Annotated in this window: 94 protein-coding genes, 2 pseudogenes and 1 riboswitch; of the genes and pseudogenes, 55 read left to right on the forward strand and 41 right to left on the reverse strand. The window is 60.3% G+C overall.

Annotated features, from left to right (window positions below; all coding sequences use genetic code 11):
* Positions 1-404: 404 nt before the first annotated feature.
* Entirely contained in the window at positions 405-1067 is a 663-nt protein-coding gene (locus IOD40_RS16115) for a YggS family pyridoxal phosphate-dependent enzyme (RefSeq protein WP_198477728.1), read from the reverse strand.
* A 153-nt stretch (positions 1068-1220) separates the two neighbouring features.
* On the opposite strand from IOD40_RS16115, the gene leuS reads away from it, so the two are divergent.
* Together leuS and lptE are read left to right on the forward strand one after the other, a co-directional pair.
* Positions 1221-3848, forward strand: coding sequence for a leucine--tRNA ligase (gene leuS, locus IOD40_RS16120; RefSeq protein ID WP_198477729.1), 2628 nt, complete (start codon positions 1221-1223; stop codon positions 3846-3848).
* Positions 3835-4473 (forward strand): LPS assembly lipoprotein LptE, encoded by a 639-nt coding sequence (lptE, locus tag IOD40_RS16125; RefSeq protein ID WP_198477730.1) that lies wholly within the window; start codon positions 3835-3837, stop codon positions 4471-4473. The genes leuS and lptE overlap by 14 nt, the downstream gene beginning before the upstream one ends.
* 17 nt (positions 4474-4490) lie before the next feature.
* Here the strand turns inward: lptE and fsa are convergent, their stop codons facing one another.
* Positions 4491-5144 (reverse strand): fructose-6-phosphate aldolase, encoded by a 654-nt coding sequence (gene fsa, locus IOD40_RS16130; protein WP_198477731.1) that lies wholly within the window; start codon positions 5142-5144, stop codon positions 4491-4493.
* Between the two features lie 92 nt (positions 5145-5236).
* On the opposite strand from fsa, the gene IOD40_RS16135 reads away from it, so the two are divergent.
* The 7 genes from IOD40_RS16135 (at position 5237) to IOD40_RS16165 (ending at position 13118) form a co-directional block, all read left to right on the forward strand.
* The gene (locus IOD40_RS16135; RefSeq protein WP_198477732.1) at positions 5237-7414 is read left to right on the forward strand and encodes a primosomal protein N'; all 2178 of its coding nucleotides are present in this window, start codon (positions 5237-5239) and stop codon (positions 7412-7414) included.
* A gap of 90 nt (positions 7415-7504) precedes the next feature.
* On the forward strand, positions 7505-7900 hold the full coding sequence (locus IOD40_RS16140) for an AGROH133_08824 family phage infection protein (RefSeq protein WP_198477733.1): 396 nt from the start codon (positions 7505-7507) through the stop codon (positions 7898-7900).
* A gap of 250 nt (positions 7901-8150) precedes the next feature.
* Complete coding sequence (locus tag IOD40_RS16145) at positions 8151-8693, forward strand: F0F1 ATP synthase subunit delta (protein ID WP_210336952.1); 543 nt, start codon at positions 8151-8153, stop codon at positions 8691-8693.
* Positions 8693-10219: a F0F1 ATP synthase subunit alpha gene (atpA, locus tag IOD40_RS16150; protein WP_198477735.1), complete on the forward strand. Its 1527-nt coding sequence runs from the start codon at positions 8693-8695 to the stop codon at positions 10217-10219. The genes IOD40_RS16145 and atpA overlap by 1 nt, the downstream gene beginning before the upstream one ends.
* 30 nt (positions 10220-10249) lie before the next feature.
* Complete coding sequence (locus tag IOD40_RS16155; RefSeq protein ID WP_198477736.1) at positions 10250-11125, forward strand: F0F1 ATP synthase subunit gamma; 876 nt, start codon at positions 10250-10252, stop codon at positions 11123-11125.
* A gap of 66 nt (positions 11126-11191) precedes the next feature.
* The gene (gene atpD, locus IOD40_RS16160) at positions 11192-12658 is read left to right on the forward strand and encodes a F0F1 ATP synthase subunit beta (RefSeq protein WP_198477737.1); all 1467 of its coding nucleotides are present in this window, start codon (positions 11192-11194) and stop codon (positions 12656-12658) included.
* Positions 12659-12713: 55 nt separating this feature from the next.
* On the forward strand, positions 12714-13118 hold the full coding sequence (locus tag IOD40_RS16165; RefSeq protein WP_198477738.1) for a F0F1 ATP synthase subunit epsilon: 405 nt from the start codon (positions 12714-12716) through the stop codon (positions 13116-13118).
* A gap of 72 nt (positions 13119-13190) precedes the next feature.
* On the opposite strand, the gene IOD40_RS16170 is transcribed toward IOD40_RS16165, so the two are convergent.
* The 10 genes from IOD40_RS16170 to obgE form a co-directional block, all read right to left on the reverse strand.
* Positions 13191-13715: an RNA pyrophosphohydrolase gene (locus IOD40_RS16170; protein WP_198477739.1), complete on the reverse strand. Its 525-nt coding sequence runs from the start codon at positions 13713-13715 to the stop codon at positions 13191-13193.
* A 5-nt stretch (positions 13716-13720) separates the two neighbouring features.
* Positions 13721-14887, reverse strand: a complete 1167-nt coding sequence (locus IOD40_RS16175; protein ID WP_325099757.1) for a divergent polysaccharide deacetylase family protein — start codon at positions 14885-14887, stop codon at positions 13721-13723.
* A gap of 107 nt (positions 14888-14994) precedes the next feature.
* Complete coding sequence (locus IOD40_RS16180; RefSeq protein WP_198477740.1) at positions 14995-16320, reverse strand: S41 family peptidase; 1326 nt, start codon at positions 16318-16320, stop codon at positions 14995-14997.
* Positions 16310-17626, reverse strand: coding sequence for a murein hydrolase activator EnvC family protein (locus IOD40_RS16185; protein ID WP_198477741.1), 1317 nt, complete (start codon positions 17624-17626; stop codon positions 16310-16312). The genes IOD40_RS16180 and IOD40_RS16185 overlap by 11 nt, the downstream gene beginning before the upstream one ends.
* 84 nt (positions 17627-17710) lie before the next feature.
* Positions 17711-18190: a 23S rRNA (pseudouridine(1915)-N(3))-methyltransferase RlmH gene (rlmH, locus tag IOD40_RS16190; RefSeq protein ID WP_198477742.1), complete on the reverse strand. Its 480-nt coding sequence runs from the start codon at positions 18188-18190 to the stop codon at positions 17711-17713.
* A gap of 35 nt (positions 18191-18225) precedes the next feature.
* Positions 18226-18624, reverse strand: coding sequence for a ribosome silencing factor (rsfS, locus tag IOD40_RS16195; RefSeq protein WP_233714030.1), 399 nt, complete (start codon positions 18622-18624; stop codon positions 18226-18228).
* A 111-nt stretch (positions 18625-18735) separates the two neighbouring features.
* On the reverse strand, positions 18736-19332 hold the full coding sequence (locus IOD40_RS16200; RefSeq protein ID WP_198477818.1) for a nicotinate-nucleotide adenylyltransferase: 597 nt from the start codon (positions 19330-19332) through the stop codon (positions 18736-18738).
* A 29-nt stretch (positions 19333-19361) separates the two neighbouring features.
* Entirely contained in the window at positions 19362-20651 is a 1290-nt protein-coding gene (locus tag IOD40_RS16205; RefSeq protein ID WP_198477743.1) for a glutamate-5-semialdehyde dehydrogenase, read from the reverse strand.
* Positions 20641-21789 (reverse strand): glutamate 5-kinase, encoded by a 1149-nt coding sequence (proB, locus tag IOD40_RS16210; RefSeq protein WP_198477744.1) that lies wholly within the window; start codon positions 21787-21789, stop codon positions 20641-20643. The genes IOD40_RS16205 and proB overlap by 11 nt, the downstream gene beginning before the upstream one ends.
* A gap of 86 nt (positions 21790-21875) precedes the next feature.
* Complete coding sequence (obgE, locus tag IOD40_RS16215) at positions 21876-22910, reverse strand: GTPase ObgE (RefSeq protein ID WP_198477745.1); 1035 nt, start codon at positions 22908-22910, stop codon at positions 21876-21878.
* A 98-nt stretch (positions 22911-23008) separates the two neighbouring features.
* Here obgE and IOD40_RS16220 point away from each other — a divergent pair, with 98 nt between their 5' ends.
* Positions 23009-23872 carry an endonuclease/exonuclease/phosphatase family protein gene (locus IOD40_RS16220; RefSeq protein WP_198477746.1) on the forward strand — a complete coding sequence of 288 codons (864 nt, stop codon included), beginning with the start codon at positions 23009-23011 and terminating at the stop codon, positions 23870-23872.
* 53 nt (positions 23873-23925) lie between these two features.
* Here IOD40_RS16220 and IOD40_RS16225 read toward each other — a convergent pair whose 3' ends face one another.
* The 3 genes and pseudogenes from IOD40_RS16225 to rplU all read right to left on the reverse strand — a co-directional run.
* On the reverse strand, positions 23926-24516 hold the full coding sequence (locus tag IOD40_RS16225) for a GNAT family N-acetyltransferase (RefSeq protein WP_198477747.1): 591 nt from the start codon (positions 24514-24516) through the stop codon (positions 23926-23928).
* A gap of 119 nt (positions 24517-24635) precedes the next feature.
* Positions 24636-24905, reverse strand: a complete 270-nt coding sequence (gene rpmA, locus IOD40_RS16230) for a 50S ribosomal protein L27 (RefSeq protein ID WP_198477748.1) — start codon at positions 24903-24905, stop codon at positions 24636-24638.
* Positions 24906-24950: 45 nt separating this feature from the next.
* Positions 24951-25349 (reverse strand): annotated as a pseudogene (gene rplU / locus IOD40_RS16235) (50S ribosomal protein L21); the annotation flags it as partial.
* 270 nt (positions 25350-25619) lie between these two features.
* Here rplU and IOD40_RS16240 point away from each other — a divergent pair.
* Complete coding sequence (locus tag IOD40_RS16240) at positions 25620-25922, forward strand: alkylphosphonate utilization protein (protein ID WP_198477750.1); 303 nt, start codon at positions 25620-25622, stop codon at positions 25920-25922.
* 1 nt (position 25923) lies between these two features.
* Here IOD40_RS16240 and hemN read toward each other — a convergent pair whose 3' ends face one another.
* Positions 25924-27249, reverse strand: a complete 1326-nt coding sequence (hemN, locus tag IOD40_RS16245) for an oxygen-independent coproporphyrinogen III oxidase (protein WP_198477751.1) — start codon at positions 27247-27249, stop codon at positions 25924-25926.
* A 164-nt stretch (positions 27250-27413) separates the two neighbouring features.
* Here hemN and IOD40_RS16250 point away from each other — a divergent pair, with 164 nt between their 5' ends.
* Positions 27414-28142 carry a Crp/Fnr family transcriptional regulator gene (locus tag IOD40_RS16250; protein ID WP_198477752.1) on the forward strand — a complete coding sequence of 243 codons (729 nt, stop codon included), beginning with the start codon at positions 27414-27416 and terminating at the stop codon, positions 28140-28142.
* 29 nt (positions 28143-28171) lie between these two features.
* Here the strand turns inward: IOD40_RS16250 and IOD40_RS16255 are convergent, their stop codons facing one another.
* A complete protein-coding gene (locus IOD40_RS16255; protein ID WP_233714031.1) occupies positions 28172-28702 on the reverse strand; it encodes a hemerythrin domain-containing protein in 531 nt (176 codons plus the stop codon).
* A 181-nt stretch (positions 28703-28883) separates the two neighbouring features.
* Here IOD40_RS16255 and ccoN point away from each other — a divergent pair, with 181 nt between their 5' ends.
* From ccoN to ccoP, 4 genes are read left to right on the forward strand one after another with little or no spacing between them, the layout of a single operon-like run.
* Positions 28884-30500 (forward strand): cytochrome-c oxidase, cbb3-type subunit I, encoded by a 1617-nt coding sequence (gene ccoN / locus IOD40_RS16260; RefSeq protein ID WP_198477753.1) that lies wholly within the window; start codon positions 28884-28886, stop codon positions 30498-30500.
* 11 nt (positions 30501-30511) lie between these two features.
* A complete protein-coding gene (gene ccoO, locus IOD40_RS16265) occupies positions 30512-31243 on the forward strand; it encodes a cytochrome-c oxidase, cbb3-type subunit II (protein ID WP_198477754.1) in 732 nt (243 codons plus the stop codon).
* Positions 31244-31257: 14 nt separating this feature from the next.
* Positions 31258-31410 carry a cbb3-type cytochrome c oxidase subunit 3 gene (locus tag IOD40_RS16270; RefSeq protein ID WP_198477755.1) on the forward strand — a complete coding sequence of 51 codons (153 nt, stop codon included), beginning with the start codon at positions 31258-31260 and terminating at the stop codon, positions 31408-31410.
* Position 31411: 1 nt separating this feature from the next.
* Positions 31412-32266 carry a cytochrome-c oxidase, cbb3-type subunit III gene (gene ccoP, locus IOD40_RS16275; protein WP_198477756.1) on the forward strand — a complete coding sequence of 285 codons (855 nt, stop codon included), beginning with the start codon at positions 31412-31414 and terminating at the stop codon, positions 32264-32266.
* Between the two features lie 40 nt (positions 32267-32306).
* Here ccoP and IOD40_RS16280 read toward each other — a convergent pair whose 3' ends face one another.
* The gene (locus IOD40_RS16280; RefSeq protein ID WP_198477757.1) at positions 32307-32480 is read right to left on the reverse strand and encodes a hypothetical protein; all 174 of its coding nucleotides are present in this window, start codon (positions 32478-32480) and stop codon (positions 32307-32309) included.
* A gap of 147 nt (positions 32481-32627) precedes the next feature.
* On the opposite strand from IOD40_RS16280, the gene ccoG reads away from it, so the two are divergent.
* The 8 genes from ccoG to IOD40_RS16320 all read left to right on the forward strand — a co-directional run bounded on the left by ccoG (position 32628) and on the right by IOD40_RS16320 (position 40073).
* Positions 32628-34178, forward strand: a complete 1551-nt coding sequence (gene ccoG, locus IOD40_RS16285) for a cytochrome c oxidase accessory protein CcoG (protein ID WP_198477758.1) — start codon at positions 32628-32630, stop codon at positions 34176-34178.
* A 5-nt stretch (positions 34179-34183) separates the two neighbouring features.
* Positions 34184-34678, forward strand: a complete 495-nt coding sequence (locus tag IOD40_RS16290) for a FixH family protein (protein ID WP_198477759.1) — start codon at positions 34184-34186, stop codon at positions 34676-34678.
* Positions 34675-36861, forward strand: a complete 2187-nt coding sequence (locus IOD40_RS16295; RefSeq protein ID WP_198477760.1) for a cation-translocating P-type ATPase — start codon at positions 34675-34677, stop codon at positions 36859-36861. Before IOD40_RS16290 ends, IOD40_RS16295 begins: the two co-directional genes overlap by 4 nt.
* On the forward strand, positions 36858-37019 hold the full coding sequence (gene ccoS, locus IOD40_RS16300) for a cbb3-type cytochrome oxidase assembly protein CcoS (RefSeq protein WP_198477761.1): 162 nt from the start codon (positions 36858-36860) through the stop codon (positions 37017-37019). The genes IOD40_RS16295 and ccoS overlap by 4 nt, the downstream gene beginning before the upstream one ends.
* A 102-nt stretch (positions 37020-37121) precedes the next feature.
* Positions 37122-37574, forward strand: a complete 453-nt coding sequence (locus IOD40_RS16305) for a hypothetical protein (RefSeq protein ID WP_198477762.1) — start codon at positions 37122-37124, stop codon at positions 37572-37574.
* A gap of 23 nt (positions 37575-37597) precedes the next feature.
* Positions 37598-38605 (forward strand): tonB-system energizer ExbB, encoded by a 1008-nt coding sequence (gene exbB / locus IOD40_RS16310; RefSeq protein WP_407649218.1) that lies wholly within the window; start codon positions 37598-37600, stop codon positions 38603-38605.
* A gap of 5 nt (positions 38606-38610) precedes the next feature.
* Positions 38611-39081 carry a TonB system transport protein ExbD gene (exbD, locus tag IOD40_RS16315; RefSeq protein WP_198477764.1) on the forward strand — a complete coding sequence of 157 codons (471 nt, stop codon included), beginning with the start codon at positions 38611-38613 and terminating at the stop codon, positions 39079-39081.
* A complete protein-coding gene (locus tag IOD40_RS16320; RefSeq protein ID WP_198477765.1) occupies positions 39078-40073 on the forward strand; it encodes an energy transducer TonB in 996 nt (331 codons plus the stop codon). The genes exbD and IOD40_RS16320 overlap by 4 nt, the downstream gene beginning before the upstream one ends.
* A gap of 51 nt (positions 40074-40124) precedes the next feature.
* Here the strand turns inward: IOD40_RS16320 and IOD40_RS16325 are convergent, their stop codons facing one another.
* The 9 genes from IOD40_RS16325 to IOD40_RS16365 form a co-directional block, all read right to left on the reverse strand.
* On the reverse strand, positions 40125-40511 hold the full coding sequence (locus IOD40_RS16325; RefSeq protein ID WP_198477766.1) for a hypothetical protein: 387 nt from the start codon (positions 40509-40511) through the stop codon (positions 40125-40127).
* Positions 40512-40533: 22 nt separating this feature from the next.
* Positions 40534-40923: a response regulator gene (locus IOD40_RS16330; RefSeq protein WP_198477767.1), complete on the reverse strand. Its 390-nt coding sequence runs from the start codon at positions 40921-40923 to the stop codon at positions 40534-40536.
* A gap of 25 nt (positions 40924-40948) precedes the next feature.
* Complete coding sequence (locus IOD40_RS16335; protein WP_198477820.1) at positions 40949-41419, reverse strand: chemotaxis protein CheW; 471 nt, start codon at positions 41417-41419, stop codon at positions 40949-40951.
* A 5-nt stretch (positions 41420-41424) separates the two neighbouring features.
* Positions 41425-43719 carry a chemotaxis protein CheA gene (locus IOD40_RS16340; RefSeq protein ID WP_198477768.1) on the reverse strand — a complete coding sequence of 765 codons (2295 nt, stop codon included), beginning with the start codon at positions 43717-43719 and terminating at the stop codon, positions 41425-41427.
* 19 nt (positions 43720-43738) lie between these two features.
* Positions 43739-44104, reverse strand: a complete 366-nt coding sequence (locus tag IOD40_RS16345) for a response regulator (protein ID WP_198477769.1) — start codon at positions 44102-44104, stop codon at positions 43739-43741.
* 2 nt (positions 44105-44106) lie between these two features.
* The gene (locus IOD40_RS16350; protein ID WP_198477770.1) at positions 44107-44391 is read right to left on the reverse strand and encodes an STAS domain-containing protein; all 285 of its coding nucleotides are present in this window, start codon (positions 44389-44391) and stop codon (positions 44107-44109) included.
* A gap of 12 nt (positions 44392-44403) precedes the next feature.
* Entirely contained in the window at positions 44404-46008 is a 1605-nt protein-coding gene (locus IOD40_RS16355) for a globin-coupled sensor protein (RefSeq protein WP_198477771.1), read from the reverse strand.
* Positions 46009-46259: 251 nt separating this feature from the next.
* Positions 46260-46607, reverse strand: coding sequence for a RidA family protein (locus IOD40_RS16360; protein ID WP_198477772.1), 348 nt, complete (start codon positions 46605-46607; stop codon positions 46260-46262).
* Positions 46608-46662: 55 nt separating this feature from the next.
* Positions 46663-47544 (reverse strand): LysR family transcriptional regulator, encoded by an 882-nt coding sequence (locus IOD40_RS16365; RefSeq protein WP_198477773.1) that lies wholly within the window; start codon positions 47542-47544, stop codon positions 46663-46665.
* 143 nt (positions 47545-47687) lie between these two features.
* Between IOD40_RS16365 and IOD40_RS16370 the strand changes: the two genes are divergently transcribed.
* Together IOD40_RS16370 and IOD40_RS16375 are read left to right on the forward strand one after the other, a co-directional pair.
* Positions 47688-49184: a CoA-acylating methylmalonate-semialdehyde dehydrogenase gene (locus IOD40_RS16370; protein ID WP_198477774.1), complete on the forward strand. Its 1497-nt coding sequence runs from the start codon at positions 47688-47690 to the stop codon at positions 49182-49184.
* A gap of 167 nt (positions 49185-49351) precedes the next feature.
* A complete protein-coding gene (locus IOD40_RS16375; RefSeq protein WP_198477775.1) occupies positions 49352-49699 on the forward strand; it encodes a hypothetical protein in 348 nt (115 codons plus the stop codon).
* Here the strand turns inward: IOD40_RS16375 and IOD40_RS16380 are convergent, their stop codons facing one another.
* The gene (locus IOD40_RS16380) at positions 49700-50353 is read right to left on the reverse strand and encodes a GntR family transcriptional regulator (protein ID WP_407649216.1); all 654 of its coding nucleotides are present in this window, start codon (positions 50351-50353) and stop codon (positions 49700-49702) included.
* Between the two features lie 101 nt (positions 50354-50454).
* Here IOD40_RS16380 and IOD40_RS16385 point away from each other — a divergent pair, with 101 nt between their 5' ends.
* The 10 genes from IOD40_RS16385 (at position 50455) to pyc (ending at position 63558) form a co-directional block, all read left to right on the forward strand.
* Positions 50455-51348, forward strand: a complete 894-nt coding sequence (locus IOD40_RS16385; protein ID WP_198477776.1) for a dihydrodipicolinate synthase family protein — start codon at positions 50455-50457, stop codon at positions 51346-51348.
* Between the two features lie 36 nt (positions 51349-51384).
* Positions 51385-52629, forward strand: coding sequence for an NAD(P)/FAD-dependent oxidoreductase (locus tag IOD40_RS16390; RefSeq protein WP_198477777.1), 1245 nt, complete (start codon positions 51385-51387; stop codon positions 52627-52629).
* Positions 52630-52632: 3 nt separating this feature from the next.
* Positions 52633-53634: a 4-hydroxyproline epimerase gene (locus tag IOD40_RS16395; protein ID WP_198477778.1), complete on the forward strand. Its 1002-nt coding sequence runs from the start codon at positions 52633-52635 to the stop codon at positions 53632-53634.
* Between the two features lie 308 nt (positions 53635-53942).
* The gene (locus IOD40_RS16400) at positions 53943-54872 is read left to right on the forward strand and encodes an ABC transporter permease subunit (RefSeq protein WP_198477779.1); all 930 of its coding nucleotides are present in this window, start codon (positions 53943-53945) and stop codon (positions 54870-54872) included.
* 3 nt (positions 54873-54875) lie between these two features.
* On the forward strand, positions 54876-56234 hold the full coding sequence (gene livM, locus IOD40_RS16405) for a high-affinity branched-chain amino acid ABC transporter permease LivM (protein WP_198477780.1): 1359 nt from the start codon (positions 54876-54878) through the stop codon (positions 56232-56234).
* A complete protein-coding gene (locus tag IOD40_RS16410) occupies positions 56234-57574 on the forward strand; it encodes an ATP-binding cassette domain-containing protein (RefSeq protein WP_198477781.1) in 1341 nt (446 codons plus the stop codon). Before livM ends, IOD40_RS16410 begins: the two co-directional genes overlap by 1 nt.
* Entirely contained in the window at positions 57571-58308 is a 738-nt protein-coding gene (locus IOD40_RS16415) for an ABC transporter ATP-binding protein (RefSeq protein WP_198477782.1), read from the forward strand. Before IOD40_RS16410 ends, IOD40_RS16415 begins: the two co-directional genes overlap by 4 nt.
* A 10-nt stretch (positions 58309-58318) precedes the next feature.
* Positions 58319-58681, forward strand: coding sequence for a DUF6867 family protein (locus IOD40_RS16420; protein ID WP_198477783.1), 363 nt, complete (start codon positions 58319-58321; stop codon positions 58679-58681).
* 180 nt (positions 58682-58861) lie between these two features.
* The gene (locus tag IOD40_RS16425) at positions 58862-59962 is read left to right on the forward strand and encodes a branched-chain amino acid ABC transporter substrate-binding protein (RefSeq protein WP_198477784.1); all 1101 of its coding nucleotides are present in this window, start codon (positions 58862-58864) and stop codon (positions 59960-59962) included.
* 137 nt (positions 59963-60099) lie between these two features.
* Complete coding sequence (gene pyc, locus IOD40_RS16430; RefSeq protein ID WP_198477785.1) at positions 60100-63558, forward strand: pyruvate carboxylase; 3459 nt, start codon at positions 60100-60102, stop codon at positions 63556-63558.
* A 3-nt stretch (positions 63559-63561) separates the two neighbouring features.
* On the opposite strand, the gene IOD40_RS16435 is transcribed toward pyc, so the two are convergent.
* Positions 63562-64095, reverse strand: a complete 534-nt coding sequence (locus IOD40_RS16435; RefSeq protein WP_198477786.1) for an SH3 domain-containing protein — start codon at positions 64093-64095, stop codon at positions 63562-63564.
* Positions 64096-64452: 357 nt separating this feature from the next.
* On the opposite strand from IOD40_RS16435, the gene IOD40_RS16440 reads away from it, so the two are divergent.
* Positions 64453-65622, forward strand: coding sequence for an MFS transporter (locus tag IOD40_RS16440; RefSeq protein WP_198477787.1), 1170 nt, complete (start codon positions 64453-64455; stop codon positions 65620-65622).
* Positions 65623-65684: 62 nt separating this feature from the next.
* On the opposite strand, the gene IOD40_RS16445 is transcribed toward IOD40_RS16440, so the two are convergent.
* The 3 genes from IOD40_RS16445 to IOD40_RS16455 form a co-directional block, all read right to left on the reverse strand.
* On the reverse strand, positions 65685-65843 hold the full coding sequence (locus tag IOD40_RS16445) for a DUF3309 family protein (RefSeq protein WP_198477788.1): 159 nt from the start codon (positions 65841-65843) through the stop codon (positions 65685-65687).
* Positions 65844-65928: 85 nt separating this feature from the next.
* On the reverse strand, positions 65929-69093 hold the full coding sequence (locus tag IOD40_RS16450; protein WP_198477789.1) for an efflux RND transporter permease subunit: 3165 nt from the start codon (positions 69091-69093) through the stop codon (positions 65929-65931).
* Between the two features lie 10 nt (positions 69094-69103).
* Positions 69104-70240 carry an efflux RND transporter periplasmic adaptor subunit gene (locus tag IOD40_RS16455; RefSeq protein WP_198477790.1) on the reverse strand — a complete coding sequence of 379 codons (1137 nt, stop codon included), beginning with the start codon at positions 70238-70240 and terminating at the stop codon, positions 69104-69106.
* Positions 70241-70705: 465 nt separating this feature from the next.
* Between IOD40_RS16455 and ispG the strand changes: the two genes are divergently transcribed.
* Complete coding sequence (ispG, locus tag IOD40_RS16460) at positions 70706-71959, forward strand: flavodoxin-dependent (E)-4-hydroxy-3-methylbut-2-enyl-diphosphate synthase (RefSeq protein WP_198477822.1); 1254 nt, start codon at positions 70706-70708, stop codon at positions 71957-71959.
* A gap of 45 nt (positions 71960-72004) precedes the next feature.
* Here the strand turns inward: ispG and IOD40_RS16465 are convergent, their stop codons facing one another.
* Positions 72005-72922: a polyprenyl synthetase family protein gene (locus IOD40_RS16465; protein WP_198477791.1), complete on the reverse strand. Its 918-nt coding sequence runs from the start codon at positions 72920-72922 to the stop codon at positions 72005-72007.
* Between the two features lie 101 nt (positions 72923-73023).
* Between IOD40_RS16465 and mtgA the strand changes: the two genes are divergently transcribed.
* The 3 genes from mtgA (at position 73024) to IOD40_RS16480 (ending at position 74602) form a co-directional block, all read left to right on the forward strand.
* Entirely contained in the window at positions 73024-73764 is a 741-nt protein-coding gene (mtgA, locus tag IOD40_RS16470) for a monofunctional biosynthetic peptidoglycan transglycosylase (RefSeq protein ID WP_198477792.1), read from the forward strand.
* Positions 73765-73913: 149 nt separating this feature from the next.
* Positions 73914-74096 carry a 50S ribosomal protein L32 gene (gene rpmF, locus IOD40_RS16475; RefSeq protein ID WP_198477793.1) on the forward strand — a complete coding sequence of 61 codons (183 nt, stop codon included), beginning with the start codon at positions 73914-73916 and terminating at the stop codon, positions 74094-74096.
* A 104-nt stretch (positions 74097-74200) separates the two neighbouring features.
* Positions 74201-74602 carry a hypothetical protein gene (locus IOD40_RS16480; protein ID WP_198477794.1) on the forward strand — a complete coding sequence of 134 codons (402 nt, stop codon included), beginning with the start codon at positions 74201-74203 and terminating at the stop codon, positions 74600-74602.
* Between the two features lie 51 nt (positions 74603-74653).
* Here the strand turns inward: IOD40_RS16480 and IOD40_RS16485 are convergent, their stop codons facing one another.
* Both IOD40_RS16485 and phaR read right to left on the reverse strand, forming a co-directional pair.
* Positions 74654-75085, reverse strand: a complete 432-nt coding sequence (locus tag IOD40_RS16485; protein ID WP_198477795.1) for a GlcG/HbpS family heme-binding protein — start codon at positions 75083-75085, stop codon at positions 74654-74656.
* A gap of 144 nt (positions 75086-75229) precedes the next feature.
* On the reverse strand, positions 75230-75826 hold the full coding sequence (phaR, locus tag IOD40_RS16490) for a polyhydroxyalkanoate synthesis repressor PhaR (RefSeq protein ID WP_198477796.1): 597 nt from the start codon (positions 75824-75826) through the stop codon (positions 75230-75232).
* Positions 75827-76049: 223 nt separating this feature from the next.
* Between phaR and IOD40_RS16495 the strand changes: the two genes are divergently transcribed.
* The 8 genes and pseudogenes from IOD40_RS16495 (at position 76050) to IOD40_RS16530 (ending at position 84876) form a co-directional block, all read left to right on the forward strand.
* Positions 76050-77225, forward strand: a complete 1176-nt coding sequence (locus IOD40_RS16495; RefSeq protein ID WP_198477797.1) for an acetyl-CoA C-acetyltransferase — start codon at positions 76050-76052, stop codon at positions 77223-77225.
* Positions 77226-77227: 2 nt separating this feature from the next.
* Complete coding sequence (locus tag IOD40_RS16500; RefSeq protein ID WP_198477798.1) at positions 77228-77584, forward strand: hypothetical protein; 357 nt, start codon at positions 77228-77230, stop codon at positions 77582-77584.
* Positions 77585-77631: 47 nt separating this feature from the next.
* Positions 77632-78354: a beta-ketoacyl-ACP reductase gene (phbB, locus tag IOD40_RS16505; protein ID WP_198477799.1), complete on the forward strand. Its 723-nt coding sequence runs from the start codon at positions 77632-77634 to the stop codon at positions 78352-78354.
* A 640-nt stretch (positions 78355-78994) separates the two neighbouring features.
* The gene (locus IOD40_RS16510; RefSeq protein ID WP_198477800.1) at positions 78995-82096 is read left to right on the forward strand and encodes a helicase-related protein; all 3102 of its coding nucleotides are present in this window, start codon (positions 78995-78997) and stop codon (positions 82094-82096) included.
* Positions 82097-82381 (forward strand): annotated as a pseudogene (locus IOD40_RS16515) (RNA-binding S4 domain-containing protein); the annotation flags it as partial.
* A gap of 127 nt (positions 82382-82508) precedes the next feature.
* Positions 82509-82847: a ferredoxin FdxA gene (gene fdxA, locus IOD40_RS16520; RefSeq protein ID WP_198477802.1), complete on the forward strand. Its 339-nt coding sequence runs from the start codon at positions 82509-82511 to the stop codon at positions 82845-82847.
* A 386-nt stretch (positions 82848-83233) separates the two neighbouring features.
* The gene (locus IOD40_RS16525) at positions 83234-83800 is read left to right on the forward strand and encodes a CarD family transcriptional regulator (RefSeq protein WP_198477803.1); all 567 of its coding nucleotides are present in this window, start codon (positions 83234-83236) and stop codon (positions 83798-83800) included.
* A gap of 221 nt (positions 83801-84021) precedes the next feature.
* Positions 84022-84876 (forward strand): RNA polymerase factor sigma-32, encoded by an 855-nt coding sequence (locus IOD40_RS16530; protein WP_198477804.1) that lies wholly within the window; start codon positions 84022-84024, stop codon positions 84874-84876.
* 21 nt (positions 84877-84897) lie between these two features.
* Here IOD40_RS16530 and IOD40_RS16535 read toward each other — a convergent pair whose 3' ends face one another.
* The 4 genes from IOD40_RS16535 to thiB form a co-directional block, all read right to left on the reverse strand.
* Positions 84898-86385 carry a M48 family metalloprotease gene (locus IOD40_RS16535; protein WP_198477823.1) on the reverse strand — a complete coding sequence of 496 codons (1488 nt, stop codon included), beginning with the start codon at positions 86383-86385 and terminating at the stop codon, positions 84898-84900.
* Between the two features lie 173 nt (positions 86386-86558).
* Positions 86559-87269, reverse strand: coding sequence for a thiamine ABC transporter ATP-binding protein (gene thiQ / locus IOD40_RS16540; RefSeq protein ID WP_198477805.1), 711 nt, complete (start codon positions 87267-87269; stop codon positions 86559-86561).
* Complete coding sequence (thiP, locus tag IOD40_RS16545; protein WP_198477806.1) at positions 87266-88876, reverse strand: thiamine/thiamine pyrophosphate ABC transporter permease; 1611 nt, start codon at positions 88874-88876, stop codon at positions 87266-87268. The genes thiQ and thiP overlap by 4 nt, the downstream gene beginning before the upstream one ends.
* Before the next feature lie 8 nt (positions 88877-88884).
* Complete coding sequence (gene thiB / locus IOD40_RS16550; protein WP_198477807.1) at positions 88885-89886, reverse strand: thiamine ABC transporter substrate binding subunit; 1002 nt, start codon at positions 89884-89886, stop codon at positions 88885-88887.
* Between the two features lie 37 nt (positions 89887-89923).
* Positions 89924-90052, reverse strand: a riboswitch (TPP riboswitch).
* Positions 90053-90126: 74 nt separating this feature from the next.
* Between thiB and IOD40_RS16555 the strand changes: the two genes are divergently transcribed.
* Positions 90127-90786: a thiamine diphosphokinase gene (locus tag IOD40_RS16555; protein ID WP_198477808.1), complete on the forward strand. Its 660-nt coding sequence runs from the start codon at positions 90127-90129 to the stop codon at positions 90784-90786.
* 3 nt (positions 90787-90789) lie between these two features.
* Positions 90790-92607 carry an ABC-F family ATP-binding cassette domain-containing protein gene (locus IOD40_RS16560; protein WP_198477809.1) on the forward strand — a complete coding sequence of 606 codons (1818 nt, stop codon included), beginning with the start codon at positions 90790-90792 and terminating at the stop codon, positions 92605-92607.
* Positions 92608-92657: 50 nt separating this feature from the next.
* On the opposite strand, the gene IOD40_RS16565 is transcribed toward IOD40_RS16560, so the two are convergent.
* Together IOD40_RS16565 and IOD40_RS16570 are read right to left on the reverse strand one after the other, a co-directional pair.
* Positions 92658-93029: a cell division protein ZapA gene (locus tag IOD40_RS16565; protein WP_198477810.1), complete on the reverse strand. Its 372-nt coding sequence runs from the start codon at positions 93027-93029 to the stop codon at positions 92658-92660.
* Between the two features lie 11 nt (positions 93030-93040).
* Positions 93041-93313, reverse strand: coding sequence for a DUF4164 domain-containing protein (locus tag IOD40_RS16570; protein WP_198477811.1), 273 nt, complete (start codon positions 93311-93313; stop codon positions 93041-93043).
* A gap of 249 nt (positions 93314-93562) precedes the next feature.
* Between IOD40_RS16570 and tkt the strand changes: the two genes are divergently transcribed.
* The 4 genes from tkt (at position 93563) to IOD40_RS16590 (ending at position 99001) form a co-directional block, all read left to right on the forward strand.
* Positions 93563-95554, forward strand: coding sequence for a transketolase (tkt, locus tag IOD40_RS16575; RefSeq protein ID WP_198477812.1), 1992 nt, complete (start codon positions 93563-93565; stop codon positions 95552-95554).
* A 157-nt stretch (positions 95555-95711) separates the two neighbouring features.
* Positions 95712-96722, forward strand: coding sequence for a type I glyceraldehyde-3-phosphate dehydrogenase (gene gap, locus IOD40_RS16580; RefSeq protein ID WP_198477813.1), 1011 nt, complete (start codon positions 95712-95714; stop codon positions 96720-96722).
* A gap of 102 nt (positions 96723-96824) precedes the next feature.
* Positions 96825-97730, forward strand: a complete 906-nt coding sequence (locus IOD40_RS16585; protein ID WP_198477814.1) for a bestrophin family protein — start codon at positions 96825-96827, stop codon at positions 97728-97730.
* Between the two features lie 74 nt (positions 97731-97804).
* Positions 97805-99001, forward strand: a complete 1197-nt coding sequence (locus tag IOD40_RS16590; RefSeq protein ID WP_198477815.1) for a phosphoglycerate kinase — start codon at positions 97805-97807, stop codon at positions 98999-99001.
* Positions 99002-99141: the final 140 nt, after the last annotated feature.

Consider the following 99141-nt stretch of genomic DNA (forward strand, 5'->3'; position numbering starts at 1 on the left):
GAACCCGTCCGGATCGGCAAGGCTTGCCGCATACCACTCAAGATACGTCTCATTGTCGATCAGCGCGTCCGTCTTCCACGCAGACTGGACAGGGTGAACAGGGCCGTTCGACATTTCGTATTCCTCCTTATGCGTGCCGCGTTGCGGCAATCGGTCGGCATTATTGACATAATGCCCGGTCCGACAATACCGCCACTGACGATTGATCGGTTCGCTGCATCGCGGGATCAACCTGAAAGCGGACGGCCTGCCGCCCCCTCCGGCCCATTGGGCCACCTCCCCCACATGTGGGGGAGGATCCGGGCGCGAGCCAAGAGGTGCTCGGCGTTTGGGTAAGACGAAAGCGCTCCGGCTGCCCCGGCAGCCTATGCAGCGGCACCGCGGATTTGGGCGCTGTTATTGCTTTACCGGCTGCCGAAAATAGCTGAACCGACGCGCACGCTGGTTGCACCAAAGGCGATCGCGATCTCGTAGTCGCTCGACATGCCCATTGAGAGCTTCTCGACGCCAGCCTCGCGCGCCAGCTTTTCAAGCAGCGCAAAATGAGGCCCGGGATTTTCGTCGACTGGCGGAATGCACATCAGCCCCTCGATCTCCAGGCCGTGAACCTCGCGGCAGCGTTTGACGAAAGCGACCGCCTCTCGCGGATCGATCCCCGCCTTTTGGTCTTCAAGCCCGGTATTGACCTGGACATATAGCCTTGGCGCCTTGCCCTGCTTTGCGATTTCTTTGGCAAGCTCGGAGGCGATCTTCTCGCGATCGACCGTTTCGATAACGTCAAACAGGGCGACAGCTTCCTTGGCCTTGTTGGATTGCAGGGGGCCGATCAGGCGAAGCTCGAGATCTGGAAACGCTTCGCGAAGGGACGGCCACTTGCCTTGAGCTTCCTGAACCCGGTTCTCGCCAAAGATGCGCTGTCCGGCCTTAATGACCGGCAGGATTTCACTCGCGTCAAAGGTTTTTGAGACGGCAACAAGGCCCACTGTACCGGCAGGGCGCTTGGCCTCCTGTTCGGCTTCTGCAATCTTGTCTCTGACGGCACCGAGCCGTGCAACCGCATCACTCATGCTTCAAATTCCGATCTTTTAGACGTCAAATCGCCCCGATTTGGTTGACGGTTTCCGGAAACCATGGTGAAGGCAGTGCCGTGCAATCGACATTCTGGCACTTTGCAACCCTTCCGGCACCCTTTCGGGCGTCTTTTAGGTGAATTTCTGGTCATGGCAACCGAACGATACAATCCCCGCGCATCCGAACCCAAATGGCAGAAGGCATGGGAAGAGACTCAGCTATTCGCCACCAAGAACGACGACCCGCGTGAGAAGTATTACGTCCTGGAGATGTTCCCGTACCCGTCTGGGCGCATCCACATGGGTCATGTGCGCAACTACACGATGGGCGATGTGGTCGCCCGATACAAGCGCGCCAAGGGCTTCAACGTCCTGCATCCGATGGGATGGGACGCATTCGGCCTGCCAGCCGAAAATGCTGCACGCGACAACAAGGTCAATCCGCGAGCCTGGACCTACGAAAACATCGAGACGATGAAGGGCCAGCTGAAGACGATGGGTCTGTCGCTCGACTGGTCGCGCGAATTCGCGACCTGCGACCCGAGCTATTATCGTCACCAGCAAAAGATGTTCCTCGACTTCTGGAAGTCGGGCCTCGTCGAGCGCCGCAACGCCAAGGTCAACTGGGACCCGGTCGACATGACCGTTCTGGCGAACGAGCAGGTGATCGACGGCCGTGGCTGGCGCTCGGGTGCGCTCGTTGAACAACGCGACCTGACCCAGTGGTTCTTCAAGATCACCTCAATGGCGCAGGACCTGCTCGACGGTCTCGACACGCTTGATCGCTGGCCGGACAAGGTCAAGCTGATGCAGTCCAACTGGATCGGCCGATCGGAGGGCCTGCAGCTGCGCTGGAAGCTCGACCCGGCAACCGCGCCGGAGGGCGAGACCGAGCTTGAGGTCTATACCACGCGCCCCGACACGATCTTTGGCGCTTCTTTCATGGCCATTGCCGCGGACCATCCGCTGGCAAAGAAAGCTGCCGAGAACAATCCCGCGCTTGCGAGCTTCATCGCCGAGATCCGCCGCCGCGGCACGTCCGCTGCGGAGCTTGAGACGGCTGAAAAGCAGGGCTTCGACACCGGTATTCGGGTCGTACATCCCTTTGACGAGAGCTGGACCTTGCCGGTTCACGTCGCCAACTTCGTTCTGATGGATTACGGCACCGGCGCGATCTTTGGTTGCCCGTCTGGCGATCAGCGCGACCTGGATTTTGCCCGTAAATATGACCTGCCGGTTGTTCCGGTGGTGATGCCGGCGGATGCCGATGCGGCGACATTCACGATCGGTGACGAGGCTTACACCGATGATGGTGTGATGATCAATTCGCGCTTCCTGGACGGTATGTCACCGAAGGAAGCGTTTGAGGAGGTCGCGAAGCGCCTTGAGGCGGTTCAGATCGATGGCCGTCCGCAGGCAAAGCGTAAGGTGCAGTTCCGTCTGCGCGACTGGCTGATCTCGCGTCAGCGCTATTGGGGCTGCCCGATCCCGGTCATTCACTGCGACGATTGCGGCTCGGTTCCGGTTCCGGCCAACCAGCTGCCGGTCCTCCTGCCGGATGACGTGTCGTTCGACAAGCCGGGCAACCCGCTCGACCATCATCCGACCTGGAAGCGCACGTCGTGCCCGACCTGCGGCAAGGACGCGCGGCGCGATACGGACACGATGGATACCTTCGTGGATTCGTCGTGGTACTTCGCTCGTTTCACCGATCCATGGAACGAGACGGAGGCGACGACGCTCGACTATGTCGACGGCAAGAACGGCTGGCTGGGCGTTGACCAGTATATTGGGGGCATCGAGCATGCGATCCTTCACCTTCTCTACTCGCGCTTCTTCACCCGCGCGATGAAGGCGACCGGCCATGTCAACGTCGTGGAGGAGCCATTCAAGGGCCTGTTCACCCAAGGCATGGTGGTTCACGAGACGTATAAGGGATCGCAAGGCTGGGTATCGCCTGCGGAAATCACGATCACCGAAGTTGACGGGGATCGCAGTGCAACCCTCGACGCCACTGGCGAACCGGTAGAAATCGGCTCCATCGAGAAGATGTCGAAGTCGAAGAAGAACGTCGTTGATCCGGACGACATCATCGGCAGCTATGGCGCGGACACGGCTCGCTGGTTCATGCTGTCGGACTCGCCCCCGGAGCGCGACGTGATCTGGACCGAGGCGGGTGTCGAGGGCGCTCACCGGTTCGTTCAGCGCGCCTGGCGCATGATTTCGGAGGCCGCGCCTGCACTTGAAGGCGTCGCACCTGCACCGGCTCACGACGGCGAGGCTGCGGCCCTGTCGAAGTCGGTTCACAAGGCGATCAAGGCCGTTGGCGAAGAGATCGAGCGTCTTGGCTTCAACAAGGCGGTTGCCAAGCTCTATGAGCTGGTCAACACGATTTCGCCTTATGTCCAGAAGGCGTCTTCATCCGACGAAGCGACGCGCGCAGCCCTTCGTGATGCAGTGGAAGCACTGATCAAGATGTTCGCGCCCATGATGCCGCACCTTGCTGAAGAGTGCTGGGTTGCACTCGGTGCGAAGGGGCTCGTCGCCGAGCAGGCATGGCCGACCTTCGATCCGGCTCTGATTGTCGATGACGAGATCACGCTGCCGCTGCAGATCAACGGCAAGAAGCGCGGGGATTTGACAATTTCCAGAAACGCGGATCAATCTGAGATCCAGGCAGCGGCGCTCGCGTCCGACGTCGTTCGCGCGGCGCTGGATGGCAAGGAGCCGCGAAAAATCATCGTCGTACCGCAGAGGATCGTCAATGTCGTCATCTGACCGGGCCGTTCAGCAACCTCGTTTGCGCGGGGTTGCCACCATGATGCTGGCCCTGGTTGCCCTTGGCGGCTGCACTGTGCAGCCGCTCTATGGGGACCGGTCCGCTGCGATTGGTGCGTCCGTGCACGACAGCGCTGTGCTGGCTTCGGTCGCAGTCGTTCCTGCCGGCGACCGCGTTGGCCAGGAGGTCCGCAATCACCTGATCTTCCTGTTGGGTGGTGGCAAGGGGCAGCCCGCCAATCCTGCCTACCGTATCGATCTCGGCGTGTCGTCGTTTGCGTCGAGTGGTCCGACGATCGAGACGAAGAGCCGGACGCTTGAGCCTTCTTCCGGCATCATGACGGTGCGCAGCCAGTACACGCTAACCGAATTTGCGACGGGCAGGGTCATCTCCCGTGGCGCTCGCTCGGTACAGGCGGCGTACGACATTCCGGCGCAGGAATTTGCGGCGCTGCGGGCACGGCGTGACGCAGAAAATCGCGGTGCGCGCGAACTTGCCGAAATCATGCGCCTGGTGATTGCGCAGGAATTGCGCAACGCGACATCTACTCAGGCGCCTGCGATCCTATCCAGCCCCGAAGAGCTTCAGGCCCGCGAAAGGCCAGGTGAGCCGGCCAGTTTCTGACCGGCTCTCCATCCAGATCAGCCGATCTTCTGGCCGGTCTTCGCCCAGTCGGCGAGGAAGGTCTCAAGACCCTTGTCGGTCAGCGGGTGCTTGACCAGCGACTTGAGCGTTGCCGGCGGGATCGTTGCAACGTCAGCACCGATCAGCGCAGCCTGCTTCACATGATTGGTGGTGCGAATCGAGGCGGCAAGGATCTCGGTGTTGAAGCTGTAATTGTCATAGATGGTGCGAATCTCGGCGATCAGCTCCATGCCTTCAATGCCCATATCATCGACGCGGCCGATGAAGGGCGAGATGAAGGTCGCGCCAGCTTTCGCTGCCAGCAGCGCCTGGTTGGCAGAGAAGCAGAGCGTGACATTGACCATGCGGCCGCTGGAGGTCAGTGCCTTGCAAGCCTTGAGGCCATCCAGCGTCAGAGGCAGCTTGATGCAGACATTGTCAGCGATCTTCGACAGGATGTCAGCTTCGCGCATCATCTCGGAATATTCGGTGGCGACGACTTCCGCCGAGACCGGACCATCAACGATGTCGCAGATTTCCTTGGTCACTTCGAGAATATTGCCGCCCGACTTGAGAATCAGCGACGGGTTGGTTGTGACGCCGTCCAAAAGGCCGAGGTCGTTGAGTTCACGGATTTCTTTAACGTCCGCTGTGTCGACAAAGAACTTCATGGCTTCCTTCCTTGGAGACTCGGGCAGGGGGAGGCCCTGTCGCTTCCGATTGCCACTTGCTCTAGCGCAGGAAGAGGGCAAGGTCACGCCCGATGAGTGAAGATTCGAAACCCTTGCGCGTCGTGCCCGTGATGGTGCCGATGCCGGCAGAGCGACCCTATTCCTATTCCGTGCCCGATGGCATGGCGGTGGAGCCGGGGTCGATTGTGCGCGTCCCGTTGGGCCCTCGCGAGGTGTCGGGCATCGTCTGGGATACGCCTACCGACAAGGTCGATCCCAAGAAGTTGCGGCCGATCAGTCATGTGTTCGATTGCCCCCCGATCGACGAAGCCTCGCGCCGGTTCGTCGACTGGGTCGCCAGCTGGACACTTGCGGCACCGGGCATGGTGGCACGCATGTATTTGCGGGCACCCGCCGCGTTCGATCCAGAACCGCCGCTTGAAGGCATTCGCTGGGCAGGAAATGAGCCGGACCGGATGACGAGCGCCCGCCAGAGGGTTCTTGAACTGGCCCGTGATGGCATGGCCTGGACCCGCTCGGGTGTCGCGCGCGCCGCGGGCGTATCCACGACCGTCGTGAACGGCCTCGCCGAGCAGGGCATCTTCGAGGAGGTCAAGATTCCCGCGCCGCCCGTCGTGGCGTTGCCCGACCCCGAATATGCGACACCGACCCTTTCGCCGAACCAGCGTGCGGCTGCAGATGAACTCGTGCAGAAGGTAGGTGCCGGCTTTTCGACCACTCTGCTTGATGGCGTCACCGGGTCCGGCAAAACCGAAGTCTATCTTGAAGCTATTGCTGCTGCGGTGAGGCAGGGCAAGCAGGTGCTTGTCCTCGTCCCGGAGATTGCGCTCACCGCGGCATTTCTTGACCGGTTCCATGACCGGTTCGGTGCCAAGCCCGCCGAATGGCACTCGGATCTTGCCCCGCGGACGCGTGAACGCGTCTGGCGGCAAGTGGCAGAAGGAAGAGTGCGAGTGGTGGCAGGTGCACGCTCTTCACTGTTCCTCCCTTTCCAGAATCTGGGGCTGATTGTCGTCGATGAAGAGCATGACCCCGCCTACAAGCAGGAGGACCGCGTCTATTATTCGGCGCGGGATATGGCGGTGGTACGCGGGCATCTGGGCAAGTTCCCCGTCGTCCTTGCCTCTGCGACACCCTCGGTGGAAACGCAGGTGAACGCGTTGCAGGGCCGCTACTCCAAGGTCGTCCTGCCGACCCGTTTTGCTTCGGCAGCGATGCCGGATCTCCGCGCAATTGACATGCGCAAGGCACCGCCCGCGCGGGGCGGTTTCCTGTCGCCAGCCCTGATCGAGGAAGTCGCCAAGACGATCGAAAGAAAGGAACAGGCTTTGCTGTTCCTCAACCGCCGCGGCTATGCCCCGTTAACGCTGTGCCGGGTGTGCGGGCACAGATTCCAGTGCGAGGGCTGCTCGAGCTGGCTGGTCGAACATCGTTTTCGCGGCAAGCTAGTCTGTCATCAATGCGGCCACAACGAACACCGGCCTGAGGCATGTCCATCCTGCGGCACGCTGGACCATCTTGTGGCTTGCGGGCCGGGCGTCGAACGTATCGCCGAAGAGATCGTCCAGCATTTCCCAGACGCACGCACCATCGTGCTTTCATCCGATATGGGCGGCGTCAAACGTCTGCGTCTCGAATTCGAGGCGGTTGCGAATGGTGAGGCAGACATTGTTGTCGGCACACAACTGGTCGCCAAGGGGCATAATTTCCCGAACATGACGCTGGTCGGGGTCGTCGATGCGGATATTGGCCTGGCCAATGGCGACCCGCGCGCGGCCGAGCGCACCTTCCAGTTGCTCAATCAGGTGACCGGGCGCGCAGGGCGAACCGGCAAGAAAAGTCTTGGCTTGATCCAGACCTACCAGCCGCATCATCCGGTGATGCGGGCACTTGTTTCGGGGCAGGCAGAGGCCTTTTACGAGCAGGAGATTGCCGCACGTGAACGCGAGCATCTGCCGCCTTTTGGACGGCTCGCTGCGATCGTCGTCAGTGCGGCAACGCGGGCGGAAGCGGAAGCACATGCGCGCGCGTTGCGAAGAGTGGCACCTGGTTCGCCCGATATCTCTGTTCTTGGCCCGGCAGAAGCGCCTCTGGCGGTCGTCGCTGGACGGCATCGTTTCCGGTTGCTGGTGCACGGTGAGCGCAAATCCGACATCCAGTCCTATCTGCGCGCCCTGCTGGCTGCCGCACCGAAGGAACGCGGATCGATTCGCGTTCAGGTGGATGTAGATCCGCAAAGCTTCCTCTGACGGCGGGAAAATTGCCTCAATCAGTCCGCTGCCTCACGACAGGGGCGGAAGCTTCTATTAATGTGCGCGCGAATCTTTTGGAGAGACCCGATGGAATTCGCGTTTCCGTGGCCATTGAGCCAGGGGGAGTGGCTGGCATGGTCCGTAGCCGCCTTCACGCTCGTCTACGGCCTTATCATGCTGTTTGCACCCAGGCTTACCCTTAAAATCCTGCGCCTGCAGACCGCCTCCGAACATCCTGAGGCAGTCGCTCAGGCGCGCGCGACGATGTCCGGTTTTTACATCGGTGTCGGTCTGGCGGCGATTCTCCTCGCTCAGCCACTGATTTACCTGACTTTGGGTGTCTGCTGGGCGCTGACCGCGTTCGGACGTGTTGTTTCGATGCTCTCTGATCAGGGAAACACCATTTATAACTGGGTTTGGCTGGTCATTGAGGTCGCACTTGCGGGCTGTGTCCTTGCATTCGCCCTCGGCATGGTGCCGTGATTCATGGCGCGGCCCCGGCAAGAATCGAAGGCCTGCGACAAATCAGCCCGAAGGAGGCGGATTTCCACTTGTTGCGAGGGAGGAAAGCCTGTGCTAGACGGCATTCGACTTTCAGTTGGGGACGGGGCTTGGCCTTACTCCCCGTGGAAAATTTCAACCCGGACAGAGATTTAGGCAGAGCACCGACTCCAGCCCACAACTCTATGTCCGACGAGCAGAGAAAAGGCGGTCCGTGGCAAAGTCAGGCTCGATGATCTCAGCGGTAGCCGAGCGGTATGCGGGTTCGCTTCATGACCTCGCCGCAGAAGCTGGACAGGTAGCGCAGGTCGAAAAGGATCTTGCGCGTTTTGAGGCTCTCATCGAAGAGAGCGAAGATCTCAGGCGCCTGATTACCAGCCCTGTTTTCTCTGCAGAAGACCAGTTCAAGGCTGTGTCGGCGGTAGCCGATAAGGCCGAGATAGGCGGTTTGGTTGGCAATTTCCTGCGTGTGGTTGCGCAGAATCGCCGCCTGTTCGCCATTCGGGGCATCATTCGTGCCTTTCGCGAGATCGCAGCGCGTGCGCGCGGCGAAGTCGCTGCCGAAGTGGCGTCAGCGCATGAGCTGACCGCTGCTCAGCAAAAGGAGCTGAAGGATGCGCTGTCACAGGTTGCGGGCAAAGAAGTCGCAGTCTCGCTGACGGTGGATCCATCTCTTCTTGGCGGTCTTGTGGTCAGGATGGGCTCGCGCCAGATCGACACATCGCTAAAAACCAAACTCGCTTCGCTTAAGCTCGCACTGAAAGAGGTCGGCTGATGGATATCCGCGCTGCGGAAATTTCCGCAATTCTGAAGGATCAGATTAAGAATTTCGGCAAAGAGGCCGAAGTTTCCGAGGTTGGCCAGGTTCTGTCGGTCGGTGACGGTATTGCTCGCGTCTACGGCCTCGACAACGTCCAGGCCGGTGAGATGGTCGAGTTCCCGGGCGGCATTCGCGGCATGGCGCTCAACCTTGAAGCCGACAATGTCGGTGTCGTTATTTTCGGTTCCGACCGCGACATCAAGGAAGGCGACACCGTCAAGCGCACCGGCGCGATCGTGGACGTTCCGGTTGGTCCGGAACTGCTCGGCCGCGTTGTTGACGCACTCGGCAACCCGATCGACGGCAAGGGCCCGATCAACGCGAAGCAGCGCGCTCGCGTCGACGTCAAGGCACCTGGCATTATCCCCCGCAAGTCGGTTCATGAGCCGATGTCGACCGGCCTCAAGGCTATCGACGCTCTGATCCCGGTTGGTCGCGGCCAGCGTGAGCTGGTCATTGGTGACCGTCAGACCGGTAAGACCGCGATCATTCTCGACACCTTCCTTAACCAGAAGCCGCTTAACGACGGCGACGACGAGAGCCAGAAGCTCTACTGCGTCTATGTTGCAGTCGGCCAGAAGCGCTCGACCGTAGCGCAGCTGGTGAAGGTCCTCGAAGAGCGTGGCGCTCTCGAATACTCGATCATCATTGCTGCTACCGCTTCGGACCCGGCTCCGCTGCAGTACCTGGCGCCGTTCTCCGGCGCTGCGATGGGCGAATACTTCCGTGACAACGGCAAGCACTCGCTGATCGCATATGACGACTTGACCAAGCAGGCTGTTGCTTACCGTCAGATGTCGCTGCTGCTGCGTCGTCCGCCCGGTCGTGAAGCTTACCCGGGTGACGTCTTCTACCTGCACTCACGTCTTCTTGAGCGTGCGGCGAAGATGAGCGACGAGATGGGCTCTGGCTCTATGACGGCTCTGCCGGTCATCGAAACCCAGGCAAACGACGTCTCGGCGTACATTCCGACCAACGTGATCTCGATCACCGACGGCCAGATCTTCCTTGAGACCAACCTGTTCTTCCAGGGCATCCGCCCTGCAGTGAACGTCGGTCTGTCGGTTTCGCGCGTTGGCTCGGCCGCTCAGATCAAGGCGATGAAGCAGGTTGCCGGCTCGATCAAGGGTGAGCTTGCTCAGTACCGTGAAATGGCTGCATTCGCGCAGTTCGGTTCGGACCTTGACGCTGCAACGCAGCGCCTGTTGAACCGCGGTGCACGTCTAACCGAACTTCTGAAGCAGCCGCAGTTCTCGCCGCTGAAGACTGAAGAGCAGGTTGCCGTGATCTTCGCCGGCACCCAGGGCTACCTCGACAATCTGCCGGTCAACCAGGTCGGCAAGTTTGAGCAGGGCCTGCTGACGCATCTGCGTTCGCAGCGCGCGGTTCTGGATGGCATCCGCAAGGAGAAGGCGCTTACTGACGATCTGCGCGCCCAGCTTAAGGCCGAGATCGACACGTTCGCAAAGTCCTTCGCCTGAGGCATAGCGTAAAGGAACAGGGGCAGCCGAATGGCTTCACTGAAAGAACTTCGCAACCGCATCGCCTCCGTTAAGGCAACGCAGAAGATCACCAAGGCGATGCAGATGGTCGCCGCGGCGAAGCTGCGTCGCGCCCAAGAGGCTGCGGAAGCCGCTCGCCCATATTCCGAGCGAATGGCTGCGGTGATGGCCAATATTGGCAAGGTCGTTGATCCGGCTGATGCCCCGGTGCTCATGACCGGCACAGGCAAGAGCGACGTTCATCTGCTGATCGTCGCCACTGCCGAGCGCGGCCTTTGCGGTGGTTTCAACTCGCAGATCGCGCGTTTTGCGCGCGATCACGCTCGTGAGCTGATTGCTCAGGGCAAGACGGTGAAGATCATCACTGTCGGCAAGAAGGGTTATGACATTCTGCGTCGTGACTTCGCCGACAAGATCATCGATCGTATCGAACTGCGTGACGTCAAGCAGGTTGGTTTTGCCAATGCTGACGCGATCGCTCGCAAGGTGATCTCGCTCTTCAATGAAGGCGAGTTTGACGTTGCGACGTTGTTCTATTCGCAGTTCAAGTCAGTGATCAGCCAGATCCCGACGGCGCAGCAGCTCATTCCGGCTGCCGCTCCAGAGGCAGCGCAGGACGCGGGTGAAACCGCGATCTACGAGTATGAGCCGGATGCCGGTGAAATCCTTTCGGATCTGATCCCGCGCAACATTTCGGTGCAGGTCTTCAGCGCGCTGCTTGAAAATGCGGCCGGTGAGATGGGCGCCAAGATGTCGGCCATGGACAATGCGACGCGCAATGCGGGCGACATGATCAACAAGCTGTCGATCACGTACAACCGCCAGCGTCAGGCGAAGATCACCACCGAACTGATCGAAATCATCGCGGGTGCGGAAGCGCTCTAGTTCCGGCCCACGCGGCGCAAGCTTGCGCAGGCCGGACAAACGGAACGATTGAAGAGGGTAATTAGAATGGCTAATGCAGCTACCCCAAATGCGCCCGCGAGTAGTATCGCGGCGCAGGGCGCAACCGGCAGGGTCCATCAGGTCATTGGCGCTGTCGTCGACGTCGCCTTCGACGGCGACCTGCCGGCGATCCTGAACGCGCTCGAAACCGATAACCAGGGTCAGCGTCTCGTCCTCGAGGTCGCACAGCACCTTGGCGAGAACATTGTCCGTACCATCGCGATGGACGCGACCGAAGGTCTGGTTCGCGGTCAGGCAGTGGTCGACACAGGCGCGCCGATCTCGGTTCCGGTTGGTCCCGAGATGCTCGGCCGCATCATCAACGTCATCGGCGAGCCGATCGACGAGTGCGGCCCGATCAATGCAACCGAAGTCCGTGGCATTCACGCTCCGGCTCCGGAATATGTCGAGCAGTCGACCGATTCAGCAATCCTCGTGACCGGCATCAAGGTCATCGACCTTCTCGCACCATACGCGAAGGGCGGTAAGATCGGCCTGTTCGGCGGTGCTGGCGTTGGCAAGACCGTTCTCATTCAGGAACTGATCAACAACATCGCCAAAGCGCACGGCGGCTACTCCGTCTTCGCCGGTGTCGGTGAGCGTACCCGTGAAGGCAACGACCTTTACCACGAGTTCATCGAATCCGGCGTGAACAAGCAGGGCGGCGGCGAAGGTTCGAAGGCCGCACTGGTTTACGGTCAGATGAACGAGCCCCCGGGGGCACGTGCACGTGTTGCTCTGACCGGGCTGACCGTCGCTGAGTACTTCCGTGACCAAGGCCAGGACGTTCTGTTCTTCGTCGACAACATTTTCCGCTTTACCCAGGCGGGTTCGGAAGTGTCGGCCCTGCTCGGCCGTATTCCTTCGGCAGTGGGCTATCAGCCAACGCTGGCAACCGACATGGGTGCACTGCAGGAGCGTATTACGACGACGCAGAAGGGCTCGATTACCTCGGTTCAGGCGATTTACGTCCCTGCCGACGACTTGACCGACCCGGCACCAGCAACGTCGTTCGCGCACCTTGATGCGACCACGACGCTGAACCGTGCGATTGCGGAAAAGGGTATTTACCCGGCCGTGGACCCGCTGGACTCCACGTCGCGTATGCTCGATCCGCAGATCGTCGGCGAGGAGCACTACGAGGTTGCTCGCGAAGTTCAGCAGACGCTGCAGCGCTACAAGTCGCTTCAGGACATCATCGCGATCCTGGGCATGGACGAGCTTTCTGAAGAAGATAAGCTCACCGTTGCTCGCGCTCGCAAGATCGAACGCTTCCTGTCGCAGCCGTTCTTCGTCGCTGAAGTCTTCACCGGCGCACCCGGCAAGCTGGTTGATCTTGCTGACACCATCAAGGGCTTCAAGGGCCTGGTGAACGGCGAATACGATCACCTTCCGGAAGCAGCTTTCTATATGGTCGGCTCCATTGAGGAAGCCGTCGAGAAGGCACAGCGTCTGGCTGCGGAAGCGGCGTAACAAGGGAGTAGTGGCCAGCGGATGCCTCTCCGGCATCCGCCGCTGCTAGGATTTCATGGCTGAAGCCTTCAAGTTTGAACTGGTCTCGCCCGAGCGCCTGCTCGTTTCCGACATGGTCGAAGCTGTCACCATTCCGGCGACGGAAGGCGAGATGACGGTCATGGCCAAGCACGCTCCGGTCATGACCACGGTCAAGCCGGGCGTTGTCACGGTTAAGCAGGCATCGGGCGGCGAGACGCGTTTCGTCGTGTTCGGTGGTTTTGCGGATATCGTCCCGGAAGGCTGCACTCTGCTGGCAGAGTCGGCTGTTGCGGTGAACGAGCTCGATCGCGAAGATCTCGCTCGCCGCATTCAGGACGCCAAGGAAGACATTGTAGACGCCAAGGATGACGCTTCGCGCACCAAGGCAGAGCAGTTGCTTGCGCAGCTCAACACGCTGCAGAGCGCACTTGCTGCCTGAAGTCTGACCCGAATGAATTGAAAAAAGGCCGGCTTATGCTGGCCTTTTTTATTTCCGGATGGCTCGGGGCGGTCATGGCGCGAGGTGGCGAAAGGTTGCGACGACTTCTTCGTAGACCGGGCGCTTGAAGGCAACGATGATATCGGGAAGGGTTTCCATCGGCCGCCATTCCCAACGGTCGAACTCAGGCTCGTGGCCTCCGGGGGGCGGGTTGATCGCAATCTCCGCTTCGTCGCCCTCAAATCGAAATGCGTACCATTTCTGAGCCTGTCCCCGGTACTTTCCCTTAAAGGCAACGCCGATGAGTTCCGGAGGAAGGTCGTACTTGATCCAGTCGGGTGCTTCCTGGAGCAGGCTTACTGAACGCATGCCCGTTTCTTCGTAGAGTTCTCGCAGCGCCGCTGCATAGGCGTCTTCACCCTTGTCGATCCCGCCCTGTGGCATTTGCCATAGCTTATCGGTGCCGTCGATCTCGCTCTCGAAAAGAGGGATCCTGTGCCCCGTCCAGACGAGACCGGCCCTATTCAGGACCATGACCCCGACGCACAGGCGGTAGGGGAGGGTTTCAGGATCGACCAGTGGTCGGATATCAGTCATTTGGTTCACTCGGATTGAGGATCGTGGGCGAGGGCGGAGACCGGCACGATCTCAACGCCTCGGCGTTGAGCTTCCTGCACCCAGCGGGTGACAGCGTCAACCGTGGTGCCAAACGCTGAACCAACAGCAATCGCGTGGCCCTGCGCGCGGGCGGTGCGCTCGGCGTCGTCCAAACGGCGAAGGACGGCCGGTTCGTCACGATCCGTGTCAATCGTCAAATCGGCTGTTGCATAAGGGACGCGCGCGCTTCGGCTAAGTTCCGGAGCCAGGCTACGCGCGGATGATCCATCGTCGAGATATAACAGACCCCGATTGCCAAGCTCCGCAAAAAATGGGCCGGCCACCTCACGGTCGGTGAGAAACCGTCCTCCCATATAATTCATGATGCCGGTGTAGTTTGTGATCCGGCCCAGCGTCGCATAAAGGCGATCACGGTTCTCCGAGGGGGCAGCGTCGACGGTCAGGGTGTTGCGGCCGGGATCTATCTGCGGATAATCGAACGGCTCCAGTGGCACCTGGAGGACGATTTCGTGGCCCTTTTGCCGCGCACTCTGCATCCATCTGTCGAGGCTGTTGCCGCCACTGGCAAAAGCCAGGGTAATTTGGGGCGGGAGCTTTGCAATCGCTTCCTGGGTGCCGGTTTGCGAGACGCCGAGGCCGCCAATGATGATGGCCACACGCGCTCCGCGGGCACCTGACCAGGGTCTTGCATAAACCTCGAAAGGACGGCGTCCATCCTCTGCGCGGATCGGCAGCAAGCCATGTTCGCTCTCTTCGACCAGGCCGCGTTCCGGCAAATGCGCCACACGAAGGTCCTGGCCGGTGCGGGCGGTAGGGTCGCGAACCACGATAGCGCCTTGATTGCTTGTCGCTTGCGGGACCCGAATGATCGCAGGATCCGGTGCGCTCTGCGCAGACGGGTAGGCGGCGGGTAGCTCGCTCTGCCGCGGCGCTGTCGGCGCAGCAGATGCTGCGGTGTCGACAGGCTCCGGCATCCGGTAGGGACGCTCGCGAATGGCAATCAAGGTCGAGGAGATGATCAGAAATGCGGCAACGAGGCTGATAAAAGCTTGCTGAAGGCCGAAGCGGAACCCCGAAGAGGGCCGGCGGCCACGCTGTTCGGGCAGGCCAAGTGGTTTGTCGATTTCTCGTTGCGTACGTTGCTCGTTCACGTGGTTGCGCAGCCCTTGGCAAGGTCGATTCGCAAGTCCGCGCCGGAAGCCATCAAGACACCGGCGCGGGGCAAACTCAACGCGGTCAGAAAGACCGGGTTACGCAATTACTGTTCGAGGACCGCATGGTCCGGGTTAGGCGGGAACGCGGCGTGGCTCTCGACGCCCCTCAGAAGATCGTAGGCGTATTTGAGTTGGACGTCGTCCTTGGCGTCAGCCGGGACATAAGCGGCCGAGCCTGAACCCTCGTCACTCTCTTCCTGACCCTTGATGTGGCCACGAAGCTCCGATTCGCCACGCGATACGTCGCGCCCGAGGAGATCCTCTGGAAGAGGCTGCTCGACCTTGATATCCGGCGAGATGCCCTTGCCCTGAATCGAGGTCCCCGACGGGGTGTAATAGAGAGCCGTTGTCAGGCGCAGCGCTCCATTTTCCGCCAGCGGGATAATGGTCTGGACCGAGCCCTTGCCGAAGGACTGGGTGCCGACAACCGTCGCACGGCGATGATCCTGCAACGCTCCGGCAACAATCTCCGATGCGCTCGCAGAGCCGCCATTGACGAGGACGATCAGCGGCTTTCCGTCGATCGCGTCACCAGTGCGGGCATCGAAGCGCGTGATGTTCTTTGGATCACGGCCGCGGGTCGAGACAATCTCGCCGCGCTCGAGGAACGTGTCGCTAACACTGACCGCCTGATCAAGAAGACCGCCGGGATTGAGCCGCAGGTCGAGCACATAGCCCTTCAGCTTGTCGTCAGGGATCTGCTTCTTGATGTCGGCGATCGCGTTTTGCAGATCGTCGTAGGTCTTCTCGGTGAAGGAATTGATCTTCAGGTAGCCGATATCTTCCTCAACGCGATGGCGAACCGCGCGGACCTTGATGATGTCGCGAACGATCGTGATCTTGAGCGGCTCAGTTGCGCCCTCGCGCAGGATGGTCAATTCGATCGGTGTCTTGACCGCACCGCGCATCTTGTCGACGGCGTCCGAGAGCGTCATGCCACGAACTTCATCTCCGTCGATCTCGGCGATGAGGTCGCCTGCAAGAACGCCCGCGCGCGCGGCGGGCGTATCTTCAATCGGTGCGATGACTTTGACGAGTTCGTTCTCCATCGTCACCTCGATGCCAAGCCCGCCAAACTCGCCACGTGTCTGCACACGCATGTCCTTGGCAGCATCGGGATTGAGGTAGGATGAGTGCGGGTCGAGCGAGGTCAGCATGCCCTGGATCGCACTTTCGACCAGCTTCTGATCCTCAGGCGGGGTCACATACTGAGCGCGAACGCGTTCGAAGATGTCGCCAAATATCGCCAGTTGGCGATAGGTGTCCGATCCCGCCGCATTCGCCATGGTTCCGCCGGCGCCGTGAATAAGGCTGACGGCGGAGGCGCCCATCAGCGCACCGGCACATAGAAGCGACAACTTACGTACCATTCTCTGTCCTTCCAACAGTGCTCTCCGCCCACCATGGGGCCGGATCAACGGGTTTTCCATCCTTACGGAACTCTACGTAAAGCTCCGGACCGGAATCAGCTCCTCCGAAGGCGACAGCGCTTGCGACGCGTGTCTCCCCCATCATTCCAACAGGCTCGCCCGCGAGGACGGACTGGCCCGGAACCACGCTGATTCGACCCATTCCCGCCAGAACCACATGATAGCCGTCGCCGGCATTGAGGATCAAGAGTTGTCCATAGGAACGGAACGGGCCAGCATAAAGAACAGAGCCGTTAACCGGTGCGGTTACGATTGCTGTCGAATGTGTCGCAAGCATGTCGCCCTGCAATGTTCCGCCACTTCCGTCCGCCTGACCGAAACGGCGATCGACCCGACCTGCGACCGGCAGGTTAACCTGTCCGGTGAGTGCGGAAAATGGCGCTCTGGGTGTGGGCAAATTCTGGCCCGGGGCGCTCCAGCGGCCCGCTTCCGGTTCCGCAGGGGCCTCGTTTTGCTGCTCCTGCCGGGCCGCGATCTCGATTTCACCCTCGATTGCATCGATCAGTTCCCGCAGGGAGACTGCCTGGGAGCCGAGTTCCTCAATGCGAGCCTTTTCAGCGAGCAAGTTGTTCTCGGACGCTTCTTGAAGTTTTTGCTTCTCCTCAAGAAGAAGTGATAGGCGCTCTTTCTCGGCGGCCTGTTCGGCTACCGTAGCCAGCAGCCTCTTGCGCTCGCTGTTGATCGAGGCAACGAGACGAGCAAGTTCTTCCAGATCTCCGATGAGGATCTCTGTCTCGCCTCGCAGTTCCGGCACCACAGCTGCGAGAAGGATGGAGCTGCGAACTGATGCGAGGGCATCTTCCGGTCGCACGAGAATAGCTGGTGGCGGATTGAGTCCCATCCGCTGCAGCGCGCCCAGGACTTCCGCCAGAACGCCGCGCCGCTCGCGAAGCGTCTCGCGAAGCCCTGCCTCCTGCATCTGCAGAACGTCGATCTTCGCCGCAATGTCATCCGCTTCGGTCGACAGCTTGCGCTCGGTCTTGGCTGCCTGGACGAGGGCGGCGCTGATGGACGCGTGATCCTTGCGTATAGCGGCGATTTCTTCGGCGATCTCTGCGACGCGCTCTTCCGAGATGGTCAGTTCACGGGTGATACGGGCATATTCTTCGCCAGTGGAAGCGCGCCTTGCTTCAAGATCCGTGGCAGGCACAGCGCTCGCGTTTTCGGCGAGTGCCATCGACACGCCGGCCCAAGGGGTGAGCGTGAGCGATGCCGCCAGTAGCAATAGCTGTGACCTTCGTTTCATAGTCTGCGCGCGCTTTGTCCTGCTCGGAAACTAGGGCTGTTGCGTTAACGAAGCATCAACCATCCGCATTTGCAGCTTGGAATGTCAGCTTCGATGATAGGGATGGCCCGAAAGAATGGTCGCAATGCGGTAAAGCTGTTCGGCCAGCATCACGCGGACGAGCTGATGCGGCCAGGTCTGAGCGCCGAAGGAAAGAACATAGTCTGCGGATGCACGGCTTTCCGGCGAATGACCATCCGGCCCACCAATGGCGAAAACGAGATGTTTGCGGCCTGCGTCGCGCAGCGAGGCGACCTTTGCCGCCAGCTCTTCCGAGCTTGGGTTCTTGCCGCGCTCATCGAGCAGGAAAAGAGCAGCATCGCCGCGATGCTGGGCCAGGCTCGCGGCTTCTTCGCGCTTGCGCTCGTCTGCGCCCCTGGCCCGGCTCTCGGCAATTTCAGATATGCCGGAATAATCCAACCCGATCGCGGGGCCGGTCTTGGCGAGACGCGCCAGATAACGCTCAGCAAGTTCCCTTTCGGGGCCGGCCTTCATCCGGCCCACGGCGTGAATGCTCAAGCGCATGTCTGCCTTCTCCATCCACCCCCGCAGGGGATGCGTCAGTGGACGGTGTCGTCCTCAAGATCCGGCGTCTGCCACATCTTTTCGATATTGTAGAATTCCCGGACTTCCGGACGGAAGACGTGGACGATGATATCGCCGGCATCGATCAGCACCCAGTCGGCGCTGGCCTGACCTTCCACGCGCGGAAAGCCGAACCCTCCGTCCTTCAATGCGGTGATCAGATGTTCGGAGATCGCATTGACGTGACGATTGGAGCGTCCAGACGCGATGACCATATAGTCACCGAGCGTAGACTTTCCCAAAAGGTCGATGGTGACGATTTCTTCGGCCTTGGAATCTTCCAGACTGGCAAGGACGAGGTCGAGGGCGCGGGAGATTTCGGCGATGCCGTCAACTCCGGCCGCTGAAGGCTTGCTATCCGCCTCCTTCTGCAATGCTGTTCTCAGTGTCTTTCCTTTCTGACAAGAACAACCTGTAAGGCATCAATGGTGCCCACAGGAAATAGATAGGCAGAGTCCCGGCTCTGTTTCAAGACCGCCTAAAGGCTAGAGCTGGCTGGCTGAACCCTCATTGCGCAGGGCAGTCGAGGAGAGCGAAGATCTCGGGCCGTGGATGAATGTCCATATGGGCGGCTTATAGCGCGCAAGAGCGGCCGCGTCTCGCTCATTTAAGCGGGCGTGACCGAAGGTCTTGGCCATTTTGGAAGAGATGAGCGCAAGGGTGGAGCCCGGCCGATCGATCACTGCAATTGGCACGCTCCTGACAATTTCCTGCCAGTTTTGCCAGCGGTGAAATTGCGCAAGGTTGTCAGCGCCCATGATCCAGATGAAATCCACACCGGGATTGCGCGCGAGCACCAGCTTGATCGTGTCTGCTGTATAGCGAACCTTGTAACGCGCCTCGAACGCGGTGACCTTGATGCGCGGCTCTGTGGCGATTTCTTCCGAATGGCGGATTCGTTCGCCTAGGGGGGCAAGAGATTTCCCGGCTTTTAGCGGGTTGCCGGGCGTTACCATCCACCATAATTGGTCGAGACCAAGCGTGCGCAGGGCAATCTCGGCCACCAGCGCATGACCGGCATGCGGAGGGTTGAACGAGCCGCCGAACAGGCCGACGCGCATGCCTTTTTCCACATGAGGCATGCGCAGATAAGAGGCGGCCACGTTCTCGCTCAACTAGGGCGAACCTGTCCGTTTCCGCGCACGCGGTACTTGAACGAGGTCAGCTGCTCGACACCGACTGGGCCACGCGCATGCATGCGGCCGGTCGCAATACCGATCTCTGCACCCATGCCAAACTCGCCGCCGTCGGCAAACTGCGTCGAGGCATTGTGGAGAAGGATCGCAGAATCAATCTCGTTGAAGAAGCGCTCTACGGCTGCCGGATCTTCGGCGACGATGGCTTCCGTATGATGTGAAGACCAGTTCTCGATGTGGTCGATGGCTTCGCTCACGCCATCAACCAGCTTTACCGAGATGATCGCGTCGAGATACTCGGTCGCCCAATCCTGCTCTTCGGCAGGAATTGCTGCCTCGTACAAAGCCATGACCTCATCGGTTCCCCGGATCTCGCATCCCGCTGCCTCCAGCTTCTGCAGGATCGGCACAAGATGGGTCGATGCAACCGCACGATCGATGAGGAGCGATTCCGTTGCTCCGCATATTCCGGTTCGCCGCATCTTGGCGTTGAGAGCAATGTCGATCGTCATGTCGAGCTTGGCCGACTTGTCGACATAGAGATGGCAGATGCCCTCAAGATGCGCGAACACCGGAACACGTGCCTCGTTCTGCACGCGCTCAACGAGCGAGCGGCCACCGCGCGGCACGATCACATCGACATTGCCGCTAAGGCCCTTCAGCATCTCGCCCACGGCTGCGCGATCGGTGGTCGGCACGAGCTGGATTGCATCTTCGGGAAGGCCCGCCGACTTCAAACCCTGCTTCAGGCAAGCATGGATGGCCGCTGAAGAATGGGCCGAGTCCGAGCCGCCACGCAGGATGACTGCGTTGCCGGCCTTGAGGCACAGCGCCCCGGCATCTGCTGTCACGTTCGGGCGGCTTTCGTAGATCACGCCGATTACGCCGAGCGGCGTGCGCACGCGCTCGATGTGAAGACCGTTCGGGCGGTCCCACTCGGCAATGATCTCGCCGACCGGATCCTTCAGCTCGGCGATGGCGCGTATGCCGTCCTCGATCCCGCGAATACGGCTCTCATCAAGCCGCAGCCGATCCATCATCGCTGGCGACAGGCCCGCAGCCTCGCCATTGGCAATATCGATGGCATTCGCCTCGATGATGGACTTCATGTTCTGGCGCACAGCTTCCGCCATGCCGATCAAGGCAGCGTATTTGCGCTCAGCACTGGCCAGGGCAAGTGGCCTTGCTGCCGCGCGCGCCTTGCGGCCGACCTCTGCCATGATGGCGACGACGTTTTGGGTGTCGCTCTCGCGCTTATCCAGCATGATCCACCTCTACTTCCAGTGCCCTTGACGTGACGAGGTCGTCGCGATGCACCATGGCGGCCCGGGCCTGATGCCCAAGGACGGCCTCAATCTCTGCGGTTTTTAGTCCGGCGATCCTTACGGCATCCGCTGCGTCATAGGCAACAAGGCCGCGGGCAATCTCGCGCCCGTCCGGAGACAGGATAGCGACAGTATCGCCGCGCGAGAAATTTCCCGATACCAGCGTGACCCCGGCCGGCAGCAGGGACTTGCCGCGGGCAAGGGCGCGCACGGCGCCTCCATCGACGGTGATGCGTCCTGCCGGATCAAGGTTTCCCGCAATCCAGGACTTGTAGCCGCGAACCGGATGTGACGAGGCCTGGAACCAGGTCGCGCGCTCGCCCGCGTCGATGGCTGCGAGCGGGTTCATCCGCGATCCAAGGGTGATGACCATGCTGGTACCAGCAATCGTCGCGATTTTGCCTGCATCGACCTTCGTTCGCATGCCGCCGCGCGAAAGTTCGGAGGCAGCGCCGCCTGCCATCGCCTCGATCTGTGGCGTTATCCGCTCGACATAGGGGATGAAGTTGGCGTCCGGGTTGTTGGCCGGAGGCGCATCATAAAGGCCGTCTATGTCGGACAGCAGGACGAGAAGATCGGAATTCATCATGGTGGCGACACGAGCGGCGAGGCGGTCATTGTCGCCGTAGCGGATTTCCGACGTTGCCACCGTGTCATTTTCGTTGATGACTGGAACTGCCTTCAGCTTCAGCAAGGTCGAGATCGTCGCGCGTGCATTGAGATAGCGGCGGCGCTCTTCCGTGTCACCAAGCGTGACCAGGATCTGGCCCGACTTTAGTCCGCGCGAGGAAAGCTCTTCGGACCATGCGCCGGCGAGCGCGATCTGACCCACGGCAGCGGCTGCCTGACTCTCTTCAAGCGGGAGCGATCGTGCGGTCAGCCCAAGGATCGTGCGCCCAAGCGCAATTGCACCGGAAGAGACAACCAGAACCTCGGTTCCCTGTGAAGCGAGGGCGGCAATGTCATCGACCATGCCCGACAGCCAGTCACGCTTGAGGCCGGTCTTGCGGTCAACAAGCAGCGCCGACCCGATCTTGACGGTGATGCGGCGAAAATCCTTGAGCGATCGGGCAGTCATTGTCAGGTGCTTTCGTAGTCACATTACGAGATGGGCCAGGGCGCCCCGCCGCGATCTATACGCAGCGCAAGCGGGACCCTCGGCGCCTATTTCTTCCAGCGCTCGTCGATTTCCACCGGAGCTTCTGCGGCGCGGGCTTCCTCGACCACCGTGATCAGAGCGCGCAGCGCCTGCTCGATGCCTTCGCGGGTGACAGCGGACAGGAGCAGCGGCTTATGGCCGGCGGCGCGTTCCAGTGACGCGATTTTCTCCTCACGGCTGTCGGGATCAAGCGTGTCGATCTGGCTGAGCGCGACGATCTCGGTCTTTTCGGACAGGCCGCCGCCATAGGCTTCAAGCTCGCCGCGGACGACCTCATACGCCTTGCCGGGATCTTCTTCCTGGGCGGAAACAAGATGAAGCAGGACACGGGTACGCTCGACGTGTCCAAGGAAGCGGTCGCCAATGCCTACGCCTTCGCTGGCGCCCTCGATCAGCCCGGGGATATCGGCGATCACAAACTCGCGTGCGTCGACGCGGGCCACACCAAGGCCCGGATAAAGCGTGGTGAAGGGATAGTCGGCAATCTTGGGCTTGGCCGCAGTGACGGCAGCAAGGAAGGTCGACTTGCCGGCATTGGGCAGGCCCACCAGCCCTGCATCTGCAATCAGCTTCAGGCGCAGCCAGACGGTGCGCTCTTCTCCCGGCAGGCCAGGATTGGCGCGGCGCGGGGCCTGATTGGTCGAACTCTTGAAGTGCTGATTGCCGAACCCGCCATTGCCACCTCTAGCAAGCAGGAAGCGCTGGCCTACCTCGGTCAGGTCGCAGACGAGCGTCTCGTTGTCTTCTTCGAAGATCTGCGTCCCAGCCGGAACCTTCAGGATGATGTCGGAACCCTTGCCGCCGGTGCGGTTGCGGCCCATGCCGTGCATGCCCGTCTTTGCCTTGAAGTGTTGCTGGTAGCGGTAGTCAATCAGAGTATTGAGGCCGTCGACGACCTCTGCCCAAACATCGCCACCGCGACCGCCGTCACCGCCATCGGGCCCGCCAAATTCGATGAACTTTTCGCGGCGGAACGATACCGAACCGGCGCCACCGTCGCCGGAGCGGATATAGACCTTGGCCTGATCGAGAAATTTCATCTGAATAACAGTCTGTTGCTTGCTCTGAAGTGAAGTGCCTGCTCTAGCCTAAGAACAGTAAGGAATCACGCCGAAAACGGCGCATGAAGGCGAATGGCATGAAGTGTGTCAGCTATAACATACAGTTTGGCTTCGGCGAGGATGCCAAGTTTGACCTGGAGCGTATCGTCGAGCGACTGCACGGCGCGGACCTTATCGCGCTTCAGGAAGTGACGCGCAACAGTCCGCTGAACGGGCACCGCGACCTTGTTGCCGACATTCGCGAGATGCTGCCGGAGTATTTCGCCGTCTTCGGGCCGAATTTCGAAGCCGAGATCGGGTCGCGTGTCGAGAATGGCAGGGCGATCGATGTGCGGCTGGAATTTGGCAACATGATCCTGTCGAAGACGCCGATCCTCGTGTCGCGCAACATTCTTCTGCCGCGTACGCGCAGCTACAACAAGGTCAATTTGCAGAGGGGCGCACTGGAGGCGGTAATCGATACCCCGTTCGGTCCCACCCGCTTCTACTCCGTTCACCTCGACCATCGCGGCACGGACGAACGGTTGCGCCAGATCGATTTCCTGATGGAGCGCCTTGTGAACTACCTTGTCGAAGGCGGCGGGATTTCGGGTTTCAATGAACTTGGTTTTACCGAGCCGCCGACGCCGGAGGCCTACGTCGTCTTCGGCGATTTCAACATGCTGCCCGGATCGCGCGAATATGAAGCGGTGACCGGCACGCCGGATCACGAGTTCGGCACGCCGATGGTGGCGCGCTACGCGGTCGATGCCGCGCTGCTGGCTGATGGAGACACGCGCGCGACCTGCGTCAACCTTGCGGATCCTGCGGATGCCAGCATGCACAAACGGCTCGATTATTGCTTCGTCCATCCATCGCTGGCGGCGCGCGTAAAGCGGCTGAGCGTCGACTTTGACGCTGTCGGATCCGACCATAAGCCGATCTGGGTTGAACTGGCCTAGATCGCGGACCTGACCCAAAGCCGCTTCACGCGGTTGATGGAATTGGGTGACACTCACATCTGTCCCCAACTGCGCAGGCTTGCCCAGGTTCGCCGATCAAGGGCGTAACGTTCGACGGTCACGCGCCCAGCCGCGATGGATTCCAGCATGCCCTGGCCGGCATACTGGAAGCCGCACTTGTGGATCACGCGGCGTGATGCGGAGTTTGTTACGCGGCAGGCAGCGTTGAGGCGGTCGATCGCAGTCGCGCGGAAGGCAAGATCGACCAGCGCATGCGCGGCTTCCGTTGCATAGCCGTGTCCCCAGTGAGACTCGCCGATCCAGTAACCCAGCTCCAGTCCGTGCTCGCTGCCATACAGGCCGGCGCAGCCGACAAAGGCTCCCTTGTCGGACAGGGTGATGGCGTAGGAGCAGCCAGGGCGGTCGCGATTTCGCGATGCTGCAATGAAAGCGCGTGCGTCCGTCTCGTCATAAGGATGCGGCATGCGCCCGAGCATGCTTGCGATGCGATGGTTGTTGGCAAGTTCTGCCAGCTCGGCCTCATCGTCCGCATGGGGCGGACGCAGCACCAGACGCTCCGTTACCAGGACGGGGCAGTCGATTATGGGACTTTCGCTTTCGAGCTCTTCCTGTTCGGCGACCATGTCATTCCTCCAGACAAAGAAAAAGGGGAGATGGCGACCCATCTCCCCTTGTTCCTTTTCCGGACTGTCCGGTCACCGGTTCCCGAGATGGGGCGCCGGTGTTGTGGTGCGGATCCGGCTTATTCCGCGGCTTCCTGCATCGGGGTTACCGATACGTAGGTGCGGCCGTTGGCTTTACGCGCAAACGAGACAGCGCCCTCAGCGGTCGCGAACAGGGTATGGTCCTTGCCCATGCCGACGTTGACGCCCGGGTGCCACTTGGTGCCGCGCTGACGAATGAGAATGTTGCCCGGAATGACGACTTCGCCACCGAACTTCTTTACGCCGAGGCGCTTCGATTCTGAATCGCGACCGTTACGCGAGGAACCGCCAGCTTTCTTATGTGCCATGGGATTACTCCTTCAGTTCCTGAATTACTCTGCGTCTGCTGCTGCAGCTTCGGTCTTCTTGGAAGCCTTCTTTGCCGGCTTTTCAGCGGCGGCTTCCGTCTTAGCGGCGGCCTTCTTCGACGGCTTTGCGCCACCGGTGAGGATCTCGGAGATCCGGACGGTGGTCAGCAGCTGACGGTGACCGCGCTTACGACGCGAATTCTGGCGACGACGCTTCTTGAATGCGATGACCTTGGGGCCACGGCCCTGCTCGACGACCTCAACGGCAATCGAAGCACCTTCAACGAACGGAGCGCCAACGGTGATGTCTTCGCCTTCGCCGAATGCAAGGACGCCCTCGAGGGTGATGATGTCGCCAACTTCGCCGGCAACCTTCTCGATCTTCAGGACGTCGTCGGCGGCGACGCGATACTGCTTACCGCCAGTTTTAATGACTGCGAACATTTCTTGCCTTTCGCTGTTCGTCCGACCTTGATCACCGAAGTGACCGGTCGTCTTTTTGTCAGTCGGTTTAGATGAACGTCGTCACGCAAGTTAAACGCAACAAACGACCTGCGCGGAAAGCTCCTCGCCGGATTTGCCGTCCCGATACAAGAGTTGGCAAATCGAGTCAAGCAAAGCTCGGTAGTCCATCATATTTGCTCTTCCCGCGAGCAGGGGTTACGAGCCGGACATGGGCGCACGATCGTGCCCGAAAGATGACAGGAGAGGCTTATGGCTGATGATGACGAGTATATCTACGACGAAGTGAGCGGCGAATGGCTGCCTGCATCAGAGATCGCTGCTCGTAACGCGGCAAATTTGGTTGAGGTCAAAGATGCAGCGGGCAATGTGCTGGCTGATGGCGACGCGGTCGTCCTCATCAAGGACCTCAAGGTGAAGGGAGCCGGCCAGACGCTGAAGCAAGGCACCCTGATCAAGTCGATCCGTCTTACCGACAATCCTGAAGAGATCGACTGCAAGCACGAAGCAATCAAGGGTCTCGTGCTGCGCACGGAATTCGTGCGCAAGCGCTAAGTCAGATTGCTGCCGAGTGGCGGGCGGTGCCGGTTGCGAAATAGCGATCGAAACGCGCCGCCGCCACCCGCACAAGCGGGCGCTGAGCGTCAGGAATGACGTATCGTTCACCGATGCGAACCAGAAGCGGTTCTGTCTCCTGCGCCATCAAGGCAGCTTCGGCGAGAACATTGTTCGCGTCAGCCCCGAAACGTGACAGGGCTTCCTTAGCCGAGAAGGCGAAGTCGCACATCAGGCGCTCGATCACCCAGCCGCGCAGCACATCATCCCTGGTAAATGCGATGCCGCGCGCAGTTGCGAGCGTGCCGGTGTCAACGCGCCGCTGATATTCGCCGGTCGCGGGTATGTTTTGCGCATAGCCCTGGCGGAAGCGACTGACGGATGAGGGGCCAAGGCCGATCAGCGTTTCACATTCGTCGTCGGTGTAGCCCTGGAAATTGCGGCGCAGACGGCGCTCGCGATGGGCGATGGCAAGCGAATCCTGCGGCAGGGCAAAGTGATCGTGGCCGATGATATCGTATCCTGCATCTGCGATCATTGCGGCAGCCGCGAGCGATTGGGCAAGGCGTTGTTCCGTGTCCGGAAGCACTGCCTCATCGATCATCGTCTGGTGCTTCTTGAACCATGGCACGTGGGCATAGCCGAAGAGCGCGATGCGGTCCGGACGTAGTGAAAGGACCTCATTCATCGTCGCTTTGACGCTGTCGATGGTCTGATGCGGAAGGCCGTAAAGGACATCGAGATTGATGGATGGAACTCCGCGGGCACGCAAGCCATCCACGACCGCCTTGGTGTCCTCAAAGCTCTGATCGCGATTGATCGCCTTCTGGACGCGCTCATCGAAGTCCTGAATGCCAAGGCTAGCGCGGGTGAGCCCGATGGCGCCCAGCGCATCGAGCTTTTCTTCGGTGATGTCGTTGGGGTCGATCTCAACACTGATTACGGCATCATCGGCGAACGCGAAATGCGCCCGCAGGTGCTGCATCAGCGAGATCAGGTCGGCTGGCGCAAGAAGGGTTGGCGATCCGCCGCCAAAGTGGAGCGCTGCGACCTTGCCTTTGTTACCTATCAACGCAGCTGCGGTACGGATTTCTGAATGAAGGCTTGTGAGGAACCTTGTCACCGGCTCATAGCGATTGGTCTGCTTGGTGTTGCAGGCGCAGAACCAGCACAGCCGGTCGCAATAGGGAACATGGATGTAAAGCGAAATACGCTCTCCTGCCGGAATCGCGGTAATCCAGCTGGAGACAGCGGCAGCATCAATGCCGGCATGAAAGTGAGGCGCGGTCGGGTAGCTGGTGTACCGCGGGGCGGTATCTGGACGCATATCAACGAGCCTTTCATGAATGATCGACTGCAACTTTCCGTGGAAAGGGGTGGTTGGCGTTGACCTGGATCAAGCTGTTCGCAGGGCAGACAAACTGACGCGGCGCTGAATTTGGATTCGGATGCTATATGCCGGATCGGGAGGATGCGACTTGAAGAGCGACGATGGAATTGCGCAAGGACATCCACACCAACGGAATCCCGGTACTCTGCGTGTCATGCGAGGTGCGGCATCGCGGGGTCTGCGGTGCTCTTGATCCGGACCAGCTGATCGCACTGGCGAAGGCGTCCCACAAGCACACGATCAAGGAAGGCGAAGAACTGATCGGCGATGCCGAGCAGATCGACGTCTACTCCAACGTGCTTGCAGGTGTCGTGAAGCTGACCAAGACGCTGTCCGATGGACGGCAGCAGATCGTCGGTTTGCAGTTTGCCCCCGATTTTCTGGGAAGGCCGTTCCGCAAGGAAAGCTCGATCAACGCAGAAGCGGCGACGGAGGTTTCGCTGTGCTCGTTCCCCAAGGCGACAATGGATCGCATGATGCAGGAACAGCCAGGGCTTGAGAACCGTCTGTTGCAGCAGGCGCTCATCGAGCTTGACGATGCGCGCGACTGGATGGTGACACTCGGGCGCAAGACTGCGGCGGAAAAGGTCGCCAGCTTCCTGCTCCTGATTGCCCGCAACATCGATCCCGAACGTGAAGCCAACGGGCGCTCGATCGCATTCGACCTGCCGTTGACCCGGGCGGACATTGCGGATTTCCTCGGACTGACGATCGAGACGGTCAGCCGGCAGCTGACGCGACTGCGGGCAGACAATGTCATCCGCATCGAGAATAATCGTCACGTGACGGTCGAGAATATTGACCGACTCAGAGGCCGCGCCGGCAACTGACTTTTGCCTGCCTGCGCTTCAGCCGTTTTTCAATTGTGGCTTTGTGCGTGACGTTCGCTCAGAATCGGGAAGATGTGCTCGCGCTCAAACGCAATGTGCCGGCGCATCGCCTCGAAAAACGCGCGTAGCATGAAGCCGAGGGCTTCCGGGTTCGTAACGGGCTGTCCATGGCCGATCGACATCAGGGCGTCCGTCAGATCCTGCGCAGCGCACTCGTCCTCGATGTGTTCGCACCGCAGGCGTTCAATCGTCTTCAAGCGATAATCGCGGTGGACGACGTCATCTGCGAAGGCGGGAAAGACGCAACTCTCCTCATAGGCATGGCTCTGGCGCAGCAGCGGCACCAGGGTCGACGCGACGATGAGGCATTTGCGCCGGTCGATCCGTGACGGCAGCCCATCGGCGATCTCTTCAAGGTCACGGCAAATCGCAAGCTTGGTCTCATGCGATTGGCCGACATGGCTGCAGGGCGTTTCCCGGCCCGGAGCGCACATATGCGATACGGGGCAGCGATGTGGCGCTTCACACATCTCCTGCTGCGACAGATCCGCAACACCCATTTCTCGCTCCATGACATTTCTCAGATTTCTGCCAAGCACACGTAAGCTGACGGAACGATGATTTGCCGGCCTTGACCTGGATCAAGGCGCAATGTGTCAGGGCGGTGAAAGGGATGTCTCATGGATGGTCGTGCCCGGATAGGCGCGGCCGTTGCCTTCAACGTCGCCGATGGGACATGAGATGAGATACGGTGCAGAGATTGTGGGTGTAGGCGTTTTAGCCTTCATCGCACTGATTGGAGCCGCACTCGGCGTGGACGAACCGTTCCGCCAGCATATGTGGGTGCTGTTCTTTACGGTGGTCGCCTTTGGCGCGCTGCTGATGCGAAACACGACTTTCGGTCCGAAGCAGCCCGTCGACCAGTCGATCTATATGGACGGCCCGATCCGTTATGGTGCTATTGCCACCGTATTCTGGGCGGTGGTCGGCCTTCTGGTGGGCGTCATTGTCGCGCTGCAGCTCGCGTTCCCTGATCTCAATGTCGAGCCGTGGTTCAATTTCGGGCGCACCAGACCGCTGCACACCTCGGCGGTGATTTTTGCGTTCTGCGGTAACGCGCTGATTTCGACATCGTTCTACTGCGTCCAGCGCACGAGCCGGGCTCGCCTCTTCGGTGGCAACCTCGCCTGGTTCGTCTTCTGGGGCTACCAGCTCTTCATCGTCATGGCGGCAACCGGGTATCTCCTCGGCATTACCCAGAGCCGCGAATATGCGGAGCCGGAATGGTACGTTGATATCTGGCTGACCATTGTATGGGTTGCCTATCTCGTCGTCTTCCTCGGCACGATCCTGAAGCGCAAGGAGCCACACATTTATGTGGCGAACTGGTTCTACCTTGCCTTCATCATCACCATTGCGATGCTGCACATCGTCAACAATCTGGCGATGCCGGTTTCCTTCCTCGGCTCGCGCTCCTACTCGCTCTTCTCCGGCGTTCAGGACGCACTGACCCAGTGGTGGTACGGCCATAACGCCGTTGGCTTCTTCCTGACCGCCGGCTTCCTTGGCATGATGTACTACTTCGTGCCAAAGCAGGCTGGCCGTCCCGTCTATTCCTACCGCCTGTCGATCATCCACTTCTGGGCCCTGATCTTCCTCTACATCTGGGCTGGCCCGCACCACCTGCACTACACGGCGCTGCCCGACTGGGCGCAGACGCTCGGCATGGTGTTCTCGATCATGCTGTGGATGCCGTCCTGGGGAGGCATGATCAACGGCCTGATGACGCTGTCTGGCGCATGGGACAAGATCCGTACCGATCCGATCATCCGCATGATGGTGGCCGCGATTGCCTTCTACGGCATGGCGACCTTCGAAGGCCCGATGATGTCGATCAAGGCGGTCAACTCGCTGTCGCACTACACGGACTGGACCATCGGTCACGTTCACTCGGGTGCCCTTGGCTGGAACGGCCTGATCTCGTTCGCTGCGGTCTACTTCCTGGTGCCCAAGCTTTGGGGGCGCGCAGGTCTTTACTCCCAGCGCATGGTCATCTGGCACTTCTGGCTGGCCATGACGGGTATCGTCATCTACGCGGCAGTCATGTGGGTGTCCGGCATCATGCAGGGCCTGATGTGGCGCGAGTACGACGAGCAGGGCTTCCTGGTCTACTCGTTCGCTGAAACCGTGGCTGCGATGTTCCCGTACTATGCTGCTCGCGCCTTCGGTGGAGGTCTCTACCTCCTGGGTGCGCTCATCATGGCCTACAACATCACCCGCACGATCCTTGGTCACCAGCGTGAGGAGGCGCCCATTGGCGGCGTCGCCCACAAGCCTGCGCTGCAGCCGGCCGAATAGGAGCTAGACCAATGTCAATTGTTGAAAAGCACCGCGTCATTGAAAAGAACGCGACCCTGCTCTTCGCTGGCTCGCTGTTCGTGGTGGCCATCGGCGGCATCGTCGAGATCGCACCCCTCTTCTACCTCGAGAACACCATCGAGAAGGTGGAGGGGATGCGGCCCTACTCGCCGTTGGAGCTCGCCGGCCGTGATATTTACATCCGGGAAGGCTGCTACACCTGCCACTCGCAGATGATCCGCCCGTTCCGCGACGAGGTGGAGCGCTACGGTCATTACAGCCTTGCGGCTGAATCGATGTACGACCACCCCTTCCAGTGGGGGTCCAAGCGTACGGGGCCGGATCTTGCACGCGTTGGTGGGCGTTACTCGGATGAGTGGCACGTCCAGCATCTGATCGAGCCGCGCTCCGTTGTGCCGGAATCGGTGATGCCGAGCTATGCCTTCCTCAAGGACAAGAAGCTCGACGTAAGCGATTTCGCGACCCATCTGATCGCGCAGCAGGCCGTTGGCGTGCCTTACACCGAAGAGATGGTCGCGAATGCACAGGCGGACATCCTTGCGCAGGCCGATCCCGACGCGGATACCACCGACCTCCTGGCTCGCTACCCCAAGGCAAAGACCGGCGACTTCGACGGCAATCCAAACGCCCTGACCGAAATGGATGCGCTGGTTGCCTATCTGCAGATGCTCGGCACGTTGGTCGATTTCTCGACCTACGATGAAACCGCCGGCTATCGCTAGGGAGGGGGCGAGACATGGAAACCTATACCGCAATGCGCGAATTCGCTGACAGCTGGGCGCTGCTGGCGATGACACTGTTCTTCATCGGGGCGGTCCTGTTCGTCTTCCGCCCCGGCAGCCGCGATCTGGCAAAGGACGCCGCCCACATCCCTCTCAAGGACGACTGAGATGAGCGAAAGAAAGATCGACGAGATCAGCGGGGTCGAGACCACCGGTCACAACTGGGACGGGATCGAGGAACTCGACAACCCGATGCCCCGCTGGTGGCTGTGGACGTTCTACGTCACCATTGTCTGGGCCATCTGCTATACGATTGCCTATCCGGCCTGGCCGCTCATCAACTCGGCGACGACCGGCCTTCTCGGCTGGGCAAGCCGTGGTGACGTGCGTCAGGAGATGCAGGTTGCGGAGGCTGCGAAGGCAGACTACGTCGCCAAGATTGCCGACATGCCGGTTGAGGACATCATTGCTGATGACAACCTGCGCCAGTTTGCGACCGCTGCGGGCGCAGCGGCGTTCAAGGTGAACTGCGTGCAGTGCCACGGCTCTGGCGCGGCAGGCTTCCCCGGCTATCCGAACCTGAACGATGATGATTGGCTCTGGGGCGGCACGCCCGAGGAGATCCAGACGACCATCGCGCACGGCGTCCGATACGAGGAAGACGAAGAAACGCGTTACTCCGAAATGCCGGCATTCGGCGACATGTTCTCGCGTGAGGAAGCCTCCTCGCTGGCGAAGCACGTCATCGCAATGGGGCAGGGCGGGGATCTGACCGGTCCGGGCGCACAGCTTTACGCCGATAATTGCGCATCGTGCCACGGAGAGACGGGTGCAGGTGACCAGGCGCTGGGTGCACCAGACCTGACCGACGCCATCTGGCTCTATGGATCAAGCGAGGCGGAGATCATCGCACAGATCCGTGCGCCGAAGCATGGCGTCATGCCGGCATGGCAGGCGCGTCTTGGCGATGTCACCGTCAAGGAACTGACCGTTTACGTTCATTCGCTCGGCGGCGGCCAGTAATCCATCAAAGCAAGGCCCGGTTCTGCCGGGCCTTGTCATATCAGGGGCGACCATAGTTCAGGAGCAGGCTCCACACGCCATAAAGGGTTGCGCACGCAGCGATCGCCGCCCAGCCGATCTGGTCGTTGGCATATTCGAGCGCGGTCCAGAAGGCGCAGGCTGCGACGAGCAGAAGACGGATCCAGAGTGGATCGAGAAATCGTTTGGTTTGCATAGGGCCTCCAGATGCCGCGCCACCATGTCGCGGCGTTTAACGCGAGGCAAGCTGCCTTGGGAAGCTTCGCCTTGACGTAGATCAAGACTCCGCTCTTACCCCTCGGGCAAATCCTGCGCAGTGGAAGATCCCGTCCAGGAGAATGAGATGTCCGGCGTGAACGAGGTTGAGCATCACGATGCACAGCCGGTAAACTCGGCCAAGGTGCGTCAGCCGCTTTTTGAGGCGCGCAAGAAGATCTTCCCCAAGCGTGCCTCCGGTTCATTCCGCCAGTTCAAGTGGCTGGTGATGATCGTCACGCTTGGCATCTATTACATCACTCCCTGGCTGCGCTGGGATCGCGGTCCGCATGCGCCTGACCAGGCAGTCCTGGTCGATCTGGCCAACCGCCGCTTCTATTTCTTCTTTATCGAGATCTGGCCGCAGGAATTCTTCCTCGTCGCGGGCCTTCTGGTCATGGCGGGGCTTGGCCTTTTCTTCGTTACATCGGTGGTTGGGCGTGCCTGGTGTGGATACACCTGCCCGCAAACCGTGTGGGTCGACCTGTTCCTCGTCGTTGAGCGCTTTGTTGAAGGTGACCGCAATGCGCGCATGAAGCTGGACGCGGCGCCCTGGAGCGCGCGAAAGATCATGCTGCGCACCGTCAAGCACGCTATCTGGCTGGCGATTGCGGTTGCGACCGGCGGTGCCTGGATCTTCTATTTTGGCGACGCACCAACCCTTCTGGTTGATGTAATTCGCGGACAGGCGGCACCTGTTGCGTACATCACCGTCGCGATCTTGACCGCGACAACGTACATTTTCGGTGGCATGGTCCGCGAGCAGGTCTGCACCTACATGTGCCCGTGGCCCCGCATTCAGGCCGCGATGCTGGACGAGAATTCGCTGACGGTCACTTACAATGACTGGCGCGGCGAGCCGCGCACCCGGCACACGAAGCGCGCGGCAGCCGCAGGGATTCCCGTCGGTGACTGCGTCGACTGCAACGCTTGCGTTGTCGTCTGCCCGATGGGAATCGACATTCGCGATGGCCAGCAGATGGAGTGCATCACCTGCGCGCTTTGCATCGACGCTTGCGATGGGGTCATGGACAAGCTCGGCCGCGAGCGCGGACTGATCTCCTACGCGACCCTTGCCGATTATCAGCACAATATGGCGATTGCCACCGGCAGTGGCGCGCATGAGATCAAGCCTGAACTGGTGCGCGATCAGTCCGGCAAGTTCACGGACCGCCTGCGCCATTTCCGGCTTGGCAAACTGTTCCGTCCGCGAACCTTCATCTACTTTGCGGCCTGGTCGATGGTGGGGCTTCTCCTGCTTTATGGCCTGCTGACGCGCGATCGGCTTGAGGTCAACGTTCTGCACGATCGCAACCCGCAATTCGTCGTCCTGTCGGACGGGTCGATCAGAAACGGCTACACGGTGAAGCTTCTGAACAAGATCCCTGAGCCGCGGAACGTGACGGTCACGATCGATGGTCTCGCAAATGGCGCCATGAACGTCGTCGGCCTTGATCAGCCTGAAGCGCAGACGATCTCGGTGGAACTCGAGCCGGACCGGCTCAAGACCCTCAAGATCTATGTCCGCCAACCAAGGGAAGACGTTCCTGCCAAGACCCAGCGCTTCACCTTCACCGTCGAGGATCACACGAGCGGCGAAGCGGACCAGTACACGACAACATTCGAGGCCCCGGAGTGAGTATCATGCAGAACGAGCGCGCGTCCTCGGGTCGGTTTACCGGTCGACACATGTTGGCAGTCATGGTCGGTGCCTTCAGCATCATCATCGGCGTCAACATCTTCATGGCCGTGATGGCGAACACCAGCTGGACCGGATTGGTGGTCAAGAACAGCCACGTCGCCGGTCTGGAGTTCAACCAAAAGAGTGAAGAAGCTCGCGCGCAGGATGCGCTCGGCTGGTCTCCCGACCTTTCCATTGCCGACGGAGTTCTCCGTTATTCTCTGACGGATAAGGATAATCAGGCAGTAGTTTTGCGGGGCGGCAAGGCGACGTTCTGGCGTCCGACGAGCGACAAGGAAGATGTCACCTACGACCTGGCGGTGGCTGGTTCGAAGGTGTCGGCGCCGGTTGAACTTGGCGACGGCGTCTGGATAATTTCTCTCGTAATCGATGCTGGCCTGGAAAATCCCTATCGGGATACCCGCCGGATCCACTTGAATGGAGGGGTGTTGAGATGAGTTGCTGCGCACCCGGGCTTGATGGCGTTGCGGATACGGCGACTGCGCTGCCGTCTGACGACGAAGTCCTGTTCAGTGCGCGCAGCCTTGGCGATGACCTTCGCCAGGTAGAGTTCTCGGTCCCGCAGGTCCATTGCGCCGCGTGCATCAGCACCGTCGAGAATGGATTATTGGCGCTCCCGGCCGTTGAGGGTGCACGCGTCAACCTTTCCACCAAGCGGGTGACAGTCAAATGGAAGGGAGAGGCCTTGCCTCCCCTGGTTCCAACGCTCGCACAGCTTGGCTACGTCCCCAATCTGACCGACGATATTGCTGCCGGACGCGATGGGACCTTGTCCGAGCTCCTCCGCGCGGTGGCGGTATCGGGATTTGCCGCCAGCAACATCATGCTTCTGTCGGTGTCAGTCTGGTCTGGCGCGGAAGGGGCAACGCGGGATCTCTTTCACTGGGTTTCGGCCCTGATCGCGCTGCCGGCCATGATGTATGCGGGGCGGATCTATTACCGCTCTGCCTGGTCGGTCCTCAAGCATGGCCGCATGAACATGGATGTTCCGATCGCGATCGGGATCACCATGGCCTACGCACTTTCGCTCTACGAGACGATCCATAGCGGTGCGCATGCCTATTTCGATGCGTCGGTCACTCTTCTCTTCTTCCTCCTGATCGGCCGCACGCTGGACCATGTGATGCGTGAGAAGGCCCGCACTGCCGTTGTCGGGCTTGCAAGGCTCCAGCCGCGGGGCGCGCTGGTCATCGATCCTGCAGGTGGCCGCGAGTATCGTCCGGTCGGCGAGATCGAAGCTGGCATGACAATCCTGGTCGCCGCTGGCGAAAGAATACCGGTCGACGCGGTCGTCACCGACGGCCATTCGGATCTCGACTGCTCACTCGTCAACGGAGAAAGCGCGCCGCAGGCGGTTGCTTCCGGCGCAACCGTCCGGGCGGGTACGCTGAACCTGACAGGACCTCTGACGATGCGCGCTATCGCCGCTGCGTCGGACTCTTTCCTCTCCGAGATGCTGCGGATGATGGAGGCGGCAGAAGGCGGGCGTGCCCGTTATCGCCGGATCGCGGATCGCGTGTCGGCAATGTATGCGCCGGTGGTTCATCTGACGGCTCTGCTCACGCTGATCGGCTGGGTACTGGTCACCGGCGACTGGCACCGTGCGGCGACGGTCTCGATTGCCGTTCTCATCATCACCTGCCCATGTGCACTGGGGCTTGCCGTACCGATCGTGCAGGTGATGGCGGCGCGTCGCCTGTTCGAGAACGGGGTCATGGTGCGCGATGGTGCTGCCATGGAACGCCTGGCCGACGCTGATATGGTTGTATTCGACAAGACCGGAACGCTGACGCTGGGCCAGCCCCGTCTTGTGAATACCCATGAGATCCATCCTGATTGGCTTGAGGCTGCGGCAGAGCTTGGCGCCCATTCTCGTCACCCGCAGTCGCAGGCGATTGCCGCCTATGCGGGGTCCTCTGGTGGCAAGCAGATAAAGTTTTCATCGATCACAGAGATCCCCGGCCGGGGGGTCGAGGGCCATGCCGCGGGGGCAGTATGGCGCCTCGGCCGTGGGGGCTGGGCTGGGGAGGGCGAGGGGACGCTTCTTGGGCGGGATGGCGTCTCCCTCGCTTCCTTTTCATTCGAAGACCGGTTGCGCGCAGATGCGAAGCAGGCCGTTGCGGACACAAAGCGAGATGTCGGACCGGTCATCATGCTGTCAGGCGACAATGAGGTGGCATGCCGGGCCGTTTCCGCAGATCTCGAGATCGAGACTTATTCGTCCGGATTGATGCCGGCGGACAAGGTTGCGCAGATCGAGGCTGCAGCTTCGGAAGGGCGCAAGGTGCTAATGGTCGGCGACGGGCTTAACGATGCACCGGCGCTTGGCGCAGCCTATGTCTCGATGGCGCCCGCCACGGCTGCCGATGTTGGCCGCAACGCTGCGGATTTCGTCTTCCTGCATGAGAGCCTGAAGGCCGTTCCGACAGCAGTGAGCGTTGCGCGGCGCGCAGGTCGGCTGATCCGCCAGAACGTTGCGATCGCGATCATCTACAATATCTTTGCGGTTCCTATTGCGATTTTGGGGTATGTTACGCCTCTAATCGCGGCAATTGCCATGTCGACCTCGTCGATCCTGGTGATTGCCAATGCACTCCGGCTTGGAAAGGCTGGCCGATGAGCATGCTCGTCTATCTTATCCCCGTCGCGCTTTTCCTTGGAGGCGCGGCGCTGGTGGCGTTCCTGTGGGCGCTGCGATCTGGCCAGTATGAAGATCTCGACGGCGCGGCGGCGCGTGTCTTGCTGGACGATCCCAACGACAAGCCAAAACAGAACTGATTTTCTCTCCGCAATCCGGCTTGGCTGCCCGCTCGCATTAAATCTTGATCGAAAAGGTCAACAATGGTAGGTCGACCCTGAATTGGTTCAAGGGGACCGAAAATGGGGATCGACAAGATGGTTTCGCGGCTGTTCCAACTGGGAGTGGTTCTCGCGCTCGGCACAACACCAGCTATTGCGCAAGAGCAATCCGTCGATGTGCCTACTTCAAGCCTTGCAGTTGAACTGAACGCGCTGCAGCCAAGTGAACGTGGATGCCGGTTCACCTTCGTCGCGACCAACAAGCTTGGCGGTGCTCTTAGCAGCGTCGGTTTTGAACTCGTGCTTTTCAATAAGGCCGGAATGGTGTCCCGGATCACCATCGTCGACTTCAAGGATTTGCCGGACGGCAAGACCAAGGTTCGACAGTTCGACTTCTCCGGTGTTCAGTGTGCCGATCTCGGGCGCGTCCTTGTCAATGACACGACGGAATGCGCCGGTGTTGGAATAGATCCCAAAGCGTGCATCCGGTATCTTCAGACAGACACCCGAGCCGAAACCGAATTCGGGGTATAGACGTGCAGATCATCAAGACCCTCATCGCCGCTTCGTTGACGGCAGGCCTGTCGCTGGCATCCGCAGCTGTTTCGGCACAGGAAGCGCAGGTGGCACCGGCAGAAACGCCAGTGGCGCAGGCAGAAACGCCACTTGGCGTTGAGACCGACACGCAGCCAGCACAAGCGCCCGCAGCACCAACGGTTGAGACCGACGCTGAGGGCAGTGCAGGTTCAGTTCCTTCACAAATGCAGGAGACGGCACCTGCGCAGACCGGTGCCCAGCTTTCGCCGGCAGATGTAACGGTGCTCGATACTGTGGACAGCCGGGACGCATCCCTGCCGCATGATCTTTCCCCGTGGGGGATGTTCATGGCTGCCGACTGGGTGGTCAAGGCTGTGATGATCGGACTTGCCTTTGCGTCGCTGGTCACCTGGACAATCTGGCTGGCGAAGTCACTTGAGCTTGCCGCTGCACGCCGCCGCGTAAGTTCAGCCCTTGACCGCATCATTGCCTCCAAGACGCTGAACGAAGCGGGCGAAGCGCTGGCTTCGCGCTCCGGCCCTGCGCCGCTGCTGGTTCGCGCGGCCCGTCATGAGATGCAGATGTCTGCCGATCTTCTTGCTCAGAGCGGCGGAGCTGGGCTGAAGGAGCGCGTCAGCTCCCACCTCTACCGCATTGAGGCCCAGGCTTCGCGCCGCATGACCCGCGGCACCGGCATGCTGGCGACCATTGGTTCGACGTCTCCGTTTGTCGGCCTCTTCGGCACCGTATGGGGCATCATGAACTCGTTCATCGGCATCTCTGAGGCGCAGACGACCAATCTGGCGATCGTTGCACCAGGTATCGCCGAGGCGCTGCTGGCAACCGCGATCGGTCTCGTTGCCGCAATTCCTGCGGTTGTCATCTACAACGTGTTCGCCCGCTCGATTGCCGGTTACAAATTGCTTCTTGGTGATGCGTCTGCAGCGGTTGAGCGTCTGGTCAGTCGCGAAATCGATCGCCACGCTGCCATGCAGCCGGCCCGCGCAGCCATGCGCGCAGCGGAGTAAGGCCGATGGCTGGCGGTATCAGATCAAGAGCGGCCGACGACGATCTGCCGGAAAACCACGAGATCAACGTCACGCCGTTCATCGACGTGATGCTGGTGCTGCTGATCATCTTCATGGTGGCAGCACCGCTCGCTACCGTCGATATCAATGTCGATCTTCCCAACTCGACAGCTTCACCACAGCCCCGACCGGACAAGCCGCTTTACGTGACCGTCCAGGAGGATCTTTCCGTCGCCATTGGCGAGGAGCAGGTGGCGCATATCAACCTGCGCTCCGCCCTTGAGGAAGTGACGGGCGGGGACAAGGAAACGCGTGTCTTCCTGCGTGCGGACCGGACCGTGGCCTATGGCGACCTGATGAACATCATGAATCTGGTGCGCATGGCTGGTTATACCAAGATTGCACTCGTCGGGCTTGAGACCGTGGGTGCGACCGAGGCCTCGGTCGGCTCGGCGATTGGTCAGGGAACGGAATGAGCGAATATTCTGACGTCGCCTGGTCCCGCAGCCTAAGCCGCACCTCTCCGGCCCATATTGCGTTGTGGGCTGTGGCGGCCGTTGCAATGGTGACGGTTCACGCGGGTGCCGCGTGGCTGGTGATGCGCGAGCGGCCGGTGGTTGCCGCGGACGATGCTGCGCCTGCGATCATGGTGGAATTTGCCTCCATGGCGATGTCGCCTTCTGCAGAAACGGAGCAGGTTGCGCCCGACGAGATTGATTCCGTGGAGGCCGAGAAGGTCGAGGCAGTCGATACCGCTGAAGCGATCGATGAGGTCGAGCCGGTAGAAGCCGAGCCCGTCGAAGAGACCGCGGAAGTGGTAGAGCCCGAAATTGTCGAGGCAGAGCCTGTCGAGACGGCGCTTGCCAACATGCCGGTCGATCCGCTCCTCGCCGAACAGGTTGAACCGGTAGAGGAAACCGAGGTGGCGGCAGTTGCTTCCGAGGTCGTCGAGCCGGAAGAAATCGAAGAGGTCTTGCCGGAAGTCGTTCCGGTTCCGCAAGCGCGCCCAGAGCGTCCGGTCCAGCAGGCGAAGGTCGAGAAGCCGAAGCGTGAGAAGCCGCGCGAGGAGCCAAGACGCCCACGTCGTCAGGAAGCCTCTCAGCAGAAGACGCGTGCTCAGGTGGCGACGGCGCAGCAGGCACCCCGCGCAGCCGCGCCGCAGGCAAGTGCGGGTTCAGGATCATCGATGAGCCCGGCGCGCTGGCAATCGCGGCTCATGTCGCATCTGGAGCGTCGCAAGCGTTATCCGTCCTCCGCCAAGCGCGCGCGCAAGCAGGGGGTTGTCCAGGTCCGCTTTACAATTGACGGCAGTGGAAATGTCGGGTCTGTCGCGCTGACCAGATCATCGGGCGTTTCCGAACTTGATAATGAGGTGCTTTCGCTTGTGCGCCGTGCCTCGCCGGTACCTGCGCCACCGCCTGGCGTCAGCCGGACCATCGTTGTTCCGATAAAATTCAGCCTCAGATAACAAAAAGGTCCCGGACGGGACCTTTTTCATGACGGACAGGTGAAGGTTGCTTCAGAAGAAGTCGACCTCGCCCGATGCGTCTTCATTCTTTTGCGAGCCGGTGCCGTCAGCGGTGCCGATTGCCTGGACGAGTTCATCCAGGGTCAGGCCACTGGTCGCAGCGCGCGTGTCGACGAACCAGTTTGGTTCGCTGGCCTCACCAAGGGCACGCAGGAACCCGGCCACCCCGGCAATGCGCTGGGCGCTGAGATCTGCATCCTGCATTGCGCTGACATAGGCGGCGTCTGACGACCCCAAATCCCAGGTTGCCTGCGCGATCAGGGCCTGATTGCGGTCGATGCGGGCCGAAATCGCTTCCAGCTCGGTCTGTATCCGTGCCAGAACGTCAACAAGACGCTCTGCATGTGGATTGTTGCTGTCAGGCTGGGAAAGGGGCATCCAAGTCTCGCAGGTTGGCTGGCTAGTGCAGCTTGCCGACGATCGCCTCGAGGGCGCGGCGCAACTGGTCGGCGTTGAAGGGCTTCGTCAGATAGTTGTTGAGGCCCAGCTTGCGGCCTTCTTCCAGAACCGCGCGATCCGGGCTGCCGGTGAGGATCATGAACGGGGTTCGCGCCGTCGGCTTGTAGGTGCGGATGGCGCGCAGGAGCTGGAGGCCGTTCATCTTCGGCATGTTCATATCGGAAATGATGAGATGCGAAGGCTGGGTCATCATCATCTTCATGGCCTGCTCGCCATCGGCAGCGACCTGAATGTTACGGAAACCAATCGACTCCAGTGCCTCCCGCACAAGCAGACGGCTGGTGGTCGTGTCGTCTACGACGAGGATCCTGAGTTGTGCTAGCAGCGACATTGCGCGAGTTCCTTCGAAAGTATCGTCAGTTCAACAGTCCCGGTCCTGCCTGGTTCTGGGTCAGGACGCTGTCGAGCGCGATCAGGCTGATCATTCGCCCCTCCATTGCGATCACTCCCTTCATGAAGGAGCGCGCAAGCTCCGAGGCCACGTTGGGCGTCGGCTGGATGGACGATGAATTAACGGTGAGAATGTCGGACACAGCATCGACCAGCAGACCGATCGTCTGACGTCCTACCTGTGTGATAATGATGACGTGGCGTGCGCTCGGCTCTGCTGCGGGAAAGCCGAGACGAGCCGCAAGGTCCACAACCGGCAGCACCGCACCGCGCAGATTGATCACACCCTTCACGTAATGTGAGGAGTGCGGCAGCGGCGTTGTCGGCGTCCAGCCACGGATGTCACGCACCGACATGATGTCGACGCAGAACTCCTGCTCCCCCAGACGAAAGGCGATCAGTTCGTTGTTGGCGGCGGAAGCGCCGCTTTCCTGCATCTCAGTCATGCTGCGCTCCTCTTGCGGTTGGTGTCGATCCGCGCGGTTTCAGTTCGCGAGCCGGCGACGATTGAATCGACGTCAAGAATGACGGCGACGCGCCCGTCGCCCAGAATGGTTGCGGCGGCCACCCCAAAGACGTGGCCATAATTCGTTTCAAGGCTTTTGATAACCACTTGCTGCTGGCCGATGATGCCATCCACCATCAGGGCGCACTGGGACTGGTTCTCGGTCTCGACCATGACAGCAACACTCTGCATCGGGTCGGCTTCCGTTTCCCGATAGCCGAGCACCGCGCCGACGTCGATCAATGGGGTGAAGGAGCCGCGAATTGCAATGACACGCGACTTTTCCCCGAGGCTGTGGACGTCCGATTCCTTCGGCTGCAACGTCTCGACGATGGTGGAAAGCGGTACGACCAGTGTCTGATCGGCAACCGTTACAACCATGCCGTCGAGCACAGCCAGAGTGAGCGGCAGGGAGAGGGTGAAGGTCGTGCCCTGGCCGGGGCGCGAGGAGATCGTGATGCGACCGCCAAGCGCCTGGATCGAGCGTCGAACGACATCCATGCCGACGCCGCGGCCCGATACATCCGAGACCGTCGAAGCCGTCGAAAAGCCCGGTGCGAAGATCAGGTCGTCGATCTCGGCATCGGTAAGCTGAGCGTCTTCGGCGATGATGTTCTTGCGAACGGCAATCTCGCGCACGCGGGCACGGTTGATCCCGGAACCGTCATCCGAAACTTCGATGACGACACGGCCGGAGCGATGCGCCGCGACCATGCGAACGACGCCCTGTTCGGGCTTTCCCTTCGCCAGACGTTCTTCCGGCTTTTCAATGCCGTGATCGATCGCATTGCGGATCATGTGGGTCAGCGGGTCGGCCAGCCGTTCGATGACGGTCTTGTCGACCTCGCAGTTTTCGCCCTCGGTGATCAATCGAACCGACTTGCCGGTCATGTCGGCGACTTCACGCACCACACGCGACATGCGCTGGAAGATCGGACGCACCGGCTGGGCACGAATTGCCATGACCGAGTCCTGAATCTCGCGCGTCAAATGTTCGAGATCGTCGAGGCCGACGGCGACGTCGGAGAGACGAGCGATGCCCGCTTCCATCACGCGCTGCGCCAGCATCGACTGGTTGATCACCAACTCGCCGACGAGATCGATCAAACGATCGACCCGATCGAGATCAACGCGGATCGTGGCACTGGGGGCCGGGGTTGATGCAGCTGCCGGAGCATTTGTCGGAGCCTGCATGACAGGTGCTGCAGCCGGAACCTCTTCCGCGGGCTGAGCCCGGGTCAAGGAAACAGGTGCAGGGGCAAGGTCGGGAACCGGTTGCACCGGAGCCTCGGCGACCGGATCAACTGCCGCTTCAACCTGTGCCAGCACTTCCTGTACCACCTGATCCGCGTCATCTGCGGCTGTGATCAGACCTGCGAGCATCGGGCGGATCTCAAGGTCGCAGTCGAGCTCGACGAACTCGAAGATCTCGCGAATTTCAGCTTCGGGGCACTCGGTCCTGATCTGGATTGTCCAGGAAAAATATGCGCCTTCCGGATCAATGGCGTCGATCAGCGGCAGATCGGAATGATCGCAGGTAACGCTCATCTCGCCCATGCGGCCAAGTTCGCGCAGCAGGCGCAGCGCGTCGTTGGCCTTGGCGTAAAGTTCCGGCTTGGGGCGGAAGCGGATCTCGAAGCCCTCGATGCGCTCGGCATCTTCTGCGAGGATTGCGTCGAAATCGATCGCAACCGGCGCAAATCCGAACTCGTCGGTCTGCGGTTCGGCCGGGGTCTCGTCCGCAAAGTCGAACGAGACTGGCGTCACGACAAACCCAAACTCATCCGGATCGCCTGCCGCTGGAGCGGGGGCAGGTTCGGCTGACACTGGTTCAGCGGGTCCGGCGGAGATGCCGCAGGCCTTGTTCAGCTCGTCGGTCATCTGCGCCACGCGCACCTCATCGACCGAGCCGCCGTCTCGGGAGACGCGAACAAGATCCGCCAGGATGTCGGCGGAGCGCAGCATCAGCCTTACGATCTGCGGTGAAATCTCGATCTTGCCGCTGCGCATGCCGTCGAGAGTGGTCTCGAATGTATGGGCAAAGCGAACGAGATCATCGAGGCCGAACGCGCCGGCACCACCCTTGATGGAGTGAACCGCGCGGAATACCGCGTTGATCGTCTCGAGATCGCCTTCCTCGCGTTCAATCGTGAGGAGGCCGTCTTCCAGTTCGGCCAGCTGCTCCTCGCATTCCTGGAAGAAGGTCTGCTTGATGGCTGCCATCGTGTCCATGAGTCTTCCCCCCTAGGCCTCAGGCTGCGACGCGGTTGATTGCGGATACCAGCTTGGCGGGATCGAACGGCTTGATGATCCACCCGCTGGCACCAGCGCGGCGCGCCCTGTCCTTCTTGTCGTCGGTGCTTTCGGTGGTCAGCACCAGAATCGGGATGGCGCGATGCTTCGCATTCCCGCGCACGGCTTCGATGAAACCAAAGCCGTCGAGACGAGGCATGTTGATGTCCGTGATGATGACGTCGGGCGAGCAGGTCTCCAGCACCTCCAAGCCGTGGACCCCGTCCTCCGCCTGGACGACCTCCATGCCCGCATCCAGCAGAGCTGCCTTCAACATCTCGCGGATCGTGCGAGAATCGTCGACGGTCAGAATGGTCATAGGCATCGTCAGTGGTTCCTTGACGTGAAGTTCGAAAGTTCCAGACCGGCGATTTCGATAGCGTCGGTAAAGGCGGGTGATGGTTCGGAAATCGCCAGCGACGAGCCGTCTGTCCTCCAGGTCGATGCAGCCGAAAGCAGAACCTGCAGACACTGCGCGCCCACGCGCTCGATTTGTGACGCGTTGAGCAGAACGTCGCGCCCACGCAGAGCCAGAAGCTGGTTAGCCAAGGGCGAAGCCGCCTTGATGTCCAGTTCGGTCGGAAGCGTTACGCATTCAGTTGCATTGCCCATTGCCAACCTCCCTTAAAATTCTTCCCAGTCATTTGTGTCCGGCGCGATGGAATAAGCGGCGGCGCCTTGGCTGTGAAAGGCGGGTCGTGTTGCTGCCGGGGTGTAAGCGGGTGCGCGCACCGGCTTTTCCACGCGGCGGTTCTTTTTCTGGCTGTCGCCAAGCATGAAGGCCGAGACGTTTTCGGCGAGCGCGGAGGCTTCGCTGCGCAGCGAGTGCACAGCGGCCGTGGTCTGTTCGACCATCGCGGCGTTCTGCTGCGTGCCTTGGTCCATTTCGCTAACAGCCGTGTTGATGTCGGAAAGACCGATCGACTGTTCGCGCGAGGACGAGGCGATGCTTGCGACCAGCTCGTCAATCTCGATCACGCTGGAGATGATCCGCTCCGAGACCTCGCCAGTCTCGGCCATCAACTTCACGCCCTGGTCGACTTGGGCAGAGCTTGTGGAGATCAGGCCCTTGATCTGCTTGGCAGCTTCTGCCGAACGTTGAGCAAGAGCGCGCACTTCAGATGCAACGACGGCAAAGCCGCGACCTGCCTCACCGGCGCGAGCAGCTTCAACGCCGGCATTCAGCGCCAGAAGATTGGTCTGGAAGGCGATCTCGTCGATGACGCCGATGATCTGAGAAATTTCCTGCGACGACTTGGCGATCTCGCTGATCGCGCGAACGGCGCTGCTGACGATCTCGCCGGAATGCTTGGCCTCATCACGGGTGGAAACGACCTTTGCCGCGGCCTGAGAAGCTCCCTCGGCGGCGCGCTTGACGCTCACGGTCAGCTGGTTCAACGCTGCGGCGGTCTGCTCGAGGCGCATTGCCTGATGCTCGGTGCGCTGGGCCAGATCATCGGCAGCGTGACCGATTTCAGCGGAGCTTGAACCGATGCTGTCGGCGGAGTCTGCGACCTGAACGAGGGTGCCGGAAAGAGCAACGATCGCGTCGTTGAAGTCCGCCTTGAGCTGCGCGAATTCAGGTGCGAGATCCTCGGTCAGACGGGTGGACATGTCTCCACTTGCGACCTGGCGAAGTGCTGCGGTGATTGCGGTGACAGCCTGCTGCTGGCGACGCTCGGCCTCGAGGCGCTCGGCTTCTGCCTTCTGGCGCTGCTCTTCCTGGGCATCCAGATAGGTCGAAATTGCCAGATCCATGTCCAGAAGGACGGCCTTCATCAACGCGCTCAGCGACGCGCTCATGGCTTCCGGCGCTGTGCGACGGCTGAAAAGACCAGGCCACTGCTCCTTGACGACAGCCTGAATCAGGCGTTCGAACACCAGCGCGTAGCCGCCAATATACCAGGTTGGCTCCAGGCCGAGACGGGCGTGAGTCTGGCCGATGCGCTTGACGGCAGCTTCATAGTCCGGACCGTAATTTGCGTCCGCGATGACGTTCCAATGAGCTTCCTGACGCCCCTTGGCTCCCGCCATGTGGGTGTCGGAGGAGAAGAAGCGAGCTGTTTGCGGCGTGTTGCGCACCTTCTCGTAAAACTCGGTAAGCGCAGGCCCCAGATTGCTCGCCAGAGTCGGCTTCAGCTCACGCAGTTTCGTGCGAGTTGCTGTGTCAAGACCCATGAAATTCAGACGGTCTTCGAGCGACGTCCCGTTGGCATGCAAAACGGCCATATGCTGATAGTCCCGAGCCGCAAAGTGGCGGCTTACGCTGAAATGGAAATCGCATTCCGGTGAATTCCGGATCGGGTGCGCGGCATCATGCCTTTGGTGCCCCCACCAAGCCCCTCAGGATGAGATAGACCTCATTCGTTTCGCCATTGTTAACACAACCCCTTGGACGCAAAGGCATTCGGGAATTGTGTACAAACAAAAAGGAGGCCGGACGATGCCGGCCTCTTTGGAAAGAAAAACGTTGATCTGTGTCAGGCGTTCTGCGCAGCGACCACAATGATCTCCACGCGATACTGCGATGCTGCGAGCTTCACCTCGCCAGTCGCGCGTGCGGGAGTATTGGCCGGGTCAACCCAAGCTTCCCAAACCGCGTTCATCTCGTCGAAGTCAGCAATGTCTGCCAGCCAGATTTGTGCCGACAGGATCCGTGACTTTGTCGAATTTGCCAGAGCGAGCAGCCGGTCGATCTCTTTTAGTGTGGCTTCGGTCTGTGCCTTGACGGTATCGCCTTCGCCAACCTGACCCGCCAGATAGACGATGCCGTTGTGCGTAACGGCCTGGCTCATGCGAGGGCCGACTTCGTGACGGGTAATGCTCATATATTCCTCCTGCTTGAGCGCTCACTACTATTGTCTTGCAGATGGTTGCGCAACTTTAGACGAAGCTTGCCCGCATCGCGTTGACTTCATCTGCTATGAAATTTGTCACGGCCTGAATGCGCCGGAGAGTGCGAACGGATTCGTGGTAGACCAGCCAGTAGGAACGGCGGATTGGTGGTGCGGCGGGAACCGGCACGAGTTCCGGGTGCATCCGCGCGATGAAGGTGTGCAGGATCGCAATTCCTGCGCCCGAACGTGCTGCTTCAACCTGACCGAGAGCCGACGAGACTGAAAAGCTTGCTGGCCAGTCCGGCAATATTTCCTGCGCATAATCAAGGGAAGGGCTGATGACGAGGTCCGGCACGTAGCCAATCAGCTTGTGGTTGCGCAGATCGGTCAAGTTCCCGGGAATTCCATGCGCTTCGGCATAGTCCCGCGATGCATAAAGGCCGAGCGTGTACTCCACCAGCTTCGAGGCGATCAGACGGCCTTCAGTTGGGCGCTCGACGGTGACCGCGATGTCCGCTTCCCGCCTCGACAAGGAGAATGATCGCGGCACCGGCACCAGCTGGATCGCAAGCGAGGGATAGCGCCGGGTCAGAGCGCCGAGCCGGGGGGCAAGGAAGGCAACCCCCACTCCGTCAGGTGCCCCGACCCGGACGGTTCCGGACACATCGTCACTTTCACCGGCAAGTTCGGAGCGCGCCGCGATCATGTCGGCCTCAACCCGTTCTGCAATCGCCATGAAGCGCTCGCCCTGCTCGGTCAGTTCCGAGCCGGTGGTCAAGCGGCGAAACAGCTTGGCACCGAGGTCTTGTTCAAGCGCCGCGATCCGCCGGGATACGGTCGCGTGGTTGAGACCGAGGCGTCGGGAGGCTCCCAGGATCTGCCCCGCACGTGCCACCGCAAGGAAAATGCGTACGTCGTCCCAATTCATGATCACCTCACCACGGAGTTGCAGAAGATCATGTCCTGAGGCGGAAGGATATCGAAATTTCGCACAACAGATGCGGATTTCGTGACGTTGCTTTGCCTTTGGGGAAGCCTGACAATGCGGAAAAGTTTTCAGGGAGAAAGACGATGATAGAGATCGGTCATTTCATCGGCGGTAAGCGCGTCGCCGGAACCAGCGGACGCAGCCAGGATGTCATGCAGCCTCTGGACGGGTCCGTGCGGGGGAAGGTTGCGCTGGCATCTGCGGCTGAACTGCGTGCGGCTGTTGAGAACGCGAAGGCAGCTCAGCCTGCATGGGGCGCAACCAATCCGCAGCGCCGCGTCCGCGTTCTAATGAAGTTCCTTGAACTGGTTCATGCGGAATATGATGAACTTGCCGAAACTCTCGCGCGCGAACATGGCAAGACCATCGCTGACGCAAAGGGTGACATCCAGCGTGGACTGGAGGTTGTGGAAGTCTGTATTGGTGCGCCGCACATGCTCAAGGGCGAGTTCACCGATGGTGCCGGGCCCGGCATTGATACTTATTCCATGCGCCAGCCACTGGGCGTCGTCGCCGGTATCACCCCGTTCAATTTCCCGGCGATGATCCCGCTGTGGAAGATTGCGCCGGCCATTGCGTCAGGCAACGCATTCATCCTCAAGCCATCGGAGCGTGACCCGTCCGTGCCGATGCGCATCGCCGAGCTTTTCATGGAAGCAGGTCTGCCGGCCGGCATCCTCAACGTCGTCAATGGCGACAAGGAGGTCGTCGACGCCATCCTTGATGACCCGGATATCAAAGCGGTCGGCTTTGTCGGCTCGACGCCGATTGCCCAGTACATCTATGCACGCGGTTGTGCGAACGGAAAGCGCGTACAGTGCTTCGGCGGCGCCAAGAACCACATGATCATCATGCCTGATGCCGACATGGACCAGACGGTCGATGCACTGATCGGTGCCGGGTATGGTTCTGCCGGCGAGCGCTGCATGGCCGTATCGGTTGCTGTTCCGGTCGGACAGGAAACCGCTGATCGTCTGATCGAGAAGCTGATCCCGCGCGTCGAGAGCCTGAAGGTCGGTCCGTCGACCGATTCTTCGGCTGACTTCGGTCCGCTGGTTACCAAGGAAGCGCTGGCCCGGGTGAAGGGCTATGTGGACACCGGCGTTCAGGAAGGTGCGAAGCTGGTCGTCGATGGCCGCAACTTCACGCTGCAGGGTTACGAGAACGGCTACTATATGGGCGGCTGTCTCTTCGACCATGTAACGCCGGACATGCGCATCTATAAGGAAGAGATCTTCGGGCCGGTGCTGTCTGTGGTTCGCGCTGACAATTATGAAGACGCGATCCGCCTGCCGAACGAGCATGAATACGGCAACGGCGTTGCAATCTTCACCCGCGACGGTGACGCGGCCCGCGACTTCGCCTCGCGCGTCGAAGTCGGCATGGTCGGCATCAACGTGCCGATCCCGGTTCCGATTGCGTACTACACCTTCGGTGGCTGGAAGGCGTCGGGCTTCGGCGATCTCAACCAGCATGGCCCCGACGCATTCCGTTTCTACACCAAGACCAAGACGGTCACTTCGCGTTGGCCCTCTGGCATCAAGGACGGTGCGGAATTCGTCATTCCAACGATGAAGTAGACGAAGGTTTTTACGAGTTTCGATGCGGGCGCTTTCGGGCGCCCGTTTTCGTGTCAGATGTTCCTATTACGCCCGTCATAAAATCGTGATGGAACGGGCCTGATCCTCCCTCCTTTCAAGATCATAGGCGTGTCCCGTCCGGGGCACTGAAAGATGGAGGCGTAATCATGAGGCGCGTTCCGACAGTTTTGGCGATGATGGCGATGGGCGTCACCTTGAGCGCCTCGCCGCTCGCATCTGCAACCGGAGGCGATGAGCCTGAGGCGCAGTCGGCCGATATGCTTGCAATGGCGATGTGCGGAGACCGCAAGCAGGTGCTGTCTGATCTTCAGCAGCAGTTCAGCGAGGCTCCAATGGCTATCGGCCAGGTGGACGAGCAAGCCGTGATGGAGATTTTGGTGTCGGAGAGCGGCTCCTGGACGATCTTGGCAACGGGCACGGATGGTGTCAGTTGCATCGTCTCGGCGGGAGAAGGCTTTCAGAGCACGACGCTGGTTCGCGGCGTGGATATCTGATCAGCGTCTGGCGGCAGATTCTGCAAGCTCGCGAAGCATGACCATCAGCTTTTCCGCTTCGAGTGCGGCGCGGATTTCGTCGCGGTCGAGGACTGCCCGAATGAGGGCGACGTGGTGGCCTGCGGCGCGGGCAAGGCCCGCTTCACTGTGATAGCGATACCAGAAGCGCCGGCTGTGACTTTGCAGCGGCGCTGCAGTTCGAGCGGCAAAAATGTTGTCCGACGCCTCGCCGATGATTTCATCGAGGAGCTTGTCTGCTTCCAGGAAAGCCAGGACGTCTGACTGCATGACGGCGGCGTGCATGGCACGTGCGGCATCCTCCAGCCGAGAACGGCAGGAGGGAGATGCATGTCTCGCTGCGGCTCGGGCGAGGACGGTCTCCACACCGCGGCGCGCTTCCACGATCAGGACCCAGTCTTGCGCGCGCAGCGGTGCGATCGCGAGCCCGGCACGCGGACGTATCTCGATGAGCCCTTCCCAGGCGAGCCGTTGAATGGCTTCACGAACCGGGGTGCGACCCAGCGCAAGGCTGTCGATCAGGACGCGTTCGGTGACCACCGCTGCTGGTGGCAGCTCAAGGGTGACGATCATTTTTTCGAGCGCATGATAAGCGCGCTGTGCAGCCGGCTCGGCTACCAGATTGGGGGCAGGCACTGCTATCTCCTTCACTGCGCAATGATATATCAGGTCCGATCTTCGCTTGACAGGCATATCAGGCACAGGATATCGATCTGATATATCAGAGGAGAGATCCCATGTGGTCTGGCATATTTCCCGCAGTAACGACGAAATTTACCGACGTGGACAAGCTGGATCACGCGGAGATGGAGCGGTGTTTTTCGCTGATGATCGAAGCCGGCTGCGATGGTCTGATCGTTGCCGGCTCGCTTGGCGAAGGGCCGATGCTCTCGCATGGTGAGAAGCTGGACGTGTTGAAAACCGCACGATCGGTGGCTGCAGGAAAGCCGGTTCTGCTCACGATCAATGAAGCGGCCACGCGCGAAGCCTGCATGCTGGCGAAGGCGGCGGCGATTGCCGGTGCGGACGGCATCATGCTCGTCCCATCACCGATATATCACACCGATCCACGAGAGACGGTTGAGACCTTGCGGGCAGTGACGGAGGCTGGCGATCTGCCGGTGATGATATATTCCAACCGTCTGGCCTACCGGGTCGATGTGACCGTGCCGATCCTGGAGGAGCTGGCCGACGATGCGCGTTTCGTTGCCATCAAGGAATCTTCCGATGATATCCGCCGCACAACCGATATCCTGAATATCTTTGGTGACAGGTTCGCGCTCTTCACCGGCGTCGACAATCTTGCCTATGAGGCGCTGGCAATGGGCGCGGATGGATGGGTCGCCGGGCTCGTCGTTGCATTCCCTCGCGAGACGGTTGCGATCTATCGGCTCATGAAGCAGGGCCGCCATGCCGAAGCGCTCAAGATCTATCGCTGGTTCCGGCCCCTGCTTGACCTCGATGTCTCGACCTATCTCGTCCAGAACATCAAGCTGGCAGAGGTGCTCGCGATCGGTTCCAACGATCGGGTGCGCATGCCAAGGCTGCCTCTATCCGGCGATCGGCGCGCTGCGGCCGAGAAGGTCATCGCAGATGCCCTTGCGACACGGCCCGAATTGCCGTCATTCTGACGGATAGGAACAGTTCAAATCATTTGCGTGCACTGAATGAGTTACAATGAAATAGCGGTGGTGGGTGCCGGCATCGTCGGCATCTGCACCGCGACATATCTGGCTGAGTCCGGGCAGCGTGTCGTTCTGTTCGACCGATCCGGCGTTTGCGAAGAAACAAGCTCAGGCAATGCGGCTGCGCTTGCTTTTTCCGACGTGCTGCCGCTTGTGCAGAAAGGCATGATGCGGAACCTGCCGAAGTGGCTGCGCGACCCGCTGGGGCCGCTATCGATCCCGCCTGCATATCTTCCCAAGATTGCACCCTGGCTGTGGCGCTTCTGGCGTGCGTCATCTGACGCACATTTCGAGGCAAGCTTGTCGGCTCAGACGTCGCTGATGAGTGTGGCAGAGCGTGAGTGGCTGGCGCTGATCGATCGTTCAGGCACGCGCGCCATGCTCAACGAGCATGGGTCGCTTGATCTGTATGAGAGCCAGGCCGAGTTTGAAGGCGAATTGCCTGGCTGGGAGGCCAAGGCCCGGTACGGGATCGACTTCCGCCATATGGATATGGAAGAGGTCGAGAAGATCCAGCCCGGATTGGCCAAATCGTTCGTGCGAGCGACTTTCGTTCCCGGATGGATGAATGTCAGCGACCCGAAAATCTTCAGCAAGGCCATTTACGCCTATGCAGAAAGGACCGGGCTGATCCGCTTTGAGAAGGGGATTGTTTCGGACATTATTCCGGGCGTCGAGGGCGCAAGCGTCAGGCTTCAGGACGGTGCCAGCGAAGATTTCAAATCGGTCGTTCTGTGCGCCGGGGCCTGGTCGCGTAAACTCGCCGCAAGGCTTGGCGACCGGATTCCGCTGGAAACCGAGCGGGGCTACAACACGACGCTGCCACCGGGCGCGTTCAATGTCCGCTGCCAGCTGATTTTCCCGGCTCACGGCTTCGTCATCACGCCCCTGTCGACAGGCCTGCGTATTGGTGGGGCCGTTGAACTTGGCGGGCTGGAGCGAGCACCGAACTACGCGCGCTCGCGCGCCATGGTCGAGAAAGCCAAGCGCTTCCTGCCAGGCCTCAAGGCGGAAAACGGCCGCGAGTGGATGGGTTACCGACCTTCCTTGCCGGATTCTCTTCCGGTGATCGGAAAATCGACGGCGTCGGCATCGGTCTTCTATGCCTTCGGGCACGGACATCTCGGGCTGACACAGGCGGCTGGAACCGGCGCACTCGTCCGCGACCTCGTATTGGGCCGCCGCCCGCCGATACCGCTCGATCCCTTCTCGCCACAAAGGTTCTGACAAATGGCGCGCCACTCCTTCTTCTGCCTCGACGGACACACTTGCGGTAATCCGGTTCGGCTGGTGGCAGGAGGAGGGCCGCTCCTGACAGGCTCGACGATGATGGAGCGGCGGGCACAGTTTCTGGAGAAGCATGACTGGATCCGCAGGGGCCTGATGTTCGAACCCCGAGGCCATGACATGATGTCGGGCTCGATCCTGTATCCACCCACAAGGGACGACTGCGACATCGGTATTCTCTTCATCGAGACATCGGGTTGCCTGCCCATGTGCGGACACGGAACCATCGGCACGGTCACGATGGCTCTCGAACATGGGCTGATCACACCACGAGAAGAGGGGCGGCTGCGCCTCGACACGCCCGCAGGCCTCGTCCTCGTCGAGTATCGGCAGGAAGGCCAGTATGTTGAGGAAGTACGCCTCACGAACGTGCCTTCATTTCTCTATGCGGAGGGGCTTGAAGTCGACTGTCCCGAACTTGGTGTCCTGAAGGTGGATGTCGCCTATGGCGGCAATTTCTATGCGATCGTCGAGCCGCAGGAGAACTACCGCGATCTGGCCGATTACAGCGCGGGGCAATTGGTGGCGTGGAGCCCTGTGCTGCGCTCGCGGCTCAATGAAGCGTACCGCTTTGAACATCCGGAGCAGCCGGAAATCAATCGGCTGACGCATATACAATGGACCGGAAAAGCGCAGACGCCGGGCGGTGATGCCCGCAACGCCGTGTTCTATGGCGACAAGGCAATCGACCGATCGCCATGTGGGACAGGAACGTCGGCGCGCATGGCGCAGCTTCACGCAAAGGGGCGGCTGCAGGTGGGCGATGGGTTCAGGCACGAGTCGATCATCGGATCGATCTTCACCGGATGCGTCGAGGGTGAAACGAAGGTCGGGGATCGAGACGCGATCATACCTTCAATTTCAGGCTGGGCGCGGATGACCGGAATCAACACGATCTTCATCGACGACCGCGACCCCTTCGCACACGGCTTCACAGTTCTGTAGTGGAGCTCCCCTTCCGTTGCGTCACCAGTGGCGCGGCGTATCGTGTCGCATATGGGACGTCCAAACCCGGCAACGATGAGTTGTTCTGGTATTGGAATTGCGTTTTCAAATAACAGTTTAGCGTGGGACTTCATCCCGGCAGGCAAAGCTGCTGCCAGTGCTGAGGTGAAGCCAAGATGTCACTATGCGACATCTTTTTTCACATCGAATGCCAATTGGGGAGTTGCAATCCGATAGCCACATAATACGACTAGGGGAACCAAAGAAAAGAATGCACCGCAAAGGTGACATTCTCGGGGAGCACATTGATGGAATACTTTGTCCAGCAGCTCATAAATGGGCTGACGCTTGGCTCGATCTATGGCCTCATCGCGATTGGCTACACGATGGTGTACGGCATCATCGGCATGATCAACTTCGCCCATGGCGATATCTTCATGATCGGCTCGTTCATCGCATTGACGATGTTCCTGGTGCTGACATCGGTTCTGGGGTTCACATTCCTGCCGGTCGTCCTGCTGATCGTCCTGATTGTCTCGATGCTGTTCACGTCCGCCTGGGGCTGGACGGTTGAGCGCCTCGCCTATCGGCCGTTGCGCGGGTCCTTCCGGCTCGCGCCGCTGATCACCGCAATCGGCATGTCGATCCTTCTGCAAAACTTTGTCCGCGTAACGCAAGGTGCGCGGGTCAAGCCGTTGCCGCCGCAGATCCAGGGCGGCATCACCCTGTTTGAGGGCAATACCGAAACGGGCGCCATGGTCGTTCAGCTGTCCTACATGCAGCTGATCATCATCGGCACCACCGTCGTTCTGATGACGATCTTTTCGCTGATCATTGCGCGGACATCGCTCGGTCGCGCGCAGCGCGCTTGCGAACAAGATCGTCGCATGGCCGCCCTTCTGGGTGTCAATGTGGACCGCACGATTTCACTGACCTTCCTGATGGGCGCAGCGCTCGCCGCCGTGGCAGGTGTGATGTTCCTGCTCCTCTACGGCGTGATCGATTTCTACATCGGCTTCCTCGCGGGCATCAAAGCGTTCACCGCCGCTGTCCTTGGAGGTATCGGCTCGCTTCCCGGCGCGATGCTCGGAGGGCTGCTGATCGGACTGATCGAAGTCTTCTGGTCCGGCTATTTCACGGTTGAGTACAAGGACGTCGCAGCGTTCTCGATCCTCGCCATCGTGCTCATCTTCCTGCCGTCTGGACTCCTTGGCAGGCCGGAAGTGGAGAAGGTCTGAGCCATGGCTGTTGTTGCAGATAACCGCGTCGCGGATTCGCTCAGAGACGCATTCATCGCCGCCCTGCTTGTCGCAGTGCTGGGTTTCTTTTTCCTCGCACTGCGCACGGAAATTGCCCCGGGCGGGCTCGCGCTATGGACCCGCTGGGGCCTCTGGTTCACGGCGATCGCCATCGTGTTCGTGGTCAGACTCGGCCTGAACCTCTTTTTCTACAAGGCGAACCGACCCGCAGGAGCCGGCACGGGGCGCGCAGCGAAAATCGCCTCCAAACTGCCTGATCTCAGCGGCTGGACCGGCACGATCATGTTGATCGTGGCGATTGTGCTGCCGTTCATCGTCACGACATTCCTGCCAGCGCAGCAGCGTCAGTTCATCGACCTGATGATCCTCATCCTGACCTATGTGATGCTGGGATGGGGGCTGAACGTCGTCGTCGGCTTTGCTGGCCTTCTGGATCTCGGCTTCGTCGCTTTTTACGCAATCGGCGCCTACTCATTTGCGCTCCTTGCACATTATCTCGATTTCTCGTTCTGGATGGCGTTGCCGCTTGCCGGCATTCTCGCCGCGTTCTGGGGCGTGATACTGGGCTTCCCGGTTCTGCGTCTTCGTGGCGACTATCTGGCGATCGTCACCCTTGCCTTCGGTGAGATCATCCGCGTCGTCCTTCTCAACTGGTACGATTTCACCGGCGGGCCAAACGGCATTTCGGGCATTCCGAAGCCCACATTCTTCGGGCTCGAATTCGGGCGGGGCGAGGGCAATTTCGCTGCCGTCTTCGGTCTTCCATACTCCACCATCCACCGCTTCATCTATCTCTACTTCATCATTCTCGGCCTTGCGGTCCTCACCTTCATCGTGACCAACCGCCTGCGCAGACTGCCGATCGGACGAGCATGGGAAGCGCTGCGCGAGGATGAGATCGCTTGCCGTTCGCTCGGCATCAACACGACGAACACCAAGCTGACGGCGTTTGCGATCGGTGCGATGTTCGGTGGTTTTGCGGGCGCGTTCTTTGCAACCCGCCAGGGCTTCGTCTCCCCCGAAAGCTTCACCTTCATCGAATCCGCGATCATTCTGGCCATCGTCGTTCTTGGCGGCCTTGGCTCGCAATTCGGCGTCGTCATTGCCTCCGTGGTGATGATTGGCGGCATGGAGATGTTGCGAAATCTTGGCTTCCTGAAGGGAATGTTCGGGCCCGACTTCGATCCGGTTCAATACCGCATGCTCATCTTCGGTCTGGCGATGGTCCTGATCATGGTCTGGAAGCCGCGCGGGCTCGTCACGACCCGTGAGCCTTCGGCGGTCCTCAAGGAAAAGAAAAAGATCGGTGCCGATCTGGTTGCACAGGGCGAGGGGCATTGATGAGCGTGATCACGCAAGAAACGACCGTGGACACACGTTCCAGTTGGGATCTGGATCCCGTGCTCACGGTGGAACATCTGACCATGCGGTTCGGCGGCCTTGTCGCCATCGACAACCTGTCCTTCAACGTCGGGCGCGGGGAAATCACCGCCCTGATCGGACCCAACGGGGCGGGAAAGACCACGGTCTTCAACTGCGTCACCGGTTTTTACAAACCGACCGAAGGCCGCATCGTGATGCGCCATGGGCCGGGACGGCAGAAGGAAACCGTGGATGCGGTGACTGCTGGCGACGGTACCTGGGCCAGCAGTCCGGAAGGTGCGGTATTCCTTCTCGAGCGCATGCCCGATTTCGAAATTTCGAAACATGCGAAGGTCGCGCGAACTTTCCAGAACATCCGGCTCTTTGGCGGAATGACGGTGCTCGAAAACCTTCTGGTTGCGCAGCACAACAAGCTCATGCTGGCCTCCAACTATACGATTGGCGGAGTTCTTGGGCTTCCTCGCTACCGCCAGGAAGAGAAGGAGGCGATCGACAAGGCGGTGTACTGGCTGGAGCACGCAAAGCTCATCGATCGAGCCGACGATCCGGCTGGCGATCTGCCCTATGGCGACCAGCGCCGGCTGGAGATCGCACGCGCCATGTGCACTCAGCCGCATCTTCTGTGTCTCGATGAACCGGCTGCGGGCCTCAACCCGCGTGAATCTGCCGAGCTTAACGAGCTTCTTCAGTACATTCGCCGCGCCCATGACACATCGATCTTGCTGATCGAGCACGATATGGGCGTTGTCATGGAGATCTCGGACCACGTGATCGTGCTCGATTACGGCGTCAAGATTTCCGACGGAAGCGCCGATTTTGTCCGCACCGATCCACGGGTCATTGCCGCATATCTCGGCGTCGAAGACGAGGAGATCGAGGACCAACCGGAAATTGCCTCGCTTGTTGTCGAGGCGCTCGGTGAGGAAGCTGCCGAACAAGCCGGCATCGAAGTTCCAGCGAATGTGGATCCCGCCGCGGTCGCCGAGCTTGCTGAAAGCTCGACCGCCGAACAGCCCCGGCCGGGGCGGGTGCATCCTGGCGTGAGGCCCGGCGGCATGTCCCAACCTCGAGAGCAAGGCGCCGACCGACTGACCATCATCCAGGGCATTGGTCCGGTAAATGAGCGCAAGCTCAATGAACTCGGCATCTGGCATTTTGACCAGATCGGCTCCTGGACGAAGGAAGAGATAGTCTGGGTCGGCTCCTACCTTGCGTTTCCAGGCCGCATCGAGCGGGAAAACTGGGTGGGGCAGGCACAAGAGCTCGCGCGCAAGAACAAGGCGGGGGACGGCGAATGATTACGCAAACGGGCGAGCCGCTCCTCAGTGTTCGGGGAGTGGAGACTTACTATGGCAAGATCGTCGCGCTGCGTGGGGTCGATCTTGATGTCATGCGCGGTGAAATCGTCACCCTGATCGGTGCGAACGGGGCTGGAAAATCGACCCTGATGATGACAATTTGCGGCGATCCGCGCGCACGCAACGGGTCGGTCGTCTATGACGGGACCGACATCACCAAGATGCCGACCCATGAAATCATGCGGCTTGGCATCGCCCAGTCACCAGAGGGGCGGCGCATCTTTCCTCGCATGACCGTTCTGGAAAACCTCCAGATGGGCGCGCAGCTGGTGGATCCAAAGTATTTCGATGACGATCTCAAGCGCGTCTACGATCTGTTCCCGCGACTGAAGGAGCGCGCAACGCAGCGCGGCGGCACCCTTTCGGGGGGTGAGCAGCAAATGCTTGCAATTGCCAGAGCGCTAATGAGCCGTCCGAAGCTGCTCTTGCTGGACGAGCCATCGCTGGGATTGGCGCCGCTGATCGTGAAGCAGATTTTCGAGATCATCAAAGAGTTGAACCGTACCGAAGGGCTGACGGTCTTCCTGGTCGAGCAAAATGCATTTCATGCGCTCAAACTCGCCCATCGCGGCTACGTCATGGTCAATGGCAACATCACCATGAGCGGCACAGGCGCAGAACTTCTGAAACGCGAAGAGGTGCGCGCGGCCTACCTTGAAGGCGGAAGGCACTGAGGAGCGCGACATGGAAAACATCGAAAATCAGAACACCTTGATCTGGGAAGTGACCTTCTGGGAGTTCGCACTGGTGACCGTGGTTCTGGCTGGCGGCGCGGCCTACCTCACCGGTCGGGCGATGGGCAAAACCTGGCAGAGTGATCGGTCGCTGGTCATCTACATGGTGCTGCTTGCTGCTGCGACGCGCTTCATCCACTTCGCGCTGTTCAACGGAACCCTGCTGTCCATCCACTACTACCTGGTGGACCTGATCGTGCTCCTGGCCATCGGTTTCATCGGAAAGCGCATTATGAGATCCAGGCAGATGGGGCGGCAGTACAGCTTCATCTATGAAAGAACTGGCCTGTTCGGCTGGCGTCAAAAGGTGTGATCAATAAAGGATAAGACATAAATCGGGGGAGGGGCATAAATCCACGAAATCATCTTCCCTCGGGGCAAGATTTGCGATTTGATACCAATCAAGCGGGGCCAACCCGCGCTAAGCGGCAACCGGAACATCAACACCGTCCGGAACCGCTACGGGAACATGAGGGTGTTAAAGGGAGTAGTCATGAAGAAAGTTCTTCTTGCAGGCGCCGCACTGGGTCTTCTGATGTCCGGTTCCGCTTGGGCCGACATCACAATCGGCACGGCCGGACCAATGACGGGTCAGTACGCGACTTTCGGCACCCAGATGAAGGCGGGTGCAGAGCTGGCCGTAGAACACATCAATGCAGCCGGCGGGGTCCTCGGTGAGAAGCTGGTTCTGGAAGTCGGCGATGATGCGTGTGACCCACGTCAGGCCGTGAACGTTGCCAACCAGATGGCGGGCAATGGCGTTGTCTTCGTGGCTGGTCACTTCTGCTCGGGTTCCTCGATCCCGGCCTCGCAGGTCTATGCCGAGGAAGGCATCATCCAGATTTCGCCCGGCTCCACCAATCCGACTTTTACCGATGAGCGTCCCGGCGATGGCATCTTCCGCATGTGCGGCCGTGACGACCAGCAGGGCGACGTTGCCGGCAAATACCTGTTCGACCATTTTGGAGACAAGAAGGTCGCGTTCATCCACGACAAGACGGCCTATGGCCAGGGTCTCGCCGATGCCACCAAGGCAGTCTACGAGGCTGCAGGTGGGAAGCCGGCTCTCTATGAAGCCTACACGGCTGGCGAAAAAGACTATACCGCGCTGGTTTCCAAGCTGAAGTCGGAGGGCGTCGGCGTCCTCTATGTCGGCGGCTACCACACCGAGGCGGGGCTGATCCTGCGTCAGATGCGCGAACAGGGCATGGACACCATTCTCGTTTCGGGTGACGCACTGGTCACGGATGAATATTGGGCCATCACCGGCGATGCCGGCGAGGGCACGCTGATGACCTTCTCGCCGGATCCGCGCAAAAACCCCGACGCTACTGACATCGTCGAGCAGTTCCGCGCGAAGGGCACCGAGCCGGAAGGCTACGTCCTCTACACCTACGCCGCTGTTCAGGCCTGGGCACAGGCAGCAGAGGCTGCAGGCAGCGTGGATCACGACGCCGTGGTCGAGAAGCTTCATTCTGAGACGTTCAAGACCGTGCTTGGCGATTCCTCCTTCGACGAGAAGGGCGACAGCAAGCTGCCTGGCTACGTCTTCTACGAGTGGAAGGGCGGCCAGTACGACTACATCACCGAGTAATCATCACCCGGTGAAGCATTTGACGGCCCGGCGCTTGCGCTGGGCCGTTTGTTTTGCGGGTGCGTAAATTTTGTTGCAGTGCAGCATTATCCGGCTAAGTTTACCTTTCGTCAGTTTCGGCTCAGGAGTGCTTTAACTTGAAGATCAGCAAGCTGCTTGTCGCCAACCGTTCTGAAATTGCTATCCGCGTTTTCCGCGCGGCAAATGAACTGGGCATCAAAACTGTTGCGATATGGGCCGAAGAAGACAAATACGCACTCCATCGATTTAAAGCCGATGAAAGTTACCCGATAGGCCGCGGACCTCATCTGCAAAAGGACCTTGGCCCCATCGAGAGCTATCTGTCGATCGACGAGGTCATCCGGGTTGCAAAGCTTTCCGGTGCAGACGCCATCCATCCCGGCTACGGGCTCCTGTCCGAGAGCCCGGAATTTGCCGAGGCATGTGCGCAAAACAACATCATCTTCATAGGGCCGCGCGCCGATACGATGCGCAAGCTTGGCAACAAGGTTGCCGCGCGTAACCTTGCCATTGAGGTCGGCGTGCCCGTGGTGCCCGCCACCGATCCGCTGCCTGACGATATGGACGAGGTTGCGCGCTTGGCCAGCGAGATCGGCTATCCTCTGATGCTCAAGGCATCCTGGGGAGGTGGCGGACGCGGCATGCGCGCCATCCGTTCGGAGGCGGACCTTGGCCGGGAAGTCATTGAAGCCAAGCGCGAGGCGAAAGCCGCCTTCGGCAAAGACGAGGTCTATCTGGAGAAGCTGGTGGAGCGCGCGCGCCATGTCGAGGTGCAGGTTCTTGGCGACACACACGGCAATGTTGTTCATCTTTTCGAGCGCGATTGCTCGATCCAGCGGCGCAACCAGAAGGTCGTCGAGCGTGCGCCTGCCCCTTATCTCGATGACAGCCAGCGTCAGGAACTGTCCGCGTACGCACTGAAGATCGCAAGGGCCACCGATTATGTTGGCGCCGGCACGGTCGAGTTCCTGATGGATGCAGTTACCGGCAAATTCTACTTCATCGAGGTCAATCCGCGCATCCAGGTCGAGCATACCGTCACCGAGGAGGTGACGGGCATCGACATCGTCAAGGCGCAGATCCGCCTGCTGGAAGGTGAGGAGATCGGAACGCCGCAATCGGGTGTTCCACGGCAAGAGGAGATACGTCTTCACGGCCATGCATTGCAGTGCCGCATCACCACCGAGGATCCGGAGCAGAATTTCATTCCGGACTATGGGCGCATCACGGCTTACCGCTCGGCTGCCGGATTTGGCATTCGTCTTGATGGCGGCACGGCATATTCGGGCGCGATCATCACCCGCTATTACGATCCGCTATTGGTCAAGGTGACCGCCTCGGGCGGCACGCCGGAAGAAGCGCTGGCCCGGATGGACCGAGCGCTGCGAGAGTTCCGGATTCGCGGTGTGGCGACGAATTTGACCTTTCTTGAAGCCATTATCGGCCACGAGAAATTTCGCGATAACTCCTACACGACCCGCTTCATCGACACGACACCCGAGCTGTTCAGCCACGTCAAGCGGCAGGACCGCGCCACCAAGCTTCTCAACTATCTCGCCGATGTGACGGTGAACGGACACCCCGAGACACGCGGCAGGCCCAAGCCCAAGAAGGACGCGGCGCGACCGCGTGTCCCCTACATCGATGCGCCGGTTCAGGCGGGCACCAAGCAAAGGCTGGATGAGCTTGGGGCGAAAAAGTTCGCCGAATGGATGCGTGCTGAAAAGCGTGTGCTCGTCACGGATACGACGATGCGCGATGGGCATCAGTCGCTTTTGGCAACCCGCATGCGAACATACGATATCGCACAGGTCGCGCGCGTCTACGCCAAGGCCTTGCCGCAGCTTTTCTCCCTCGAGTGCTGGGGCGGCGCGACATTCGACGTTTCGATGCGGTTTCTGACGGAAGATCCGTGGGAGCGCCTGTCGCTGGTGCGCGAAGCTGCACCGAATATCCTGCTGCAAATGCTGCTGCGGGGCGCGAACGGCGTCGGCTATACCAACTATCCCGACAATGTCGTTCGCCACTTTGTCCGTCAGGCTGCTACCGGCGGAATCGATCTTTTTCGCGTCTTCGACTGCCTCAACTGGGTCGAGAACATGCGTGTCGCGATGGACGCGGTGATCGAAGAGGGCAAGCTGTGCGAAGCTGCGATCTGCTACACTGGTGACATCCGCGACCCCAGCCGGGCAAAGTATGATCTAGCCTATTATGTCGCTCTGGCGCGGGAGTTGGAGCGGGCAGGCGCCCATATCATTGCGGTTAAGGATATGGCGGGGCTGCTGAAGCCGGCGGCTGCCAAGGTACTCTTCAAGGCGCTGCGCGAGGCGACCGATCTGCCGCTTCATTTCCACACGCACGACACGTCGGGCATATCGGCAGCGACGGTTCTTGCCGCTGTGGAAGCTGGCGTTGATGTGGTGGATGCGGCGATGGATGCCTTTTCCGGCGGGACATCGCAGCCCTGCCTTGGCTCGATCGTAGAGGCGCTCAAGGGGGATGAACGAGACACAGGCCTCGACCCGGAATGGATTCGCCGCATCTCGTTTTATTGGGAAGCGGTGCGAAACCAATATGCCGCGTTCGAGAGCGACCTGAAGGGCCCTGCTTCCGAAGTCTATCTGCACGAAATGCCGGGTGGCCAGTTCACCAACTTGAAGGAGCAGGCGCGATCGCTCGGGCTTGAGACGCGCTGGCATGAAGTTGCGCGTGCATATCATGACGCGAACCTGATGTTCGGCGATATCGTCAAGGTGACGCCGTCATCCAAGGTGGTCGGCGATATGGCTTTGATGATGGTGAGCCAGGAGCTTTCCGTCGAGGATGTGATGAACCCTGATCGCGACATCGCATTTCCGGATTCTGTCGTCTCCATGCTGCGCGGCGATCTCGGCCAATCCCCGGGCGGCTGGCCACAGGCGTTGCAGAAGAAGGCACTGAAAGGGGAAGCACCGATCACGGCTCGCCCCGGCTCGCTACTGCCGGACGCTGATCTTGATGCCGAGCGAAAGCAGATCGAGGGCAAGATCGAACGGGGGCTAAGCGAGGCGGAATTCGCATCCTATCTGATGTATCCGAAGGTCTTTACCGACTTTGCGGCCGCGCAGGCGGAATACGGCCCCGTCAGCGTTCTTCCGACACCATCCTACTTCTACGGCATGGAGCCGGAGGAGGAGATCTACGTGGATCTGGAGCAGGGCAAGACGCTGGTCGTCCGCTGTCTGGCGCTCGGTGAGACGGACGATCAGGGCATGGTGACCGTCTTCTTCGAACTCAACGGTCAGCCGCGGCGGGTCAAGGTGCCAAACCGCAAGGGCGGGGCAAGCGCAGTCAAGGCAAGGCGCAAAGCGGAACCTGGCAACACCGCACATATTGGCGCGCCGATGCCTGGCGTCGTCTCGACCGTTGCCGTCGCCTCCGGCCAGCGCGTCAAGGCCGGTGACGTGCTCCTGTCCATCGAAGCGATGAAGATGGAGACGGCTTTGCATGCCGAGCGAGACGGCGAAGTGGCAGAAGTGCTCGTCCGGACCGGCGAGCAGATCGACGCCAAGGATTTGCTGGTCGTCTACGCCTAGCCCTTAACGATAGTCGACGAAGCTCTTGTAGATGTAGCCTCGTCGGCCATCGAAGCTGACTGCGCACCAGCTGGCGCAGTCGGTCTCGGCTTCAATCTCAGCTCGTGCCGGCACGATCGCAAGGACTTCAGCCTCGTCGCTGGGGCCGGCACGCATATTCACGGATTGCGACGCGGTCGCAGCCCGAAAACCGGCCGCCCCGATCGGTTGCGGGGCCTCGACGTCGCCCTTCTCTTCCAGCTGCATCCGCTCCAATTGTTCGATCTCGTCCTCGGTCTCGGCAATCGGAACTGCTGGCATGAAGACTGTCTCGGAAGGAACGGCCTGCAGGATGGAGCCGGTCTCGCGGGGATCGGCGACTTGAAGCTGGATCGCGGTTTCGATCGCCGCGTCAGGTTCTGCAACTTGCACTGCCCCCACCTGCGGATCCGCAACATTCTCGGTTGCCGTGGTCGTGATCTCTGCTTGCGGCGGTGGCGCTGGCGTTGCCTCGACAATGGCTACATCGCCGGCAAAGGCGCGAAACAGAAAGAACATCGCCACGGCGCCGACGAGTGTTACCGCGATGGGGGCAGCAGCCGGGGGAAGGTCCTGAATGAGAATCTCGGACCGGCGACGTCGCCTCCCATCAGAACTTAACGGGGCAAGGAAAGGTTCGGTCTGTGGGCTTTTTCGCCAGGATGATTTTTCCACGAGGAAACTCCGGTGCGACGCGAACTGCTACGCTGCGCAAATCTTGATGGAAATCCATGGAATGGGAATGTGGCCTCGTTTCGTCACCAATGTGGCATCGAGAAAATGTAACACCGAAATCTGTATCACCACGCTCGGCGATTGACGGGGCGTTTAACCGATTTAGATTGCCTCGTGCTTCCTCCAGGGATCTTCAGTGAAATGAGCCCAGAAAGACAAGCCGCTCGCCTCGGACGTTGGGCGGTTGCTTCCATGTTCTTCGCCAACGGTTTCGTCACCGGCAGCTGGGCTCCTCAAGTGCCGCTGCTGTTGTCGCGATTTGATATCGCCGAAACGATTGTCGGTCTGTTGATCCTCATATTTGGACTCGGTGCGCTGGTCGCGATGCCCACATGCGGCTGGCTGATGAGCCGATACGGTTCAAAGTCTGTACTACGCGGTTTCGGCGCAGTTCTCGGTATTGTGCTGCCCGCCGTGGCGCTGGCACCTAACCTCTATCTTGTTATCCCGGCCATCTTCGCGCTTGGAGGCGTGGTCGGGGGGATGGACGTTGCCATGAACACCAATGCGGTGGAGACGGAGCGACAATTGGGACGAGCGATCATGTCCTCGTCGCATGGCTTCTGGAGTCTTGGCGGGTTTGCTGGCAGTGCAACGGGCGGATTGCTGATCCAGGGCACCGGCCATGTGACACAGTCGATCATCGTTGGCGCCGTGGCGTATCTGATGGTGTTTGCCGTCTGGCGCTGGCTGATCGGAGCGCCGGTCGAGACCTCCTCTACTCGCCGCGAGCGGTTCCGTTTCCCGCGGGATCCGCTGATCTATCTCATCGGCATCATCGCCTTGTTCTGCATGATCCCCGAAGGATCGGTGCTGGAATGGGGTGCAGTACATCTTCAGCGCAGCCTTGGTGCCGACATCGGCGTTGCCGGCTTCGCCTTCGCAGGCTTTGCTGTGACCATGGCCGTGATGCGCTTCATGGGGGACGGGATCCGCAACCGCTTTGGCGCGGTCAGGACGCTGCGCGTGTCGGCTCTGATTGCCGCAGCCGGGATGTTGATGGCAGGTCTGGCTTCGACGCCTCTGTGGGCGATAGCCGCCTTTGCCCTCGCTGGGATTGGAGTTGCCAACATGGTGCCGATAGCCTTCTCGGCAGCTGGGAATCACCAAGGCATAGCTTCGGCCACGGCTGTCAGTGTCGTTACCACGATGGGGTATTCCGGAATGCTGGTGGCCCCGTCCGCCATCGGCTTTATCGGAGAGAGGGTCGGCTTCGCCGTAGTCTTTGTGGCGCTGTCAGGTTTTTTGTTGGCCGTCAGTGCGATGGCGGGATCTGTGCGGCGTGCCGACTTTAACGCAAACGCAGGTTAGGTTGAACCGGACAAGGAAGAAGCTGGCATCGGTCGCTTCTTCCTTACCGGCGGCGATAATTATTAAATCCGTCCCATCAGGACGAGAATCAGGACAATTACGAGGACCACACCAAGAATTCCGGACGGTCCGTATCCCCATCCGCGTGAATGCGGCCAGGCCGGAAACGCGCCCAAAAGTATCAGGATGAGGATGATGATAAGAATTGTACCCAAGGTCATCTTGTCGCCCTCTCGCTAAGTCACGCCTGAACAATGTTGGCGTCACAAAAACGTTCCATATGAAACAGTTCGAGGTGAACGCGCTCTATTCGGCGGCCTTGCTATAGGCGGGAAACTTCACGTCGTCGGGTTTCTCAGCTTTCTCGCTGGTCTTCTTTCGCCGGAAAATGCGCGACAGGAGGCTCTGCCTTTTGCCCTCCCGTGCCGCATCTTCGGAGGTGAAGATCATCAATGCGGATGGGGTCACGATCAGGGTGAGGATGGTCGCGAAGGTCAGGCCGTAGACGATCGCTGATGAAAGCGAAATCCACCATTGCGTCGAGGGGGCGTTGATCGTGGTCTCGTGGTGGAAAAGCTCCAACCCCAAACCGAGCGCGATCGGCAGGACGCCCAATATCGCGGCCGCAGCCGTCAGAACCACCGGCCGCGCGCGCTCCCGGCAGGTCTGGAGCACGGCGTCCACCTTGCTCCAGCCTTCGTGGCGCAAGCGATCATATGTGTCGATCAGCACGATGTTGTTGTTCACCACGACGCCCGCCAGCGCGATCACGCCGATGCCGGACATGATGATGCCGAAGGCCTGCCCGGTGATCAGAAGACCGAGGAATACCCCGATCGTCGCCATCACCACCGTCATCAGCACCAGGAACACGCTGGTGAACTTGTTGAACTGGGCAAGAAGCACGATGAAGATCAGGAAGACAGCAGCGCCGAAAGCCTTCGACAGGAATGCACTCGCTTCGTCGCTCTCTTCGCTCGACCCGGCGAGTTTCCACTTGGCGTTGCCAAGATCCATCTCGCCAACCGCTTTCGCGACCTCCGCCTGAACGGACGCCGTCTGGAAGCCATTGGCGACATTTGCCTGGATGACGATGGTGCGCTCCCCGTCTATCCGGTTGAGGATACCCGTACGGGGCTCGGCCTTGCGCGAAACGAAGTTGGAAATCGGTACCGATCCTTGCGCTGTTTCAATCCGCAACTGATCGAGCGTTGAAAGGGTGCGGCGGTCTTCGGGCAAGCGCAGCCGGATGTCGACGGCGTCATCAGCACCGGCCGGGCGGTAATCCGTCAGTTTGAGGCCGGTCGTGACAAGCTGCACCGCTGTACCGACCGCAATCGGGCTGATGCCATACTGGGACGCCTTGGTGCGGTCGACGGACAACGCCCAGTCGACGCCGGGGGGCGGCAAGCCATCGGCAATGTCGATCACGCCCGGAACCTCCGCAATGCGCGCAGCCACGCGTCTGGCCTGTTCATCAAGCCCGGTCGGATCGGTGGCGGAGACGCGAATCTGGATCGGCTTTCCGGTCGGCGGCCCCGCATCCGGCACCCGGACTTCAACGTCCACGCCGGGAATTCCGGCCATGACGACGCGCAACTCATCGAGAATTTCGTTGGCAGGTTTGCGCTCGCGCCAGTCGACGAATTCGTACTGGATGATGCCGACGACGTCCTCGGCAACATCCTGTCCGCCGCCGCGGCTCTGTCCAACGCTGGTGTAGACGGACTTCACGCCCGGCCAGCCGAGGAGGCGCTCCTCAGCGATACGGGTTGCGGTGTCCATCTCGGCAAGGGACAGGTTGCCACGCGCATGGACGTAGAGGAGGCCATAGTCGGGTTCGACATTCGGGAAGAATTCGACGCCAGCCCCGTAGTGGGAATAGCTGTACATGACGCCGCCCAACAGGAGGATAGCACCCAGCATCACAGTCTTTGGGTAGGTGACCGCCTTCTTGACGATGCTCATGTAAAGGCCGTCGCGTCGTTCCTCTTCCGGAATGACATGAGTGTGGGCAAATTTGGCGCCGATAGCAGGCGTGAACACGAGCGCGAACAGCATCGACGCTGCCAGCGTCACAATCAGCGTGATCGGCATGTACATCATGAAATTGCCGACGATGCCGGGCCAGAACAGAAGTGGTGAGAACGCCGCAATGCGTGTCAGGGTTGCTGCAGCAACTGGTCCTGCCATGCGCTTTGCTGCGAGTTCGAAAGCCTCCTCGCGGGGCATTCCTTCGGACATGCGCCTTTCGGCGAATTCGACCACGATGATCGCGTCATCAACCAGCATTCCGACCGCAAGGATCAGACTGAACAGCACAATCATGTTGATCGTGAAGCCCATCAGCGAGAGCAACAAAATGCCGATGAGGAACGATGACGGGATTGCAAGGCCGATGATCAGCGATGAGCGTCCCGACAGCGCGTAAAGGATCACGATAAAAACGAGGATCACGGCGATGAGAACATGGTTCTGCAATTCGCCCAGAAGCTGATTGATGAAGGTAGACTTGTCCTGTGTGTAGGTGACGTGCATCCCCTCAGGCAGGTTTTTCTGGAAGCTGTCTGCCAGAGCCTTCACCTCATCGACCGTCTCGACAAGATTGGAGCCGATCCTTTTCTTCACCTCGATCGCGATGGCGGGCCTGCCATTGATACGGCTGATCGTTTCGGCATCCTTATGGCTGGAGCGGATCGTTGCGAGGTCCTGCGCCCGGACAATGGCGTTGGGCCCGGCGACAACCGGAAGATTGGCGACATCCTCGACAGACTCGATCAGGGCCGGCACCTTGACGGAGTACCGTCCCTCCGACCCCTCTATCGCGCCGGCCGCAACAAGGCTGTTTGAGGCGCCGACGCCCTGGATCAACTGGTCGAGCCGAAGCCCATAGGATGACAGTTTCATCGGATCGATGATAACCTCGACGAGATCATCGCGCGCGCCTTTCAGCACGGCCTCCAGAACCCCTGGAACCTCCTCGATCCTGTCGCGCAGTTCACGTGCCGCACGGGTCAGCGTCCGTTCCGGTACGTCCCCGGACAAGGTGACAACCAGAACCGGAAATTCGGAAATGTTGACCTCGTGGACGCTCGGCTCTTCAGCTCCTTGCGGAATGTCGCGCCTTGCGTCCGAAACCTTGCTCCTTGTGTCATCAAGAGCGGTCTTCAGATCGGTCGATGGATCGAATTCGAGCAGAACAAAGCCGCCACCCTCATAGGCGGAAGAGCGCATCTCCTTGACGCCCTTGATCGTCTTCAGCTTGGTTTCGACTGGCCGCAGAAGCAGGCGCTCCGAGTCTTCCGGGGAGATCCCCTGATAGACAAGGCTCACATAGATGATCGGGATAGGAACGTCCGGCTCGGCTTCCTTTGGGATGTTCACATAGGCAAGTGCGCCCGCGATCATAAGGAAAACGAGGGTCGTAAGCGTCAGCCGCGAATTGCGGATCGCCAGTTTTACTATGTCCATGACCGACCCCTTAAAGGGCTCCGCCAGCCGTCACCTCGACCAGCTTCTTTATTGTTTCCGGGTCTGCGTCGACCGGATTCACCACGTCGCCTTCGGAGATCATCTCCTGTCCGGCGACAATGATGCGCACGTCGTTCGGGATTCCGCCAAGGACAAGGCCGCGCGGTGTGTCGTCAACCAGGTCAATCGGGAAGAACACCACCTCGTTGGCGCCATCAACTGCGCGGATGCCGAGGTCGCCTTCGGCGCTGAGTGTCACGACGGACCGAGGCAGAAGCGTGGATGGGACGGGATCTGCCCGCAAGGTGATCTCGGCGGTCATCCCCGCAGGGATGTTTCCCTCCGGATTGGCGATTGCGACTTCCACCCGGAAGGTGCGGGTTGTGGTCGTTGCATCACGGCTCACATGGCGAAGTTCGCCTTCGACTTCCATCCCGTTGACCAGGCGCACTTCAGCCTTGTCGCCTGGAGCCACAAAGCCCAGATCACGTTCTGAGACCTCGCCGCGGGCAAGGATCGGGTCGAGGTTGAGGATCGTGGCGACAGGCGCGCCCGGCTGGACGGCAGTGCCAAGTTCAACGTCGATCTTGTCGATCGTGCCGCTGAACGGGGCGCGCAGAATGTTGCGGTTCAGCTCGGCCTCTGCCGCCTCGAGCTGCGAGCGCGCGGCTGCAACTGCGGTGGTGGCGCTGTCGAGCTGCTGTTTCGAGATGCTTCCCTGGCGGGCAAGCTTCTGTGCGGCATCCAGTTCGGTCTGTCGCTGGGCAAGGGTCTGACGCGCGGATTCCACCGCGGCTTCCTTGCCTTCTGCTTCGAGCTTCATGATGACATCGTTGCGCTCGACGACGGTGCCCAGCTTGATCGGCAATTCCTCGATCACCCCGGCAGCCCTCGCAGCGAGCACAGCCCGCTGATCGGCGTCGGTATATCCCGACATGCGGATGGCGCGGGAATGCTCTATCTGCACCGGCTTGATCACGCCAACGGTACGCAGCGGGCTGGTTTCTGCACCTGGTGCCGATGGTGCGGCTGTTGCCGCTTCACTGGCGGCGCTGCCGACCGACGAGAACTCTCCGGTGGCTACCCAAGCCACCGTTGCAAGAAGCACGGCCACCGCCGCGATCTTGTGAAATTTGATCTTGGGCATCGAGTTATCCAGCTCAATGTTCTCGTTCGAAGTGATGCCGATCCAGTGATGGCGGCCTGGCGAACGTAAGGTCCGTCGGACAATTCAGCTAGGTCCGTAGAACAGAAGCCCTTCTACAGCAGTATCCATTGCCGAAATAGTCAGAAAAAATGAAGCGCTTATCAATTCTCGTCGTAGTATCGGGCATGCATACAGCAGAGCCTGGTTGTCTCATCGGCTTGGACGCCGCCTTATAGCTAAAGCGCAGCCCGCGTCCGGGCAACGAGCAGCACAGGGGCTGGTGACAGGGTTTGTCAGGAAAGGCGGCGAGTGCAGATAAACATGGCCACGGAATCGTCATCATTAAGGCTCCTTCCTGCGTCAGGTGCCTTGCTCGACAGAGTTTGACGTGTTCATGCGCTAGGTTTGTGTTAGAAGGCCGAAAATCCCTTTCCGCCGCTTGCGGCGTAGATGAGTTTGACCGCGATGTTTGAATTTCTCGACCGTCCGCTGGAGCGCCGTATCACAGTGGGTGTGAAGGTGGGCGACGTGATGGTGGGCGGCGGCGCGCCGGTTGTTGTCCAGTCCATGACCAATACGGACACTGCCGATATCGATGCCACGGTAGCGCAAGTTGCTGCGCTTCATCGCGCGGGCTCGGAGATCGTTCGGATCACCGTGGATAGAGATGAGTCCGCCGCGGCGGTCCCGCATATCCGGGATCGGCTTGCGCGGCTGGGTACCCACGTGCCTCTGGTCGGTGATTTCCACTATATCGGACACAAGCTGCTTGCCGATCATCCGGCCTGCGCCGAGGCATTGGCGAAATATCGCATCAACCCAGGCAATGTCGGTTTCAAGGACAAGAAGGACAAGCAGTTCGGCGCGATTGTCGAAACGGCCATCCGTCATGACAAGCCTGTCCGCATCGGCGTGAATTGGGGGTCGCTCGATCAGGAGCTGCTGACGCGGCTCATGGACGAGAACCAGAATTCCGGGTCGCCGCTGACGGCGCAGGAAGTGACCCGTGAGGCAATCGTTCAGTCCGCCCTGATCTCGGGCGAAATGGCGGAAGAGATTGGCCTGTCGCGCGACAAGATCATTTTGTCGGCCAAGGTCAGTCAGGTGCAGGACCTGATCGCGGTCTATGTCGAGCTTGCCAAGCGCTCCAACCTTGCCTTGCATCTTGGCCTGACCGAAGCTGGTATGGGGTCCAAGGGTATTGTTGCCTCGTCGGCGGCGATGGGCATCCTGTTGCAGCAGGGCATTGGCGACACGATCCGTATCTCGCTGACACCAGAGCCGGGCGGTGATCGTACCCGCGAAGTGCAGGTGGCGCAGGAACTGCTCCAGACCATGGGCTTTCGCCAGTTCGTACCGATCGTCGCGGCATGCCCTGGCTGTGGCCGCACGACATCCACCGTCTTCCAGGAGCTTGCGGCGACCATTCAGGAAGATCTGCGGCGCAACATGCCCGTCTGGCGGGAAAAATATCCGGGCGTGGAAGTGCTGAAGGTTGCGGTGATGGGCTGCATCGTCAATGGCCCGGGCGAGTCGAAGCACGCTGACATCGGCATTTCATTGCCCGGAACAGGCGAGACGCCATCGGCGCCGGTCTTTATCGATGGTCAGAAGGCAGCGACGCTGCGCGGGCCGAACATCGCCAAAGATTTCCAGGGCATGGTCGCAGACTATATTGAGCGCCGCTTCGGCATCGGCGGACAACGCGCAGCCGAGTAGGCGGACAATCGCGCCAGCCAGCCGTTTCTGCTGGCGCGGCTGCCGTCAAGACGTCCGATAAGCGATGTATTCGGCAGCATGCTTGAGCATGGCTCCGCGTTCGCCAAAGGGCGCGAGGATTTCGTTCGCCTGGTCAACGAGCCCCTTCAACTGCTTGCGTGTCCATTCGATGCCGTGGAGCGATACGAGCGTGCCCTTTCCGGCATCGGCGTCCTTGCCTGCCGCCTTTCCAAGCGTGATGGCGTTGGACGTTGCATCGAGAAGGTCGTCGGCAAGCTGGAAGGCAAGGCCGATCGCCGAACCGAACTCGCCAAGCCGTTCACGCTCTTCAATCGAGGCGCTGCCTATGATCGCGCCAGCCTCGCAGGCGTAGCGGATCAGCGCGCCAGTCTTCATTGCCTGCAATGTCACAATGCCGGCCTCGTCGGGCTTCACCTTCTCCGCCGCAAGATCAAGCGCCTGGCCTCCGGCCATCCCGCCCAGCCCGGCAGCGCGCGCAAGGCTTTGTACCAGTGAGAGCCGTGTCGATGCCGACAGCTCTGTTGCGTCGTCGGCAATGATGTCGAAGGCGTAGGTCAGCAGGCTGTCGCCTGCGAGAATTGCGGTGGCCTCATCGAAGGCTCGATGAACCGTTGGCTGGCCGCGGCGCAGATCATCATTGTCCATCGCCGGAAGATCGTCATGGATCAGCGAGTAGCAGTGAATGCACTCAAGCGCTGCCGCCACGCGCATCGCAGCTTCATTGCCCGCGTCGAACAGCGCAGCGCTTTCGATGATGAGAAATGGGCGCAAACGCTTGCCGCCATTGAGGACGCCATGTCGAATGGCGCGCATCAGATTTTCGGGACGAGCGATCTCCCCAGGCAACAAATGGACCGAGAGGAGCTTGTCGAGGGTGGTCTCAACGCCGGCGGCATGGGTGGCCAGAGCCAGTTCGAAATCGGGGGAGGGCGTGTCAGTCATGGCGGAGCGATGACCGCAAAATGAGGCGCGGTCAAGCCATGCGACGTTGCACTGGGGTGTGTGCGTCTGTATTCCAGAACCAGTGAAGCAAGAGGCGACAGGTGGATCTGCGGACGGACGAGGCCGGCATTGGCAAAGTGTCAGGAAAGCGTGGCCGCAAAACGAAGCGCAAGCGCACCCTGATTCGTCGCCTCCTGGCGCTGCTGGTTCTGTTGGCGTCTCTGCCGGTGCTTCTGACGCTCGCTTACCTGCCGCCTTTCGTTCATCCGGTCTCGACCTTGATGGCCAAGGATATGGTGCTTTTGCGTGATTACGAGCGCAGATGGACGCCGCTCAGCGACATCAGCCCGCGCCTCGTCAATGCGGTGATGATGTCGGAGGATGGTCAGTTCTGCTCTCATCACGGGATTGATCTTGGTGAATTTCGTGCCGTCGTGCAGGACTTCCTTGCCGGGGAGGGCGCGCGCGGCGGCTCCACAATCACCATGCAGACCGTCAAGAACCTGTATCTGTGGCACGGGCGCTCCTATATCCGGAAGGCAGTTGAACTGCCTTACTCGGTGTTCATGGACGCCATCATGCCAAAGCGCCGCATCATGGAGATTTACCTGAATGTGGCGGAGTGGGGCCCTGGTATTTACGGGGCCGAAGCAGCGGCACAACATCATTTCGGCAAGTCGGCCCGCAATCTGAGCGCACGCGAGGCGGCCCTGCTTGCCGTCACGCTGCCTAACCCGCTAGCACGCACTCCAGGCAAGCCCAGCGCGGGGCTTAACCGCCTCGCAAACCGGATTGAACGACGTGCAAGGCAAGCTGGCGGCTACAATCACTGCGTCCGTTAGCTGCTAAAGCAAAATTTTGTATCGGGACGCTGGTCAAATGCGCGCCGCCAGTGTATAGGCAGCGCGACTTTCCTGGTCATCGGCCGAACTGCGGGCCCTTTTCAACGAGGGCGGCTACGGCATGTTGACCGAAAACCGGAGCAGGATCCATGGCCGTACCTAAACGAAAGACCTCGCCGTCGAAGCGCGGCATGCGCCGCTCAGCCGACGCGCTGAAGGCACCGACCTATGTCGAGGACAAGAATTCGGGCGAGCTTCGCCGTCCGCACCACATCGACCTGAAGACGGGCATGTACCGCGGTCGCCAGGTTATGGAGCCGAAGGAAAGCTAAGGCTTTCCTCGGTGTCCTGTATTATCGAAAGGCCGGCGCTTGCGTCGGCTTTTTCTTTATCTGCTGCTGCGGATGCCGCGCCGGCCTGAGTTCAGGAGATGCCAATGCTGTTCCAGATCCCGCTGATGATCATTCCGTTCATCCTGTACAATCTGGGCCTCCTCGGTCTTTTCGGCGATGTCTCCGATCCGTGGCGGGTTGAGTTGTTTTCGCTGGGCATGCTGTCAGGCGGGGTATGGTCGATGACGCTCGCGGACATGCTGGTCTTGCTGTCACTTGTGCTTCTGTTCGTTGAGGTGGTGAAGGCCACGCGAACGTCGAACGCATCGGTGCTCGATCATTTGCTGTCAACGTTGGTGTTCGTTGCCTTCCTGGTCGAGTTCCTTCTGGTCCAGCGGGCTTCGTCGTCTCTTTTCTTCATCCTCATGGCGATTGCGTTCGTCGACGTTCTCGCCGGATTTGTCGTTTCCCTGCGCGCGTCATCGCGCGACATCAATCTGCGCTAGGCAAAAAAAGAGCCCGGATGTCGGGCTCTTTCCTGTTCGAAACGGCTGGCCTCAGCCGCCGTCGCCGACGAAGCCTGCAGCTTCAATGCCGGTCTTTGCAACGAGCTCGTCATTGTCAGAGGTGTCGCCGGACACGCCAACGGCGCCAATGATCTCGCCGTCCTGGCCCTTGATCAAAACGCCGCCCGGAACCGGAACCGCGTTGCCGCCGGTTAGAGCGACATAGGCGCCAACGAAATGCGGGCGATCAAGCGCTGCCTGGTTAAGTTTGCGCGAGCCCGCGCCGAACCCGATAGCGCCGAATGCCTTGCCGCGGGCAATCTCGATCCGCATGAAAGGCGAGCCGTCCTGTCTCTGGGCCGAGACGGTGTGGCCACCAACGTCAACCACGACGACGCACAGTGGGTTGAGGCCGAGTTCTGCGCCCTTGGCAAAGGTGGCTTCGATGATGGTGTTGGCTTGTGCCAGCGTAAGATAAGTCATTCTGGGTACTCCTGATCAGCGCGGCGGGACCATAGGGGATGACTTTACGTTTGGTAATAGGACGCAGGGACGTTGAGGCGGAAAGCTGCCTCCATGCACAAGAAGGCGCTTCCGTCAGCAGGCTGAAAATACAGGGATGCCGCCTCAGCTTCCGAGCTGATCCAGCTTTCGCTGCATCGCTGCAATCTGCTCCTTCAGCTCCTTGAGATCATCATTGTCCCTTGAAGCGGCGGGCGAAGGCTCTTCCGGTTCCGCTGGCTGCGGGGGGAAGGGCGTGAACATGCGCATCGCATTTTGAAAAAGTTCGATATTGCGCCGGGTCTGTTCTTCGAGCGCCTTCATCGGGTTGGTTGACTGCATCATCTCCAGCGGAGACTTGCCAAGAGCGCTGTTCATCTGCTCGCGAAACCGCTCTTGCTCCTTAGCGAAAGCGATCATGGACTGCTCAAGAAAGCTTGGCACGATCGTCTGCATCTGGTCGCCATAGAAAGCGATGAGTTGTCGAAGAAAGGAGACAGGCAGCATGTTCTGCCCTTCCTTGTTCTCTAGCTCGAAGATGATCTGTGTCAGCACCGGGTGGGTAATATCCTCGCCCGACTTTGCGTCCTGAACGGTAAACTCCTCACCGCGTTTCACCATTCCGGCAAGGTCTTCAAGGGTCACATAAGTGCTGGTCCCCGTGTTGTAGAGCCGCCGATTGGCATATTTTTTAATGACCACAGGGTCCTGTTTCGCTGGCATTCGTGACCTCCCGCATGGGATGCTGCGTTAGCGGGCAATTACCCTCGGCCTCTCCCCCGACGCCGAACTGCAAGGATAGGCCTAAACGAGACACAATGGGAAGGGGGATGGTGCAGTGCAGTGAATCGATGTTGCGGCACACTTCAGGTTTGACTCGTAACGATGAAACGGCAACAAATCGGCAAATGTCACGCCGATGAACCGCTTCCTAGCGAGGAACCAAATGTCTGCCATCGTTGTAGCGAGCGCCGCCCGCACCCCCGTCGGATCGTTCAATGGAGCGTTCGCCGATACGCCAGCCCATGTGCTTGGCGCCGTTGCCATCACGGAAGCGCTGGCGCGCGCCGGAGTTGCCGGTAGCGAGGTGGACGAGGTGATCATGGGGCAGATTCTGACCGCAGGGCAGGGCCAGAACCCTGCACGTCAGGCTGCAATGGCTGCAGGAATTCCGCAGGAGGCATCTGCCTGGGGGCTGAATCAGCTTTGCGGCTCGGGTCTTCGCGCGATCGCAATCGGCATGCAGCAGATCCAGACCGGCGATGCAAAAGTGATCGTTGCCGGTGGCCAGGAATCCATGTCGCTCGCGCCTCATTGCCAGCATCTGCGCTCGGGCACCAAGATGGGTGATCTCAAGTTCATCGACACGATGATCAAGGACGGGCTCACCGACGCCTTCTACGGCTATCACATGGGCAACACCGCAGAGAATGTGGCGCGTCAGTGGCAGCTTACCCGCGACGAGCAGGACGCGTTCGCGGTCGCATCGCAAAACAAGGCTGAGGCCGCCCAGAAGGCGGGGCGCTTCAAGGACGAGATCGTCCCGGTCACCCTCAAGACCCGCAAGGGAGAGGTGGTTGTCGACGCTGACGAATATATTCGACACGGTACCACGCTCGAGAGCGTTCAGAAGCTGCGGCCTGCTTTCGACAAAGAAGGCACCGTGACCGCTGGCAACGCTTCCGGCATCAATGACGGTGCTGCTGCGGTCGTGCTCATGAGCGAGGAAGAGGCAGCGCGTCGCGGGATTACGCCGTTGGTGCGGATTGTGTCCTGGGCGACGGCAGGTGTCGATCCGCAGATCATGGGCACCGGCCCCATCCCCGCCTCACGCAAGGCGCTGCAGAAAGCTGGCTGGAGCGTCGACGATCTTGATCTCGTTGAGGCGAATGAGGCCTTCGCGGCGCAGGCCTGTGCCGTCAACAAGGATATGGGCTGGAATCCGGACATCGTGAACGTCAATGGCGGCGCGATTGCCATAGGCCATCCGATCGGCGCATCGGGTGCTCGCGTCTTCAATACGCTGGTGTTCGAAATGCAGCGCCGCTCCGCGAAAAAGGGGCTCGCCACGCTGTGCATCGGCGGCGGCATGGGCGTTGCCATGTGCGTAGAGGCGCTGTGAGGATGGCGAGGTCTTCAGTCGCCCTTGCCCTCGTCAGTATCGCTCTCTTCTCATCAAGTTCCTTCAAAGCTGAAGCACAGCCGTTCATTCCCGACGATCTGGCCCTTTGCATGGCTGCCCATTCCGGCCATGCAGAGGCTGAACTGATGAAGAAACTCTTCATCGCCGCATTGCAGGATGACGTCGACGGCATGCGGACAGGCGTCGCCGATCTTGGTGCTGCAATGGTCAAGCTCGCGACGCGCAAATGCAACGTCAAGCTTGCTGACCTTCAGGCCGCGGAGTTCGAGGCCGCGGGTTCAAAGTACGGGGAAATTCTCGGAGAGCGCATCATTCAGGAGGCGTTCTCCAAACTTTAGCCGCAACTCATGAGTGTAGACGCACGGCACGTGCCGAAGGAGGGTAAATGACAAGGACTGCTCTCGTAACAGGTGGGTCGCGCGGCATTGGCGCTGCGATTGCGGTGGCTCTCAAGAACGCAGGGTACAAGGTTGCTGCAAATTATGCGGGCAACGACGAAGCGGCGAGCAACTTCAACGCTGAAACAGGCATCCCCGTCTACAGATGGTCGGTGGCCGACTACGACGCCTGTGCTGCGGGTGTCGCACAGGTAGAGGCTGATCTCGGGCCGGTGGACGTGCTGGTTAACAATGCCGGCATCACGCGCGATGCGATGTTTCACAAGATGACGCCGCAGCAATGGCGTGAAGTGATCGACACCAACCTCAATGGCGTGTTCAACATGACCCACCAGGTCTGGACCGGCATGAGAGACCGCAAATTCGGTCGTATCATCACCATCTCGTCAATCAATGGCCAGAAGGGGCAGATGGGGCAGGCCAATTACTCTGCCGCAAAGGCGGGAGATCTCGGCTTTACAAAAGCACTCGCGCAAGAAGGCGCGCGCGCCGGGATCACTGTGAACGCGATCTGTCCGGGATATATCGCGACGGACATGGTGATGGCGGTGCCTGAAAAGGTTCGCGAATCGATCGTCGCGCAGATTCCGGTTGGACGGCTGGGCGAGCCCGAAGAGATTGCTCGCGCGGTGCTGTTTCTTGCCTCTGATGAATCCGGCTTCATCACGGGATCGACCTTGTCCGTCAATGGCGGTCAGTTCGTCGTTTAGGTCCAATGTTGGAGGGGGGCGGCTGGATCTGGCTGCCCTTCGCTGACCAAATGGAACCGTCCGAACGCCAGAATCCTCGAAATCGTTAATATTTGCCAGCTTTGTGTCGCCCGCGAATCACAGCGGAGGCGGCGGAATAGTGGTGCGGAGGAGGCTGTTCACCACATGTTGTGGAGAACAAATCAAGAATCTTGCAGAAGAAGTGATTCGTAGCCGATTCGTTCCGCGTTTGAGCCGAACGTTAATGCCGGGGGCGGGTACTGTATCTAACGGTAAATATTGTGTTTAGTTTTTCCGTGTTTCTTCTGAGGCTTGGGCTTGCTGACAGCGCTGCTTTTGCCAAAATTTTGCAGCTGACTTCAGGCGCGTTAACGATTGGAAGGCGCAATCGGCGTGAAAGCCCCTAAGTTCGGTGATCGTCTGGTGCCGCCAGGGGATTAACTACTACATGTAGCGGTGAACAGAACGAGAACTTTGCTAAGTCAGCGATTCGTCGCTGATTCGTTCCAGACTCGTTCCACAAGTTAACACGGTTCCCTTTGCTACGCATTTCAGCGCATATGGACGAGACATCTTCCGCTTTACGGTTGGGGTGTGCTAACGGGGGCATCCGCCGCGCCGAGGAGAGCGACACCGCATTATGAGCCTCCAGAGAAGACACGACGCTCCGCTCGTCCTATCAGGTCGGGACGTGACCGCCGTGCTTGGACCGACCAATACCGGAAAGACGCATCTGGCAATCGAGCGCATGGTGGCGCATTCGAGCGGCATTATCGGCTTGCCGCTGCGCTTGCTCGCGCGCGAGGTTTACACGCGCGTGGTCGAAAAGGTCGGTTCGGCAAACGTCGCGCTCATCACCGGTGAAGAAAAGATCGTGCCGCCCGGTGCGCGTTATTCGGTCTGCACCGTCGAGGCGATGCCGCGTGTGGCGGACGTTGCATTCGTGGCGATCGACGAAGTTCAGCTCGCAGCCGATTTCGAGCGGGGACACATTTTCACCGACCGCTTGCTTCACTTGCGCGGACGCGAAGAGACGCTGCTTCTGGGCGCTGCGACGATGCGCGGGATCCTGGAGAAGCTGTTGCGCGGCGTCTCCGTCATTACCCGCCCTCGCATGTCTCATCTTGCCTATGCCGGGCAAAAGAAGCTTACCCGCTTGCCGCGCCGTTCCGCCATTGTCGCGTTTTCCGCGGACGAGGTTTACGGGATCGCGGAATTGGTGCGTCGGCAAAGGGGCGGCGCCGCCGTTGTGCTTGGGGCGCTGAGCCCGCGAACCCGCAACGCCCAGGTCGAACTCTACCAGTCCGGCGACGTCGACTATCTTATCGCGACCGATGCGATCGGGATGGGGCTGAACCTTGATCTCGACCATGTGGCCTTTGCCCAGAACCGGAAATTCGACGGACATCAATATCGGGAGCTGACGGCCGCTGAGCTCGGCCAGATCGCGGGCCGAGCCGGACGACACGTTCGCGATGGCACGTTCGGCGTCACGGGCCAGGTTGATCCGTTCCCTGACGAACTGGTCGAGCGGATCGAGTCGCACAGCTTCGACCCGGTAAAGGTCCTGCAGTGGCGCGCGGCCGCTTTCGATTTTTCCAGTCTGGACGCGCTGCGTCGCTCGATCGATGTCACGCCGCCTGTTGAGGGGCTGACCCGTGCCCTTCCAGCGGTTGACCAGCGAGCTCTAGAATATCTGGCCCAGGACGAGGATGTCCGGCGGCTTGCAGTCACACCCAAGCGGGTGGAGCTGCTTTGGGAGACATGCGCACTGCCTGATTACAGGCGTATTGCTCCCGCACAACATGCAGACATAATCGGCAGTATCTATTTTGATCTGGCCAAGAAGGGCCACGTTGATGAAGACTACATGGCCGAACAGGTGCGGCGGGCGGATTCCACCGAAGGCGACATTGATACACTTTCACACCGCATCGCTCAGATTCGTACCTGGACTTTCGTTTCCCATCGACCCGGCTGGCTTGCCGATCCGGCACACTGGCAAGAAAAAACACGCGAGATAGAGGACAGACTGTCCGATGCGCTACACGAGCGATTGACGAAACGCTTTGTAGATCGCAGGACTTCCGTGCTCATGAGGCGCCTGAGAGAAAATGCAATGCTTGAAGCTGAAATAAACCCGTCCGGCGACGTCACTGTCGAGGGGCATCACGTTGGCTCCCTTCAGGGCTTCCGTTTTACGGTGGACCAGTCGGCGGCAGGTGAAGATGCCAAAGCGATGAAGGCTGCTGCGCAAAAGGCGCTGGCGGCTGAATTTGAAGCGCGCGCGGAACGGTTCTCCAATGCGCCCAACGGCGACTTCGCGCTGGCTTCGGACGGCTTGCTGCGTTGGATCGGCTCTCCGGTCGCGACCCTGGTCGCAGGCGACGATCCGCTTGCGCCGCGGATCATCCTTCTTGCTGACGAGCAATTGACCGGACCCGCGCGCGACAAGGTCATGACACGGGCAGAGCGTTTTGTGCGTTTCCAGATCGAAACGCTGCTGAAGCCGCTGTTCGACCTCAAGGCTGCAGACCAGCTGACCGGCATTGCGCGCGGCATTGCGTTCCGTCTTGTCGAGAATTTCGGTCTTGTGAATCGTCGTGAGATCGCGACTGATGTGAAGTCGCTCGATCAGGAAGCACGTGCAGCGCTGCGCCGGTTGGGCGTTCGCTTTGGCGCGTTCCATATCTTCACCCCCGCTCTGATCAAGCCGGCTCCGGCTGGCTTGCTGACCTTGCTGTGGTCGCTCCTCAATGACGGCAAGGACAAGCCGGGCTTCGGCGACGTTGTGACGGCGCTGGGTTCGGGGCGTACCTCGATTGTCGTTGAACCGAGCTTTGAGCCGGCTTTCTACAGCCTTGCGGGTTACCGTGTCCTCGGCCGCCGGGCGGTGCGCGTCGACATTCTGGAGCGTCTTGCAGATCTCATTCGCCCCGCGCTTGCATGGCGAGCCGGCTCTGGCCCGCGCCCTGATGGAGCGTTTGACGGCGCTTCGTTCTTTGTGACGCCGGCAATGATGTCGATCCTCGGTGCCACGGCTGACGATATGGAAGAGACCCTGAAGGGCCTCGGCTATCGTGCGGAAGCAAAGCCGGCTGCGGAAGTGGCAGCGAAGATGGAGGCGTTTGACGCAGCGCTCCGGGAGCAGGCTGCTGCAAAGGCTGCGGCAGCTGAGGCAACGGTGGAAGCATCCGCCGAGATGGCTGCTGTCGAAGATTCTGCAACTTCCGAGGGAGGCGAAGCGGTGGAAGCTGCGGTTGCCGAGCCAACGGAGCCAGCAGGGGCAGAGGTTTCCGAACAGGCAGCACCCGTTGCCGCTGAGCCTGCGCAGGCCGAAGGCCAGGCGGAAGAGGCTGCAGCCCCCGAAGCTGCGCCGGCAGAGCCTGCAGAAGAGGCAAAGCCTGTTCTTCTCTGGCGTCCCGCCCGCTTTGAAGGCCGCCAGCGGCCCAACCAGAACCGCAACCAGCAGGGCCGAGGCCAACGCCGGGATGGCGACAAGCAGGACGGGGAACGCGGTGAGCGCCAGGGGCGCGGCCGTTTCCAGGGCAAGCAGGGTGAGCGTGGCGAAGGCCGCCGCCGTGAAGGTGGACGCAATGAGCGACGTGAGGGCGGCAAGCCGCAATCTGCCGATAACCAGACGCGTCAACAGAAGCCGCGCGAGCAGCGTCCGGCAAAGCTTGATCCGGATTCACCGTTCGCCAAGCTGGCCGCGCTGCGCGAGCAACTCAACAAGAAGTAGATGAACGGCCTCGAGCGCCAACGCATCGACAAATGGCTGTTTTTTGCGCGCGCGGTCAAATCGCGATCGTTGGCAGCGAAATTGGTTCAGGCGGGGCATGTTCGCCTGAACCGGGAAAAGATTGACCAGGCGGCACAGCTGGTTAAGCCCGGCGATGTGCTGACCATGAAGCTTGAGCGAGGGGTCGTCGTGTGGCGCATCCTTCTGCCCGGCACGCGGCGTGGCCCTTTTCCGGAAGCGCGGACCCTCTACGAGGACCTGACATCCGGCGCGGAGCCGGGAGCATGAGGTCCGAAGGGGAATATCAATCCTTCTTCCGATGCTTGCGCGCATTGGTCACCCTTGCGCAGTTCCGGCAAAGGGATTACCTCACGGCCGGACCTAGCAGACTCAGAGCCGGGCGGAGCCATTTATGACCTATGTCGTCACCGACAATTGCATCCGATGCAAATACACCGACTGCGTGGAAGTATGCCCGGTGGACTGCTTCTATGAAGGCGAGAACATGCTCGTCATTCATCCCGACGAGTGCATCGATTGTGGCGTGTGCGAGCCGGAATGCCCCGCTGACGCCATCAAGCCGGACACGGAGCCGGGCCTGGACAAGTGGTTGCAGGTGAATACCGAGTATGCGGCAAAATGGCCCAACATCACGACCAAAAAGGACGAGCTTCCCGAAGCCAAGGAATTCGACGGCGTCGACAACAAGTTCGAACAGTATTTCTCGGCAGAGCCGGGTTCGGGAGACTAGGGAACGCGGGATTCCAGCGGTTCCTGACGCAAGGGTATAGCCGCGCTTCAGGCGCGGTTCTGATTCGCTTTATTGCGCAATTTGCGCCGGCGCAAGTTCGCGCCTGCGCAAATTGTTGAATCTTGCCACTTTTTGTGTTACATATTGCGCAACATGCCGATGACAAATTGTCGATTCATGGCGCTAGCGCTTTAATCTCGAAAGGCTGCAGATCATCCGGACCAGGGCTGCCTGGGTCGGGCAGGGCTTATTAGGCCTCGCCCGTCACTGAAGGTTCCTACGGATGATGCGGCCTTTTTGTCATGCGCGGCAGTTGGCTGGCCGGCTCGTCGGCCGCGAATCCACGCGCTATCGATAGCGCGTGTCAAAGAAGGAGTACAGGGCGTATGGCAACCCAGCAGAAGAAATCCGCGACCAAGCACGGCTTCAAGACCGGGGAATTCATCGTGTACCCGGCTCACGGCGTTGGACAGATCACTGCCATCGAAGAGCAGGAAGTCGCGGGACATAAGCTGGAACTCTTCGTCATCGACTTTCAGAAAGACAAGATGCGGCTCAAGGTGCCTGTGGCTAAGGCTGACAGCATGCGCAAGCTCTCCGAGACCGACTATGTGGATCGCGCGCTCAAGGTCGTACAGGGTCGTGCCCGCGTGAAGCGCACCATGTGGTCCCGCCGGGCCCAGGAATATGACGCGAAGATCAATTCCGGTGACCTGATTTCGATCTCGGAAGTGGTTCGTGACCTCTACCGTGCCGAGAACCAGCCTGAGCAGTCGTACTCCGAGCGTCAGCTCTATGAAGCTGCACTCGACCGCATGGCGCGCGAGATTGCTGCGGTCAACAAGATGTCGGACACCGAAGCTGTTCGCCTCATCGAAGTGAATCTTGCCAAGGGTCCGCGTCGCGGTGCCAAGGCGGACAATGAAGAGGCCGAGCAGGAAGAGGCCGCGTAAGTTCGCACACACTCGTTACTGAAAAAGACCCGGTCCGATCAGGCCGGGTCTTTTCGTTTGTACGAGCAGTGTCACACGGAAGTGGAACTATTGTCCCTGCAGCCGCGTATTTACTGAAGGCGTCGTGGGTTTGCCCGCGCGCGGTCAGAGACGCGGCTTGCGAGCCGCCATGAGACTTGGGGCAGGATCTGCCGATCCTGTCTGGACGAATGGAGCGCGAGATGGACGATCCGGCACGCCGCAATATGATACGCGAGGCCATGAAGGCCCCGTATCTGGAGCGTCAGCAGGAACATGAGCTTGCCCTGCGCTGGCGCGATGGGGACCAGAACGCGATGCATCAGATCGCGACGGCGCATATGCGCCTGGTTATTTCCATGGCGGGAAAGTTTCGCCATTTCGGGCTTCCAACAAGCGATCTGATACAGGAAGGGCATGTCGGTCTGCTCGAAGCTGCATCTCGCTTCGAGCCTGAGCGCGAGGTGCGGTTTTCCACCTATGCGACCTGGTGGATCCGGGCATCCATGCAGGATTTCATCCTGCGAAACTGGTCGATCGTACGGGGAGGGACGTCCTCGGCACAAAAGGCGTTGTTCTTCAATCTACGCCGACTGCGTGCGCGTCTGGCGCAGGACAACCCGGAACTCACTGGCGAAGCGCTTTACAGTGAACTCGCGGACGTTCTTGGCGTCGCAGTCAGTGATGTAGAAACCATGGATGCGCGGCTGTCGGGCTCAGACAGTTCTCTCAACGCGCCAGTCTCAGCAGATGGTGAGGGTGCCGCTGAGCGGCAGGATTTCCTCGTCTGTGACAAGCCCCTGCCAGACGAAATCGTCAGTGACACAATTGACGCTGAGCGGCGGCGGCAATGGTTGACGCGAGCGCTGTCTACGCTGAACCCCCGCGAGCTCAGGATTATTCAGGAACGGCGCTTACGCGATGAAGGCGCAACTCTGGAATCGCTGGGTACCACATTGGGAATTTCCAAGGAGCGGGTCCGCCAGATCGAAGGCCGAGCCATAGAGAAGCTGCGCGTTGCGTTGACACACCAAGAGCCAGGCCGCAGCGCGGCCTGAGCGTTATCAAGCCACGCGCCACTATTTATCGGTAATGATCTTCACCTTGGCGCCGGCAGAGACGGTCGCACTGGAGCTCATACCGTTAATCAAACGGAACATGCCCACCTTGCGGTCGACGCCTTCCATCCGCGCGGCGAGTGTCGCAACCGTATCTCCTGGCCGAACCGTCACGATCCTCACCTTCAATGGGTTCAGACCCTGCTTTTCTGCAGCGGAAAGAACACGGAAGCTGTTGCTGACCGCGTCTGCGGTGGCGACAAGGGTTGTGCTGGCAGCTGGTGCGGCGGTGAGAAGGCGATAGACCTGCCCGGCAGCGCGGATGACGGTCACGTCGAACTGCCATCCTTCGGCGCGAGCGCGGGCAGAGACGGCCTCATTCCCGTTGATTGTGCGCTTGCGGATACTGCTTGCGTCAAGGCCAGCAACCCAACCTGACTGGATATAGTCAGTGAGCGGGACCCGATTGTCGATGGAGACCCCATCAAAACGGACGGCGGTATCGCCCGGACCCGCAGCCGTCACGGCCGCTGCTGAATTGTCGATCACGAACCCTTGGGGCACCGAGAAGGTGATGCCAAGCTTCGGGTGCATGAAGGTGCGGCCGCGTACAAACCCTTCTTGAGGGGTGTCGCCAAACAACATGCCGTCAATTCCCGCCAGAAAGGCTTCGCGATCCCTGTTGCCGGTTCCGGGAGGGGCGTATTGGCGAGCATGGCGCAGAGCAAGCTCGATGCGCTGAGGTGCGGATGGGTGGCTGGCAAGGAAATCTAGTCCCTCGTCGGCCACACCTGTCACACTGCGCGAGGCGCTATAGGCGGCCATCGACTGCAGGAAGCGAGCCGCTGCAAAAGGATCGTAACCCGCACGTGCGATCGAGCGAATGCCAACGGCGTCGGCCTCGAGTTCCTGATTGCGGGAGAATTGGGCGAGGCGAAGTTTGCCGCGGACCAGGGCAACGCGCGCGGCCGGATCCCCGGCCAGAACTTCCGTCGCCACCCGGGTAGCCAGAACTTCCTCGGCCTCACGCTGCTGGCGCTGCATGCCGTGATTTGAGGTCACATGCGCCATCTCATGCGCCAGCACGGCGGCCAATTCGGCGGAATCATTGGCCAGAGCGAGAAGGCCACGCGTGACGTAGAGATACCCGCCCGGCAGCGCGAACGCATTTATGTTCGGCGAGTTCAAAATGGTGATCTGATACGTCTGGTTCGGATTGTCCAGGTCAAGAGTCAGCGAACCGACCACCCGCGCGACCATGCGCTCCAGTTTCGGATCGGAATATTCGCCGCCATAGGTCGCCAGAATTCGTGGGTGTTGTTCACGGGCCAGCGTTGCGAGACGGTCGCCCCGGGTTACCGTGTCGACCGTTACTGGGTTTGCCGACGGGCGGAAGGCACTTTCATCTCCACCAAGTACCTGACAGCCAGCAATGGATACGCTCATCGCGAGCGCGATCAGCCCACGCCGCACGAAGCGGGCCGGCTGATGTGGGTTCCGGTCCTTCATGGCATCAAGCGACATTATCGGCAGATTCTCGACCCTTCCTCTGATCCGTCCGAAACGTGGCAAACCGCAAAGGGTTGCGCCTGCACTGCCATATTTCGCACACGCGCAACATAGCACGGCGTGTTGCAGCAATGCGTGGCAAATATGTCCGCATCCGGGCGAAAACGCAGTCGTCAGCTACCAATATAGGCGCGAAAGGCATCGGGGGCAGACGGGGAGAACATCGTCGTGGTGTCCTCGAAAGCAGCGATGCGACCATCGTCGACGAAAGCGATCTTGTCGGCCAGGAGCTGCGCATCGTCGGTGTGATGCGTCACCATCAAGATTGTCATGTCGTGATCAAAATGAAGCTGCCGCACCAATGACAGCATCTCGCGTCGCAGTGCCGGGCCCAACGACGCAAATGGCTCATCCAGCAGTAGAACCGGGCGATCGCGTACCAACGCACGTGAGAGGGCAACGCGCTGGCGCTCGCCCCCTGAAAGCTCTGCCGGGAGCCGATGTTCCTTGCCGGCAAGGCCGGTATGAGCAAGAGCGTCAGCGATGTCCTGCCGGTCCTTCTGCGTCAGGCGCAGCGACGGCGAGCGGCCAAGTCCGACATTGTCCTCAACGTTCAGATGCGAAAAAAGGTTGTTCTCCTGAAACACCATCGAGATCGGACGCTGGGCGGGCCGGTCGGCACTGACATCTCGTCCGTCAATCAGAACTGCGCCAGATTGGGGCGTTTCAAAGCCAGCTATCAAATTGAGCAATGTCGATTTGCCCGAGCCGCTGGGCCCCATAATGGCGATGACCGAGGAGACGGGTACCTTGAGGTCAAACTCCATTCGGGTCTCGCCATAGCTGAAGGTCAGGCTAGCGAGTTCGACAGATGCGCCGCTCATGCATTTCTCCGTGTTCGATCCGCGAGCATCATGAGCGCCAGGCAGACGATACCGAGGAAAAGAGCGATGCCAGCGGCATCTGCCGTGCGGTAGCTCCCCATCCGTTCAAACAGCAGATAGGGCAACGTTTTCACGGCATCACTGCCAAAGAGAGCAATGACACCAAGGTCGCCAAGCGACAGTGCCATGGCGAACGCGAATGCCGTGAGCGCCGGACGTCGGATCGAAGGCCAATCGATCAGCCGCAAGCGATTGAAGCCGGTGATGCCCAGCGAGGCGCACAGCTTTTCATGACGCTTGCTCGCTCCATCCCAGGCCGGGCGGATCGCGCGTATGGCAAAAGGCATCGCCATGACGGCGTTGACCGTAATGACCATGATTGGGGCCATGACAAAGACGTTGCCGCTGTGCAGCAGCAGAATGAACCAGCCCGCTCCGACCACGACCGGTGGCACGACAAGGACGAAGCCAGCCCCGGTATCGAGCAGGCGCTCAAGGATGGATGGATGGCCCTGGCCCCGCCTTTTGAGCTCAAGGGCACTGCGCGCAACCGTCAGGGACAGAGACAGCAAGATGCTGAGCCCGGCGGAGATGATTGCTAGCAGCAGGCTGGTCAGCGTCGCGCGGTGCAGTGCAGGGTCGCTCGCCAGGCGCGAAAGGTCAGCCTGAAGGCCGGAGACGATTATGGCGACAAAGGGAGCGGCCACGAAGAGGAGAGCCGAGAGGATCAATGCGAAATTGAAAATCGTCTCTCGACGGCTCGCGATTGACGGGCGTCTGCGCGATACCGGTAAATTGGGATCACCGACCATGTCGGTGCCAAGGCGGATCAGGAGCGTGACAACCATAACGGTCAACGCAATCTGTATGATGGTGAGCGTGACAGCGCGTGCGGGATCAAAGTCGAAACGCAGGGCCTGGTAGATCGCGACCTCGAGTGTCGTCGCTCGGGGGCCTCCGCCAAGCGTCAGTACGATGGTGAATGAGGTGATGCAGAGCATGAAAATAAGCCCTGCAACGCCGGGAAGTGCGGCCCGCAATACCGGCCACTCGATCAAGCGAAAGGAGGTTGCAGGACCCATGCCGAGTTGCGCTGCCAGCCGCCACTGGTCGCCAGGCACTGTCTCGAGGGCGTGAAGCAGCAGGCGTGTGGCCAGGGGCAGGTTGAAGAAGACATGCGCAACAAGAATGCCGGACAGGCCGTAAATGCCTTGCCATTGTCCGCCGTTCAGCCACCCTAGCAGGTCGGCGAAAATTCCTGCGCGACCGAGCAGCGCAAGAATTCCAAGCGCGGCAACGATTGCAGGCAAGGCCAGCGGCAAGGCGAAGAGCCGCAGAATGATGCTTCTGCCTGGAAAGTCTGGATGCCGGGCAAGGGCGCGGGCGATCAGGATTGCGGGTGCCACCGAAAGCAGGGTCGACAAGAGGGCCTGCCACAAGGTGAAGCGGGTGATGCGAAACAGATAGGGATCAAGGGCCGAAACAGCCCCCGACCATTCTGTCACCGCCTGGCTGATCAGCCCGGCAAATGCGCCGCCGATCAGCAGACCGACCGCCGTCAGGCCGGCAAGTCCAGCGAGAACCCGGCGATCGGAGAGCTGCCCCATTCTTTCCCTCAGCGGCTCATGATCTCGAGCCATTCCTTGACCCATGCGTCTCGGTTGGCCGCCACTTCGTCAGCACTGAAGGAAAGCTTCGTGCCCGGCTTCACCGCATGATCGAATGCGGGGTTGAGCGGCTTGGACGTCTCACCGGCGGGGAACATCCAGTTTGTTTCAGGGATAGCGTTCTGGAAGCCTGGGCCGGTCATGAATTCGAGGAATTGGGCGGTCAGGGGATTTTCCGCCCCTTTGATCGTTGCTGCGGCTACCTCGACCTGCAGGTAATGCCCCTCCTCAAATGCCATCGCCTTGTATCGCGTCGAGCCTTCGGCGATCTCATGGTAGGCGGGGGAGGTGGTGTAGGACAGCACCATCGAGGCTTCGCCGCTGGTGAAGAGGCTGTAGGCCTCGCTCCAGCCCGGGGTCACGGTGAGAATGCGCGAGCTCAGCCTTTCCCAAGCCTCGGCAGCATCATCGCCGTATACCGCCTTCACCCAAAGCAGCAGTCCAAGGCCGGGGGTCGAGGTGCGCGGATCCTGGATGACGAGGCGCTGTTCAGGGTAGCCGTTCACCAGCGCCTTCAGGCTCTTATAGGGCGTGGAGAACGCTTCGGTGTCCTGAATGATGGCGAAATATCCATAGTCGAACGGAACGAACACGTCGTCAGACCAGCCGCCGGGAATATTGACCTTCTCGAGGGAAATGCCATGGGGCGCAAACAGCCCCGTTTCCTTGGCCTCATGCGTCAGATTGGTGTCGAGGCCGAGTACGATGTCAGCTGACGTTCTGGCACCTTCAAGCCTCAGGCGGTTCAGAAGCGCCACGCCGTCTGCCACAGCGACAAAGTCGACTTCACAAGCGCAGACGTCCTCGAAATTCTTCTTCACGGCAGGGCCGGGGCCCCATTCCGAGGTGAAGCTTTCATAGGTGTAAATGGTGAGCTTTTCCTGCGCGGCCGCAGGAAGCGCCACGAGGGCGGCAGCCAGTGTTAGAGCGGCAAGGACTGGTCTTGGCATCAGCGCCTCCTCAAATTCTCAAAAGGGGGAATCGGCGCCATGCTGAGCGTCTAATCCCTCCGCCGGTACAAGCCGGATCAGGTTCAGCGGGTTGGCGGGGATTTTCATCCGGTTGCCTCTCAGCCAGGCCACGAATTGATCGCGCCGAGCACCCCGTTAGAGCAGATTGAGACATAGTGTTGCGGGTCGGCGCATGCAAGCGGTTTAACTTCGGGGGCCGGGCATGTTAGAGGCGAGCCCATGACGCATAAGACTACCCGTTTCGTGATCCTTCTTGGCGGCGAACTCGTCGTTACACCCCGCCTTTTGGCGCAGGTTGCTGAGGCAAGGGTCATCGCCGCAGATTCTGGGATGAGACATGCCGCGGCGCTCGGCGTGAAACCCGAATTATGGACGGGCGACTTCGATTCCGTCGATGATGAACTTCGGGAAGCGAACAGGGCGACGCCGGTAGAGTTGTTTCCTGCCGACAAGGATAAGACCGACGGCGAAATTGCCGTTGATGCTGCGCTTGAGCGCGGCGCGCGGGAGCTCGTCCTGGTTGGTGCGTTCGGCGGAGCGCGAACCGATCACGCATTTCTCCATTTGACCGCGGCCGTGCGGCTGGCTGAACAGGGTGTGTCATGCCTCCTGACAAGTGGCGTTCAGGAAGGCGTGCCTCTGCTGGCAGGGCGGGAGGCGGAATTCGAATATCCTGACGGGACGCTGGTCAGCGTGCTGGCGTTTTCAGAGCTCAAAGGCCTGACAGTCTCCGGGGCGAAGTGGTCGCTGTCCGGCCATGATGTAGAGTTCGGCTCGTCACTTACTCTTTCAAACGAGGTTCGGGGAACGCTCTCCGTTCGCTTCGATTCTGGCCGGGCGCTGTTGCTCGCCCATCCTGTTTCCTCCTTTTCGATGTGATCCATGGCTCCTCCGCTTCTTTCCCTTGACGGCATCAAGTTGACCTTCGGCGGCACGCCTCTGCTCGACGGCGCGGATCTTTCCGCTTCGGCGGGTGACAAGATCGCGCTGGTCGGTCGCAACGGTTCCGGCAAGTCAACGCTTTTGAAGATTGCAGCAGGCATGGTCGATGCACAGGATGGCGAGATTTTTCGTCAGCCGTCTGCCACGATCCGTTATCTGCCCCAGGAGCCCGACATGGAGGGCTTTGCGAGCGTTCGCGCCTATGTCGAAGCCGGTCTTGGGCCTGCAGATGACATCTACCGCGCGGCCTATCTCATCGAGAGCCTTGGTCTTACCGGCGATGAAGATCCCAAGACGCTGTCGGGCGGCGAGGCTCGACGCGCAGCGCTCGCGCGGGTCATGGCGCCAGAGCCGGACATTCTCCTTCTCGACGAGCCGACCAACCACCTCGATCTGAACACGATCGAATGGCTTGAAAATGAGCTGCAGCGGACAAAATCTGCGCTCATCATGATCTCGCACGACCGTCGCTTTCTGGAACGCGTCTCACGCGCTGTCGTCTGGCTGGACCGAGGCGAGACCAAACGCCTTGAGAAAAGCTTCGCTCATTTCGAGGAATGGCGCGACAAGCTGCTTGAGGAAGAGGAGAGGGAGCACCACAAGCTTGGCCGCCAGATCGTGCGCGAAGAGCATTGGCTGCGCTATGGCGTAACGGCTCGGCGCAAGCGCAACATGCGCCGCCTTGGCGAATTGCATTCGATGCGCGCTGATTTCCGCAACAAGCGTGGACCTGAAGGCGCGGCGACGCTGACTGCCTCGGAAGCCAACGAATCCGGCAAGCTCGTCATCGAAGCGAAGAACCTGCAGAAGCGGTTTGGCGAGATGGTGGTTGTCGAAGGTTTTTCGACACGCATCCAGCGCGGTGACCGCGTTGGTCTCGTCGGCCCGAACGGTGCTGGAAAGACGACACTTCTGAAGATGCTGATCGGTGAACTTGCGCCTGATGGCGGCACGGTTCGTCTTGGTGCGAACCTGGAGATCGCGGCGCTCGACCAGAAGCGCACGCTCGATCCGCAGGAAACGCTGGCCAACTACCTGACCGACGGACGCGGCGAGAGCCTGGTCGTTAATGGCGAGCAGAAACACGTCGTCTCCTACATGAAGGACTTTCTGTTCAAGCCGGAGCAGGCGCGCACGCCGGTACGTGAACTTTCCGGCGGCGAACGGGCACGACTGGTTCTGGCGCGTCTCCTGTCCCGGCCTGCAAATCTGCTCATCCTTGATGAGCCGACCAACGATCTCGACATGGAAACGCTGGATCTGTTGCAGGAACTGGTAGCCGGTTTTCCCGGAACGGTTCTGCTCGTCAGCCATGATCGTGACTTCCTCGATCGCACCGTGACCAGCACGATCGCGCCTGCCGGAGATGGGCGCTGGGTCGAATATGCCGGCGGTTACAGCGACTTGCTGGCACAGCGTGGCGGCGAAAAGCTCGATGAGCGCGCGCCCCGGCAGAAGAAGGAAGAGACTGCCGCCAAAAAAGAGGGAAGCGGCACGGCGCAGAGCCGCTCCGCTCCCGCAAAGAAGCTGTCCTACAAGCAGAAATTCGCGCTCGAGAACTTGCCGAAGCAGATGGCTGAGCTTGAAGCCAAGGTGTCGGTTCTGGAGAAGAAGATGGCTGATCCATCCTTCTACAACAGGGATCCCGACGGATTTGCCAAGGTTGCTGCCGAGATCGACGCACATCGCGCCAAGCTCAGCGCGATGGAAGAAGAATGGCTCGAGCTTGAGATGCTGCGTGAGGAAATCGAGGGCTGACGAAAGCCCTCAGCGCCAGTCGATGAAGTAAGGCGTCCTGCCAGCTGAGATCAGCTGGCGGAGTGCTCGCTGTTGAGGCGAAGGGCGAGATTTTCCATGCGCTCGGCGAGGCTTGCGAGCGCGCCGGTAAGCGCAGCGTCGTTCTTGTCGGCTTTGGAGAGCGCATCGTCGCGTGTCTTGCGCAGGGTCGCGATCTCGGTCTCCATGCCCTTGATGCGCCTCTGCAGCTCGAAAAGCTCGTCCATCACCATAATGCCGGCCATGACCGTCAGGCGCTGGTCTCCGATCTCGCCGAACGAAGACCGGAGGTGGGTGACATAGCGATCAAAGCTCGCGGCGAGTTCGACCAGATGTTGCTCCTGGCCATCGTCGCACGCCATGCGGTACGTCTTCCCGTCAATGCTCACCGTGACCTGTGGCATCTTCGCGTATCCTATCTGTCAAGCACGGCGCGGATCGTCTCCATCGCCGTGACGAGGCGGCGGGAGACTTCCTTGTTGGCTTCTTCGAGCCTTTCGGCGCGGGCTTCTGACGCGTCGAGCTCCTGAGCAAGGCGCGCACGATCGGCGTTCATCCGCTGAACCTCTGCCTCCGCTTCGCCGTAATCCTGATCGCGTTCGAGCCGGGCCGCCACCGCGTCCTCCAGCACGTCGATCGCCTTTCCGAGGCGGGCAATTACTTCCTTGAGGGTGGCTTCCCCAGTCATGTACTTCGCTCCAGCGCCGATCCGGTGCCGAATCGCACGCTTTGCCAGCGTATTTAAAGTGAAACTTTAGGCAGCGGGAAAAGGAACCGTCAACGCGTGTCCTGCAATGTCCCCTTGAAAGCGTATCCGCTCCCCCTATTGGGTTAGGCTGACGTTGACTCGTGCCGCATGCCTGCTATGTGTCCACTCGCTCTTTCAGGGCTAGGAGAAAGCCCTTTCCCTTGCGCAGGAACGACAAGCGAGCCACTCATGATTACACGTGAACAGCATGACCGCATGGCCAATGCGATCCGCTTCCTTTCGATGGATGCGGTCGAGAAGGCCAATTCTGGCCACCCCGGCCTTCCCATGGGAGCAGCCGATATTGCCACGGTGCTGTTCTCGAAGTTCCTCTCCTTCGATCCGAAGGCGCCGCACTGGGCCGATCGCGACCGCTTCGTGCTGTCCGCTGGTCATGGCTCGATGCTGCTCTATTCGCTCCTCTACCTGACCGGGTACGAGGACATGACGATCGACGAGATCAAGAACTTCCGCCAGTTGGGCGCGAAGACCGCCGGCCATCCGGAATGGGGCCACGCGACCGGCATTGAGACGACGACCGGCCCGCTCGGCCAGGGCATCGCCAACGCCGTCGGCATGGCGATGGCAGAGCGCATCCTGAATGCGCGCTTCGGCGACGATCTCGTCAATCACTACACCTACGTTCTCGCTGGCGACGGCTGCCTCATGGAAGGCATCAGCCAGGAAGCGATCACACTTGCGGGCCATCTGCGCCTCAACAAGCTGATCGTCATCTGGGACGACAACAACATCTCGATCGACGGCGCGATTTCGCTGACCGATTCGACCGACCAGCGTGCGCGCTTCGCCGCTTCCGGCTGGAACACCCTCAGCGTTGACGGTCATGATCCGGAAGCGATCGCCACCGCGATCCAGACCGCGAAAAAGTCGAGCCGTCCGACCCTGATCGCCGCCAAGACCACCATCGGCTTCGGTGCTCCGACCCGTGCGGGCAGCAACAAGGCCCACGGTTCGCCGCTGGGCGCCGAGGAAATCGCTGGCGCGCGTGCTCAGCTGAACTGGGAATATGCTCCGTTCGAGATCCCGAGCGACATCCTCGACGCATGGCGCTCCATCGGTGCACGCGGTGCTGAAAAGCGCGCTGCCTGGGAAGATCGCTTTGCCGCTGCCGATGCAGAGATCCGCGCCGAGTTCGAGCGCCGCATGCGCGGCGATCTTCCGGAAGGGTTCGATGCAGCGATCGAGGCCTACAAGCAGCAGCTGTCGGCAGACAAGCCGAAAGTGGCAACGCGCAAATCCTCCGAGATGGCGCTTGAGGTCATCAACGGAATTGTGCCAGACACCATCGGCGGCTCGGCTGACCTGACGGGCTCCAACAACACCAAGACCAGCCAGACCGGCCCGATCAAGGCTGGCGACTTCAACGGTCGCTATGTCTACTGGGGCATCCGTGAGCACGGCATGGCTGCAGCCATGAACGGTATGGCGCTGCATGGCGGTGTCATTCCTTACGGCGGCACCTTCCTGACCTTCTCGGACTATGCACGTCCTGCGATGCGTCTTGCTTCGTTGATGGGGATTCGCTCGATCTTCGTCATGACGCATGACTCGATCGGTCTTGGCGAAGACGGCCCGACCCACCAGCCGGTCGAGCACGTTGCTGTTCTGCGCGCGATCCCGAACCATATCGTGCTGCGTCCGGCAGATGCGGTTGAGGCGGTTGAAGCCTGGCAGGTCGCGCTCAAGTCGACCCGCACCCCGTCGACGCTGGCTCTGACCCGTCAGAACCTGCCGACGCTTCGCACCGAGCACACGGCTGAAAACCTCACGGCACGCGGCGCTTACGAGCTCGCTGGCGCAGAGGGTGAGGCCAAGGCAACGATCTTTGCATCCGGTTCGGAAGTCGAAATCGCGCTTGCCGCCAAGGTCGAACTCGACAAGCGCGGCATCCCGGCACGTGTTGTCTCGGTTCCGTCTTTCGAGCTATTCTTTGAGCAGGACGAGGCCTACCGCTCAGCAACGATCGGCAACGCGCCGATCAAGATCGCCGTCGAAGCAGGCATCCGCCTGGGCTGGGACGCGATCATTGGCTCAGACGGCCTGTTCGTCGGCATGAGCGGTTTCGGTGCCAGCGCCCCGATCGATGCGCTCTACAAGCACTTCGGCATCACCGCCGAAGCAGTTGTTGACGCAGTGGAAGGTCGTTTGAACAAGGTATAAGCCTTGTTCCTGTGACTGCCCGCCCGTACTAATCGGTTTTATCCCATAGGGCCGCTGGATTCTTCTCCAGCGCGCCGCTATGGGAGGCCTAACCCGGCGTGAGGCTGCGGAGTTTCCGCCGGATGGTAGCTATTTTAGCCCTTCGGGAGACCGCTCTATGACCGTGAAAGTCGCAATCAACGGATTTGGCCGCATCGGCCGCAATATCGCTCGCGCCATCTACGAGAGCGGCCGCAAGGACATCGATATCGTTGCCATCAACGATCTCGGCCCGGTCGAAACCAACGCACACCTCCTGCGCTACGACAGCGTGCACGGCCGCTTCCCGGCCGAAGTCAAGGTAGACGGCGACACCATCCACGTTGGCGATGAATCCTTCAAGGTGTTCGCAGAACGCGACCCGGCGAATTTGCCATGGGGCGAACTCGGCATCGACATCGTTCTTGAGTGCACCGGCATCTTCACGTCGAAGGAAAAGGCCTCGGCGCACCTGACCGCTGGCGCCAAGCGCGTCATCGTTTCGGCTCCGGCTGACAATGCCGACATCACCGTTGTTTACGGCGTCAACCACGACAAGATCACCAGCGATCACATCGTGATCTCGAACGCCTCGTGCACGACGAACTGCCTGGCACCGGTTGCCAAGGTCCTCAACGACGCCTTCGGCATCGAAAAGGGCTTCATGACAACGGTTCACGCCTATACGGGCGACCAGCCGACGCTCGACACGATGCACAAGGATCTCTACCGCGCCCGCGCTGCGGCTCTGTCGATGATCCCGACCTCGACCGGTGCAGCCAAGGCCGTTGGCCTGGTTCTGCCGGAACTGAAGGGCAAGCTCGACGGCGTTTCGATCCGCGTCCCGACGCCGAACGTCTCGGTCATCGACTTCAAGTTCGTTCCAAGCCGCAAGGTCACCGTTGAAGAAGTCAACGCAGCGCTCGTTGCTGCTGCTGATGGTGACCTCAAGGGTATCCTCGCCTACACCAACGAGCCGCTGGTCTCGATGGATCTCAACCACGACCCGGCATCGTCGACTTTCGCGCTCGACCAGACCAAGGTTGTCGAGGGCGATCTCGTCCGCGTCATGTCCTGGTACGACAACGAGTGGGGCTTCTCCAACCGTATGGCCGACACGGCTGTCGCGGTGGCGAAGACGATCGCCTAAGGCATCTGACATAGCCTGATTGAAACGCCCGGCCTTGACCGGGCGTTTTGTTAGGCTCCATCGTTGCGCGGAGCGGCATGTGCTGCCACAGGATGCAGTTAGATGATCATACGGCCCAGGCCCAGTTTTCTCAGCCTGTTTTTTGTCATGCGCGGTTCGATCGTCCCGCGCATCCTGCCGCAGATCATCGGCCTGACCATCTATGCCGCGATGGTTGTCGCGGCTGTGCATCTGTCGGGACTGCAGTTTGAGAAATTCAACATCACGCCGTTCGGCCTCGTCGGTATCTCGCTGTCGATCTATCTCGGCTTTCGCAACAACGCCGCCTATGACCGGTGGTGGGAAGCACGCAAGCTCTGGGGCCAGCTGGTCTATGACATTCGGAACCTTGCGCGCGCGACGAATGCGCTGGTGGAAGATCGCGAGCGGATACGGCCTCTTCTGATCGACGCCTTGCTGTTTTGCCATTTCTTGCGCGGGCAGATGCGGCGTGCCGATGTGATGGACAAGGCGCGTGAACTGGCGGGCGCACCGGCAGACGAATTTTCCGCATTCGCCAACAAGGCGGATGCGGTCATGCGGTGCATGGGCGAAAGAATTGGCGGGTTTCGCCGTGATGGGGTCATCGACGCCATCGGCTACCGCATCCTCGACGAGCGTCTTGCGACGATGTCTGCAGTTCAGGCCGGTTGCGAGCGAATTGCTGGCACGCCTCTGCCGTTTGCATACTCACTGTTGTTGCGACGCACGGCCTACATCGTTTGTCTGTTGCTGCCCTTCGCGCTGGTCTCCGCCACCGGCTGGGCAACTCCCTTGTTCACGGCGCTGATCGCTTACACCTATTTCGGCCTTGATGCGCTTTCAGAGGAGCTGGAAGATCCGTTCGGCACCGAAGCAAATGATCTGGCGCTCGATGGGCTGTGCAGGGTGTGCGAGATTTCCGTCTTCGAGGCGCTGGGGGAACCAGTACCGCCACCACTTGAGGGCGAGCGCTACTTTTATTCATGATTGAAAACCGGGATCGGTCGGGAGCCTCTGTGAACGAGGCGCAAACAGGATCCGGATCTATGGAAAGGCAGAAAATGAGCGGCTTCAAGACACTTGATGATCTGGGCGAAATCAACGGCAAGCGCGTTCTCGTGCGTGTCGATCTCAACGTGCCCGTCAAGGACGGATCCGTTACCGACGCGACGCGGATTGAGCGCATCGCGCCGACGATCAAGGAGCTTTCAGCCAAGGGTGCGAAGGTCATTCTCCTGGCGCATTTCGGCCGCCCGAAAGGGGAGGCGAATGCAGAATTTTCACTGAGCCAGATCGTGGATGCGACGTCTCAGGTCTTTGGTCAAGCCGTTGCCTTTGCTGAGGACTGCATTGGCGAGAAGGCTGCGACGGCAATCGACGCACTTGAAGATGGCGGCATCCTGCTTCTGGAAAACACGCGCTTCCACAAGGGTGAGGAAAAGAACGATGCCGAGTTCGCCCAGGCGCTTGCTGCCAACGGCGACATTTATGTCAACGACGCGTTCTCGGCTGCCCATCGCGCACACGCTTCGACCGAGGGGATTGCTCGCCTTCTGCCCGCTTATGCCGGTCGCACGATGCAGGCGGAGCTTGAGGCACTCGAAAAGGGTCTGGGCAAGCCGGTGAAGCCGGTGGTCGCGATTGTCGGTGGCGCAAAGGTCTCGACGAAGATCGACCTTCTGATGAACCTTGTGAAGAAGGTTGATGCCCTGGTGATCGGCGGCGGCATGGCCAACACCTTTCTTGCCGCGCGCGGCACCAATGTCGGCAAGTCGCTGTGCGAGCACGACCTCGCCGCCACCGCTAAACAGATCATGATCGAAGCCGCGTCCGCTGGCTGCGCCATCATCTTGCCGAGCGATGCGGTAGTTGCACGGGAATTCAAGGCCAATGCCGAGAACGAAACCGTCTCCGTTGAGGCTGTGCCCGCGGATGCGATGATCCTCGACGTTGGGCCGCAGACGGTAGAAGCGGTCAAGCAGTGGATCGAGCGTGCGCAGACGCTGGTCTGGAACGGCCCGCTTGGCGCCTTCGAAATCGCACCGTTCGACCGGGCGACTGTCGCTGCCGCCCAGTTCGCCGGCCAACAGACGAAGGCTGGAAAGCTCGTCTCCGTCGCCGGCGGTGGCGACACAGTCGCTGCGCTCAATCATGCCGGCGTCGCGGATGACTTCTCCTACGTCTCAACCGCTGGCGGTGCGTTTCTTGAATGGATGGAAGGCAAGAAACTGCCGGGCGTCGTGGCGCTGACGAAATGATTTCGGGGGGCGTCAAGCGTGCGCCCCCTCCGGCCCGTTGGGCCACCTTGTAAGTTAAATCCCGCCGCATCTGCTATCATTGTTGGTGCGGTGGCGGATGCGAGGCCGCAGCCACCTGGGGACACCAAGCCCGTGGGGGA

The sequence above is a fragment of the Aquamicrobium zhengzhouense genome, from assembly GCF_016124105.1.
GTDB lineage: Bacteria > Pseudomonadota > Alphaproteobacteria > Rhizobiales > Rhizobiaceae > Aerobium > Aerobium zhengzhouense.

Bases quoted from the DNA above. Each gene is read 5' to 3' on its own strand.
- rpmA (WP_198477748.1), bottom strand. From the start codon at position 24,905: ATGGCACATAAGAAAGCTGGCGGTTCCTCGCGTAACGGTCGCGATTCA.
- IOD40_RS16225 (WP_198477747.1), bottom strand. From the start codon at position 24,516: ATGGTCGCCGAACAGGAAGAGCTCGAAAGCGAAAGTCCCATAATCGAC.
- IOD40_RS16295 (WP_198477760.1), top strand. From the start codon at position 34,675: ATGAGTTGCTGCGCACCCGGGCTTGATGGCGTTGCGGATACGGCGACT.
- phaR (WP_198477796.1), bottom strand. From the start codon at position 75,826: ATGCCAGCGAAACAGGACCCTGTGGTCATTAAAAAATATGCCAATCGG.
- rlmH (WP_198477742.1), bottom strand. From the start codon at position 18,190: ATGCGCTTGAGCATTCACGCCGTGGGCCGGATGAAGGCCGGCCCCGAA.
- IOD40_RS16335 (WP_198477820.1), bottom strand. From the start codon at position 41,419: ATGCAGGAAAGCGGCGCTTCCGCCGCCAACAACGAACTGATCGCCTTT.
- IOD40_RS16145 (WP_210336952.1), top strand. From the start codon at position 8,151: ATGATCTCAGCGGTAGCCGAGCGGTATGCGGGTTCGCTTCATGACCTC.
- IOD40_RS16535 (WP_198477823.1), bottom strand. From the start codon at position 86,385: ATGAAGGACCGGAACCCACATCAGCCGGCCCGCTTCGTGCGGCGTGGG.
- fsa (WP_198477731.1), bottom strand. From the start codon at position 5,144: ATGAAGTTCTTTGTCGACACAGCGGACGTTAAAGAAATCCGTGAACTC.
- IOD40_RS16390 (WP_198477777.1), top strand. From the start codon at position 51,385: ATGAGTTACAATGAAATAGCGGTGGTGGGTGCCGGCATCGTCGGCATC.
- ccoS (WP_198477761.1), top strand. From the start codon at position 36,858: ATGAGCATGCTCGTCTATCTTATCCCCGTCGCGCTTTTCCTTGGAGGC.
- IOD40_RS16165 (WP_198477738.1), top strand. From the start codon at position 12,714: ATGGCTGAAGCCTTCAAGTTTGAACTGGTCTCGCCCGAGCGCCTGCTC.
- leuS (WP_198477729.1), top strand. From the start codon at position 1,221: ATGGCAACCGAACGATACAATCCCCGCGCATCCGAACCCAAATGGCAG.
- proB (WP_198477744.1), bottom strand. From the start codon at position 21,789: ATGACTGCCCGATCGCTCAAGGATTTTCGCCGCATCACCGTCAAGATC.
- IOD40_RS16585 (WP_198477814.1), top strand. From the start codon at position 96,825: ATGATCATACGGCCCAGGCCCAGTTTTCTCAGCCTGTTTTTTGTCATG.
- IOD40_RS16170 (WP_198477739.1), bottom strand. From the start codon at position 13,715: ATGACTGATATCCGACCACTGGTCGATCCTGAAACCCTCCCCTACCGC.
- IOD40_RS16200 (WP_198477818.1), bottom strand. From the start codon at position 19,332: ATGCCTCATGTGGAAAAAGGCATGCGCGTCGGCCTGTTCGGCGGCTCG.
- IOD40_RS16445 (WP_198477788.1), bottom strand. From the start codon at position 65,843: ATGACCTTGGGTACAATTCTTATCATCATCCTCATCCTGATACTTTTG.
- atpD (WP_198477737.1), top strand. From the start codon at position 11,192: ATGGCTAATGCAGCTACCCCAAATGCGCCCGCGAGTAGTATCGCGGCG.
- IOD40_RS16305 (WP_198477762.1), top strand. From the start codon at position 37,122: ATGGGGATCGACAAGATGGTTTCGCGGCTGTTCCAACTGGGAGTGGTT.
- phbB (WP_198477799.1), top strand. From the start codon at position 77,632: ATGACAAGGACTGCTCTCGTAACAGGTGGGTCGCGCGGCATTGGCGCT.
- IOD40_RS16365 (WP_198477773.1), bottom strand. From the start codon at position 47,544: ATGAATTGGGACGACGTACGCATTTTCCTTGCGGTGGCACGTGCGGGG.
- lptE (WP_198477730.1), top strand. From the start codon at position 3,835: ATGTCGTCATCTGACCGGGCCGTTCAGCAACCTCGTTTGCGCGGGGTT.
- IOD40_RS16370 (WP_198477774.1), top strand. From the start codon at position 47,688: ATGATAGAGATCGGTCATTTCATCGGCGGTAAGCGCGTCGCCGGAACC.
- ccoO (WP_198477754.1), top strand. From the start codon at position 30,512: ATGTCAATTGTTGAAAAGCACCGCGTCATTGAAAAGAACGCGACCCTG.
- IOD40_RS16495 (WP_198477797.1), top strand. From the start codon at position 76,050: ATGTCTGCCATCGTTGTAGCGAGCGCCGCCCGCACCCCCGTCGGATCG.
- IOD40_RS16570 (WP_198477811.1), bottom strand. From the start codon at position 93,313: ATGACTGGGGAAGCCACCCTCAAGGAAGTAATTGCCCGCCTCGGAAAG.
- IOD40_RS16255 (WP_233714031.1), bottom strand. From the start codon at position 28,702: ATGGGTGTTGCGGATCTGTCGCAGCAGGAGATGTGTGAAGCGCCACAT.
- IOD40_RS16360 (WP_198477772.1), bottom strand. From the start codon at position 46,607: ATGAGCATTACCCGTCACGAAGTCGGCCCTCGCATGAGCCAGGCCGTT.
- IOD40_RS16240 (WP_198477750.1), top strand. From the start codon at position 25,620: ATGGCTGATGATGACGAGTATATCTACGACGAAGTGAGCGGCGAATGG.
- IOD40_RS16410 (WP_198477781.1), top strand. From the start codon at position 56,234: ATGAGCGTGATCACGCAAGAAACGACCGTGGACACACGTTCCAGTTGG.
- IOD40_RS16205 (WP_198477743.1), bottom strand. From the start codon at position 20,651: ATGCTGGATAAGCGCGAGAGCGACACCCAAAACGTCGTCGCCATCATG.
- IOD40_RS16135 (WP_198477732.1), top strand. From the start codon at position 5,237: ATGAGTGAAGATTCGAAACCCTTGCGCGTCGTGCCCGTGATGGTGCCG.
- IOD40_RS16425 (WP_198477784.1), top strand. From the start codon at position 58,862: ATGAAGAAAGTTCTTCTTGCAGGCGCCGCACTGGGTCTTCTGATGTCC.
- ccoP (WP_198477756.1), top strand. From the start codon at position 31,412: ATGAGCGAAAGAAAGATCGACGAGATCAGCGGGGTCGAGACCACCGGT.
- IOD40_RS16530 (WP_198477804.1), top strand. From the start codon at position 84,022: ATGGACGATCCGGCACGCCGCAATATGATACGCGAGGCCATGAAGGCC.
- IOD40_RS16115 (WP_198477728.1), bottom strand. From the start codon at position 1,067: ATGAGTGATGCGGTTGCACGGCTCGGTGCCGTCAGAGACAAGATTGCA.
- IOD40_RS16560 (WP_198477809.1), top strand. From the start codon at position 90,790: ATGGCTCCTCCGCTTCTTTCCCTTGACGGCATCAAGTTGACCTTCGGC.
- IOD40_RS16420 (WP_198477783.1), top strand. From the start codon at position 58,319: ATGGAAAACATCGAAAATCAGAACACCTTGATCTGGGAAGTGACCTTC.
- IOD40_RS16345 (WP_198477769.1), bottom strand. From the start codon at position 44,104: ATGCCTATGACCATTCTGACCGTCGACGATTCTCGCACGATCCGCGAG.
- IOD40_RS16510 (WP_198477800.1), top strand. From the start codon at position 78,995: ATGAGCCTCCAGAGAAGACACGACGCTCCGCTCGTCCTATCAGGTCGG.
- fdxA (WP_198477802.1), top strand. From the start codon at position 82,509: ATGACCTATGTCGTCACCGACAATTGCATCCGATGCAAATACACCGAC.
- tkt (WP_198477812.1), top strand. From the start codon at position 93,563: ATGATTACACGTGAACAGCATGACCGCATGGCCAATGCGATCCGCTTC.
- IOD40_RS16565 (WP_198477810.1), bottom strand. From the start codon at position 93,029: ATGCCACAGGTCACGGTGAGCATTGACGGGAAGACGTACCGCATGGCG.
- IOD40_RS16455 (WP_198477790.1), bottom strand. From the start codon at position 70,240: ATGCCCAAGATCAAATTTCACAAGATCGCGGCGGTGGCCGTGCTTCTT.
- IOD40_RS16555 (WP_198477808.1), top strand. From the start codon at position 90,127: ATGACGCATAAGACTACCCGTTTCGTGATCCTTCTTGGCGGCGAACTC.
- IOD40_RS16385 (WP_198477776.1), top strand. From the start codon at position 50,455: ATGTGGTCTGGCATATTTCCCGCAGTAACGACGAAATTTACCGACGTG.
- obgE (WP_198477745.1), bottom strand. From the start codon at position 22,910: ATGAAATTTCTCGATCAGGCCAAGGTCTATATCCGCTCCGGCGACGGT.
- ispG (WP_198477822.1), top strand. From the start codon at position 70,706: ATGTTTGAATTTCTCGACCGTCCGCTGGAGCGCCGTATCACAGTGGGT.
- IOD40_RS16465 (WP_198477791.1), bottom strand. From the start codon at position 72,922: ATGACTGACACGCCCTCCCCCGATTTCGAACTGGCTCTGGCCACCCAT.
- IOD40_RS16415 (WP_198477782.1), top strand. From the start codon at position 57,571: ATGATTACGCAAACGGGCGAGCCGCTCCTCAGTGTTCGGGGAGTGGAG.
- livM (WP_198477780.1), top strand. From the start codon at position 54,876: ATGGCTGTTGTTGCAGATAACCGCGTCGCGGATTCGCTCAGAGACGCA.
- IOD40_RS16525 (WP_198477803.1), top strand. From the start codon at position 83,234: ATGGCAACCCAGCAGAAGAAATCCGCGACCAAGCACGGCTTCAAGACC.
- IOD40_RS16325 (WP_198477766.1), bottom strand. From the start codon at position 40,511: ATGCCCCTTTCCCAGCCTGACAGCAACAATCCACATGCAGAGCGTCTT.
- IOD40_RS16480 (WP_198477794.1), top strand. From the start codon at position 74,201: ATGCTGTTCCAGATCCCGCTGATGATCATTCCGTTCATCCTGTACAAT.
- atpA (WP_198477735.1), top strand. From the start codon at position 8,693: ATGGATATCCGCGCTGCGGAAATTTCCGCAATTCTGAAGGATCAGATT.
- gap (WP_198477813.1), top strand. From the start codon at position 95,712: ATGACCGTGAAAGTCGCAATCAACGGATTTGGCCGCATCGGCCGCAAT.
- IOD40_RS16250 (WP_198477752.1), top strand. From the start codon at position 27,414: ATGGAATTGCGCAAGGACATCCACACCAACGGAATCCCGGTACTCTGC.
- thiP (WP_198477806.1), bottom strand. From the start codon at position 88,876: ATGGGGCAGCTCTCCGATCGCCGGGTTCTCGCTGGACTTGCCGGCCTG.
- IOD40_RS16355 (WP_198477771.1), bottom strand. From the start codon at position 46,008: ATGGCCGTTTTGCATGCCAACGGGACGTCGCTCGAAGACCGTCTGAAT.
- IOD40_RS16590 (WP_198477815.1), top strand. From the start codon at position 97,805: ATGAGCGGCTTCAAGACACTTGATGATCTGGGCGAAATCAACGGCAAG.
- IOD40_RS16375 (WP_198477775.1), top strand. From the start codon at position 49,352: ATGAGGCGCGTTCCGACAGTTTTGGCGATGATGGCGATGGGCGTCACC.
- rpmF (WP_198477793.1), top strand. From the start codon at position 73,914: ATGGCCGTACCTAAACGAAAGACCTCGCCGTCGAAGCGCGGCATGCGC.
- IOD40_RS16290 (WP_198477759.1), top strand. From the start codon at position 34,184: ATGCAGAACGAGCGCGCGTCCTCGGGTCGGTTTACCGGTCGACACATG.
- IOD40_RS16185 (WP_198477741.1), bottom strand. From the start codon at position 17,626: ATGAAACGAAGGTCACAGCTATTGCTACTGGCGGCATCGCTCACGCTC.
- IOD40_RS16340 (WP_198477768.1), bottom strand. From the start codon at position 43,719: ATGGACACGATGGCAGCCATCAAGCAGACCTTCTTCCAGGAATGCGAG.
- IOD40_RS16435 (WP_198477786.1), bottom strand. From the start codon at position 64,095: ATGTTCTTTCTGTTTCGCGCCTTTGCCGGCGATGTAGCCATTGTCGAG.
- IOD40_RS16280 (WP_198477757.1), bottom strand. From the start codon at position 32,480: ATGCAAACCAAACGATTTCTCGATCCACTCTGGATCCGTCTTCTGCTC.
- IOD40_RS16220 (WP_198477746.1), top strand. From the start codon at position 23,009: ATGAAGTGTGTCAGCTATAACATACAGTTTGGCTTCGGCGAGGATGCC.
- exbD (WP_198477764.1), top strand. From the start codon at position 38,611: ATGGCTGGCGGTATCAGATCAAGAGCGGCCGACGACGATCTGCCGGAA.
- IOD40_RS16400 (WP_198477779.1), top strand. From the start codon at position 53,943: ATGGAATACTTTGTCCAGCAGCTCATAAATGGGCTGACGCTTGGCTCG.
- ccoN (WP_198477753.1), top strand. From the start codon at position 28,884: ATGAGATACGGTGCAGAGATTGTGGGTGTAGGCGTTTTAGCCTTCATC.
- IOD40_RS16140 (WP_198477733.1), top strand. From the start codon at position 7,505: ATGGAATTCGCGTTTCCGTGGCCATTGAGCCAGGGGGAGTGGCTGGCA.
- IOD40_RS16395 (WP_198477778.1), top strand. From the start codon at position 52,633: ATGGCGCGCCACTCCTTCTTCTGCCTCGACGGACACACTTGCGGTAAT.
- IOD40_RS16350 (WP_198477770.1), bottom strand. From the start codon at position 44,391: ATGGGCAATGCAACTGAATGCGTAACGCTTCCGACCGAACTGGACATC.
- IOD40_RS16500 (WP_198477798.1), top strand. From the start codon at position 77,228: ATGGCGAGGTCTTCAGTCGCCCTTGCCCTCGTCAGTATCGCTCTCTTC.
- IOD40_RS16330 (WP_198477767.1), bottom strand. From the start codon at position 40,923: ATGTCGCTGCTAGCACAACTCAGGATCCTCGTCGTAGACGACACGACC.
- IOD40_RS16485 (WP_198477795.1), bottom strand. From the start codon at position 75,085: ATGACTTATCTTACGCTGGCACAAGCCAACACCATCATCGAAGCCACC.
- IOD40_RS16440 (WP_198477787.1), top strand. From the start codon at position 64,453: ATGAGCCCAGAAAGACAAGCCGCTCGCCTCGGACGTTGGGCGGTTGCT.
- ccoG (WP_198477758.1), top strand. From the start codon at position 32,628: ATGTCCGGCGTGAACGAGGTTGAGCATCACGATGCACAGCCGGTAAAC.
- thiQ (WP_198477805.1), bottom strand. From the start codon at position 87,269: ATGAGCGGCGCATCTGTCGAACTCGCTAGCCTGACCTTCAGCTATGGC.
- IOD40_RS16320 (WP_198477765.1), top strand. From the start codon at position 39,078: ATGAGCGAATATTCTGACGTCGCCTGGTCCCGCAGCCTAAGCCGCACC.
- IOD40_RS16450 (WP_198477789.1), bottom strand. From the start codon at position 69,093: ATGGACATAGTAAAACTGGCGATCCGCAATTCGCGGCTGACGCTTACG.
- thiB (WP_198477807.1), bottom strand. From the start codon at position 89,886: ATGCCAAGACCAGTCCTTGCCGCTCTAACACTGGCTGCCGCCCTCGTG.
- IOD40_RS16180 (WP_198477740.1), bottom strand. From the start codon at position 16,320: ATGGTACGTAAGTTGTCGCTTCTATGTGCCGGTGCGCTGATGGGCGCC.
- hemN (WP_198477751.1), bottom strand. From the start codon at position 27,249: ATGCGTCCAGATACCGCCCCGCGGTACACCAGCTACCCGACCGCGCCT.
- IOD40_RS16270 (WP_198477755.1), top strand. From the start codon at position 31,258: ATGGAAACCTATACCGCAATGCGCGAATTCGCTGACAGCTGGGCGCTG.
- IOD40_RS16155 (WP_198477736.1), top strand. From the start codon at position 10,250: ATGGCTTCACTGAAAGAACTTCGCAACCGCATCGCCTCCGTTAAGGCA.